Origin of the sequence: Flavobacterium beibuense F44-8, from assembly GCF_000769915.1 — a bacterium.
GTDB lineage: Bacteria > Bacteroidota > Bacteroidia > Flavobacteriales > Flavobacteriaceae > Flavobacterium > Flavobacterium beibuense.
The window spans coordinates 1-85,028 of the sequence record NZ_JRLV01000018.1 but is presented as its reverse complement, the minus strand read 5'-3'; the positions used below and the strand labels follow the sequence as shown (position 1 = coordinate 85,028).

81 protein-coding genes and 2 tRNA genes are annotated in these 85,028 nt (G+C 38.3%); 32 read left to right on the top strand and 51 right to left on the bottom strand.

Annotated elements, in window-relative coordinates; all coding sequences use genetic code 11:
- Positions 1-252: 252 nt before the first annotated feature.
- From Q763_RS13925 to Q763_RS13905, 5 genes are all read right to left on the bottom strand, one after another.
- Positions 253-1,908 carry a tetratricopeptide repeat protein gene (locus Q763_RS13925; protein WP_035135359.1) on the bottom strand — a complete coding sequence of 552 codons (1,656 nt, stop codon included), beginning with the start codon at positions 1,906-1,908 and terminating at the stop codon, positions 253-255.
- Positions 1,909-2,022: 114 nt separating this feature from the next.
- Positions 2,023-3,105 carry a biotin synthase BioB gene (bioB, locus tag Q763_RS13920; protein ID WP_035135358.1) on the bottom strand — a complete coding sequence of 361 codons (1,083 nt, stop codon included), beginning with the start codon at positions 3,103-3,105 and terminating at the stop codon, positions 2,023-2,025.
- A gap of 72 nt (positions 3,106-3,177) precedes the next feature.
- Complete coding sequence (locus Q763_RS13915; protein WP_052123448.1) at positions 3,178-3,642, bottom strand: hypothetical protein; 465 nt, start codon at positions 3,640-3,642, stop codon at positions 3,178-3,180.
- A 208-nt stretch (positions 3,643-3,850) separates the two neighbouring features.
- Positions 3,851-5,167 (bottom strand): HTTM domain-containing protein, encoded by a 1,317-nt coding sequence (locus tag Q763_RS13910; RefSeq protein WP_035135356.1) that lies wholly within the window; start codon positions 5,165-5,167, stop codon positions 3,851-3,853.
- On the bottom strand, positions 5,164-6,099 hold the full coding sequence (locus tag Q763_RS13905) for a bifunctional riboflavin kinase/FAD synthetase (RefSeq protein WP_035135354.1): 936 nt from the start codon (positions 6,097-6,099) through the stop codon (positions 5,164-5,166). The genes Q763_RS13910 and Q763_RS13905 overlap by 4 nt, the downstream gene beginning before the upstream one ends.
- Before the next feature lie 190 nt (positions 6,100-6,289).
- Here Q763_RS13905 and Q763_RS13900 point away from each other — a divergent pair, with 190 nt between their 5' ends.
- The gene (locus Q763_RS13900) at positions 6,290-8,563 is read left to right on the top strand and encodes a zinc-dependent metalloprotease (RefSeq protein ID WP_035135353.1); all 2,274 of its coding nucleotides are present in this window, start codon (positions 6,290-6,292) and stop codon (positions 8,561-8,563) included.
- 50 nt (positions 8,564-8,613) lie between these two features.
- On the opposite strand, the gene Q763_RS13895 is transcribed toward Q763_RS13900, so the two are convergent.
- The 4 genes from Q763_RS13895 to Q763_RS13880 all read right to left on the bottom strand — a co-directional run bounded on the left by Q763_RS13895 (position 8,614) and on the right by Q763_RS13880 (position 11,463).
- Complete coding sequence (locus Q763_RS13895) at positions 8,614-9,108, bottom strand: hypothetical protein (protein ID WP_035135351.1); 495 nt, start codon at positions 9,106-9,108, stop codon at positions 8,614-8,616.
- A 77-nt stretch (positions 9,109-9,185) separates the two neighbouring features.
- Positions 9,186-9,809 carry an aminoacyl-tRNA hydrolase gene (gene pth / locus Q763_RS13890; protein WP_232297526.1) on the bottom strand — a complete coding sequence of 208 codons (624 nt, stop codon included), beginning with the start codon at positions 9,807-9,809 and terminating at the stop codon, positions 9,186-9,188.
- 76 nt (positions 9,810-9,885) lie between these two features.
- The gene (locus Q763_RS13885; RefSeq protein ID WP_035135350.1) at positions 9,886-10,491 is read right to left on the bottom strand and encodes a 50S ribosomal protein L25/general stress protein Ctc; all 606 of its coding nucleotides are present in this window, start codon (positions 10,489-10,491) and stop codon (positions 9,886-9,888) included.
- A gap of 30 nt (positions 10,492-10,521) precedes the next feature.
- Positions 10,522-11,463, bottom strand: a complete 942-nt coding sequence (locus tag Q763_RS13880; RefSeq protein ID WP_035135348.1) for a ribose-phosphate pyrophosphokinase — start codon at positions 11,461-11,463, stop codon at positions 10,522-10,524.
- Positions 11,464-11,615: 152 nt separating this feature from the next.
- On the opposite strand from Q763_RS13880, the gene Q763_RS13875 reads away from it, so the two are divergent.
- Positions 11,616-11,695: transfer RNA gene (locus tag Q763_RS13875), tRNA-Leu, on the top strand.
- A gap of 33 nt (positions 11,696-11,728) precedes the next feature.
- Here the strand turns inward: Q763_RS13875 and Q763_RS13870 are convergent.
- Both Q763_RS13870 and Q763_RS13865 read right to left on the bottom strand, forming a co-directional pair.
- On the bottom strand, positions 11,729-12,178 hold the full coding sequence (locus Q763_RS13870) for a LexA family protein (protein ID WP_035135347.1): 450 nt from the start codon (positions 12,176-12,178) through the stop codon (positions 11,729-11,731).
- Positions 12,165-13,439 (bottom strand): Y-family DNA polymerase, encoded by a 1,275-nt coding sequence (locus Q763_RS13865; RefSeq protein WP_035135346.1) that lies wholly within the window; start codon positions 13,437-13,439, stop codon positions 12,165-12,167. The genes Q763_RS13870 and Q763_RS13865 overlap by 14 nt, the downstream gene beginning before the upstream one ends.
- Before the next feature lie 147 nt (positions 13,440-13,586).
- Here Q763_RS13865 and Q763_RS13860 point away from each other — a divergent pair, with 147 nt between their 5' ends.
- Positions 13,587-14,339, top strand: coding sequence for an SDR family NAD(P)-dependent oxidoreductase (locus tag Q763_RS13860; RefSeq protein ID WP_035135345.1), 753 nt, complete (start codon positions 13,587-13,589; stop codon positions 14,337-14,339).
- Positions 14,340-14,410: 71 nt separating this feature from the next.
- On the opposite strand, the gene Q763_RS13855 is transcribed toward Q763_RS13860, so the two are convergent.
- The 16 genes from Q763_RS13855 to aspS all read right to left on the bottom strand — a co-directional run bounded on the left by Q763_RS13855 (position 14,411) and on the right by aspS (position 30,016).
- Positions 14,411-15,805: an NADH-quinone oxidoreductase subunit N gene (locus Q763_RS13855; RefSeq protein ID WP_035135343.1), complete on the bottom strand. Its 1,395-nt coding sequence runs from the start codon at positions 15,803-15,805 to the stop codon at positions 14,411-14,413.
- 16 nt (positions 15,806-15,821) lie between these two features.
- Entirely contained in the window at positions 15,822-17,258 is a 1,437-nt protein-coding gene (locus Q763_RS13850) for a complex I subunit 4 family protein (protein WP_035135341.1), read from the bottom strand.
- A gap of 10 nt (positions 17,259-17,268) precedes the next feature.
- Positions 17,269-19,152 carry an NADH-quinone oxidoreductase subunit L gene (gene nuoL, locus Q763_RS13845; protein ID WP_035135339.1) on the bottom strand — a complete coding sequence of 628 codons (1,884 nt, stop codon included), beginning with the start codon at positions 19,150-19,152 and terminating at the stop codon, positions 17,269-17,271.
- A 6-nt stretch (positions 19,153-19,158) separates the two neighbouring features.
- On the bottom strand, positions 19,159-19,479 hold the full coding sequence (gene nuoK / locus Q763_RS13840; protein ID WP_035135337.1) for an NADH-quinone oxidoreductase subunit NuoK: 321 nt from the start codon (positions 19,477-19,479) through the stop codon (positions 19,159-19,161).
- Position 19,480: 1 nt separating this feature from the next.
- Positions 19,481-19,984 (bottom strand): NADH-quinone oxidoreductase subunit J family protein, encoded by a 504-nt coding sequence (locus Q763_RS13835; RefSeq protein WP_035135335.1) that lies wholly within the window; start codon positions 19,982-19,984, stop codon positions 19,481-19,483.
- 1 nt (position 19,985) lies between these two features.
- Positions 19,986-20,531, bottom strand: coding sequence for a NuoI/complex I 23 kDa subunit family protein (locus Q763_RS13830; protein ID WP_035135333.1), 546 nt, complete (start codon positions 20,529-20,531; stop codon positions 19,986-19,988).
- 64 nt (positions 20,532-20,595) lie between these two features.
- On the bottom strand, positions 20,596-21,627 hold the full coding sequence (gene nuoH, locus Q763_RS13825) for an NADH-quinone oxidoreductase subunit NuoH (RefSeq protein WP_035135327.1): 1,032 nt from the start codon (positions 21,625-21,627) through the stop codon (positions 20,596-20,598).
- A gap of 2 nt (positions 21,628-21,629) precedes the next feature.
- On the bottom strand, positions 21,630-22,673 hold the full coding sequence (locus Q763_RS13820) for a 2Fe-2S iron-sulfur cluster-binding protein (protein WP_035135325.1): 1,044 nt from the start codon (positions 22,671-22,673) through the stop codon (positions 21,630-21,632).
- A 57-nt stretch (positions 22,674-22,730) separates the two neighbouring features.
- Entirely contained in the window at positions 22,731-24,098 is a 1,368-nt protein-coding gene (nuoF, locus tag Q763_RS13815) for an NADH-quinone oxidoreductase subunit NuoF (protein ID WP_035135323.1), read from the bottom strand.
- A gap of 21 nt (positions 24,099-24,119) precedes the next feature.
- Positions 24,120-24,644, bottom strand: coding sequence for an NADH-quinone oxidoreductase subunit NuoE family protein (locus tag Q763_RS13810; protein ID WP_035135321.1), 525 nt, complete (start codon positions 24,642-24,644; stop codon positions 24,120-24,122).
- A 5-nt stretch (positions 24,645-24,649) separates the two neighbouring features.
- Positions 24,650-25,885 carry an NADH-quinone oxidoreductase subunit D gene (locus tag Q763_RS13805; protein ID WP_035135319.1) on the bottom strand — a complete coding sequence of 412 codons (1,236 nt, stop codon included), beginning with the start codon at positions 25,883-25,885 and terminating at the stop codon, positions 24,650-24,652.
- Positions 25,886-25,898: 13 nt separating this feature from the next.
- A complete protein-coding gene (locus Q763_RS13800; RefSeq protein WP_035135317.1) occupies positions 25,899-26,435 on the bottom strand; it encodes an NADH-quinone oxidoreductase subunit C in 537 nt (178 codons plus the stop codon).
- Between the two features lie 6 nt (positions 26,436-26,441).
- Entirely contained in the window at positions 26,442-26,993 is a 552-nt protein-coding gene (locus Q763_RS13795) for an NADH-quinone oxidoreductase subunit B (protein WP_035135315.1), read from the bottom strand.
- Between the two features lie 53 nt (positions 26,994-27,046).
- The gene (locus Q763_RS13790; protein ID WP_035135313.1) at positions 27,047-27,415 is read right to left on the bottom strand and encodes an NADH-quinone oxidoreductase subunit A; all 369 of its coding nucleotides are present in this window, start codon (positions 27,413-27,415) and stop codon (positions 27,047-27,049) included.
- 295 nt (positions 27,416-27,710) lie between these two features.
- A complete protein-coding gene (locus tag Q763_RS13785; RefSeq protein WP_035135311.1) occupies positions 27,711-27,905 on the bottom strand; it encodes a cold-shock protein in 195 nt (64 codons plus the stop codon).
- Positions 27,906-28,270: 365 nt separating this feature from the next.
- Positions 28,271-30,016 (bottom strand): aspartate--tRNA ligase, encoded by a 1,746-nt coding sequence (gene aspS, locus Q763_RS13780; protein WP_035135309.1) that lies wholly within the window; start codon positions 30,014-30,016, stop codon positions 28,271-28,273.
- Between the two features lie 410 nt (positions 30,017-30,426).
- On the opposite strand from aspS, the gene Q763_RS13775 reads away from it, so the two are divergent.
- Complete coding sequence (locus tag Q763_RS13775) at positions 30,427-30,780, top strand: toxin-antitoxin system YwqK family antitoxin (protein ID WP_035135307.1); 354 nt, start codon at positions 30,427-30,429, stop codon at positions 30,778-30,780.
- Positions 30,781-30,906: 126 nt separating this feature from the next.
- On the opposite strand, the gene Q763_RS13770 is transcribed toward Q763_RS13775, so the two are convergent.
- The 8 genes from Q763_RS13770 to Q763_RS13735 form a co-directional block, all read right to left on the bottom strand.
- Positions 30,907-32,100 carry a PepSY-associated TM helix domain-containing protein gene (locus tag Q763_RS13770; RefSeq protein ID WP_035135305.1) on the bottom strand — a complete coding sequence of 398 codons (1,194 nt, stop codon included), beginning with the start codon at positions 32,098-32,100 and terminating at the stop codon, positions 30,907-30,909.
- 12 nt (positions 32,101-32,112) lie between these two features.
- Positions 32,113-32,844 carry a DUF4198 domain-containing protein gene (locus tag Q763_RS13765; RefSeq protein ID WP_035135303.1) on the bottom strand — a complete coding sequence of 244 codons (732 nt, stop codon included), beginning with the start codon at positions 32,842-32,844 and terminating at the stop codon, positions 32,113-32,115.
- Between the two features lie 64 nt (positions 32,845-32,908).
- Positions 32,909-35,347, bottom strand: a complete 2,439-nt coding sequence (locus Q763_RS13760; protein WP_035135301.1) for a TonB-dependent receptor — start codon at positions 35,345-35,347, stop codon at positions 32,909-32,911.
- A gap of 268 nt (positions 35,348-35,615) precedes the next feature.
- The gene (locus tag Q763_RS13755) at positions 35,616-39,074 is read right to left on the bottom strand and encodes an efflux RND transporter permease subunit (protein ID WP_035135298.1); all 3,459 of its coding nucleotides are present in this window, start codon (positions 39,072-39,074) and stop codon (positions 35,616-35,618) included.
- Positions 39,075-39,097: 23 nt separating this feature from the next.
- The gene (locus Q763_RS13750) at positions 39,098-40,255 is read right to left on the bottom strand and encodes an efflux RND transporter periplasmic adaptor subunit (RefSeq protein WP_035135296.1); all 1,158 of its coding nucleotides are present in this window, start codon (positions 40,253-40,255) and stop codon (positions 39,098-39,100) included.
- Positions 40,256-40,274: 19 nt separating this feature from the next.
- Positions 40,275-41,648: a TolC family protein gene (locus tag Q763_RS13745; protein WP_052123447.1), complete on the bottom strand. Its 1,374-nt coding sequence runs from the start codon at positions 41,646-41,648 to the stop codon at positions 40,275-40,277.
- Between the two features lie 29 nt (positions 41,649-41,677).
- Entirely contained in the window at positions 41,678-42,271 is a 594-nt protein-coding gene (locus Q763_RS13740) for a TetR/AcrR family transcriptional regulator (protein WP_035135294.1), read from the bottom strand.
- 80 nt (positions 42,272-42,351) lie between these two features.
- The gene (locus tag Q763_RS13735; protein ID WP_035135292.1) at positions 42,352-42,951 is read right to left on the bottom strand and encodes a TetR/AcrR family transcriptional regulator; all 600 of its coding nucleotides are present in this window, start codon (positions 42,949-42,951) and stop codon (positions 42,352-42,354) included.
- A gap of 141 nt (positions 42,952-43,092) precedes the next feature.
- Here Q763_RS13735 and Q763_RS13730 point away from each other — a divergent pair, with 141 nt between their 5' ends.
- The 5 genes from Q763_RS13730 (at position 43,093) to Q763_RS13710 (ending at position 46,831) form a co-directional block, all read left to right on the top strand.
- On the top strand, positions 43,093-44,067 hold the full coding sequence (locus Q763_RS13730) for a polyprenyl synthetase family protein (protein WP_035135289.1): 975 nt from the start codon (positions 43,093-43,095) through the stop codon (positions 44,065-44,067).
- Positions 44,067-44,417: a hypothetical protein gene (locus tag Q763_RS13725; protein WP_035135288.1), complete on the top strand. Its 351-nt coding sequence runs from the start codon at positions 44,067-44,069 to the stop codon at positions 44,415-44,417. Before Q763_RS13730 ends, Q763_RS13725 begins: the two co-directional genes overlap by 1 nt.
- A gap of 407 nt (positions 44,418-44,824) precedes the next feature.
- On the top strand, positions 44,825-45,328 hold the full coding sequence (locus tag Q763_RS13720) for a hypothetical protein (protein ID WP_157499444.1): 504 nt from the start codon (positions 44,825-44,827) through the stop codon (positions 45,326-45,328).
- A gap of 122 nt (positions 45,329-45,450) precedes the next feature.
- Entirely contained in the window at positions 45,451-46,416 is a 966-nt protein-coding gene (locus tag Q763_RS13715) for a hypothetical protein (protein WP_035135286.1), read from the top strand.
- 16 nt (positions 46,417-46,432) lie between these two features.
- Positions 46,433-46,831 (top strand): CDI toxin immunity protein, encoded by a 399-nt coding sequence (locus Q763_RS13710; RefSeq protein ID WP_035135285.1) that lies wholly within the window; start codon positions 46,433-46,435, stop codon positions 46,829-46,831.
- A gap of 32 nt (positions 46,832-46,863) precedes the next feature.
- Here the strand turns inward: Q763_RS13710 and Q763_RS13705 are convergent, their stop codons facing one another.
- Together Q763_RS13705 and Q763_RS13700 are read right to left on the bottom strand one after the other, a co-directional pair.
- Positions 46,864-47,259: a hypothetical protein gene (locus Q763_RS13705; RefSeq protein WP_035135284.1), complete on the bottom strand. Its 396-nt coding sequence runs from the start codon at positions 47,257-47,259 to the stop codon at positions 46,864-46,866.
- A 175-nt stretch (positions 47,260-47,434) separates the two neighbouring features.
- Entirely contained in the window at positions 47,435-47,974 is a 540-nt protein-coding gene (locus Q763_RS13700) for a hypothetical protein (protein ID WP_035135282.1), read from the bottom strand.
- A gap of 114 nt (positions 47,975-48,088) precedes the next feature.
- On the opposite strand from Q763_RS13700, the gene Q763_RS13695 reads away from it, so the two are divergent.
- Positions 48,089-50,866: a 2-oxoglutarate dehydrogenase E1 component gene (locus tag Q763_RS13695; RefSeq protein ID WP_035135279.1), complete on the top strand. Its 2,778-nt coding sequence runs from the start codon at positions 48,089-48,091 to the stop codon at positions 50,864-50,866.
- 56 nt (positions 50,867-50,922) lie between these two features.
- Complete coding sequence (gene odhB / locus Q763_RS13690; RefSeq protein ID WP_035135277.1) at positions 50,923-52,149, top strand: 2-oxoglutarate dehydrogenase complex dihydrolipoyllysine-residue succinyltransferase; 1,227 nt, start codon at positions 50,923-50,925, stop codon at positions 52,147-52,149.
- Positions 52,150-52,218: 69 nt separating this feature from the next.
- Here odhB and Q763_RS13685 read toward each other — a convergent pair whose 3' ends face one another.
- The 3 genes from Q763_RS13685 to Q763_RS13675 form a co-directional block, all read right to left on the bottom strand.
- Positions 52,219-52,668, bottom strand: a complete 450-nt coding sequence (locus tag Q763_RS13685) for a hypothetical protein (protein ID WP_035135275.1) — start codon at positions 52,666-52,668, stop codon at positions 52,219-52,221.
- A gap of 109 nt (positions 52,669-52,777) precedes the next feature.
- The gene (locus tag Q763_RS13680) at positions 52,778-53,860 is read right to left on the bottom strand and encodes a T9SS type A sorting domain-containing protein (protein ID WP_035135273.1); all 1,083 of its coding nucleotides are present in this window, start codon (positions 53,858-53,860) and stop codon (positions 52,778-52,780) included.
- A gap of 66 nt (positions 53,861-53,926) precedes the next feature.
- Positions 53,927-54,364, bottom strand: a complete 438-nt coding sequence (locus tag Q763_RS13675; RefSeq protein WP_035135271.1) for a retropepsin-like aspartic protease — start codon at positions 54,362-54,364, stop codon at positions 53,927-53,929.
- Between the two features lie 96 nt (positions 54,365-54,460).
- On the opposite strand from Q763_RS13675, the gene Q763_RS13670 reads away from it, so the two are divergent.
- From Q763_RS13670 to Q763_RS17555, 6 genes are all read left to right on the top strand, one after another.
- A complete protein-coding gene (locus Q763_RS13670) occupies positions 54,461-55,228 on the top strand; it encodes a TatD family hydrolase (protein WP_035135269.1) in 768 nt (255 codons plus the stop codon).
- Positions 55,229-55,296: 68 nt separating this feature from the next.
- The gene (locus tag Q763_RS13665) at positions 55,297-56,433 is read left to right on the top strand and encodes a 1-acyl-sn-glycerol-3-phosphate acyltransferase (RefSeq protein ID WP_035135268.1); all 1,137 of its coding nucleotides are present in this window, start codon (positions 55,297-55,299) and stop codon (positions 56,431-56,433) included.
- Positions 56,423-57,454 carry an asparaginase gene (locus Q763_RS13660; protein ID WP_035135267.1) on the top strand — a complete coding sequence of 344 codons (1,032 nt, stop codon included), beginning with the start codon at positions 56,423-56,425 and terminating at the stop codon, positions 57,452-57,454. Before Q763_RS13665 ends, Q763_RS13660 begins: the two co-directional genes overlap by 11 nt.
- Positions 57,455-57,501: 47 nt before the next feature.
- Positions 57,502-57,589 (top strand) — tRNA-Ser (locus tag Q763_RS13655).
- 892 nt (positions 57,590-58,481) lie between these two features.
- Complete coding sequence (locus tag Q763_RS13645; protein WP_035135265.1) at positions 58,482-58,973, top strand: T9SS type A sorting domain-containing protein; 492 nt, start codon at positions 58,482-58,484, stop codon at positions 58,971-58,973.
- Positions 58,974-58,976: 3 nt separating this feature from the next.
- On the top strand, positions 58,977-60,989 hold the full coding sequence (locus Q763_RS17555) for a pectate lyase family protein (RefSeq protein ID WP_052123446.1): 2,013 nt from the start codon (positions 58,977-58,979) through the stop codon (positions 60,987-60,989).
- Between the two features lie 215 nt (positions 60,990-61,204).
- Here Q763_RS17555 and Q763_RS13635 read toward each other — a convergent pair whose 3' ends face one another.
- Both Q763_RS13635 and Q763_RS13630 read right to left on the bottom strand, forming a co-directional pair.
- Positions 61,205-61,924, bottom strand: coding sequence for an XAC2610-related protein (locus Q763_RS13635; RefSeq protein ID WP_035135264.1), 720 nt, complete (start codon positions 61,922-61,924; stop codon positions 61,205-61,207).
- 1 nt (position 61,925) lies between these two features.
- Complete coding sequence (locus Q763_RS13630; RefSeq protein ID WP_035135263.1) at positions 61,926-62,450, bottom strand: hypothetical protein; 525 nt, start codon at positions 62,448-62,450, stop codon at positions 61,926-61,928.
- Positions 62,451-62,615: 165 nt separating this feature from the next.
- Between Q763_RS13630 and Q763_RS13625 the strand changes: the two genes are divergently transcribed.
- From Q763_RS13625 to Q763_RS13605, 5 genes are all read left to right on the top strand, one after another.
- A complete protein-coding gene (locus tag Q763_RS13625; protein ID WP_035135262.1) occupies positions 62,616-63,332 on the top strand; it encodes a YoaK family protein in 717 nt (238 codons plus the stop codon).
- 95 nt (positions 63,333-63,427) lie between these two features.
- On the top strand, positions 63,428-63,640 hold the full coding sequence (locus Q763_RS13620; RefSeq protein ID WP_035135261.1) for a hypothetical protein: 213 nt from the start codon (positions 63,428-63,430) through the stop codon (positions 63,638-63,640).
- Between the two features lie 22 nt (positions 63,641-63,662).
- Positions 63,663-64,523, top strand: coding sequence for a TraB/GumN family protein (locus Q763_RS13615; RefSeq protein ID WP_035135260.1), 861 nt, complete (start codon positions 63,663-63,665; stop codon positions 64,521-64,523).
- A gap of 7 nt (positions 64,524-64,530) precedes the next feature.
- Positions 64,531-65,034: an RNA polymerase sigma factor gene (locus Q763_RS13610; RefSeq protein WP_035135259.1), complete on the top strand. Its 504-nt coding sequence runs from the start codon at positions 64,531-64,533 to the stop codon at positions 65,032-65,034.
- On the top strand, positions 65,024-65,629 hold the full coding sequence (locus Q763_RS13605; RefSeq protein WP_035135253.1) for a hypothetical protein: 606 nt from the start codon (positions 65,024-65,026) through the stop codon (positions 65,627-65,629). Before Q763_RS13610 ends, Q763_RS13605 begins: the two co-directional genes overlap by 11 nt.
- Before the next feature lie 50 nt (positions 65,630-65,679).
- Here Q763_RS13605 and Q763_RS13600 read toward each other — a convergent pair whose 3' ends face one another.
- Positions 65,680-67,824, bottom strand: coding sequence for a glycoside hydrolase family 97 protein (locus Q763_RS13600; RefSeq protein WP_035135251.1), 2,145 nt, complete (start codon positions 67,822-67,824; stop codon positions 65,680-65,682).
- Positions 67,825-67,892: 68 nt separating this feature from the next.
- On the bottom strand, positions 67,893-68,093 hold the full coding sequence (locus tag Q763_RS13595; protein ID WP_035135249.1) for a YqaE/Pmp3 family membrane protein: 201 nt from the start codon (positions 68,091-68,093) through the stop codon (positions 67,893-67,895).
- Between the two features lie 134 nt (positions 68,094-68,227).
- On the opposite strand from Q763_RS13595, the gene Q763_RS13590 reads away from it, so the two are divergent.
- A complete protein-coding gene (locus Q763_RS13590; RefSeq protein WP_035135248.1) occupies positions 68,228-69,124 on the top strand; it encodes a 3-keto-disaccharide hydrolase in 897 nt (298 codons plus the stop codon).
- Here Q763_RS13590 and Q763_RS13585 read toward each other — a convergent pair.
- From Q763_RS13585 to Q763_RS13570, 4 genes are all read right to left on the bottom strand, one after another.
- Entirely contained in the window at positions 69,112-70,092 is a 981-nt protein-coding gene (locus Q763_RS13585) for a sugar phosphate isomerase/epimerase family protein (protein ID WP_035135247.1), read from the bottom strand. The genes Q763_RS13590 and Q763_RS13585 overlap by 13 nt on opposite strands.
- 57 nt (positions 70,093-70,149) lie before the next feature.
- The gene (locus Q763_RS13580; RefSeq protein WP_035135245.1) at positions 70,150-71,211 is read right to left on the bottom strand and encodes an Omp28-related outer membrane protein; all 1,062 of its coding nucleotides are present in this window, start codon (positions 71,209-71,211) and stop codon (positions 70,150-70,152) included.
- A gap of 33 nt (positions 71,212-71,244) precedes the next feature.
- A complete protein-coding gene (locus Q763_RS13575; RefSeq protein ID WP_035135243.1) occupies positions 71,245-72,012 on the bottom strand; it encodes a T9SS type A sorting domain-containing protein in 768 nt (255 codons plus the stop codon).
- 112 nt (positions 72,013-72,124) lie between these two features.
- Positions 72,125-73,612, bottom strand: a complete 1,488-nt coding sequence (locus Q763_RS13570) for a T9SS type A sorting domain-containing protein (RefSeq protein ID WP_035135241.1) — start codon at positions 73,610-73,612, stop codon at positions 72,125-72,127.
- A gap of 316 nt (positions 73,613-73,928) precedes the next feature.
- Here Q763_RS13570 and Q763_RS13565 point away from each other — a divergent pair, with 316 nt between their 5' ends.
- Both Q763_RS13565 and Q763_RS13560 read left to right on the top strand, forming a co-directional pair.
- Positions 73,929-74,408, top strand: a complete 480-nt coding sequence (locus Q763_RS13565; protein WP_035135363.1) for a TlpA family protein disulfide reductase — start codon at positions 73,929-73,931, stop codon at positions 74,406-74,408.
- A 4-nt stretch (positions 74,409-74,412) separates the two neighbouring features.
- The gene (locus tag Q763_RS13560) at positions 74,413-76,113 is read left to right on the top strand and encodes a DUF6029 family protein (protein ID WP_035135239.1); all 1,701 of its coding nucleotides are present in this window, start codon (positions 74,413-74,415) and stop codon (positions 76,111-76,113) included.
- Between the two features lie 88 nt (positions 76,114-76,201).
- Here the strand turns inward: Q763_RS13560 and Q763_RS13555 are convergent, their stop codons facing one another.
- Complete coding sequence (locus Q763_RS13555) at positions 76,202-76,516, bottom strand: HPF/RaiA family ribosome-associated protein (RefSeq protein WP_035135237.1); 315 nt, start codon at positions 76,514-76,516, stop codon at positions 76,202-76,204.
- 174 nt (positions 76,517-76,690) lie between these two features.
- On the opposite strand from Q763_RS13555, the gene Q763_RS13550 reads away from it, so the two are divergent.
- The 6 genes from Q763_RS13550 to Q763_RS13525 all read left to right on the top strand — a co-directional run bounded on the left by Q763_RS13550 (position 76,691) and on the right by Q763_RS13525 (position 82,158).
- A complete protein-coding gene (locus Q763_RS13550; protein WP_035135235.1) occupies positions 76,691-77,281 on the top strand; it encodes a TetR/AcrR family transcriptional regulator in 591 nt (196 codons plus the stop codon).
- Positions 77,282-77,327: 46 nt separating this feature from the next.
- Positions 77,328-78,491 (top strand): acetyl-CoA C-acyltransferase, encoded by a 1,164-nt coding sequence (locus Q763_RS13545; protein ID WP_035135233.1) that lies wholly within the window; start codon positions 77,328-77,330, stop codon positions 78,489-78,491.
- A gap of 2 nt (positions 78,492-78,493) precedes the next feature.
- A complete protein-coding gene (locus Q763_RS13540; protein WP_035135231.1) occupies positions 78,494-78,931 on the top strand; it encodes a PaaI family thioesterase in 438 nt (145 codons plus the stop codon).
- On the top strand, positions 78,928-80,175 hold the full coding sequence (gene fabF / locus Q763_RS13535; protein ID WP_035135229.1) for a beta-ketoacyl-ACP synthase II: 1,248 nt from the start codon (positions 78,928-78,930) through the stop codon (positions 80,173-80,175). The genes Q763_RS13540 and fabF overlap by 4 nt, the downstream gene beginning before the upstream one ends.
- Positions 80,176-80,194: 19 nt before the next feature.
- Positions 80,195-80,935: an SDR family oxidoreductase gene (locus Q763_RS13530; RefSeq protein WP_035135228.1), complete on the top strand. Its 741-nt coding sequence runs from the start codon at positions 80,195-80,197 to the stop codon at positions 80,933-80,935.
- A gap of 149 nt (positions 80,936-81,084) precedes the next feature.
- Entirely contained in the window at positions 81,085-82,158 is a 1,074-nt protein-coding gene (locus tag Q763_RS13525; RefSeq protein WP_035135361.1) for a mechanosensitive ion channel family protein, read from the top strand.
- A 29-nt stretch (positions 82,159-82,187) separates the two neighbouring features.
- On the opposite strand, the gene Q763_RS13520 is transcribed toward Q763_RS13525, so the two are convergent.
- Complete coding sequence (locus tag Q763_RS13520; RefSeq protein ID WP_035135227.1) at positions 82,188-83,444, bottom strand: aspartate kinase; 1,257 nt, start codon at positions 83,442-83,444, stop codon at positions 82,188-82,190.
- Positions 83,441-83,914, bottom strand: a complete 474-nt coding sequence (locus Q763_RS13515) for a GNAT family N-acetyltransferase (protein ID WP_035135225.1) — start codon at positions 83,912-83,914, stop codon at positions 83,441-83,443. Before Q763_RS13515 ends, Q763_RS13520 begins: the two co-directional genes overlap by 4 nt.
- A gap of 111 nt (positions 83,915-84,025) precedes the next feature.
- Between Q763_RS13515 and fbp the strand changes: the two genes are divergently transcribed.
- On the top strand, positions 84,026-85,028 hold a 1,003-nt coding region (gene fbp / locus Q763_RS13510), incomplete at its 3' end, for a class 1 fructose-bisphosphatase (protein WP_035135223.1).

Sequence of the window (85,028 nt, the reverse complement as noted above, 5' to 3'; positions counted from 1 at the left end):
GAGCAGAAACATCTGCCAGTCCGCACAGCGCCAGGAGCGCTGACAGGTATAATTTCTTCATAAAAAGTAATTTTTAGTAGTGTTTGTATAGTTATTTAGTATAGTTAATGTTGGGGTGAGCAAAACGCCTTTTTTAAGCGAGCGCTTTGTTCATGCTGGTTAAAGATAGAAATTTTTGTGATATTTTTATAAGTTGAGTTAAAAATATCATTTTTTGTAATATAATATTTAGCATTTGCTAAAGTGTTGCAGCTAAACAGTATAGAGGTAACTGTATAGGTGAGAACTATCGGGTAGTTCTAATTTTGCAGCGATACGTTCCTTACGCTTTCGGCACGCTTCTACAGTAATGTTAAGCATTGAGGCTATTTCCTTAGTGCTAAGGTTCATGTATACATAGCATATAAACCTTACATCGTTAGCGTTTAGGGAAGGGTGGATTGTTTTTAGTCTTGTTATATAGCCTTGATTAACCTCTTCAAAATGGGTAAGAAAGTTTTCCCATTCGTTTTCGTCTTTAAGATGGCTTTTAAGGGTTTTGATATGTCCTGCCAGTGATTCGTTTTTAGAAAGCTCGGGTACTTTTCCTAATGAGGTAAGTATATCTTCAAGTATAGTGTTGCGTTGTGATAGGTATAATGCCTTTGCCGATAGTTCTCTGTTACGCGATTCTATCTCATTTTTAAGTCGTTCCTGTTCCAGTTTTGCTTTGTTCTCCTTATCCTGAATTTGTTTTTCCAATAGCAGGTTCTCATTTTTTTCCTGTGCCAGTTCCAGTGCTATTGCCTTTTCGTTTCTTTCGGCTACGAGTTTCTTCTGCATTAACTTAACCGATCTGTTGCGGAGTATAAGTACAAGTATTATTACAAGAGCAACAATAGCTGCGATAATACTGTAAAATGTTTTTCTTTCGGTGTTTAGTTTTTCCTGATTCAGGGCTATCTGGTTTTTATAGTCCTGCATTTCAAACTTCACTTTACTGGTTTCAAGTAATTTTCCGTTTTTTATGTCGTTAAGCTGTACTTCGGCCCATAAAACTGAGTCTTTATATTGTAGTGCCTTATCGTATACTTTGTCTTTAAAATAGATGTCTGCCAGTAATGTGTAAACTGTTTTTTTGTTCTCTAAATTAGGGCTTCCGGTAAGTATTTTATTGGCGGCAGTTATAGCCGGAGTATATTTTCCTTCCTTTAAATAGCTTTTTACAATAATGAGCATAAGGGAGATTCCGGTATCATTATAGTCCAGATTATCAGTAGAGGTGTATAATTCCTGTGCTTTTTCACGAGCCAGGGTAGTATTACCTTTAAGCAGTTCGTTCTCGGCCAAGCATATTTCGGCTAAAACCAATAAATGGGGCTCCTGTTTTAATAACGGAATTGACTCCATTATGTACTTTTTGGCATCTTCCAGCCTGTTAGTTTCATTAGCTACCCCGCCAAGGTTCATGGCATAAAGACCTATTTTGAGCGTGTCGTTTTTTTCTTTGGCTATCTTGTAGGCTTTTTGAAAGTACTCTTCGGCTTTATCAAAATTCCTCTCTTTGGTGTAAATAATGGCAATGTTGTTAAGTACCACCATTTCGTGTTGCGGATCCAGTTCCTTAACTGCTATGGTGTAGCTTTCCAGGTAGTAGTTAAGGGCTTCACCATAATCAAGCATGGTAAAATAATTAGCACCTATATTATTTGTGGCCAGAAAAACCTGTTCGTACCAGTGGTTTTTCTCGGCAAGATTTCGGGCTTCGGTTAGCAGTTCTAACGATTTTATGTGCTCCTTTTTCCACATGGCATCAACTCCTTGTTTGATAAGCGAGTCACAATGCTGTATAGTGTTTGCCGAAAGGTTTATAGCAAACAGTAGCATAAATAACAGGTAAAGGCTGATATGGAATTTCTTTTTAAGCATTAGCGAGCAATGGTAATGTGGGTAATTTATTCAAATATAAATATATAATTAATGCAAATAAAAAAGCTCCTCCTTAAAAGGAGAAGCTTTAACGTATATCGGATAAATAAATGTTTAGATTTTACCTGACGCTTTCAGGTTACGCTCAATTGAATGACCAGGGCGTGTCCATTTTGGTTTTTCTCCCATTGCTTTAAATTCAGATTCTTCTGCTTCAACCGTTTTTGGCTGAGATTTTTTAGCAAATGGTTTTTGAGGGATAAGACCAAGCATTTCAAACATTTTCATGTCTTCGTTTACATCCGGGTTAGGGGTAGTAAGTAGCTTGTCTCCTGCAAAAATAGAGTTAGCACCTGCAAAGAAACACATTGCCTGTCCTTCTCTTGACATTTGAGTTCTTCCGGCAGAAAGTCTAACCTGAGTTAAAGGCATAACGATACGGGTAGTAGCTACCATTCTAATCATATCCCAAATCTCAACTGGTTTTTCGTCTTCAAGCGGAGTACCGTCTACAGCTACAAGGGCATTGATAGGTACTGATTCCGGTTGTGGGCTTAATGAAGCAAGAGCAACAAGCATTCCGGCTCTGTCTTCAACGCTTTCTCCCATACCAATAATACCGCCACTACATACGGTAACGTTTGTTTTTCTTACGTTATCAATAGTTTGTAGTCTGTCTTCATATCCTCTTGTAGAGATTACTTCTTTATAGTATTCTTCAGAAGTATCAAGGTTGTGGTTGTATGCATATAAACCTGCCTCTGCAAGACGTTGTGCCTGATTTTCGGTAATCATACCCAGTGTACAGCAAACCTCCATGTCCAGTTTATTGATGGTTCTAACCATTTCAAGTACCTGATCAAATTCAGGTCCGTCTTTTACATTACGCCATGCAGCGCCCATACATACTCTTGATGATCCGCTCGATTTGGCACGCAATGCCTGAGCTTTTACCTGAGAAACGGTCATAAGGTCGTTTCCTTCAATATCTGTATGGTAACGTGCAGCCTGAGGGCAGTAACCACAATCTTCAGGACAGCCACCTGTTTTAATTGATAAAAGGGTAGATACCTGTACTACATTAGGGTCATGAAATTGTCTGTGGGCCGTTGCTGCTTCATACAGCAGGTCCATTAATGGTTTGTTATATAGGGCAATGATTTCTTCCTTCGTCCAGTCGTGTCTAATTGTATTCATAACGGAATTTTAAAGTTGGTTCAAAAGTAGCAAATTCCGTTATAACAACCGAAAAAACACTTTAAACTTTACTTAGTTATGATTCACGTCGTCTACCTTATTGATTTTTTCCACCTTATCTTTCCAAAACTGCATTAGTGTAAACGATACTATGGCACTGGCTGCAAGCCCTTCAATAAACAGTCCGATACAGAATTGGTACAGTGACGGTGTACCTCCAAAAATGTAGTGGTTTACAAATGTATGGATGTATTCTTCACCTCCTCTTGCATTGGCATAGGCGATAAATGCAAATATGGTTAATATCAAACTGGTAAATGCTGTAAAAAATGCCGAACTAAGATTAGTGAAGTAACCGTCTATATGTTCTTCATAATCCTGTTTAATGGTTCTGTTTACACCATATATCACAAAAATGAAGTTTACCAGCCTTAGGTAAATTTTATCTCCCAGCCCCAGTTTTTCCATTAAAAGGAAAAATAGTCCAATACCTATAAAAATAATTATACCATTGATTATTATTCTTGAAACTTTCATAGCCTTGTGTTTTATTCGTTAATTAATTGTTTTACAGTCTTATGGCTTTTTTAAGTGTATTTTCTTTCAAAAGTTTGTAAGACAGGGATTAACTCAATCTCTTATCGAATTTACTAATTAAAACATGAAAAAATAAAAGAATTAATAAAATTTTAATACAATAAATATGACTGTTTTAAAATTTGGTTAAAGCGAGTGAGAATACGGTTTATTGCTCATCTTCGTGAAGTAGTATCCAGTCGTTATGGAAGAAATAATCCCATTTGGCTTCGCCTAAATCGACATTGGGGTCAATAAGTTTTTTCATTGGAGCACCATTTACTCCGGCTGAAGTATTGGCATAAACAGCAACATCTCTTCCTATTTCCCTAAACTCCTTTTTAATGCGCTGGGCAAACTGCCAAATCATATCGGGTTTGGTACGCATGCTGTTAAACTGCTTAGGGGTAAGTTTACTGTTTATATTGTAAACGATGGTTTCGTTGGTGTTTTTGTCTACCACTTTAAAACGGGTATATCCGTTTCGGGTACGTAGCATCATTCGCCAGCTTAAACGGTGACCTTCTTCGGTCCAAAAAACATCTCCCTTAATAAAATGATGTCTTACAGGGAGTAGTAGCTGTACAATTAAATAAGGTATAAAAAAGTAATACAGTGTGCTTTTGTAGTCCTTTTCTGTTTCCCGGATAGTAGTGATTTGCGGTTTATTTTTAAAGAAGAATGAGCGTATTTTTTCCGGCGGATAAAAGAAAACAGCAAAACTCAACGCAAAATAAGGGAATATACCTATTTGTAATGTGATGGAATTAAAGATGTGGAATATTAATGAAGCTATAAAAGCCCATGTTCTGGTTTTTTTAAAAAGCAATAAAGGGACAATCAGTAAATCGAAGGCAATACCGGCATAGGCAATAAACAGGTAAAACCATTTTTGAGTAAAAATGTCGTGTAATGTTTCATTTTTAACCGATCTGTCCAAGAGGTTTTTGGTAAAGGTACCGTCCAGCCAGTCAGGATAAAATTTAGCAATAGTAGCAAAAAAATATACTATGGCTACCTGAGCTATCATTACCCATGAGCACCATGCAGGCATGGTTAGGCTTTTTATATTGGGGTTTTGTTTAGCATCGAGAGAGGCGTAAGTGTTTGCAGGTAAAAACCACATTATTATACAAACCAGTACTAATAGGTAGTAATGATTATTATATGAGGTTTTTTGCATAAAGTAAACTCCTGCCCACATTATGGTAAATGCGCCAAGTGTCAATCTATATTTATAGCCCAGCATAACAAGCAGGCCTAATATACCCATAGTAATAAAGTAGAAATACATGCCATAGCCGGGTAGGGGCTGGAGCCAGTCCATACCTATGTGGCTAAAAGTAAATTGTACATCAATGAAATTTTCTTTTACCCATCCTGTAAGGATGGCACCAATGGTTTCGCAGGCAAGCAGAAAGCCGAAAAATATTCTGAAGATAATAAGCGGGCTGTTATCTATTTGCTGGAAAAGGCGTGGTTTCATGTCAGTTTTGTGGCGATATATTCTAAAGACGTTTTTTGGTCTTCCTTAAGTTGTTCTTTTAAGTGGTTAACGCTAGGGAACTTGATTTCATTGCGTATCTTGTAATGAATATTTACCCTTATTTCCTGATTGTACAAGTCATCGTTAAAATCAAAGAAATGTACTTCTATAGATTCGGCTACTCCTCCTACAGTAGGATTGTTGCCTATATTCATCATTCCGTATACTGTTTTTCCTGCAATTTGAGATGATACTACATATACGCCCTTGTCAGGTATTAGTTTGTAGCTTTCGGTAATATTGATGTTAGCAGTAGGGAAGCCTATGGTTCGACCCAGTTGTTTTCCCTTAACAACATTTCCGGTAAGGAAATAAGGATAGCCAAGGTATCTGTTTGCAGTTTCAAGATAACCGGCATTTAAGGCATTGCGTATTTTTGTAGAACTGACCGACACTTCATTTATCTCAAGTGCCGAAATTTGTTCTACTTCAAAATTATACTCCTCACCATATTGTATAAGGTCATTAATATCGGCTGTCCTGTTTCTTCCAAAGCGGTGGTCGTATCCTATTATTATTTTCCTTACCATAAACTTATCTACCAGTATGTTTTTTACAAACTCTTCGGCAGTAAGTCTTGAAAAAGCATGGTCAAAAGGGTGTATAATAAGGTTGTTTATGCCGTGCTCTTCTAATAGCATGGCTTTCTCCTTAATAGTATTGAGTAGTTTTATATCTGTATTTTGCTGCAAAACCATCCGCGGATGCGGGAAAAAAGTTAGCAGCACACTTTCGCAACCTGTGTTTTTACTGCTTGAGGTTATTTTCTCAAGAATACTTTTGTGTCCTTTATGTACTCCGTCAAAAGTACCAAGGGTTACAATGGTAGGTGCGTTAGTGGTAAATTCCTGTATAGAGTTGAATATTTTCAAAGGCTAATAGTTATAATTAGCAAATTTAATTAAGATGTATTAATTATGAATTATTGATTTGAATTTATTTAAAATAAGTGGTTTTTATAGGTGAAAATTCAAAATTAACATTTTTTCACTGCTAAAACGCTAATTTTTAGGTGTATTAATTGCTATATTTGTCGGCTATGATAAAAATACTACTACTACAATGACAAAAAAACTATTAATTCCCCTGGTAGTCATAATGCAATCGCTTTGTGGCTATTCGCAATCTAACTTTTGGAGTGAAGTATCTGAAGAGCGTGTTGCTCCTTTAGAAAAGTCAGACCGTCTTGATATGCCTGTTGAGTACGGACTGTACCATCTTGACTTCGAAGCGATGAAAAATGTTCTTGCCACTGCCCCGTCAAGAAAAGATTTAACAACATCTGATGTTGTTGTTTATTTCCCTACGCCTACAGGGCAAATGGAAAAATTTGTTATCTATGAGGCCTCTATAATGCATCCGGGTCTTGCGGCTAAGTATCCTGGTATACAGTCATACGTTGGTAAAGGGATAGACAGTCCTTCAACAATGATTCGTTTTAGTACTACGCTTTTTGGGTTACACTCAATGGCTTTTACAACAAACGGTACTTATTATATAGATACATTCACAAAAGATCTTCAAAATTATATTGTATACAATAAATCAAGTCTTCCTGTAGGAAGCAGATCTTTTAGTTGTGATGCTCCTGATGCTGATGCACCGGCACAGTTTGGTGCTAAATTTACGCCTAAAAATGTTTTAGCGGATGATGGTACTTTAAGAACTTACAGGCTGGCAATGGCCTGTACTTATTCTTATGCACTTTATCATATGCAGGCTGCAGGTGTTACATCAGGAACAACTTTACAAAAGAAAGAAGCTGTTCTTGCTGCTATGAATGTGACAATGACCAGAGTAAATGGTATTTATGAGAAAGATGCAGCCGTTACTATGGAGATAATAGACGGTAATGAAGATATAATTTTTGTTACCAACTCAAGTGATCCGTTTTCAAGTGAAAATGGTGGAACTCTTTTAAATGAAGTACAGGATGTGATTGATGATGGAGTAGGTTTTTCAAGCTACGATATAGGTCACGTTGTGAGTACAGGTGGTGGCGGTATTGCTCAGCTTGGTTGTGTTTGTTCTTCAAGCAAGGCCAGAGGGGTAACGGGTAGTCCGGCTCCTGTAGGTGATGCTTATGATGTTGATTATGTTTCTCACGAAATGGGACATCAGTTTAGTGCTACACACACATTTAATGCCAGTGGTGGCGGTACAGGAAGTTGTAATGGTAACAGATCGGGCTCTACTGCGGTTGAACCGGGTAGTGGTACTACTATTATGGGCTATGCAGGTATATGTGCTAATGCCGATGTGCAACAACATTCAGACGACTATTTCCACGCGGCAAGCTTAGTGCAGATATTTAATTTTGTTAGTAACTCAGCAACTTGTGCAGTTGAGACACCTAATAATAATACTGCTCCAGAAATTGATGCTTTTGATCAGCCTTCATACTATATACCTGCTTCTACGGCATATGTTTTAAGAGGTAATGCTACAGATGCAGATGGAGATGCTCTTACTTATTGCTGGGAAGAAACAGATGCTAATGGTTCATCTAGTACAGGTGCGCCAAGCCCTATTTCAAGCTCTGGTCCGTTATACAGGTCTTTAAGCCCTACAGAGTCTTCAGTAAGATATATGCCTAACTTTAGCAGTGTGTTAGCAAATAACCTAACACCAACATGGGAGGTTACACCTGTTGTAGCAAGAACACTTAATTTTGCACTTACTGTAAGAGATAATGCGGTGCCAAACGGAGGACAGACTGCCAGACGTAATTTACAGGTTTCTGTTTTAAGTTCTGAAGGTCCGTTTGCGGTTACTTCTCAAAATCAATTTAATGTTACATGGCAAACGGGCACCAGCCAAACTGTTACCTGGGATGTGGCCGGTACAGATAGCGGTCTTATCAACGTATCTAATGTTAATATTTTATTGTCTACAGATGGAGGTGCAACATTTGAAATGCTTGTTGAAAACACTCCAAATGACGGTTCAGAATCATTCACTGTTCCTACAGATACTCCTCTTTCTACAGACTGTAGAGTTATAGTTGAGTCTGTAGGTAATATTTTTTATGCTGTGAATTTAAGTGCATTTACTATTACTGATATTGCGGGTGTTGAAGATTTTGGTCTTGATGGATTTACACTTTATCCAAACCCTAATAATGGTAACTTTACTGTACAGTTTAATTCAGACTCTACAAACGATATCAATATTGCTGTTTACGATATGAGAGGCAGACAGATATTTGGTAATGTATATACTAATACAGGTTTAATCTCTAAAGAGCTTAACCTGCAGGGAGTGCAATCCGGAGTTTATTTAGTAAACGTTCAGGATGGTAGCCGAAAAGAAGTGAAAAGAATAGTGGTTCAGTAATCACTATTTAACAGATATAAAAAAGGCGCTTATTTAATAAGCGCCTTTTTTTATTTTATATCAGCTATAATGATATTGGTTTTTTGATTCTCAATAACCTTGGGAACAGTTATAATTACCTTACCGTCCCTGTATTCGGCATAGCCGTCTTTTACCTCATAGTATCCTGCTACACCTTTACAGTAACAAAATACTCCAAACAGCATTTTTATCTCACTGTCTTTGTTTAACGAAGCAACATCGCTGTTGGTTTCGATAATTACCTCTTCGCTATAGAAATCATCCTGAGCGCGGGGATCTGACTTTTTATTGTATTTGTAAGTCAAAATACTTTTGCCTTCATGGCTGGTCATATTATAACGCATTTTACCCACGCCGTCTTCAGTCAAGATCATGCTAGTGTCTTTTGCTACTGCAAAAGTACAGTCGCCGTTTGCAGGGCATTCACTTTGCAGGTTATACTTACCTGACTGTAAAAGGGTTTTTTGACCTCCGCATGCGGTAAGCACAGCAGCAAAGGCTAGAGCTATAGTAAGTTTTTTCATAGTTTTATTTTAGTTTATAAAAACAAACTTTACGCCAAATTACATATTAATGGTTAAATCACTGGTGTAATTAGGAATTATTTACCATTAAAAGTATTCATGGTATTGTTTAGTCCGGCAAGAGCAAACGATTTAATAGCTTCGCAGGCTACATCCAGTCTTTCAGAGAGTTTTGCTTTTTCCTCTTCGCTCCATTCGCCTAAAACATAGTCTACCTGTTGTCCTTTTTTAAACTCATCGCTTATCCCGAAACGAAAACGAGGATATTCTGCCGAGTTAAGTAGCTGCTGAATGTTTTTAAGTCCGTTATGACCTCCGTCACTGCCTTTAGCTTTCATTCGTATTGTTCCGAAAGGAAGATTAAGGTCATCAGTAACCACAAGCAGGTTTTCTTTAGGGATATTTTCTTTATCCATCCAGTATTTAATGGCTTTACCGCTAAGGTTCATGTAGGTGTTAGGTTTTAGCAGGAACAGTATTCTTCCTTTTACCTTTACCTGTGCCAGTGCGCCCAGTTTAGCGGTTTCAAACGATTCTCCTTCCTGTTGTGCGAGCCTGTCTACCACTTTAAACCCAATATTGTGGCGTGTGTTTACATATTCGGCACCTATATTGCCCAGGCCTGCTATAAGATATTTTTTCATAGGATCGGTAGTGTGTACTGTCGTATTTTGTTTAAAAAGGTTTGTAAGCCATTTCATGGTTCAAAAATAGCTAATAACCAGAATAAAAAAAAGCGTCCTGTGTAGGACGCTTTTCTGTATGATAGAAGATTGATTATTTTTTCTTCTTTGTAGCTTCTTTTGCAGCTTTTGCAGCTTCCTGAGCAGCTTTCATTGCAGCACGTGAAATTCTTACCTGTGCAACAACAGTGTTGTCCGGGTGAAGTAACTTGAAGTTATCTGTAGGAACTTCAGTAACATAAAGTTTGTTACCCATTTCAAGGTTAGTGATATCTGCTTCAACGAAGTCAGGAAGGTTAGCAGGTAAAGCTCTAACTTTCAGTTTACGTTGGTTAAGACGTAAAACACCACCAGCCATAACACCTTTAGAGTTACCAATAACTTTAACCGGTACTTCCATAGTGATTTCTTTTTCATCGCTTAATTGGTAAAAGTCGATGTGAAGAATTTTATCGTTTACAGGGTGAAACTGGATATCCTGTAGGATAGCGTTGTAAGTTTTACCGTTAAGGTCAATTACCACAGTGTGTACGTTTGGAGTGTAAACAAGGCTTTTAAATCCTTTTTCTTCTGCAGTAAAGTGTACTGGCTGATCTCCTCCGTATAACACGCAAGGTACCATTCCAGCATTACGTGCCGCACGCGTTGCCGCTTTGCCCACGCTTTCTCTTTCAGATCCTTTGATCGTAATTGATTTCATTTGTGAAATATATTAATTAATAAAAATAAATTACATTAAAAATTTACCGCTTATTGAGTTGTTGCTGTTTACTTTGTGCATTACATCAGCAAACAGTTCAGCACAAGTAACTACGCGTATTTTGCTGCTCTCTTTTTTAAGCGGAATACTATCGGTAACAATCAGTTCAAGAAGCTGAGAGTTTTCGATTTTCTCATAAGCACTACCAGATAGAATAGGGTGTGTACATATAGCTCTTACGCTTAATGCACCTCTTTCCATCATCATGTCGGCAGCTTTTGTAAGTGTACCTCCTGTGTCAACCATATCGTCAACAAGAACAATGTGGCGACCTCTAACATCACCAATAACTTCCATAGTTTCGATAACGTTAGCTTGTTTTCTTTGTTTGTAACAAATAACTACATCGCTACCTAAAAATTTAGAGTATGCATAAGCTCTTTTAGAACCACCCATATCCGGAGAGGCGATGGTAAGGTTTTCAAGATTAAGGCTCTTAACATATGGTAAGAATATTGTAGATGCAAACAGGTGGTCTACCGGTTTTTCGAAGAAGCCCTGAATCTGGTCTGCGTGAAGATCCATAGTCATGATTCTTGTAGCACCTGCTGATTCTAGAAGCTTAGCAACCAGTTTAGCTCCTATCGGAACTCTTGGTTTGTCTTTTCTGTCCTGTCTTGCCCATCCAAAGTAAGGTATTACTGCAGTGATGTGTCTTGCAGATGCTCTTTTAGCAGCATCTATCATCAGTAATAGTTCCATTAGATTGTCTGAACTTGGGAAAGTAGAGCAAACAAGGAAAACACGAAGTCCCCTTATAGACTCTTCAAATGATGGTTGAAACTCACCGTCACTGTATTCTGAAAAGGTAACTTTACCTAATTCTGCACCGTAACTTTTGGCGATTTTTTCTGCCAGATATACACTGTTAGAACATGAAAATATCTTTGCTTCCGGCTCCATGTATGACATCTTAAATACTTGTTTTGTAGTTATTTAGTGTGTTGTTTTCGTAAACGAGGTGCAAATTTAGGAATTTAATTGAACTCTGGAAGTTTTTTTGGGTTATTTTTCGGCTCAATTGGAATTATTTTTTACATTTGCACCCACAATAACCGTTAATAGCCTGGATGGCGGAATTGGTAGACGCGCACGACTCAAACTCGTGTACTACGGTGTGTGGGTTCGATTCCCACTCCAGGTACAAAACCCGTTAGCATATAGCTTTCGGGTTTTTTTATTGTATTTTCTTTATAACATAAGTCACTATTCCCCAAACCATAAACTGATTTGCTTCGGTAACCTTTAACGGTTTGTACGACTTATTTTCAGGCATAAGGTATAAGCTGTCGGTTTCGGTTAATAGTCTTTTAACTGTAAATTCTCCATCTATTAGGCACACGGCTATTTTTCCGTTGCCGGGCTCCAGGCTGCGATCTACCACCAGTATGTCGGCATTGTTTATACCGGCATCAATCATGGAATTGCCCGATACCCTTATATAAAAAGTACTTAACGGATTTTTAGAGAGCTCTTTGTTAAGATCTATCCTTGTTTCCATAAAATCCTGCGCCGGCGATGGAAATCCTGCCGATACCCCATGTGAAACAAACGGAAGTCCGTTTCTGCTTTCCATATCGGGTGCATATACATTAAGCGCTCTGTATTTATTACTAACTGTCAACATTTATCTGTAATATTTCGTTAATATTAGTGGTATATCTGGGAGAGAGCATGTTTTGTTTCATGTCCCATGTCTTTTTTTCCTGTGAGGCAAGTCGTATTACGCGTTCGCCCATTTTTGCATTAACCTTGTCCAATGTTTTCATGAGAGACATGTGCTTTGGGTTTTCGTCTGTAAATAAATTAAACTGGCGGGTATTTTCGGGGATAAGGTCCGATACTATAACTCCGGCTTTTTTAAATTTTACAGAAACCGTTTCCGGTAATAAGCTTTTCAATAGTGATATAGCAGTATTGCTTATAGTAATGCCCGACTGTGTAGCGAAAGGAAGTAACACAGCCCTACTGTAATAATACTTTTGGCTTGCTGTTTTATGCTTGTCGGCTACAAGGGTTACAATAATGGTTTGGCAACAGCTTTTTTGTTTTCTCAGTTTTTCGGCAGTGACCATAGCAAATGTGGTTATACGTTCCCGTAGTAAATCAAAGTCGGTTATCTGTTTTGGGAAAGTACGTGTAGTGGCAATGGTTCTTCTTACTTCCGGCACCTGTCCGTCACCAATAGCCGGATTTCCTTCCAGTTCATATTTAATGCGCATGCCTACTACGCCCATTTCTTTTCTTATCCATGGTTCTATGTGGGATAGCGTAAAATCGTATGCCGTATTTATGTTTCTTGCTTTTAGTTTTTTTACGGTTCGGTAACCAATGCCCCAAACGTCTTCTATCTTTAACCACTTTATGGCTTTAAGGCGTTTTTCATTGGTGTCTATTACATATACGCCTCCGGTTTTTTCCTGATATTTTTTGGCAATCCTGTTAGCGGCTTTAGATAATGTTTTAGTAGGAGCAATACCAACGCATATAGGTAGTCCTACCCATTTCCATACTCTTTCTCTCATTTCAAGTCCATAAGTATAGAAGTCGTTAACGTCAATGCCGTTAAAATCTAAAAAGGCTTCGTCTATACTATACACTTCCACATTTGGGGTAAATCCTTCCATGATTTTCATAACCCTCTCACTCAGGTCACCATACAGGGGATAATTGGATGAAAACACCTTTATATTGTTTTGCTGTAATAGTTCTCTTATCTTAAATTCCGGGGAGGCCATTGGTATACCAAGTGCTTTAGCTTCCTCACTTCTTGATATGATGCATCCGTCGTTGTTTGACAGTACTACAACAGGTTTATCCTGCCATTGCGGCTGGAAAGCTCTTTCGCAGGAAACGTAAAAGTTATTACAGTCAATTAGTGCATACATAGTACAAATTTAGATTATTTTCTCTTATGTAAGAAAATAATCTTATATGATTTTTCTCTTTCAGTTAAAAAAAGTCTAAAACCCTTGTATGGTGGGGGATAACGGACTTTTATCCGTAAATTTATAGGACAATTAAAAACATAAAATATGTCATTATTAAAAGATAAAGTGGCTGTTGTTTCCGGTGCGGGATCGGGAATAGGAAGAGCCATTGCAGAAACATATGCCCGTGAAGGTGCAAAAGTTGTAATTACCGATATTAACGAAGCACATGGGGAGGAAACTGTAGCCGCTATTAAGAAGGCCGGAGGAGAGGCTTTTTTTATTAAGGCAGATTCTTCTAAGGCTGAGGATAATAAAAAACTGGTTGAAGCTGTTGTAGCTAAATATGGCAGACTTGATGTTGCCTGTAATAATGCCGGTATGGGCGGTCCTGCTGCGCCAACGGGAGAGTATGATATTGATGGTTGGGACAGGGTTATTGCTCTTAACCTTAGCGGAGTGTTTTATGCCTGTCGTTACCAGATTGAACAAATGATGAAAAACGGTGGTGGAAGTATTGTAAATATTGCTTCTATACACGGTACGGTGGCTGCCCCAAATAGTCCGGCATATACAGCCTCTAAACACGGGGTTGTTGGTCTTACTAAAAATATTGCAGCCGAGTATGGACAAAAAAATATTAGGTGTAACGCCGTAGGACCGGGTTATATTGAGACACCATTGTTAACAGATCACTTGAATAAGGAAATGATGGATGCAGTAGCTTCAAAAAGTACTATGAACAGGTTGGGTACTCCGCAGGAGATAGCTGAGCTTGTTACTTTTTTAAGTTCGGAAAAATCATCCTTCACTACCGGAAGCTATGTTATTGCCGATGGCGGATATACTTCAATATAATAGAGAAGTAAGTATATAAAATAAAAATGCCCGTTATTAAACGGGCATTTTTTATATCGTTTTGTTATTTACTATAAGTAAGCTAAAACCATGTCAGGGAAAATACCTAACAGGATATTAAGCAGTATCGCAACTACAGCTACAGCTGTATAAGCAAACGGAACGGCCTGTTTTTCTTCGGTACTTTCTTTAGTGTACATAGCGAGGATAAGCTTAAAGTAGTACCCCACACTTATTATAGAGTTCACCACAGCTATGATAACAATAGCAACCTGTCCGGCTTTTAATGCCTGGTTAAACAGGAAGAATTTAGCGAAGAATCCTGAGAAAATAGGTATACCCGCCATAGATAGCAATGCAGATGTAAGCACGGCTGCCATTAATGGGTTTGTTTTACCAAGCCCGTTAAACTTAAAGCTGTCTTCATTTCTCTTATCACCACAAACGCTTATTACTACTGCAAAGGCTGCAATACCGGCAAGGGTATATGCTGCTGCATAGTAAAATAAAGTACCTGCTGTTACCGGTGGGTTAAGGAATACCATTAGCATAAAACCGGCATGCGATATACCCGAGAATGCCAGCATACGCTTAACATTGTTTTGTTTTAATGCTGTAAGGTTACCTACAAACATAGATAATACAGAAACTATTATAAGTACGGTTACATACGTTCCCGGTACCTCCAGGTTAATACCTCTCATTAGTTTATAAAAGGCAGCCATTGCCGCAACTTTAGCCAGCGTACTCATGGTAGCTGTAGTTAAGGCAGGAGATCCTTCGTATACATCGGGAGCCCAGAAGTGGAATGGTACGGCTGCTATTTTAAACAGTAATCCTATGGTTAACAGTACTACACCAGGGAAAAACCATCCTTTTGCAGCACCTGTACTTACAGCTTCATAAATTGCAGCAATGTCAAATGCTCCTGTAGCACCATATATTAAAGCGATACCAAACAGGATAAGACCTGATGCAAACGATCCCATAAGGAAGTATTTCATACCTGCTTCGTTACTGCTAACGTTTTTAGGCTCGCTGGCAGCAAGTACATAAAGTGATATGGATAAAATTTCTATACCAAGGAAGAACATTGCCATATTACCAAAAGAAACCATGGCAACAGCACCTGCAAGCAGAAATAGTTTTATAGAGATAAAATCAGATAACTTGGCTTTGTGCTCTTTATGGAAGTCAGGGCTTAGTGCTACCAAAAATGTGGTAAGTACTATGAACAGTGAAGAGAAAAGTGTCCCATAATTGTTTTGAATAATCATGTTGTTATAGAACGAACGTTGCTCCATATTTAAATTAGCCACGTGAACACCCGGTATATTTACCAGATTTAGGCACAGTATAGCCAATAGACCGATAATAGTAACCGGTACAATTGCTTTTCTCAGGTTGAAAATTTCAGCTATAAGGCATATAATCCCTAATCCTGCAATAGCTATTAATGTAGTCATTTCTTATCGGGCTTAATTATCTGTTTATTAAATTTAATGTGTTCTCTAGTGCCGGTGTGATAAAGTCTATTATCGGTTTAGGGTATAAACCAAAGAATAATAAAATACCTATTATAGTTACAAATACAAAACCTTCACCAAAAGTAACATCGGCAAATGGTTTAGCATTTTGTTCACCAAGCATTACCTGCTGGAACATTCTAAGCATATAAAATGCACCTAATATAATGGTTGTTCCTCCCAGTACTGCAATCCATATATTGGTTTGCGCTAAACTGTAAAGTAACTCAAACTCTCCAATAAAGTTAAAGGTAGCAGGCAGTGCAACAGAAGCCAGTACCAGTATCATGAACATAGAGGTGAAACGCGGAGTTTGTATACGTATACCTCCCATTTCGCTTATTTCGGTAGTATTATATCTGCGGATGATAATCTCAGCAGCATAGAAAAGACCTACTACTACAAAACCGTGAGCAATCATTTGCAGTACTGCACCTCTTAAACCATCAAGAGTAAGGGTGTAAGCACCTGCAGCAATAAGACCAACGTGAGCAAGAGATGAGTATGCCAGTAATTTTTTAAGATCCTGTTGTTTTAATGCCAGTATTGAACCATAAATAACACCCGCCACGCATAGTATAATAAGCACATGCATGTACTCTTTTGCCGGAGCCGGAGCTAAAGGAAGCTGCCATCTTATAATACTGTATATTGCCATTTTCAGCATAATACCCGATAGTAACATTGTACCGGCAGATGGTGCTTTTTGATACACGTTTGCCTGCCATGTATGGAATGGTATAATCGGAATTTTAATAGCATAAGCCAGGAAGAAAGCAAGGAAAATCCAAAACTGCTCCTTATCTGTTAGGTTTACCCTTACAAGTGCTCCGTTTGTAAAAGATCCTGTTTTTTGATATAGGTAAATAAATGCAACAAGCATAAATAGTGAACCTGCGAAAGTGTAGATGAAAAATTTAATAACATCTTTTTTTCTTGCTTCGGCTTCACCACCACCCCAAATAAGTGCAATAAAGTAAATTGGGATTAACGAAAGTTCCCAGAATATGTAGTATACAAATCCGTCTGCGCTTAAAAATGTACCAACCATGGCAAATGCCATAAATAGTATAAGAGCATAAAAAGACTTAGCGTTTTTAAACGTATTTTTTAGTGTAGCAAGTATTATAATTGCTGTTAGCGAGGTTGTAAGCAATACCATTATAAGCGATAGTCCGTCACCAACAAGGCTAATGGATATCATTGGATTTTTAATCCAGCGGGTTACAGAGTTTACGTTTTCGCCATTGTTTAATAGGTTTACTGTACAAAGCGTGACAGCAAAAGCAGCAACACTAAATAGCAGTGCGACTTTTGAAGCCCATTTATTTCCTGCAAAATAAGTAGCTGCAGCTCCAATCAGTAAAGTGATAAGTATAAATGATACGTCCATCAGGTATGAATTATTTTGCTAAAAAGATATAAACGATTATTGAACATATACCCAGTACAAAAGCAAACAGGTAAAAACCAATGCTTCCGTTCTGGAGTGTTTTGCCTTCGGTACCTAATACGTTGGCAAGTTTACCTAAGCCGAAAATAAATCCTGAAATGGCAACCTCGATAGCATTTTTAAAGAAGCTACCCAGTGCATAAATAGGTTTTACTATAAGGGCTGTGTATATTTCGTCAACATAAAATTTGTTGTAAAGTACTTTGGCAAAGCCTGTAATCTCGCTGTCCTGACCCGGTACAGAAGATTGTTTGATATATTTAGCATAAGCTAATCCAATACCTATAAATGCACCTATAATGGCTACACCCATAAGCATGTACTCTGTAGTACCCATGTGGTGGTGTTCACTTTGCTTAGCGATAACAGGAGCTAAATATTCATTTAACCAGCTGTTGCCGGGTAAGCTTATGGCACCTCCTACAAGTGCTAATATAGCCAGTACTATTAGAGGGAATGTAATAAGTCCCGGAGACTCGTGTAAATGTTTTTTCTGTTCTTCCGTACCTCTAAAATCTTTATAGAAAGTTAGGTAAAGTAAACGGAACATATAGAATGCTGTCATGATAGATGCAACCGACCCAATAACCCAAAGTGGTTTGTTGTCGTGGAAAGCAGTCATTAATATCTCGTCTTTAGAGAAGAATCCAGAGAATGGTGGTAAGCCCGAAATGGCAAGGGTAGAGATAAGGAAAGTAATAAATGTAACTTTCATCACCTTACGAAGACCACCCATATAGCGCATGTCCTGCTCGCCGTGCATAGCGTGGATAACAGAACCCGAACCCAGGAATAAACAAGCTTTAAAGAAAGCGTGTGTAATAACGTGGAATACTGCTATTTGATATGCTCCTAAACCTAAAGCAAGGAACATTAAACCTAACTGTGATACAGTAGAGTAAGCCAGTACTTTTTTGATATCATTTTGAATCAAACCAATAGAGGCAGCAATAAGTGATGTTACCGCACCTACTATGGCAATAATGTTTTGTACTTCGGGAGCAAGGTCAAAAAGGAAGTTTAGCCTTGTGATCATAAAGATACCTGCAGTTACCATGGTAGCGGCGTGGATAAGTGCCGATACCGGAGTAGGACCCGCCATTGCATCCGGTAACCAGGTGTAAAGCGGAATTTGAGCACTTTTACCACAAGCACCAATAAATAAACATAGTGCAGCGATAGAAATTCCCCATGATGGTTGAAGAAGCTTACCGCTTTCAATAGCAGTTCTTATAACTGTATAATCCAGTGAGTTGAATATGAAGCCCAGTATAAAGATACCGATAAGGAAACCAAGGTCACCTATACGGTTCATAATGAATGCTTTTTTAGCCGCATCGTTATAATCATGGTTTTTGTACCAAAACCCGATAAGCAGGTATGAACATAAACCTACACCTTCCCAGCCTATAAACATAATAAGTAGGTTGCTACCCATTACAAGGGTAATCATGAAGAATACGAAAAGGTTTAGGTATGCAAAAAATTTGTGTACGTTTTCGTCATCATGCATGTAGCTGATGGAGTACATGTGGATTAGTGTACCGATACCTGTTACGAACATTAGCCATAACAGCGAAAGCTGATCCAGCTGAAAAGCAATGTTTACTTTAAAGTTTCTAAGCTGCATCCATTCAAACAGGTCTATCATTACCGGCTCTTTTGAGCTGCTTACCTGTAAAAAGAACGAAAGCGTTACGGCAAATGATGTAGCCACGGCAACTGTACCCAGTATACCCGGCAGGTTACCGCTTAATTTTTTTCCTGCAAATACGTTAATCAAAAACCCTATAAAAGGGGCTAGAAGTAGTAGTAATGCCAAATTAGTCTCCATTAGGCGTTATCCTTTTAATTTTTTTAAACTGTCTATATCAATGTTATTCAGGTTCCTGTAAATAGCCACAAGAATGGCAAGACCCACGGCAACTTCTGCTGCTGCAACAGCCATGGAGAAAAATACGAATACCTGTCCTGCTGCATCCTGATGGTATGTAGAAAATGCTACTAAAAGCAGGTTAACCGCATTTAGCATAATTTCTATAGACATGAACATCACGATAGCGTTTCTTCTGAAAAGAACTCCAAACACACCTACACAAAATAGTAATGTGGAAAGATAAATGTAGTTCTCAATACCTATCTGTTGTAATATATTTTCCATACTAGCTGTTTATGTGTTCTTTTTTAGACAATAATACGGCTCCAATCATAGATACAAGAAGCAGTACCGAAGCAAACTCAAACGGAACCATATACTCGTTAAGCAGTACCTTACCCAGTACTTTAATAGACTGGTAATCCTGTCCTGAAACCTGATAGCCCTCAATAACCGGCTGTGCTTTGATAAACGTTGCCAGTAGTACAAAAGCTACAAGTCCTAAGGCGATAACTGCCGCAAACCTTGTGAGTACTGATTTGTTTTGTTCATCTTCCTTATTAAGGTTCATGAGCATTATGGTAAAGAGCATCAGGATCATGATGGCTCCTGAGTAAACAATAATGTGTACAATTGCAAGGAACTGAGCATTGAACAGTAAGTAATGTCCTGCTATAGAGAAAAAGCAAAGTACAAGATAGATAGCACTGTGGATAGGGTTTTTGCTAAGAATAGTCAAAAATGCAGTTCCCAGTGTAATGGCCGATAAAATATAGAATACTGTAAGCATATTAATTAGCCGTTTTCATTTGAGTGTTCTTAATAGCCATATCAAGTGGCATAACCAGTTTTTCTTTTCCGTAGATGAAATCTTCCCTGTCGCTTGAAGGTTTTACCATTACTCTTGATTTTGTAAGGTAAATAGCCTGTTTAGGGCAAGCCTCTTCACAAAGTCCGCAGAAAATACATCTAAGCATGTTAATCTCATAGATAGATGCATATTTCTCTTCCCTGTACAGGTGTTTCTCTTCCGGTTTTCTTTCTTCAGCTTTCATGGTAATAGCTTCGGCAGGGCACGACAGCGCACAAAGCCCACAGGCAGTACAGCGCTCTCTTCCTTCCTCATCACGCATAAGCATGTGCTGGCCACGGTACACCGGGCTAAGTTCCCTGGTTTGGTCAGGGTACTTAATGGTTACCTTTCTTTTAAATAAATGTCGGATTGTAATAAGTAATCCTTTAACTATCGCCACAAGATAAAGGCTTTCCCAAAAACTCATCTTTTTGTTGGAAACCTCTTTTTTTCTTCCCGATAATGATATGGTTTCTATAGACATTTTTATCTTTTATTAATCCGTCCTTGTGCAGGAGGTATTCAATTAATTTCTCTAGATCAGTAGCTTACTGAGTAAGCAAAATAACTATTCCCGTTACTACAATGTTTGCTATGGCAAGCGGGATTAGCATTTGCCATCCTAAGCGCATTAGCTGGTCATAACGGAATCTTGGTATTGTCCATCGTACCCACATATAGAAGAATATGAAGAAGCACAGTTTGGCAAATAATACCACTATACCTATAATGTTAGCGATGTTAACACCCCAGTTCTCTTCTGCCCACTGCATACCCGGGTAGTTGTAAGCCCCAAAGTAAAGTACGGCAAGAATAGTAGAAGAGATAAACATACTCGCATATTCTGCAAAAAGATAGAATCCCATTTTCATGGAAGAGTACTCAGTGTGGTAACCACCAATAAGCTCGGCCTCACACTCAGCAAGGTCAAACGGAGTACGGTTTGTTTCGGCAAACGAACATACAAGGAATATAAGGAATCCTACCGGCTGGTAAAATACATTCCAGTTCATACCGCTTTGTTGTGCAGCCATTTCACGAAGGCTAAGTGTACCTGTCATCATTACAAGAGCAATGATTGCAAGTCCCATAGCAACCTCATACGAAATCATTTGTGAAGCGGCACGCATGGCACTCATAAGGGAGAACTTGTTGTTAGAAGCCCATCCGCCTATCATAATACCATAAACACCTATGGATAATACTGCAAAAATAAACAGCATGGCAACGTTAATATCGGTTGCCTGAAGGATAATGTCGCGACCGAAAAGGTGAAGCTTATCGCCCCACGGAATAACGGCACTCGTCATTAATGCTGTACTCATAGATATGGCAGGTCCTGCTATGAACAGGAATTTGTTTGGTGTATTAGGGAAAAACTCTTCTTTGGCAAAAAGTTTTAAACCATCGGCAAGCGGTTGAAGTATACCTCCTTTACCGGCGCGGTTAGGCCCTATACGATCCTGGAGCCAGGCAGCAATTTTTCTTTCGGCTAGTGTAGCATACATTGCCATTAACATGGTAATGGCAAATATTATAACAATAAAAATACCTTTTTCTATTACTATTGTCTGTTCCATATCTATACGTTACCTTCTTTATATACCTTTTCTTCTTTTTCCTTAAGCGGAACGGCAGGCATACTGATTTTCTTCCTGTCTTTGTCCCTACCTAATAAAATGTTCTTTTCGGTATCAATTTTAACTGGTTCAATTTCTCGGGTATAGTTGTTCTGGTTGATTACAGAATCTTTCTCGAATTTTCTAGGACCTTCAATTACCCAGTCATTAACATCTTTGTGGTCAAAACGGCACTCGTTGCAAATAAATTCCTCCACCTCATGGTATTGGTCTTTACGGGCAGTAACCCTTTGTATTTCGTTACCAAACATCCACAATGTAGTTTTCCCACAGCATTTGTCACAGTCTCTGTGAGCGTTGAATGGTTTGTTAAACCATACCCTTTGCTTAAAGCGGAATGTTTTATCAGTAAGTGCTCCTACCGGGCAAACATCAATCATGTTTCCTGAGAACTCGTTGTCAATAGCTTTAGAGATACAAGTAGAAATCTGAGCGTGGTCACCACGGTTTACAACTCCGTGTACCCTGTTATCAGTAAGCTGATCGGCAGTCATAACACAACGGTAGCAAAGAATACAGCGGTTCATGTGAAGCTGAATTTTGTCGCCAATGTTTTCCGGTTCAAACGTTCTTCTTTCTTCTATGTAACGTGTTTTAGCCGAACCGTGCTTAAAGCTTAGGTTCTGTAGGTCACATTCACCTGCCTGATCACAAATAGGGCAATCCAGCGGGTGGTTTATCAATAAGAATTCGGTTACCGATTTTCTGGCGTCAAGCACCCTTTCAGAAGTGATGCTTTTTACCTCCATACCGTCCATAACACCGGTTACGCACGATGCCATTAGTTTAGGCATAGGCCTTGGGTCGGCTTCGCTACCTTTAGAAACCTCTACTAAACAGCAACGGCATTTACCACCGCTACCTTTTAGTTTAGAGTAGTAGCACATTGCCGGCGGCACAGATTCTCCGCCTATCATTCTTGCAGCCTGCAGGATGGTGGTCCCCGGTTCTACATTTATTTCCTGACCGTCTATTGTTACTTTCATTTTGTATCCTTGGTTTGAAAGTTTACTGGTACTTTCGACTTTAACTTAATAACTCAGTTATATTTCCTGCTTTGCTACCAGATGTTTCACCTTTTCAAAAGGCTCGGCAACAAAGTGATCTCTGTTCTTAATTTTTTCAGGGAAACGAACGTGGTATTCAAACTCTTCCCTAAAGTGGCGTATAGCTGCCGCTACCGGCCATGCTGCTGCATCTCCTAACGGACAAATGGTGTTACCCTCAATTTTTCTCTGGATATCCCATAGCAGCTCAATATCTTCCTCACGACCGTGACCGGTTTCAATTCTGTGAAGTACTTTTTCCATCCATCCTGTACCTTCACGACATGGCGAACACTGTCCGCAGCTTTCGTGGTGGTAAAAACGGGAGAAGTTCCAGGTGTTACGAACAATACAGGTAGTATCGTTATATACGATGAAACCACCTGAACCAAGCATAGAGCCTGACTGGAATCCGCCTTCGCTTAACGACTCGTAACTCATTAAACGGTCACCGCCTTCGGCATTTTTAAAAATAAGGTTTGCCGGTAAGATTGGCACCGACGAACCTCCCGGAACTAAGGCTTTTAAAGGCCTATCGTCCATCATACCGCCTAAGTACTCGTCAGAGTTCATAAACTCATCTACACTTAAGCCAAGTTCTATTTCATATACCCCAGGGTTTTTAATGTGACCTGAAGCAGATATAAGTTTTGTTCCTGTAGATCGCCCAATACCTATTTTGGCATATTCTTCACCGGTATTGTTTACAATCCATGGCACGGCAGAGATAGACTCTACATTGTTTACCACTGTTGGGTTAGACCATAAACCGCTTACTGCAGGGAACGGAGGTTTGATTCTTGGATTACCTCTTTTACCTTCAAGCGATTCTATAAGTGCGGTTTCCTCACCACAAATGTAAGCTCCGGCACCACAGTGTACGTGCAGGTCAAGGTCGTAACCTGAACCTAATATGTTTTTGCCCAGCCAACCTGCAGCATAGGCTTCTTTAATTGCTTTTTCCAATATGCGGAATACCCACATATATTCGCCACGTATATAGATGTAAGAAAGGTTACAGCCCAGTGCATAACTTGAGGTAATCATACCTTCAATAAGCAGGTGAGGGATGTACTCCATCAGGTAACGGTCCTTAAAGGTTCCCGGCTCAGACTCATCGGCATTACATACCAGGTGTCTTGGTTTTCCTGATTTTTTATCAATAAAGCTCCATTTAAGTCCGGTAGGGAAACCAGCCCCTCCGCGTCCTCTTAATCCTGAAGCTTTAACCTGTTCCACAACTTCATCCGGGGTCATGCTTTTTATGGCTTTCTCTACAGAGCGATACCCTCCGTTTTGGCGGTATACTTCGTAGGTTTTAATACCCGGTACGTTTGCGTGTTCTAATAATATTTTCATTCCCATTGTTACTTTGGTATAATGGTCCTAGTGTAAATTAACTTTGCCGTTCCTGCAATCTTCAATAATCTGGTCTACCTTCTCTTTGGTAAGGTTTTCCTTGTAGTAGTCGCCCAACTGCATCATTGGAGCATAACCACATGCTCCAAGGCACTCAACACCTACTACGGTAAACATACCGTCGGGAGTGGTTTCACCTTCTTTAATGCCCAGTTTTTCGCAGGTGTAATCCATAAGGTTTTCGGCACCGCGAATGGCACAGCATGAAGTCCTGCAAAATTCAAACATGTATTTGCCTATAGGCTTTTGGTTGTACATGGTGTAAAAAGAAACCACCTCATAAACCTCAATAGGTTTAATTTCCAGTATTTCGGCCACCTTGTCCTGAAGCTCTATACTAAGCCAGTTATCGTGTGCATCCTGTACTTCGTGAAGTACCGGTAGCAGTGCCGATTTTTTCTTATCGGCAGGGTAGTGGCTTAATAGTTCGTTGATGCGTTCCATAAGTTGCGCATCTATATTGATAACCTGTTTTGCGTTTGAAATTTCCATAATCCTTAAGCGTCTAGTTCGCCTGCAATAACATTGAGGCTTGATAGTGTTGCAATTGCGTCAGACAGCATTTGTCCTTTAATCATATCGTTAAAAGCCTGGTAGTATATAAAACACGGCCTTCTGAAATGTAATCTGTATGGTGTACGGCTACCATCGGTAATAAGGTAAAAACCAAGTTCTCCGTTACCGCCTTCCACAGGGTGGTACACTTCTGTAACCGGTACAGGTACTTCACCCATAACGATTTTAAAGTGGTAAATAAGCGCTTCCATGTTAGTGTAAACGTCTTCTTTCGGAGGGAGGTAATAGTCCGGTACATCGGCATGGTAAGGTCCTTCAGGAAGCTTATCAAGTGCCTGGCGTATAATTTTAAGGCTTTCCCAAACCTCTGCATTACGCACACAGAACCTGTCGTAAGTATCTCCTGATTTACCAACCGGTACATTAAATTCAAAGTCTTCGTAAGAGCTGTATGGCTGCATTACACGAATGTCATAATCTACACCCGCTGCCCTAAGGTTAGGACCTGTAAAGCCATAGCTCATTGCCTTTTCGGCAGAAATAGGGCCAACGTTAATGGTACGGTCCATAAAAATCCTGTTACGTGTAAGCAGGTTTTCAAAGTCTTCCCAAATTTTTGGGAATTCGTCCATAAATTCGTTGATCTTTTTAAAAGCGGCAGGACTCCAGTCCCTTTCAAAACCGCCTATGCGTCCCATGTTTGTAGTAAGTCGGGCGCCACATATTTCTTCGTATATCTCGTATATTTTTTCCCTGTACTGAAATACATAAAGGAAACCTGTAAGGGCTCCTGTGTCTACACCAAGTACTGAGTTACATATAATATGGTCTGCGATACGGGCAAGTTCCATAATAATAACCCTTAGGTACTGTACTCTTTTAGGTACTTCTATGCCTAATGCTTTTTCTAATGTCATCCACCAACCCATATTGTTAATTGGGGCAGAACAGTAGTTCATCCTGTCTGTTAGCGGAGTAATTTGATAGAACGGCCTGTTTTCGGCAATTTTTTCAAAAGCACGGTGTATGTATCCTACTGTACCTTCGCCATCAAGAATTCTTTCACCATCCATTAAAAGGATGTTTTGAAAAATACCGTGTGTGGCAGGGTGTGTAGGCCCAAGGTTTAGTACAGATAGTTCGCTGCCGTCTTCATTACGCCTTTCCTCAATCTGTTTGGCATAGCGATGTTCTGGTGGTAATAACAGGTCTGACATTTTATATCAAAAATTATTTCAGGTTATTATTAGCATTATCGGTTGTCCTACCAAAGAAACGGTCATCCTTATCGGTACGGCCGCCATCTTCCATAGGGAACTCTTTTCTCATAGGGAACGATTCCATCTCGTCCATATTCAGTATCCTTTTAAGCTGCGGATGACCTTTAAATATAATGCCATAAAAGTCATAAGTTTCGCGCTCCTGCCAGTTAGCCCCTAAAAACAGGTTTGTGGCAGTGTCTACCTCAGGTTTATCTCCGTTAAGGAAACATTTAAACCTAATGCGCACATTGTCCATCCAGTTGTGCATGTGGTATACCACGGCAAACTGTCTGTCCTTCTCAAAATCAGGATAGTGTACACCACAAATATCGGTTAGGAAGTTAAAGCGTAAAGTATCGTCTTCTTTAAGAAAACGCATTACATCGTTCATTGAGTTGGAGTCAACCTCAAAGGATAGTATATCATGTTGCTGAACAAATCCGGCTACCTTGTCACCAAATTTATCTGTAAGCTTGTCCTGTATAACAGTTGTTTCTAAAGCCATATTACTTTATGAAATATTATAAGAAGCTAATAATTCTTTATATTCAGGAGAGTTTCTTCGTCTAACCGATTCTGATTTTACAATCTCCTGCAGGCTCATTATACCTTCAAGGATCTGTTCCGGTCTTGGAGGGCATCCCGGTACATATACGTCTACGGGAATTACTTTGTCAATACCCTGCAGTACCGAATAAGTATCGAATACTCCGCCTGACGATGCGCACGCACCAACTGCGATTACCCATCTTGGCTCACTCATTTGCTCGTAAACCTGACGTAATATAGGTGCCATTTTTTTAGCAATGGTACCCATAACCAGCAGCATGTCTGCCTGGCGCGGAGAGAAACTCATACGCTCAGACCCGAAACGTGCCACATCATAATGTGATGCCATTGTTGCCATGAACTCAATACCACAACAAGAAGTTGCAAATGGTAAAGGCCATAGTGAGTTAGCACGTGCCAAACCTACTACAGAGTCTAGTTTGGTTGCAAAAAATCCTTCGCCCTGAACTCCTTCAGGAGCGTCTACTAATTTTATATCTGATGAATTGCTCATAGTAATTTAATTTTGATTATCAGGTTATTATGCTACAAAAAGCATACCTGATACTATTCCCATTCCAATCCTTTTTTCTTGATAACGTAAAAGAACCCAACAACAAGTAGGGTCATAAAGATACCCATTTTGTAGAAGCCTTCAAATCCCATTTCGCGGAAGTTAACAGCCCAAGGGTACATAAATATTACCTCTACGTCAAACAATACAAACAGGATAGCTACCAGAAAGTACTTTACAGAGAAAGGAATACGTGCGTTACCTACAGACTCTACACCACACTCAAAGTTTTTGTCTTTGTTTATGGAGCTCCTTTTAGGTCCTAAAAAGTTTGATACAGCAATGGTTGTAGCCACAAAGCCTACTGCCAGTAGGGTTTGCATTAATATAGGATAGAAATCTACCTGAGTTGAAGATTGCATAATCGGGTCTTTTTATTAAATCAATTCACAAATATACATGTCCTGTGTGAACTATTTAAAGGATTTGCCGATTGATGAAGTTGTATATGGTTAATTTTTATTTAGAACGAATAAAAATAAGAAGAGACTGTTTTTGCTGTGTATGCCGAATTACTAAAAACAGGGTTTTTATGTTAATTATATCTTAAAGAAAGGATTAAAAAACTGTATTTTTACTGGGAATTATGCAATAAAAAAAGCTGCTCTGGTGAGCAGCTTTAAGCCTTTGTAAGAGGTAATTTAATAATTCAGTATATTAAATAATAGCAACTTTAGCTGCTACTTTACCTTTTCTTCCTTCTTCTTCTTCGTAGCTTACTTTGTCTCCTTCACGAAGATTCTCTACGTTGATTCCGGTAGCATGAACAAAAATTTCATTGCCTGTTTCGTCGTCTACAATGAAACCGTAACCTTTAGATTCATTGAAAAATTTTACTTTGCCTGTGCGCATAAGGGTAATATAAAAAAATTAATAATAACTCAAAGGTAATCTTAATTATGACATGGCAAAGGAAAAATGTTAAAAAATTTTGGAGTTTTTTTTATTTATACTCCTTTGTTAAGAAATTTTAAAATTAAAGTTGAAAATCCCAGTTAAGTATTAAGTTAAATGCGTTAGTCTTTAAGGTATTGTTTGCAGAATTGTTAATATTTTTAAGGCCATAATTGTGCCTTATTTCAATATTAAGGTTTTGTTTTTACCATAAAGAGAGGGGAGTTTCTATGTTGTAAAAGCATTAAAAAAATGAAAATCCGGATTTATTAATTATATAATAATAAACCCGGATTTAATGTATCTGTTTATAGGTGTAGAAATTACTTCAGCTTAATGTGAAGTTCTTCCAGCTGTGCATTGTTGATTACAGAAGGAGCATCGATCATTACATCACGACCCGAGTTGTTTTTAGGGAACGCAATAAAGTCCCTGATTGTTTCCTGTCCGCCAAGTATCGCTACAAGCCTGTCAAAACCAAATGCTAGTCCGCCGTGTGGTGGTGCACCATATTGGAATGCATCCATAAGGAATCCAAACTGTGCTTTAGCCTCTTCATCTGTAAAGCCAAGGTGTTTAAACATAAGCGCCTGTACATCTTTATCGTGTATCCTGATAGAACCACCGCCTATTTCGTTACCGTTTAAAACAAGGTCATAAGCGTTTGCTCTTACTTTACCCGGATCGGTTTCCAGTAACGGAATGTCTTCCGGTTTTGGCGATGTGAACGGGTGGTGCATAGCGTGGAATCTTTCGCTATCCTCGTCCCACTCTAATAACGGGAAGTCTACAACCCAAAGTGGTGCAAACTCATCTGGTTTTCTTAAGCCAAGGCGTGTTGCCAGTTCCATACGCAAGGCGCTTAAGCGTGTACGTGTTTTAAAGGCATCGCCTGAAAGTACTAATATAAGGTCTCCGGCATTGGCTCCGGTAATTTCTGCCCATTTTTTAAGGTCTTCCTGATCGTAAAACTTATCTACAGATGATTTGTAAGTACCACCTTCTTCACATTTTACATATATCATACCGCTGGCGCCTACCTGTGGACGTTTTACCCAGTCAATAAGTGCATCGATTTCTTTACGTGTGTAAGCTGCACCGCCCGGTACGGCAATACCCACTACAAGTTCAGAGCTGTTAAACACCCCGAAATCTTTGTGTTGTGCCACTTCGTTAAGCTCGCCAAACTCCATCCCGAAACGAATGTCCGGTTTGTCGTTACCGTATTTTCTCATGGCTTCGTCATAAGTCATTCTCGGGAAAGCGCCTGTTTCCACTCCTTTAAGTTCTTTTAAAAGGTGACTTGCAAGTCCTTCAAAAGCCTGCATAATGTCTTCCTGCTCCACAAATGCCATTTCGCAGTCAATTTGTGTAAACTCAGGCTGTCTGTCGGCACGAAGGTCTTCGTCACGGAAACATTTTACAATCTGGAAGTATTTGTCCATACCACCTACCATAAGCAACTGCTTAAAGGTTTGTGGCGATTGCGGAAGTGCATAAAACTGACCCTCGTTCATTCTTGATGGTACGATAAAGTCACGCGCTCCTTCGGGAGTTGATTTTATAAGTACAGGTGTTTCTACCTCTATAAAGCCTTGTGCAGAAAGGTAATTTCTTACCTCCATCGCTACTTTATGACGGAAAAGAAGGCTGTTTTTAACCGGATTACGACGAATGTCCAGGTAACGGTATTTCATCCTGATATCTTCACCACCGTCGGTTTCATCCTCAATAGTGAAAGGAGGTACCTGTGCTGCGTTAAGTATAGTAAGTTCTTTAACCAGGATCTCGATATCTCCTGTAGCCATGTTAGGGTTTTTAGACTCACGCTCTATAACGGTACCTTTTACCTGAATTACAAATTCACGTCCAAGGGTTTCGGCAAGTTCAAAAACATCTTTCTGGGTTCTGGCTTCGTCAAATATTAACTGTGTTACGCCATAACGATCCCTAAGGTCGGTCCAGATAAGGAAACCTTTGTTACGTGTTTTTTGTACCCATCCTGCGAGAGTTACTTCCTGGTTGATATGTGAAGCATTAAGTTCTCCACAATTATGACTTCTATACATTATCTCAATTAATTTTAGAGTGCAAATTTAGAAACAATTACGAATAATGCCTGAGTTTAGAGTAGCAAAAATTATAAATGTATGTATATAGGTGTAAGTCTTTATCTGTATGAATAATTTCTGTATGTAAATTTAATGTTAAGTAAAAGATGCTGTAAAATGAAAATGGTAAGTAAAAACTTAAAAAAATATGGTTTTGTTACTTATTGAAGGTGATTTGTGAGAATTTTTTTAATACTAGGGTTTTGTGTGTCAACCCTAGTATTTACAAGGGTTTTGGCTAATATCCACATAATTCGTATGTTAAATTTTAATTCAATGTTACCAAATTGTTAACTCAACGTATATTTAATGTAAAATAATTTTGTATATTCGTATATATAAATGGTAAATATAAACACAAAACTGATATGAGAAAGATTATTATTGCCGGGATGCTATTATCAGCAGGTTTAATTTCAGCACAGGAAAACGTAAAGCCAAAATATGAATTAGAAAGCCAAACAGTTAAAGCTACTTTTTATTATGATAACGGACAAGTAAAAAAAGAAGGTTCTTATAATAAAGACGGTAAGCTTCACGGAACGTGGGTGGCTTATAATGAAGACGGAACAAAGCAGGCAATAGGTGAGTACACTAACGGAAAGAAAACAGGAAAATGGTTCTTTTGGACCGGATCTATCCTTAATGAGGTAGATTATACAGACAGCAGGATCGCAGATATTAAAAAGTGGTCTAAAGAAGCTGTAGTTGTAAATAAATAAGTCGTTGATTTATTTATTGAGAAAAGGCTGTAAGTAGTAAACTTACAGCCTTTTTTTTGTAAAAATAGAATACACTAATCACTTACCAATCTACTAAGATTGTGGAAAGGTGGTTTTTATATAACTTTAGTTTTTAGCCTTGGCAGGCTTTGCTTTTTTGTTTTTACGCCCCCACCATATAAGGAAACCGGTAATAGGTAACAGGCCACTTATAAAGCTGGCGATAAAGGCAATTATCTTACCCGGGATGCCTAAAATGGCACCTACATGGATATCATAATTAGCTGTTATAAGTTTTTCACCAAAGTTTTTTTCATCATGCAGCCTTTCGTTTAACAGCTTACCGGTATACTGGTCAAACTGCAACTGATGGTTTACATAATACACGCCTTCATACTGCTGTACATAAGCATTTACAACACCTGTGGAATCGGCAGCTTTACTTAACCCGAAAGCATCGGCAGTAGTGTGCCTTTGGCGGGTTATTTCGCTGGCAATATCAAGGGCAGCATCTTTATCGCTTTTTTCTACGAATACTGATTGTTCCCTTTTAACCTCGGGAGGAGTAAGGCTTTGTGATCCGGCAACATATACTATAGCCTGAAACCAGGTAAAGGCCCAAACCATACCTGTAAAGGCAATTATTACCGCTATGGTAGATATATAAAAGCCCAGTATGTTATGGATGTCGTAGTTTTTGCGGCGCCATTGTGTAGTGTCTTTCCATTGAAACTTAAAGCGTTGTTTGCGGGCAGCCTTATTTTTAGGCCACCATAATATAATACCTGTAATAAGCATTATCACAAAAATAAAGGTAGCCCAGCCTACTATAGGTTGTCCTATTTCGGTTTCAAGTAAAAGGCTCCAGTGTAGCATTTTAATGATGTTGAAAAAGTCTTTCTTTTCATCATAAATACCCAGTACTTTACCTGTGTATGGGTCAGTATATACTGTGTAGTAATAATCTATATTCCTGAAATAGAATATAGAATTTTTTTCGGCAGCAGCCTTATAGCAAAAGAAACGTACCGATTTTTCGGGGTTGTTAAATACATCAACCCTATTTATTTTTATGGAATCACCCAGTGTTTTTTGGGTTTCATTCCAAAGCTGACTTACAGGCAGGCGTGTTTCCTTTACCTCGGGTACATAAATTTCATCCTTACGAATGGCTCCGTTTATTTCCTGACTAAAAACATAAATGCATCCTGTTACCGACAGCAATAAAACAATGAGCCCGGATGCTAATCCGAGCCATAAATGGGCTTTGCCAACCCAGTGCTTGAAACCTTTTTTCTTTTTACCTTTCTGCTTGCTCATCAGGCTTTATTTTTATCCAAGAGGGATTGCATAAGTGGCACAATGCCATATAAATTGATAATCCTGTCCGTTGTAGCTTCCCGGTACTTCTTCTTTGCGGGTTACCTCAAGAATGTACTTTGTGTTCCACGGTAATGTAAAACGGATTTCACCCTTTTCATCAGTATATACTTTTTTAGACCATAGGTCAGAAATGAATACAGTTACTTCCTGCTCCTTTACTGGCTGACCTTTGTATAGTACTTTTAAAACAGTTTCACCTTTCTCAGTATGTACTTTTTTAGTAAGATCAACAATTGTAAGTCCTTCAGGATTTATAGCGGCAGTTTCGGTAGTTTTATTGCCTACTTCCACTTTTGCTACAGAGTGGTAATGGGTTTTAAATATGCCGAAATCGTACTGAGTATAATCTACCACATCAATTTCATTATTATTAAGCACTACGGTATGTGTACCGTTTGTTTTTGGTGTAAAGTAACCACTGTAAAAAGTTTCTCCGGCTTTCATTTCAAGCTGTTGTTTTTCTCCGTTTGGAGCTACAACCCATACCGTAAACTTTTTCATTTTATTAAATGCTTCGCCGTTCACTTCCTCAATCATGCCATAGGTATATTCGCCAAAATAAACCTTTACTTCCTGTTTCTGGTTTACTTTACCTGTCATAGCGGTTTCTACCCACATGAAGTGTGCGAAAGAGTTTGCCGAAACCAAAAGCAATAACAATAATAAAACTGATTTTTTCATGGTGTTTATGTAAATTAAAACATCCCCTTCTATTACAAGAAGGGGATTGTTTTGTTATTATTTCTTAGAAGTTATACGTTAGGTTAGCAGCAAAAATTCTTGGTTTTTGCGGGCTGATTGTAGACCAACCTTTAAAGTATTCCTTATTTGTAATGTTATCCATTTTAAGGGTGATGCTAAAGGCTTCTGCATTATAGAAAACAGATGCATTTAGCACGGTGTACTCAGGAAGTGTGAATGTACCAGCAGCGTTACGGTTAAATATTTTGTTCTCACTAGCGTAGTTACCACCAAATCCAAGACCGAAACCGTTTAGTTTACCTGTAGTAAACTTATAGCTTGCCCAAAGGTTTGCCAAGTTTTGCGGACCTGCACTTTCCGGTCTTCTTCCTGCAAAGTCATCACTTGCTCCGGCAGTTTCAAGTAAGCTGTCGTTATAACTGTAACCTGCAATAATGTTAAGTCCATTTACAGGGCTTGCTACTACACTGGCTTCAAAACCTTTGCTGTAGCGTTCTCCGCCCTGAGTATATTCGTTAGCGGCTAACTGTATAACAGTGTTACTTACTTTTATATCGTAGTAACTTAATGTAGCTGTTACTTTATTTCTTAATAGATTAAGTTTCGTACCTATTTCAAACTGATTAGCCTGCTCTGGATCAAAAGTAAATGTTTGATCACCTATTATAGGAGCAACATTACTAAATCCGTTCATGTAGTTAGCGAAAACCGATACTTTATCAAGAATAGGCTGGTATACTAACCCGAATTTTGGAGAAAGTGCTGTTTGGTTATAATCGTCTGCTTTAGTGCTAAGGTTACCTTTGTTTGCAAAACGGTCTACCCTTAAACTTAGCATAGCCGATAGGGAAGGAGTAATGTTAATTACATCAGAAGCATAAGCACTAAATATTTCCTGACTGGTTTTTAAAGGATTGATTTGACTGTTTCCTAAAAGAGCATCAGTACCTGCCTGATTAAGTACACCGGTTTCATCTTTATAATCAAGAGGATTTGTTATACCCAGTACAAGCTCATTAAATTGCGCCAGATTGTCACCAATGTATATCATACCATTAGTTACATAAGGACTACTATTATTTACTACATTTCTGTTAAAGTAGTCAAAACCTACAACCATTCTGTTTCTAAGGCCTCCGATAGTAAAGTCACCAATAAAGTTTTGCTGAATATCTGTACCGTAGGTTTCAGAGTTTTGTTTGCTGATATAACGATTAAGTACTATACCTTCGGTTACCGCAGTGTATTGAGTACCTTCATATAAATATGAGTAGTATCCGTCTGATTTAGCCGATGTTCTGGAGAATACGGTTTGAGATGTCCACTCATTAGATATTTTGTAAGACATCTGTCCCTGTATACTGAAAGTAGGTGTCTCCATATATAAGTCGTTACCGGTGTACGAACGATTACTGTCGTATTTTAATTCGTTCATGTCGTGAACTCTAAGTTCAGCACCTCTGTCAAGGAAAAGCATTGTTTGGTTAGTGCTTTTACCGTTGTAAAATTCAGTATTAACAAGGAAAGACAGTTTGTCGTTCACTTTGTAAGAGATAGACGGTGCTACAAAAAGTGATTTTTTAAATCCTGCATCCTGGAAGCTGTTCTCTGTATGGTAAGCCGCGTTTAAACGGAAAAGCGCATTTTTACTATCGTTTAGCGGAGTATTAACATCTACAGTGAAACGGTTTAATCCGTAAGTACCTGCAGTGTACGACATGTTTCCGCCAAAGTAATTATATGGTTTTTTAGTATTTACGTTAATTAAACCACCATAAGAAATAAGTGAGCTACCAAATAAAGTTCCCGAAGGGCCTTTTATAACTTCAATACTTTCCATATTAGCGGGATCAGGACTACCATTTGTAATGCTTGGTAAACCGTTAACCATTGTTGGTTGTACAGCAAATCCTCTTAAAGAGAAATAACCTGCACCATCACCACCACGGCCTGTAGATTCCCAAAGTTTGTCTATACCAGGCGCATTTTTAAGAGCATCGTCAAAATTAGTAACTACCTGCTCTTTTAAAAGCTCGCTTGTAATAACATTGTATACCTGAGGGTTTTCTATATCCTTTAAAGGCATTTTAGAGACTACCCTGCTTTGTGTTCTGGTAAATTTATTTCCTTTACCGTCAATTACCACCTCGTTAAGTTCTTCAAGGCTTTCAGATAAGGTAAAGCTTTTTGTTATGGTTTGTCCTGCCTCAAGAGTAATGTTTTCCTCTACCGGAGTGATACCGATGGCAGAAACACGAAGTACATAAGTACCCGGTTTAATATTTTTGATTTCGTATTTACCTGCCGAGTTGGTTACAGCAGAAAATGAAGATCCTTTAAGCACAACCGAAATGTTTTCGGCCGGAGTGTTTCCGCTTAAAGTTACTGTACCGTTTATTTTGGCTCTTTCCTGTGCCGATACAGCTACCGAACACATTAAAACGAAGCAAAACAGTAATTGCTTTAATATTGAGTTGTTCATTGTTTGTAATGGGTATTTGTTATGGGCACAAAAGTACAGGGCAATACACTATCAAACAAATTATTTTTAATTATTCTAAATAAATGTAAAAAACGTTTATTTAGATTTATTATAATTAAAAAATTAGTCCTTTTTTTGAAAGGAGTGAAAAAAAACCGAGCTATAGGTTAAATATTAATAGGGATATAACTGCTTTTTTAAAGTGTAAAGACAAAAAAAAATAGCCAAACAATACTGTTTGGCTATTTAATAAATATATAATTAAGTATTAATGAAGGGTAGGCTCAGCAGGTTTTTTCTTAAGCCAGATTTTAATTTTCTGTAGCATAAAGAACATAACCGGTACAATAACCAGGGTAAGGAACGTGGCGAATATCAAACCGTAAATAACAGTTTTTGCCAGTGGTCCCCAAAAGATTACGTTATCACCACCCAGGTATATTTTTGGATTGTATTCAATAAACAGGTTAAAGAAGTCAATGTTAAGTCCTATTGCAAGTGGTACAAGCCCCAGTACGGTTGTAATTGCCGTTAAAAGTACTGGCCTTAAACGGCTGCGGCCACCTTCTACAATAAGTTGTTTATACTCTTCTTTAGTAAGTAACTCGTCTTTATCCATTCCTTTTTCGGCCAGTTTACGGTCAATAAGGAGCTGGGTATAGTCAATAAGCACAATGGCGTTATTTACCACAATACCTGCAAGGGATATAATACCCATCATGGTCATGATAATCACGAAGTCATCGCCAAGGAATACCATACCAAAGAATACACCACCAAAACTCAGTAACACCGATGTCATGATGATAATAGGTTTGGAAACCGAGTTAAACTGTGCCACCAGTATAAGTACAATACCGCCCAGTGCAATAAGAAGAGCTTTAACAAGGAAGCCCATGTTTTTAGACTGCTCTTCCTGCTCTCCTGTAAAGGCATAAGTTATATCGCTTGGCATTTTGTAGGTTGCCAGTTCCTTTTTGATTCGTGCTACAATGTCGTTACCGTTATAGCCAGTGGTAACGTTAGAGTAAACGGTGATTACCCTTTTAAGGTTTTTTCTTTTTATAGTATTAAAGGTAACAGAGTTCTTGGCATCGGTTATGGCAGATATTGGTACCTGTACCAGTTGTCCGTTTGCCTGATTTCTGAATGTTACCGGCTGATTGTAAAGAACAGCATTGTCATTACGCTGATCTTCCTCCAGCCTTACATTAATTTCATAGTCATCTTTCCCTTCCTTGTAAGTCGATATTTTTTCACCATAAATAGATCGTCTAAGGGTTTGTCCTACCTGGCTTGATGTAATACCAAGCTGACCCGCCTTATCAATATCTACCGTGATATCTACTCCCGGTTTTTGTTTGTTTACATCTATTTTAAGCTCTTCAATACCAGCAATATTTTTGGTATTAATAAAGGCTTTCAGTTGCTCTGCTTCGGCAAGCATCTGGTCATAATCCTCTCCGGTAATCTCTATATTAACAGGATAACCTGCCGGCGGGCCGTTTTGTTCTTTCTCTACAATTACCGAAACTCCTGCATAACCTTTTACGGCTTCCCTGATTTTATCCATCACATCCTGACTGTTTATACCTTTACGGTACTTAAACTCGGTCATGGTAAGTGTAACCTTACCTCTGTGAGGCATATCATTTTCAGACCCGCCGTCGGTTTGCGGGTTTCCGGCACCCTGTCCTACCTGTGCAATGGCGCTTTCTACCATGTAGTTGCTGCCGTCTTCCACATATTGTTTAGCAATTTTATATACCTTTTCTTCAATGATTTTGGTAAAGGCATCGGTTTTCTTAATATCTGTACCTTCCGGGAACTCTATATAAACCATAATCTGGTTAGGCTGGTTTTCCGGGAAGAATAATACGTTAGGCTGACTTACACCAACAGCAATAAACGATGCGATAAGTATACCAAAAGTACCTATAAAGAACAAACGTGGCCTGTAGCCTGTAAGTGCAAAATCAAGGAAGTTTTGGTATTTATTTTCAAGCCAAACTAAACTGTTTCTCTGGAACTTGTCCATACGTTTAAGCAGGAAGTACTTGTATATCCACATCATGATTACAAAGAACAGCATAAGATTACCCATACCTTTTAATGCTCCTGATCCTGTAGAGAAACCTCCTATTAGGGTTAGCAAGCCTATACCCCCGATAATGGCACTAATTAGTATCATTTTCTTTTTAGGCATCTCTTTCTCTTCAAGTCTCATAAAGTCTGAAGTGAACATAGCGTTGATAACCAGTGCCACAAACAGAGATGAACCCAGTACGATAGAAAGCGTCATAGGGAAATAGATCATGAATTTACCCATAGTACCCGGCCATAAACCAAGCGGGAAGAAGGCTGCAAGCGTAGTTGCGGTAGAGGCAATAATAGGCCATGCAATCTCACCAATACCCTCAATAGCCGCTTTTTTGCGCGACATACCCTGGCTCATAAGCGAGTATACGTTTTCTACCACCACAATACCGTTATCTACCAGCATACCCAGTCCCATTACAAGGGCAAAAAGTACCATTGTATTAAGGGTAATACCCAGAGCAGCCAGTATCATGTATGACATGAACATGGATAGCGGGATAGCTATACCTACGAACAGAGCATTGCGTAACCCAAGAAAAAACATAAGTACCACAACTACCAGTACCACACCAAAAATGATGTTGTTTACAAGGTCGTCTACCTGTGCAATTGTTCTTGTAGACTGGTCGTTAGCATAGGTAATGTTAAGTCCTTTAGGGAAATAGTTTGCCTGTGCTTTACTTATTATCTCTTTAACACCATCTACGGCTTCAACCATGTTTTTACCGCTACGCTTTTTAATATCAAGCATAACTACAGGGTTACCATATTCCCTGGCATAAGTGGTTCTTTCTTTTTCTTTAAAGGTAATTTCGGCTATATCCTTAAGGTATACCTTACCATCCTGATGCTTAACGATAATGTTGTTAAGCTGTACCGGATCACTGATTTCACCAATTACCCTAATGTTTTTCTTGATACCGTCTAGCGTTACACTACCGCCAGATATGGTTTTGTTTTCGTATTTAACGGCATTGATAATATCGTCAAAACTTACTTTAGCCGAAGCCATTTTGTAGATGTCTACAGCAATCTCAACCTCTTTGTCTTCTGCACCACGAATCGCAGCTTCTTTAATTTGTGGAAGCCTTTCTATGTGGTCTTCAAGATACTCGGCAAACTCCTTTAGTTTCTCCGATGTAAAGTCACCCGTAAGATTAACGTTTAATATAGGAGTCTCCTCGGCAATATTAAGGTCAAAAACGTTTGGCTCTACTTTAGCACCACCGTCAAGGGTTGGCCACTCAGTATCAGCTTTTACTTTATCTACCTTATCTTTTATTTTTTGCTTTGCATCTTCAACAGTAATATCCTCATCAAACTCCACCAGTACCATGGAATAGTCTTCCAGTGTGTTTGAGGTGATTTTTGTGACCCCCGATATGTTGTTAAATTCGTCTTCAAGGGGTTTAGTTATCAGTTTCTCCACATCCTCAGCAGAGTTGCCGGGATTTATAGAGCTTATGTATATCTTGGTCTCCTTAATTTCAGGGAAGCTTTCCCTTGGCATGGAATAGTAGGAGATAAGTCCGCCCAGAAATAAGATAGCCGTGATAACATAAACGGTCATCTTATTGTTAATGGCCCAGGTGGAAATACCGAAACTTTTCTCTATTTTTTTACTCATCTTGGTTGTATTATGAGTTGGTTTTATTTAATGATTTCTACAGTTGAGCCTTCCTTAATACTCTTAGCACCATCGGTAACAATCTCGTCTCCTTTTTTGATACCCGATTTGATCTCAACATAACCTTTTGAAGTATAGCCGGTTTCAATGGTTTTTTCAACAGCCTTGATTTCTTCTTTGTTCGATTTGTCTAAGCTGTATACCACAAGTCTTCCGCCTGCTTTTTGCTGAATGATTGTTTCAGGAAGCAATAGGGCAGTATCGGTTTTGTAATCTTCAATTTTAAGTACGGCTACCTGGTTAGGACGTAATAAGTTATCCGGGTTTGGAAGTGCTACCTCAATACCAAAAGTTCTGTTATTAGGGTTGATGTAGTTACCTACCTGACGTACTTTACCTTTATAGGTTTTACCTATAGCGTTAAGATGTACCTCTACAGGTGCACCAAGTTTTAACTGACTTAAATAGGTTTCCGGCACGGTAGCTGAAACATACATATCGCCAAGGTTTACTATTCTGAATAGTTCCTGACCCGGAGCTACAACTTTACCTCTTTCGGTCATTACCTCGTCTATAGTTCCTGTAAACGGAGCTTTTACTACCGATTTGTTTAATTGTGACTGAAGTTGGTCTACCACTTTTTGCTGACTTTCCAGTGAGGTTTTGGCCTGTAGGTATTGTATTTCACTACCTATTTTTTGGTCCCATAGTCTTTTCTGTCTGTCAAAAGTAGTTTGCGACAGGTTTAACTGAGCCTGTGCCTGAGCTAGCTGTGCGCTAATACCACCATCGTCTATTCTTGCCAGTACCTGTCCTTTGGTAACTTTTTGTCCGGCTTTTACATTAAGCTGTTGCAGTATACCTGATATTTCAGGGTAGATAAGGATGTTTTGTTTGGTATCTACATTACCCTGTATCTCTATATAGTGTACAAACGATGTATCCTTAACGGTTATCGTTCTAACCAGTACACGGCTTCTGTTAGGATCAAGCGAATCGATAGCCGTATCTATTTTAGCAAGATCGGCAGTCAGTTTATCATATTCGGTTTGCAGCTGTTCGCGGGCCTCCCTTATCTTTTTTATATCATTGGTCTCAACGACCTCATCTATGTTTAACTTCTTTTCCCCGCATGAAAACATCATAAGGGATAGTGTAGTGATATATGCTAATTTTTTCATCTCTTAAATTTTAGGTGTTTTATTGTGCGGTTAGTTTTTCAAGGGCTGCCCTTTTGTTTATCACTTCGGTCATCGACTCCAGAAAGCTTTGCTGTGCCGAATACAACTGGCGTTGTGCTTCGGTAAACTCAAAACTGCTGGATAAACCTTCTTTAAATTTTATTTGTTGTTTGTTCTCAATACGTTCTGCAAGCTTCAGGTTGTTTTTTGAGGTAAAGTATTCTTCAATACTGTACTCATACTCACTTTTGGCGCGCTGGTATTCCAGTTTAAGGTTTTGCTCCAGTTCTTCCTGTTGTGTTTTTGCCTGCTCTAAAGCGATTCTTGCCTGCTGCGTCCTTGCGCTACGACCAAGACTACTGAAAATAGGTACATTAAGGCTTAATCCTAAATACGAATAGTTTAACCACTGCTGGTTTCTCTGGAAGAAATCGAAGTTGTTGTTAAACCCGTTGTAACCAAAAGCAAGGTTTGTAGAAAGCGTAGGTAATGCTTTGCTCATTTCCTGCTTCATTAAAAGCTCTTTCTGGATAGTGTTTATCTGTCCCAGCCTGTAGTCAATATTCTGTTCTACATTAAAGCCTTCTGCCGCAACGGTAATATCAAGGTTGTCGGTGGTCAGGTCTTCCAGATTATCGGTAAGTGCAAGCTGATCTTCCAATTCAATACCTAATATTATTTTAAGCATATTCAGAGAGATTTCCCTTACCCTTATTGAGTTTTTAAGAGAACTGTTAATGGTAGCAAGTGTAATGGAAATTTGCTCCACGTCTTCCTCTTCCGATAGCCCGTTTTTAAAGCTCTCGTTGGTTTCATGGTAGTTTTTTTCCAGCGTTTCCTTGTTTTTTTCAAGGATGCGAACACTTTCTTCCAGCAGCAATACATTGCCGTAAGCATTAATAACCTGTTCTTTTACGTCGATGTCTGTTTTTTGCTTGGAGCTTTTATAGTAGTCCAGATATACCCTTGCCGCTTTAAGGCCTACTATGTATGTTCCGTCAAAAATCAGCTGATTAAGTGTAGCCTTAGCATCTACCGAATGCTTTGTACCAAAGGCTACTTCTACAAATTCGCCCGGGTTACCACCGAAGAATTCGGCAGGTACAACCGACTTTTGCAGCTCGAAATTGTACTGGTAATTACCGCTGGCGCTAATTTGTGGTAAACCCGTTGCAATGGTTTCCCATTTTTTCTTGTTTGCAGCTTCTATATCCCTGCCTGAGTTTATAACCTTGTAGTTATATTCCATGGCATGCTGTATTGCCTCGTTAAGGCTAAAGGAATAGCTTTGGGGCTCTTCCTGTGCCTGTGAAGGGAGTACAGACAAGAGAATCAATGCAGCAGCAAAACGCTTTAGGGCTTTACCGTTTAAAGAATTGATGATTTTCTCCATACTAACTGTGTTAATTGATTTGATGATTATTATTTAAATAGGGTATCCATTACTATTTTCTTACGCTCGTCTATAAGTACGTCGTAAGCTTCGTTACTCATGCCCATGCTTTCCTGTAACAGTGGCCGCATGGAAACAGGGAAAGAGGTAAGCGATATAAGGTTTAGCATAAACTGCTCCGGCCTCATTTTGGCTATATTACCTTTTTCCATCTCTAAAGCTATTTCAAGGTAAAACTTGTCCAGCATTCTGTTCATGGTGTCAGGGTCTTTAAAACAACTTCCCTGGTTCATTTGTGTAACCATGTATATTTCCAGATAGGGATACTTTTTGGCCTGCTCAAAAAACAGGTCAAGGTATTTCTCTATTTTTTGGTGGAAAGGCAGGTCAGAAAAAATAATCTGTTCTGCTATGGTGTTCTCTTTGGTTTGGGCATCTTCAAAAACAATTTCAAAGAGATTATTTCTGGATCTGAAATAGTAGTTTATTAATGTTCTGTTTACACCTGCTGCATCGGCAATCTCCTGTGTTGTGGCCTTGAAACGACCCTCGCCAAAAAATATTTTTTTAGCGGTTTCTTTAATCAACTCTTCGGTGTCTATGTCTAATTCCTGTATTGACATATTTGTTTAACTTTAATGTTTGACATTTTTGTTAACGCAAAAGTAGGCTGTTTGTAACAAACTTTCATGTTAAATTTTATTTAATCGGTTTTTATCAAACCTTCCAGTATGTTTAGTCCTTTTGGTGTGACTATAGCTCTTAAATGATATTCAAGAAATTTTTTTGTGGTATCGGGTATGCTATATTGGTCTGTAGGGAAAACATCGTTATTCTTTACCCCGGTTAATCCGGTAAAGTATAACCTGGATATAAAGTCTATGTCCAGTTCATCTCTGTAAAGCCCGTGTTCCATGCCTTTTTTCAGGTTATCCATCATACACCCATTCATTTTATCAAACTGCTTTTTATGCAGGCAGGAAAATATTTTAGGGAAAAATTTTTGTAACTGATAAAATGGTGAGGCATCTTCGTTTCTAAGCTGCTGCATCATAAAATCACGTATAATGAAAATTTCCTCAATAGAGTTTTTTCCCTGCTCCCTAATGTTATCTATGCCACATGATATGTTTTCAAACAGCTCAAGTGTGCAGGCTTCTACCAGGTCGTTTTTGTTTGCAAAGTGCTGGTATATTGTTTTTTTAGATATACCCAGCTCAGTCGCAATGTCGTCCATGGTAACGCTTTTAAAGCCATAGGCAAGAAACATTTCGTTTGCTTTTTTTAATATAGTGTCTCTCATTCAATGCATTAAGATGAGGCAAATGTATAAAGGAAACTTTTAAAACCAAAAAAGTTTCCATAGTTTTTTTGTAAAATTTTCTCAAAAAAATAATGCTTGGTTAAAAAACTGAAAGGGTTTACTTTAGCAAAAAAATATTTCATGCAAGCTATATCGCACTATCAGCAGGTAATTTCAGATTATTTTAATGCGCTTTCAGTAGTAAAAGACCCGGTTAACCTATATGAGCCCGTAGCCTACATTTTATCTTTAGGAGGTAAAAGAATGCGCCCGGTGCTCACTTTAATGGCTGCCGAAATTTTTAATGCCGACTGCAAAGAAGCCCTGCCGGCAGCAGTAGCAGTTGAGATTTTTCATAATTTCTCACTCGTGCATGACGATATTATGGACGATGCTCCATTGAGAAGAGGTAAGGAAACCGTGCATGAAAAATGGAATACCAACACCGCTATCCTTTCGGGCGATGCTATGCTTATAATGGCTTACCGTTATTTTGAAGCTTATGAGCCGGAGACATTTAGTGATTTGGCAAAGCTATTCAGTAAAACGGCACTTGAGGTGTGTGAAGGGCAGCAGTGGGATGTTGATTTTGAGGAAAGGAATGATGTAACCGTTCCCGAATATCTTAAAATGATTGAATACAAAACGGCTGTTTTAGTAGGAGCTGCCATGAAAATGGGGGCTATAGTAGCAAAAACCTCTCAGGAGAATGCCGATTTGATTTATGACTTTGGCCGAAACCTGGGTATTGCCTTCCAGTTACAGGATGATTACCTGGATGCTTTTGGTGACCCCGAAACTTTTGGCAAGCAGGTAGGTGGTGATATTATTGAAAACAAAAAAACGTACCTTTATTTAATGGCGCTGCACCACGGTGACGACGTTAGTAAAGAGCAGCTTAAAGAGTTGTTTTGCCTGCAGCCGGAAAACAGTGATGAAAAGGTAGAGGTGGTAAAGAATATTTTTACCACAAGTGGAGCTGATGTCAAAACCAAAAAAGCTATAGAAGAGTATACGCTTAAAGCATTTGATATGCTGGAAAAACTGGATATTGATAATAGTAAAAAAGCCATGCTTAGGGCTTTTGGTGAAAACTTAATGCAACGTAAGGTATAATGTACATAGCTCCTGCCAATACTGATTTACTACTTTCTGAAGCGCAGAAAGAATCACTTTATGTTAAACTGGTTGAGCAGGTGAATAAGGACTTTGCGCTGGCAAACGAACCGGTAGATTTTGATGTTGCCATTACTCCTATAAACATTAAAATGGAGTTGCATGAAAAGGTGTATAAGCTTATTCAGTATAAATTTGGTGAATACCTTAACCTGTTGTATATAATAGATGTTCCTGAAAAAGAAATAAAAAGCCTTAATGGGGGTGATCTTAGCGAACTGGCCGAACAGGTAGCTTTTTTAATACTTAAAAGGGAATGGCAAAAGGTATGGTTTAGAAACAGGTTTTAATTATAATAACACACCTTAACAATGCAGAAAAAAATATCATTTTTAACGAAGGTTTTTATAGTAAGTATTAGCGGAGTCATTTTTACCTGGCTTTTTTCTTCGTTACTGCATTATGTTGACTGTTATAGTAACTTCCTTTTGTGGATGGTATATTTAATGGTATATGCCTTTTTACTTTCAGCGCTAATTTCTTTTGTTTCTCTGCTCTTTTTTTTGGGTAAGCGATATTTTTGCAGGTAAATTCTTTAAAAATACTCCTCTCATCAATTAATACAAAAAGAGATTTATATATTTATAAATCAGTTTAGAATACTCTGTTTTGTTAACCTTTAAGTGCAGGTGGAATTATGAGAGTTATTAGTATTGTTATGCTTTTTCTGTTGGTGTCATGCTCTTCAAAAAGGATTATGAAAGAGTACGACTTTGATAAGACCAACTTGTCAAAATATCGCTACCCTACTAATACAGCCTATACTCCTACAGATGAAGAAAGGGTGTGTTTTGAATCTGTTATGGATTTGTTTCTAAAGGTTTATAAGGATATACGCCCTAAGGAGTATTTGTTTGAATCTGTTTTTTCCAAAAATAAATATGGAGAGGTTGAAGTATGGGTACAGGCTATGTATTTTGGTTTTAGTGTCCCGGTAGAGGAAATAGAAGGACCTGTTAGTGTAAGTGATCCCGGTAAATCGTTGTATTATACAGTAATCAATATAAGCCGGGACAAAGCATATTTTTACAGGACTTTAGACCCGCAAAATCCTCTGGAACATGAAGGGGTTAAGTGTTATTTTTATATGAACGGACAGACAAAAGAAGTGGTTAATAATCTTTCAATGATTTACGATACCGAAATTTGGAGGGATTTTGATTTTGACGATTGGGGTCCTGTAGATAATTATGATAAATAATCCTGATTGTAAAGTATGATTCTAAGCCGCTTTTAAAGAAATAAAGATGCCTGTTGTTTAATTTAACGGCTTGTGAAAGCTAATGAAGAATAATTGCTTTCGATAATAGAAATACTTAGTCAATGAAAAAACTATATTGCTTTTTAATAGTTAGTGTCTTTTTATCTTCTCTCGGGTTTTGTCAGGAGGGAAAGAAATATTTTTTTGATGATGTAAAATACCTTAATCTTCCGGTTGTAGTTGATGATTTTAACTTTAGCGAAATTGATAACTATACTCCCGTGAGGTATGGAGATGTTTCGGGGCTTTTAAAAAATGAAGACAATTCTTTTTCACTCATACTACCCAATGATGAAAGTATTATTCATGTGTATGGTAAGTTTAATTATCATGATTGTCTGGCAGTGATTTTATTTTTTAAAAACGAGGAAACAAACACACCAACGTGTTTTCTGAATTTGTATGATAAGAATCAAAACCTCGTTAGTTTTGGCTGTATTGCCTGGAGGGCGGAATTAGAGTCTAAGTCTGCGGTGGTATATCCTAACAGGATTGTGGGTAAATTAAGCCCTGAGAATACTATTGAATATATGGTTTATAAACAGATGGATGGATTCTTCCCTTTTTATAGGTTAGATTGTGACGAGTTGGAGTGTATGGATTTTAACATGAAGACAGATGTAATACCTCAAAGAGAAATGAAAACACTTTCTTTTGGAAAGACCTTTTTTGAACAGAACCTAAATCTTATACCGTTAAAATTTTGTTCTCCTCAGGCTGCCTTAGCAGAGTTGCCCGGTATGGATGAGGTAAGATTATTAAATGGTTGTTTTATTGATTCAAAAGTGCTGGCAGATAAATGGACAATAGTTTTTTATTTAAGTACCTATAATTCGGTTAAGCAGGTAGGATACCTGCTTTTTGATGAGAATATGGTTTTGTTAGGGGGTAAGCAAATAGCTTCCTGTTTTATTGATAATAATGGGGAGGCTACTTTACAGAAGGCAACCGTTGTTGAGGAAAATGGATTGTTAGCTATTTCATTTAAAGGGCAGAAATCAGCAAGTATAACGTTTAAATTAAACTAAGTGCCGTAATGTGATTATGAATTTATTTGAAGAGTGTATTGAAGTTCTTGGGGAGTCTGCCAGGGTGTTAGATAAAACTGAAACAGATATAGTATTTAAAAAGTTTGAAAATAGTGTACCTATTACCTGGTATGGTAGGATTGATTGGGAGAATTTAAACGATTTTGAGGAAATACAAAACTCAAAAGAAATACTAAATCATATTAGAGCAGAGGATAAGTGCCTCGTGTTGTGGAACGACATGTCATTGCCGGTTATTGAAACTACTGTTGCTTCTTTTCTGGAAAATATTGACGATGTTTTAGAGGTTAGTTTTGATACATGGTTGGTTGTAAATTCAAAAAACGTAATAATTGAGTTCTTTCACGACAGGCTAATAAAATTGGTAAAAACCAATTATGGGCTATTGGGTTAGTTTTTTTAATTGAAAGGCTAATGTGTTTGGGCCTAGTTTTTAATAGTAAATTTTTCCTCTTTGTTGTCGGTTTTTAAAATCAGAATATTTTCAGATTTAGTTATAATCTGATAACGAAGCGTGTCTTTCGGTTTTTTAATTATTACGTATTCTCCAACTTTGTTTTCTGCTTCAGGGTATATGTATATGGAATCGATAAGTTCGTACTCGTAAACTTTGTCTGTCGTAAACTTCATATCCTTAAAAAAAGCTATTCTGTTTTCTCTAATGCTAATACCTGCCATAGAGTCGGTTTCACTAATCCATTCACCTGGATTGATTAGTTTTTGAGTGCTTGGTCTTAATGTTTTAAGAGGCTCTTTGCTGTTGTCGCAGCCAATTAGAAATATGCCTGTTCCTATTATAGTAAGAATTAAGTATTTCTTCATTTTGTAACGTTAATTGTATTTGGCTCCTGGCAGTTAATGCAGGTTGTTCTTATTTTGCCGCGTCCAATTTCCTTGCTGACAGACCCGAATATTATCATGGTGTGGTTTATTTATTTTCGGGTGCAAATAAAACTATTTAAATTGTATTTGCAAATCATGCTCGTGTAAGGGATAGTTAAAAATAAACCCTTATAAAAGGCATCCATGCTTCGCTGTAAACATAGTCGTTGTCGTTATACAATACATTGTAGCGAATACCAAATGTTACATTTTGAGTACGGTAACCTGCTCCTAAAAACAGTGCGGTATTCCAAAAATCCCTGTCCTGATTGCCGTAAAAATCGGTGTATCTCTCATCAAAATCAAGGTTTACCCTTAGTTGTTCCAGTTCGGCAGAAATTTGTATTTGCGGTATAGGGTTAAAAACGTTTATTATTGATCCTCCATACATCCACGATTCATAAAAATCTTTTTGTTGTACATAGGTTCCCTGCAGGGATAAACCAACGCCATAATATTGGTTAACTTCATATAATGCACCCGGTGCAAGAGTAACATCGGTATAGTTATTTCCGAAGGAAGCACCTATGGCACCGCCAAAACGCACCCTGCTCCAAAAATCACTATTATTTTGGGCTTTGGTACTTATGCAACTAAGGCAAAAAGCTAATGCAATGCCCGTTTTTGTTAAAAAACTCAAAAAGCCTGATTTCATGTTGGTAAAGGTTGTAGGTTTATGAATATAAATATATAAAAAACACTGAAAGATTATTACAAATATTGTACTTTTGCATAAATTTTTTTAAACAAAGGTCATAAAGACATTAGTATGGACAGGTTTTCCTTTTTAAACGCAGCACATACTGCTTTTTTTGCAGATTTATATGAACAATATATAGAAAATCCTGACAGTGTAGAGCCTAGCTGGAGAAGTTTTTTCCAGGGATTTGACTTTGCAGCTTCGGATTACGGGTCGGGCTTATTTGAAGCCGTTCCACAGCAAAACGGTGTAGCAGCGCCAGACTTTTCAGGTGTTCCTGAAAAGATACAGAAAGAGTTCAAGGTGCTTAACCTTATTGAAGGCTACAGGACAAGAGGACACCTTTTTACCAAAACCAATCCGGTTAGGGACAGAAGGACGTACTCTCCAACCTTAGAGCTTGAGAACTTCGGACTTTCCAACGCCGATTTAGACACTGTTTTTGATGCAGCAAAAGAAATCAATTTACAGCCGTCTACACTTAGGCAAATCATCGATCACTTAACAAAAGTATATTGCCAGCACATTGGTGTTGAGTATATGTACATTCGTAACCCTGAGGTTAGAAAGTGGATACAGGACAGGCTTGGTGTAAATGAAAATTTACCGGCTTTCTCTGATGAGGCTAAAAAACACATCCTTTTAAAACTTAACGAAGCTGTTGCTTTCGAGAACTTCCTTCATACTAAGTATGTGGGTCAAAAACGTTTCTCGCTTGAAGGTGCAGAGGCTCTTATCCCGGCACTTGATGCCCTTGTTGAGGCTGCTGCCGAAAAAGGTGTAGAGCAGTTTGTAATGGGTATGGCACACAGGGGACGTCTAAATGTGCTTGCTAATATTTTTGGTAAGTCGACTTCAGATATCTTCAGTGAGTTTGACGGAAAGGATTATGATGATGATGCACTGTTTGACGGTGACGTAAAATACCACCTGGGTCTTACTGCCGACAAGAAAACAAGAACAGGTAAAAACATAAACATTAACCTTGCACCAAACCCATCGCACCTTGAAACTGTAGGTGCGGTGATTGAAGGTATTGCAAGAGCAAAACAGGATAAGTATTTCCCTGAAGACAATTCTAAAGTACTTCCTATTGCGCTACACGGTGATGCTGCGGTTGCAGGTCAGGGTATAGTGTATGAGATTGTGCAAATGGCTGGTCTTGACGGTTACAAAACCGGAGGTACTATTCACCTTGTTGTAAACAATCAGGTTGGTTTTACCACTAACTACCTTGATGCACGTACATCTACTTACTGTACAGATATTGCTAAGGTTACCCTTTCTCCGGTACTTCACGTAAATGCCGATGATGTAGAGGCAGTGGTACACGCTATGTTGTTTGCGCTTGACTACAGAATGAAATTTGGCGGAGACGTATTTATTGACCTTTTAGGTTACAGAAAATACGGTCACAACGAAGGTGATGAGCCTCGTTTCACGCAGCCAAAACTTTATAAAATAATCGCTAAGCACAAAAACCCAAGAGAAATTTATGCTGCCGAGCTTTTAAGCAGTGGTGTAATTCAGGAAGGTTTTGTGAAAGAGCTGGAGCAGCAGTACAAAGCTGTGCTTGAAGAAAACCTTGAAGCTTCAAGGAAAAAAGACCTTACCATTATCACTCCGTTTATGCAAAACGAGTGGGAAGGATTCTCCCAGGCTTCAGAAGAGCAAATGCTTCAAAAAGTCAATACGGCATTCTCTAAAGAGATGTTGGACGAAATTGCTGAGGTTATCACGCAACTTCCTACAGACAAAAAATTCATTAATAAGATACAAAAGCTTATCAACGACCGTAAGGCAATGTACTTTGAGAACGATAAGCTGGACTGGGCAATGGGTGAGCTTTTAGCTTACGGATCACTTCTTACAGAAGGGTACAACGTTCGTTTATCCGGTCAGGATGTGGAGAGGGGTACATTCTCTCACCGTCATGCTGTCGTTAAGGTAGAAGACTCTGAAGAAGAGGTAGTACTACTTAACAGGCTTAAAGAGCAAAACGGTAATTTCCAGGTTTACAACTCACTACTTTCAGAGTATGGTGTTGTAGGTTTTGATTATGGTTATGCGCTGGCAAGTCCAAGAACACTTACTATTTGGGAAGCACAGTTTGGTGATTTCTCAAACGGTGCCCAAATTATGATTGACCAGTACATCTCGGCTGCCGAAGATAAATGGAATAACCAAAACGGTCTTGTAATGTTACTGCCACACGGTTATGAAGGTCAGGGTGCAGAACACTCTTCTGCACGTATGGAGCGTTACCTGCAGCTTTGTGCTAATCACAATATGTATATAGCCGACTGTACTACACCTGCTAACTTCTTCCACTTATTAAGAAGACAGATGAAAACCACGTTCAGAAAGCCACTTATTGTGTTTACACCTAAGAGCTTACTACGTCACCCTGCAGCGGTTTCTACAGTAGAGGAACTTGCAGAAGGGACATTCCACGAGGTACTTGATGATCCGGCAGCAGATCCTAAAAAAGTAAAAACACTGGTATTCTGTACCGGTAAGTTCTACTACGATCTTGTAGCCGAAAGAGAAAATCTGGGTCGTGACGATGTGGCTTTTGTAAGGCTGGAGCAACTGTTCCCGTTACCGGTAGAGCAGTTAAAAGAGGTGATTGCCAAATATTCTAACGCCGACGATTATGTGTGGGCGCAGGAAGAGCCAAGAAACATGGGTGCTTACAGCTACATGTTAATGAACTTTACTGAGGTTAAGTTCAGGGTGGCATCATTAAAAGCCTACAGTGCTCCTGCAGCAGGTAGTTATACACGTGCTAAAAAACGTCATGCTGCTGCTATAGCAATGGTTTTTGATAAAGATTTATTTAATTAATATCGTATTTTTGATTTTCAATAGATTAACAACAACGCAAATAAAATTATACTGACATGATTTTAGAAATGAAAGTTCCTTCGCCGGGGGAATCAATAACAGAAGTTGAGATTGCAACATGGCTGGTAAGTGACGGGGATTATGTAGAAAAAGACCAGGCAATTGCCGAAGTTGATTCAGATAAAGCAACACTAGAACTTCCTGCTGAGGCTAGCGGTATCATTACCCTAAAAGCTGAAGAAGGAGATGCAGTAGCTGTAGGCCAGGTTGTTTGCCTTATAGATACTGGTGCGGCAAAACCGGAAGGATCTGCTCCTGCTAAAGAGGAGAAAAAAGAAGAGGCTCCAAAGGCCGAAGAGAAAAAAGAAGAGCCTAAGAAAGAAGCTCCTGCAGAGAAAACATATGCTACAGGAACACCTTCTCCGGCGGCAAGAAAAATATTAGACGAGAAAAACATTGATCCTGCTACTGTAACAGGTACAGGTAAAGGCGGTAGAGTAACTAAAGATGATGCTGTAAATGCAAAAGCTTCTATGGGTACTCCTACAGGTGGTAACCGTGCCAGTGAGCGTACTAAGCTTTCTATGCTTAGAAGAAAAGTGGCAGAGCGTTTGGTTTCGGCTAAAAACGAAACAGCTATGCTTACTACGTTCAACGAGGTTAACATGACGCCTATAAACAAAGTACGTGCTGAGTTTAAAGATGAGTTTAAAGCGAAACACGGTGGTGTAAGCCTTGGCTTTATGTCATTCTTTACTAAAGCGGTTGTTAGAGCATTACAGTTATATCCTGATGTAAACTCTATGATGGATGGCGATTACAAAGTGTCTTATGATTTTGTAGACGTTTCTATTGCAGTATCAGGTCCTAAAGGTCTTATGGTACCGGTGGTAAGAAATGCTGAGGCATTAACTTTCCGTGGTATTGAGGCAGAGATTAAGCGTCTTGCGCTTCGTGCACGTGACGGACAAATCACTGTAGACGATATGACAGGTGGTACATTCACTATTACTAACGGTGGTGTGTTTGGTAGTATGTTATCTACTCCAATTATTAACCCTCCACAATCAGGTATCCTTGGTATGCACAACATTATTGAGCGTCCTATTGCTGTAGATGGTAAAGTTGAGATTCATCCAATGATGTATGTGGCACTGTCTTATGACCACAGAATTATTGACGGTCGTGAGTCGGTAGGTTTCCTTGTAGCAGTTAAAGAAGGATTAGAAAATCCGGTAGAACTGCTTATGGATGGTAATGCAAGAAAAGCGTTAGAACTATAATAACAAGTCAGTATACAACAAAAAAGCCCCTGCAGTAATGCAGGGGCTTTTTTGTTGCTTTATCAAAAATTAGTAGTGTACATCAAAAGTACCATCGGTAATGGTGATAAATTCATCATCATTGGCAAGGTTGCTTCTAAAGGTGCCCGAGAAAGTTCCTTTAAGGTGCCCGTCGCTGTTAACAGATACGTTGGTTTGGTATTCTCCCTCATTAGCCACCATCATTTTGTTTGAAAGCTGGTAGGCAATAAAGTCAGGAGTTACATTTCCTGTAACACCCGGTGCTATTTCATAACGAAATACTCCTGTCTCTTCGGTGTTAGATGAAGTAAGTGTAAGCATGTATTCATTTGGCTGTACTTCTGTTTCAAGTACAATACAAATAACGTGTTCCTTTTGTGTTCCGTCTAGTTTAAACTTAACCGACCCTCCCTGTGATGGGGTGTCGTCTTCTCCGGTGCATGAGGTTAATGCAACGGCCATAAAGCTGAAAAGTATCAGCGAAAGTGCTTTTTTCATAATTTGAGTTGTTTGGTTGGTTGCGCAATATACAGAAAAAAGCTACGAATCATAAAATAAAAAAGCCTTTGTAAACACAAAGGCTTTTTTATTAATGAATAGATAACAATTACTGTTTTTGTATCCTTATTGTTTTTTGTGTTTCCTGAGAGCTTACCTTAACCATGTATATTCCGGTTTCAAGGTTAGAGAGGTCTATTTGTATTTCGGTATTGCTAAAATTGTTAGCAACTACTTTTTGACCAAGTAAATTGTATACTTCTACATTGCTAATAGTATTGGCATTACTTAGTGTAAGTATGTTGCTTACCGGGTTAGGGTAATAGCTTAGTGATTGGAATAATTGCTCTTCCAGTCCTAATGTCATAAGTGCAGTTACAGCAAACCTTTCCATGCTTTCCATTCCGTCTACCGTTTGAGTAGCATAATAAGTTGTATTGTCAACAAGCGAAGTTGTTAAAGGTAGTGGTGTGTCACTTTCGGTACTTTCATACCATTGTATGTTCTCACCTTCAGCTTCTAAAACGCTAATAGTTTCCCCTTCGTTAAAATACTGCTCGTTTACTCCTGTAGGAGCATGCGAAGTTATGTAGATAACCATTGAAGCAACAGAAAAGCATCCTGTTTCGATGTTCTCAACCCTTACCCATACGGTTTCTCCATTTAGAGCGTTATATGTTTCGGGAGTTGATATTTGTGGCGTAGCTACGTATGCACTGGTTTCTGTAGTATGAAAAGTAACACTATACTCCTGGCTGTTAAGGTCATCTAAAATTTGTGCATTGTTTGCTGTAAGGTCTACAGTGTTACTGTAAGCTATTAAATCTTCAGGAGTGTTAATAACGGGTGGTAGTGCTGCATTAATTGTAAAATAAGCTACGGCATAGTTAGAAGAATCTCCGTTTTCGGTTAGCCTTGCATAAATAGTTTGTAATAAAGCTACATTATTAGTGTAGTTTGCAGGGCCAGGTATGGCATTTAGTCCATTGTCCGCATCTGTACTGGTTTGATGGTAACTAACGGTATAATCGTTACTGTTTAATCCGTTAAGGATTGTAACGTCATTTAGTGTAAGGTCAAATACAGTATACCCGTCTGAATTAGTATCACAAGCCGATAAATCGTTTGGGTTGCCCATGTTGGGTTGGGCATAGGCAATACCTCCTAAAAGTAATAGTAGTAGTTTTTTCATATAGCGTGGTTTTTTGTTAGAGTGCTAATATAGGAAAAAAACTACATGATAAAATATTGTCTTTGTTTATTTTAGATAAACGCAGTGATTGTAGTAGTCAATAATTGCTTTGCCTTTCATTAAAATATCGGCGCCTAAAATACCGTGTACCGGTTTGGCTTTATATTGCCTAAGAGCTTCATTAACGTGAGACATGTCAAAAATCACCAAACCAAAACTTTTGTCTTTCCAGTGTCCCAGTCGCAGAGTATTTTTGACAGATGTTTGTGTGGTCATGCCTATACCTCCGGCTCCGGCAGCTTTGGTGTCAGAATCATCTGCGCTAAGTTCAAAACGTTCAATGCCTTCAAAATCTACACAACTGTTTGAAGCTCCCGTATCCAGTATAAAAGTTCCTTCAATGCCGTTTATTTTTCCTTTTATTAAAAGGTGTTGTGTTTTTGATATTTTAAATTTTATGCGTTTGTAGCCTTTTTCTTTAAGTGTGAGGTGTAAGTTTTCCATAGTTTTTTATTGCATTCCAAAAATACTTTAAAATATGATATTATTAAGGCAAAAAACCATAAGGCTTTGTAATTTTGCAGCCCAAAAGCTTTTATAATGATTTTGACAGATACACATACCCATTTATACAGTGAAGAGTTTAGCGAAGACCGCGACCAAATGATACAACGTGCCTTTGATGCCGGAGTTACCCGTTTGTTCGTACCGTCTATAGATTCGTCTTATACCCAACCCATGTATGAGCTTGAGGCCAAATATCCTGAAAATGTGTTTTTAATGATGGGATTGCATCCTACCTATGTAAAAGACAATTATGAGGAAGAACTGGCTCATGTGGAACGCGAGCTTGCCAGCCGTAAGTTTGCCGCCGTTGGCGAAATAGGTATTGATTTGTATTGGGATGAGTCGACATTAAAGCAGCAGCAATATGCCTTTAAGCACCAAATACAGCTGGCTAAAAAATACAAATTGCCAATAAACATTCACTGCAGGGATGCCTTTGATGAGGTTTTTGAAGTACTGGAGTCGGAAAAAGGGGACGATCTGTTTGGAATCTTCCACTGTTTTACCGGGAATTTTGAGCAGGCACAGCAGGCTATATCCTATAACATGAAATTAGGTATTGGCGGAGTGGTAACTTTTAAGAACGGTAAGATAGATCAGTTTCTTAATGATATACCAATCAGCAATATAGTGTTGGAGACCGATTCGCCTTATCTTTCGCCTGTGCCTCACAGAGGTAAGCGAAACGAGAGTAGTTATACCAAACTGGTAGCCGAAAAACTGGCGCTTATTTATAATAAAAACCTGACTGAAATAGCCGAAATAACAACGAAGAATGCTTTAGATATTTTCGGGATTTAACGCAGAATTCCTGTAAAATTGATATTTTTTTTGTTTTTTTGTAAACTGTTTTAACCCTAAAGAAGTACATGTCGAAATTTGACCATATCAGGCCCTTTTATGATACCGAGGTGAATGAAGCTATTTGTAGCGTTGTAGACCACCCTATGATGAAAGCGCTTATGAGTTTTGCTTTCCCCGATGTCGATGAGGCAGTGTGGGTACAGCAACTGAGAAAGACGCATTCTAAAAGGGATTTTCAGATTAACTTTATTTACCACGCCGTACAAAAGGTGTTGGAAAAAAGCTCAGAAGGCCTTACCACTTCGGGGTTTGAAAAACTGGAACCGCATACTCCATACCTGTTTATTTCAAATCACAGGGATATAATACTGGATACCTCACTGCTTAATGTTTCATTATACGATCACGGACTTGTAATGACGGCTTCTGCCATTGGTGATAACCTGGTGCAGAAAACATTTTTACATGTGCTGTCACGACTTAACCGAAACTTTTTGGTACAGCGTAATCTTCCGCCAAGGGAATTGCTGCAAAGCTCTAAACTGATGTCTGAATACATTTGCCAGTTGCTTAACCGTGAAAACCGTTCGGTTTGGATAGCACAGCGCGAGGGTAGGACTAAAGATGGTGACGATGCTACCCAGCAGGGTGTACTTAAAATGCTTGCAATGGGATCTGACGAGAAGAACCTCATGCATTATTTTAAAAAGCTTAAAATTGTTCCGGTTTCCATATCGTATGAGTATGATCCTACCGATATGCTGAAAATGCCACAGCTTTTGGCAAAAGCCAAAGATGAGATTTACATTAAGGAAAAGAATGAAGATTTCATTACGCTGTTAAGCGGAATCATGGGGCAAAAGAAGAGAATCCATATCCACGTGGGTGATATGCTTACGGATGATTTGGATAAGATAGCCGATGAGTTTGATAACCAAAATAAGCAAATACAGGCACTGGCTCAGGTAATAGATGAGTCGATACTTACTACCTATAAGCTTTGGCCTACCAATTATATTGCTTACGATTTACTGAACGATACTACCCGTTTTTCAAAGTATTATACCGATAAGGAAAAACAGTTGTTTGAACGACGCCTTGAAATGCGTATTGATAACGATAATAAGGTTTTAAGAGAAGGTTTCCTGGCTATGTATGCCAATCCGGTGGCTAATAAAATGAAATATCAAAATGCAATCTAAACCTACTATATTACTTATTTACACCGGAGGTACCATTGGTATGGTTAAGGATTTTGAAACCGGTGTATTAAAAGCGTTCAACTTTAAAAAACTATTACAAAGGATACCCGAACTAAAGCAGCTGGACTGTAACATTGAAACGGTGTCTTTTGAAACTCCTATAGATTCTTCTAACATGGACACTGCCCAATGGGCTCAAATGGCCAAAATGATAGAAGAACATTATGATGACTTTGACGGATTTGTTATCCTGCACGGGTCAGATACCATGTCATATTCGGCTTCTGCATTAAGCTTTATGCTGGAAGGGCTTAACAAGCCTGTGGTGTTTACGGGCTCTCAGCTTCCTATTGGTGATCTGCGTACCGACGCTAAGGAAAACCTTATCACGGCTATACAAATCGCTTCGTTAAGGCATAACAACCACCCCGGGGTTAGGGAAGTGTCACTGTATTTTGAATACAAACTGTACAGGGGTAATCGTACCACCAAGATTAGTGCCGAGCATTTTAACGCCTTTACATCGCCTAACTATCCGCCACTGGCAGAATCGGGTGTGCATTTAAAAATCAATAAGGAATTACTGCTTAAAGCCGACGGAAACAGAGACCTTAACGTGCATTATAAGCTGGATGATAATGTGGTTATCATAAAAATATTCCCGGGTATTAACGAAAAGGTACTTACTTCCATTTTAAACACTCCGGAGCTTAAAGGGGTAGTGCTGGAAACCTATGGTTCGGGCAACGCACCTACTGAAGACTGGTTTATAAACATATTGCAGGATGCTATTAACCGCGGACTGTACATTGTAAATGTAACGCAATGCTCTGGAGGTAGTGTTAACATGGGGCATTATGAAACCAGTACCAAGCTAAAGGAAATAGGGGTTATCTCGGGGGCTGACATTACTACCGAAGCTGCCATAACCAAACTGATGTACATGTTAGGTAAAGGTACACCTGTAGCCGACTTTAAAACAATTTTCGAAGCTCCTGTTTGCGGAGAATTGTCACAATAATTTTTGATATAAACTATTTAATACTATTTTTGCAGCCGCAATAATTTAGAGAGGTGGCCGAGTGGTCGAAGGCGCACGCCTGGAAAGTGTGTATGCTCCAAAAGGGCATCGAGGGTTCGAATCCCTTCCTCTCTGCTGATAAAATCCTTATAAAGCTGGTATTCAGTTTTGTAAGGATTTTTTGTTTTTGGAGAGGTTAGGAATGATATTAATTTCATATTTCTATGTTTAGGCTATTTGTATTAATACATGCTACTTGAATTGTGCCTTTGGGTATTAATAAAAGACGTAATTTACAATCGATAACTTAAGAATTCTTATTACATAAAGCATTATGTTAGCTATTAATTTAAGCTAATTTGCTTTAGCTATTTTTTGCGAAGTAATAACTAGGTTAGTTAAAATAATATTGTGCGAAATTAATAATAAGCTAATCTTTAAAAATATTGTTTTGGAATTTATAAAATGGTTGAATATAGCTATACTCAGCAATAATAAGATATTTGTTAAGTCATACATTTGCCTCATTGTTATTCCGATTTTGGTATGTATGCTAAATAAATTGAAAACTCCATTTGAAGCTAGTTTGAAAAATGATTATATTTTAATCATTGATTTACAATTGCAATTCAATTGAAGTTTGTTTTACTTTGCTGCATTATTTTTTACTTTAGGTACAATTTTATTCATTATGTGCACCAACCATATTTAAAGAAGAGGAGTCTTTCGGAGATTTGGCAGGGAATAAAAACCAACCCTTCCCTATTTTCAGAGTTGGTAAATTATAATAAGTAGGATAAGTTGATTGTAAAGGACGTAATGGAAGATTATGGGACTCAGGCAAAAAATTAAGATAATAAAAATAGAAAATATTATAAAAAATAAAACTTCACTGATATTGTTTATTTAATTACTTAAAGTAGGGTGAGAATTTTTAACCTGTAAGATATGTAATTAATCGATTTATAAATTTTTAAAATCTCTTTTTAACCTAATGTTGTTATTTTGTCACTTTAAATTATTTTATATGATAAAAAAAAAATATTTGATTCTTATTTTTAATTGTTTTACAGGTCTTTTTGCCCAAGATAAAGACAATGCAGAAAATAAAGTTCCACCTGTGGCCCATACAGGAACTTTCTCAAATAACCAAATTTCTTATGTGGTAGGTAAGATTTATGTGCTTCCTCAATCTGATGAAAAAACAGAGGAAGAAAAAGAATTGACTCATGTTTTTGAAGAAATTATTGTAGAGTCTTATATAGATGCTCAAAATAAAGATGAATCTAAAGGAATATCAGGAAATTTTGTGATATACCCTAATCCAGTTGATAGTCAACTTTATTTTCAGTCTGACTCCCCTGTGAAAAAAATAAAAATCTTTAATACAGAAGGAAGAATGATTTATGCAGGGAGTGTAGCAGATAACTGTGTAGACTTAAATTTTCTTCCTAAAGGAGGATATACAATAATGACTGATTTGAATACAACTGAGCGATATCCAATATTAAAAAATTAAATTATGAATAAAATTATTATTTTGATTATCCTATTATCTGGATTTACTCTTTTTGCACAGGTACCTCAAGGAATAAGTTATCAGGCAGTTGCCTTTGATACTTCAGGAAACCCTGTTATAAATCAAAACATAGGTGTTAAATTGAGTATTTTAGACAATTCAGGTACGGGTACAGTTGTTTATGCAGAAACAACATCCACAATGACTAACGATCAAGGAGTTTTTAGCTTAAACATTGGTCAAGGGACTCCAATAACAGGTAACTTTAGCAGTATAAAGTGGGGCGTAAATAATAAATTTTTAAAGGTTGAGATTGATATAGCGGGAGGGACAAACTATAGTTTAGTAGGAGCTAATCAATTGATGAGTGTTCCTTATGCTTTGTATTCAGAAAATACTGACAATGCAATTATGGTTGTAAAAACCATTCAGGAATTAAGAAGTATTACAGGAATGAGTGTGGGAGATATTATTTATGTTAAATATCATACATCAGTGAATGATGGTGGGGGAGGTGTTTTCAGATGGAGAAATGAAAGTCCATTGTTAGGCTCAGGTTATTTTGGTCAAGATAATAACGGTACACTCATTAAATCGACTAGTAGCACATCTGGAAGATGGGTTAGAGAATATGAAGGGGCTATTAGTGTGGCTTTTTTTGGGATAATTAATAACACAGACATTACAAGTGCTTTTCAGAGAGCTATTGATTTTGCAGAACAAAATGCTAACGATAGTACAACAAGTACTACACATCCAACAAAAGGGAGAACTGTTTTTGTGCCATCTGGGGTATGGAAAGTTAACAAAATCACTTTAAAATTGGGTGTTGATATTGTAGGGGACTCATTTGATGCGACTATCTTAAGTGCTATTGGGTCAGAACCTTATTTGTTTGAAATGGAAAAAGGTCCTGTTAAAACATCAGTATCAAATTTTAAAATTAGAGGGAATAACTTGGATAAAGGATGCTTTCATTTTAAAGCAGACAGAACAGGAACTTCATGGCCAAGTTGTGGTTTATGGAATTCCATATTTAAAAATATTGAGATTGATGGGTTTAAAGGACATGGTATTTTTTCTGAGGCTTTAGGAGATTTCACAGGTCCTAATCAATTATGTATATTTCAGAATGTACATGTTAGAATGAGTAATCAGGCATCAAGCGCAAGTTGTGCTTTAAAAATGATAGGTCAGCATGGACAGATGACTTTTCTGAATTGTGGTTTTAACGGATATACAAATGGTAATAGATATCATACTGGGCATGTAGTTGATATATCGTACTTGGGGAGTTGTTCTCCAGCAGTTATATCATTTATAAATGCTACGATTCAGGAGGGTGATTATGGTGTTTATTTGAATCACGTTGAAAATGTCACTTTAGATAATTGTTGGTTTGAAAATTTGGGTGTTGCAGTTGTACTGGACGGAAAAGTTCAACCATGTAAAAGTATTAATGTTTTAAACAGTCGATTTGCTAATGCTGCCGGTTACGGGAGTTTGGGAGCAAGTTCCTCAAATATAAGTAATGGTATAATTATTCAATCTATAAATTCACAAGCAACGGTTGCTAATAACTTTGTTACAGTTAGTGCAATAACTTCCGAAAGTACAAACGATTTATTCATACTTGGTGATAGTACTAATGAAGGGATAGAAGCTTATGGGAATAGTTTTTCTAATCCTGAATTGTCAAAAACCAGTGGGATTATGCAAGTGCTATCTGTTCAGTCAGGAGGAATTTTAAATATTAAGCATAATAAAATAATATTTGTTTCACCTACATCAACAGTAATTAAAACCATTAATTCTTCTCTGTCAGCAGGGGAAACTGTTTTTATACGGGCTAATGGTAACAGTATAACGTTTAATAATACGAACAATATTTTCCTTACAAATAGGTCAACTCTTACATTGACAAATGGTGAAATTGCAGGATTTACAAAAATAGATACGGGACTTTCTGGAGGTATATATCAGTTAACTTCATTGGTAAAAAGTTCTTCGCCTTAATATGGTTTGAAATAATTGATATATTATGGGAACATGTATATTAAAAGATTAAATAAAAAGAGGGGTCATACCTCACTTTTTATTTAATCTTTTAATATATACTACTATTTTTCAAATAAAAATCAAAAAAATCCAGTTACGTGATTGTCGATGAGGATTATTGTTACAACAAAAGACTACGGCATAACAGCTTTCAGGCTAGTAATCTTAGAGACTTATTTCCATCTTATAGTATCACTTTGAGTTCTTTCATTAACGGTCTCGCCGTTTACAATTTTCCTGTAAGTTTTGTAGTCTATCCACGTAGTATCTTCTAAAATGCGATAATGTGAAAATTCATCTGTGAATTTAATTTTTCCGGCTTTATCAAAGTGGTGAATAATACTGTCTGTTCCGTAGCGATATTCATTGCTGCTAATAAGCTTTCTGTTCTTCTTGTCAATACGTTCTATACGATTGGCTTCTAAGTCATCTGCTGAAATGTATTTTTCTTCCTTATGATCAAATAGATAAACATACACTCTGTCATTCATAGCCATGTTCCCGGAATAACTTTTTAATAGGATGTCGGTATAGCCGTCAAAACTCACATCTTCTAAGCTCTCCTTATTTATCTCGTCAAGGTAATTGTTTTTGTTGTAGTTTGGCGGAGGGTAAACATCGTGGTGCTTTAAAAGTAATGTGTGAGTCTTATAATCGAAGAGTTTTATAATGATTTCTTCACCATTTATGAGTTTATGTTCCCAATAACATTCATTTCCATTTAACATAAAAGGCTTGCTGACTTTTACCAATGTATCAGGTATGACTTCTAGGACTGGCGGTTTAGTCACAGGGTTAGTAGTGATTTCATTCATTAGGATGTTGTTAGGTGTTTTGTTATTACAGCTTATGAGAATAAAGCATACAAAAATTAAAAGGATTATAGTTTTCATGCTATTTAATTTTATAGCCTTTACCCCATAGTAATGAAGCCTCACGATCACAATTCCCAAAATAATTTCCGAGTATATAAACCTCCCTGTCACCATTTGATATTTTTAATACAATAGGGAAGCTTTGGTTTTCCCTTGTGCTAAAAAACAAGGTAGATGTAATAGTCCCTTTCTGTGCGATTGCAGATGTATCTAATAACTCTTGTAACTTAGCATTGAGTTTAGGGTCATTATTGTCAATAATTTGGTCTACGAATACTTTGCCAATTATGCTGCCGCTTTTCTGAACATCTTTAAAAAGGGAATATTCCGGACAATCTTTATATTTTTTTATTGTTAGCTTATCATAGTAGTTTTTTTGAAGAAGTTCTCTGGAAACAGGAAATATTTCGTAATCAAATTCTTTTACGTCTTCTCCATTCAAAGTATAAATGTTGAAAGTAAGGATACCTCCGCCGCATACCTGAGAATAACTTTTTGGAGAGAGTAAAAATGTAAAAAGGAAAATTAGAGCGAATCTTTTCATAGTATCGGTTTTTTGGTAACAGGTTTACCAGCAAATAAATATATAACAAGATAAGGAGAAAATTTATTGTCTAAAAAACCTTTCTACATACTGTTTTAAACCCTCAAGTATCGACTAAATATTGCTCAGAAAAAGAGTATCTTTATGTTACAAAAATTACAGTAAATGTTTCGTCATAAAGGCAAAAGAAGATCGTATGGGCATAACCTCAGGTTGGCATCCCTTTTATCTTTTGTGGCTGGGATTGTAAACATTGTAGGGCTATTATCTGTAAATGTACTTACAACAAATGTAACGGGGCATTTTGCTTTCTTTTCACGGACTTTTGTAAGCGAAGAGTTCTCCAGCGCTGCTATTTACCTGTTGTTTTTGGTAAGTTTTCTTGCCGGTGCTTTCTGTTCCAATCTTATAAGTGAGACTATCGTACGTAAAAGGGAAAATCTTTCTTATGTTGTTCCCATCCTGCTTGAAATTATTCTTTTAATTACAGCAGCCACTTTACACTTTAATCAGCCTGATGTATTAGCCTGTATTCTATTGTTTGCAATGGGTTTGCAAAATGCTTTGGTAACCAGGGTATCGCAGTCGGTTGTAAGGACAACACACTTAACAGGAATATTTACAGATCTAGGTATTGAACTGTCTCAGCTTTTGTTTTACAAAACAGCCAATGAGAATTTCACCCTTAAAAGAAGTATCTATTTAAAACTGGCTATTATTGTATGCTTTTTTACAGGAGGTATAGCAGGTGGATTTGCATACTACTACTTAAAGCTGAAAGTGCTTTTTATAGCAAGCTCAGCACTCATATTAGCCTTAGTATACGACTACATACTACTTAAATTCTATGTCATTAAAAGGAAGGTTTTACAAAGACATTGACATATACCATAATCTACTTTTAAAAATAATTCATTTTTTCTGTAACGTTTGCTTTTTGTTGTTACTTACTCCATATAACATCAATCAAAACAATTATGAAAAATCAATCACAATTAGCACAGCAAAAAAGTATTGCTGGCCTATTACTTATATTTTTTGGAGCAGCAGGCCTAAGTTATACTTTAGTAAGTCATTTTGTATTTAAAGGACATTTTCAGTCCCTCCCATTCCTTTTTTCTTTAATCTTTTTAATGAAGGGGCTTACACCTACAGTTACACAGTATTTTAAAAACAATAAGAAAGTTTAATCATCAGTCAAAACAATCAATTATGAAAAAAGTAATCAAATTAGCCGTAGTTTTTGCAGCAGTAGTATTATCGGGCAATTTGCACGCTCAGGAGAAAAAAGTAAAATTAGAGAATTCACTTTTATGGGAAATATCGGGTAACGGGTTAACCGAACCATCTTATCTGTACGGAACCATGCACATGATGTGTGAAGACGATTTCCTTATTAAGGAAAAGGTAGAAAAAGCTTTTGAAAATACCGATAAGCTGGCATTGGAACTCGACTTTGACGATCCTTCCGAACTTATGGCTATGCAAAGCATGACTACTTCAACCATACCTCTTAGTGAAAGATTAAGTAAAGAGGATTATGCAACACTGGACAATTTTTTACAAACCAAACTTGGTGTAAAAGCGAGTCAGTTTGAGAATTATACGCTAATAGGTATTATGAGTGTAGTAATGTTTAAAAGTTTAAACTGTCCGCCAAAAATGTATGAGGTAGAGTTTATGCAGCAGGCAATGGCTAACAAAAGGGAGATACTGGGACTGGAAAAAGTGGAGGCTCAGGTTACAGGGTTCAGTGAATCATATACTGATGAGGAGTTTATTGATCAGTTAAAATATTATGATACTTCTTACTTTGATGAGATGGTTGCAGTATACAAAGAGGAAAATCTTAACGGTCTTTATGAAATGGTTATAGACGAAAAGTTTATGGATGCCGATGCAAAAACCATAATGCTGGATAACCGTAATAAAAACTGGGTTGCAATAATGCCTGAACTTATGAAAGTACAACCGGTGTTTTTTGCGGTAGGAGCGGGTCATTTACCGGGCGAGAACGGAGTTATTAACTTATTAAGAAATGCCGGATACAGTGTAAAGCCTGTGTTGAAATAATAGTGCTTTGAAAGGGAACGAAAAGGAGTTTTTGGCAAAAATCAGTGAGCATAAGGGGATTTTATATAAAGTCTCTAAAATGTACATGGATAATCCGGACGATCAGCAGGATTTGTTTCAGGAAATTATTTGCCAGCTCTGGAAGGCTTATGGCACCTTTAGGGGAGAGAGCCGCTTTTCCACCTGGATGTACCGTGTGGCCATCAATACTTCGATTGTATTCCTTCGGAAGGAAAAACGAAAGGTGGATACTCACAGTATGGTATCGCATGATATAAGGGAGGAAGAAGGCGAAGATGATATTAAGGAAAGTCAGTTGGAACATTTTTACCGTGCGGTTCAAAAACTGGATAAGATTGATAAGGCTATTATTTTTTATCAGTTGGAGGGGTTTTCCCATAAGGAGATAGGAGAGAACTTAGGAATTAGCGAAGGTAATGCCAGGGTTAAGCTTAACAGGGCAAAAGAAAAATTAAAAGAAATTATTAAAAATCAGGGATATGGATTTTAACGATATACAATCGGCTTGGGATAATCAAAAAACCGATAAGGTAGTAATGCCCGACAACTTAAAGAAAATACAGTCGGCAAATACGCCACTGGACAAAATCAGGAAGAATTTAAAAAAGGAATTTATCTATCAGATAATTGCTATTGTTTTTGTGGCTTTTACACCCCTTCTCTATGATTTTCCAAAAGAAACTTTTTTCTTATTTTATTTGATATACAGCCTTTTTACGGCAGTAAGTATTTATTATCTGGTAAAGTTATATATGTTTTATAAAAGGATAAACAAAACCGATCTTAGAACTAAAGATAGCTTATATGAAACTTATTTTGATATTCGCCTCAATATGGAAATTTACAAAACCTTCGGTTTTGCCATAACTCCGTTTTTGGTGCTCTTTTTAGTGGGGCTTCTGTTTTATAAGGAACAGGGTATTGATATCAACAATTTAAGTGATTCATTTATAATAACAATGTTTATTGTTATAGTGGTTTCTGTTTTAATGATGGGGGTTATGCTAGAGGTATGGGTACATTATTTTTATGGTAAGTATGCCAAAGAGATAAGAAAAGTTATAGATGAATTAAAAGAAGAATAACAAAAAAGCCCTTCCTCTATGGAAGGGCTTTTTGTATAAATAAAACAGTCTTATAACTTCTTTAAACCTTTTGTTTCCGCTTTTGTAGCTTCGATAATGCTTATGGCATATCCGCCACCCGGAGCAACAAACTGAGACAGTTTTGTTTTGCTTGTCACTATACCTTTTTTAATAGTATAGGCCTGTGGATTGGTTTTGTAGTGCGCATTGTTAGCATCGGCATAAACAGTAGCGATGTATGTTTTTCCTTTATCAAGGAAGTCAAGCTTAATGGTTGAGGTACGGGCCTCATATCCGCCTACGCTACCTACAAACCAGTTGTTAGTGCCTTTTTCCTTACGTGCTGCTGTGATATACTCTGCCGGTTCTGCTTCAATGTATTTACTGTCGTCCCATTCTACAGGAACATCTTTAATAAACTGGAAAGCATCAAGGAACTGGTTGTAGTGTTCCGGTAAATCAGCAGCCATTTGTAACGGACTGTACATAGTAACATATAACGCCAACTGATTTGCCAGTGTACTGTTTACATGTGAGTTGTTGTTAGGGCTAAATTTACTGATTTCCATTTCAAATATCCCCGGAGTATAATCCATAGGTCCGCCAATTAAACGGGTAAACGGAAGCATGGCAACGTGATTAGGCTTGCTTCCGCCAAAAGCCTGGTACTCTGTGCCTCTGGCCGATTCGTTACCTATAAGGTTAGGGTAGGTACGGCAAATACCTGTAGGGCGAACAGCCTCGTGAGCATTAACCATTATTTTGTATTCGGCAGCTTTTTCAAGAGCATACTGGTAATGGTTTACAATCCACTGACTGTAGTGGTTTTCTCCTCTTGGAAGTATATTACCTACATATCCGCTTTTTACGGCATCATAACCGTTATCTTTCATAAATTGATAAGCCGCATCCATGTGGCGCTCGTAATTACGAACAGATGATGAGGTTTCGTGGTGCATAATCATTTTTACACCTTTTGATTTAGCGTAATCCCTAATTCCTTTTACATCAAAATCAGGATAAGGTGTTACAAAGTCAAAAACATAGTCTTTAGAATGGCCAAACCAGTCTTCCCAACCTACGTTCCATCCTTCTACAAGTACAGCATCAAAACCGTGTTTTGCAGCAAAGTCTATATATTCTTTAACATGAGCCGTGTTTGCAGCATGTTTTCCGTTTGGTTTTACTTTACTAAAGTCGGTTATACCCAGCTGTACCGATGGTAAATCGTCAGTATAAGCCCAAGTGCTTTTTCCTGTAATCATTTCCCACCATACTCCAATGTATTTAACCGGTTTGATCCATGATGTATCGTCCAGTTTACAAGGTTCGTTAAGGTTAAGGGTGATTTTTGAAGCAAGGATGTCGCGGGCGTCATCGCTTACTATAACAGTACGCCATGGCGTGTTAAACGGAGCCTGAACATGACCTTTGTTGCCCTGAGCATCGGGAGTTAACCACGACTCAAACACCATGTTCTTATCGTCAAGGTTAAGGTGCATACAGGCATAGTTTATAAGTGCTGCCTCGTGAAGGTTAATGTAAATTCCGTCGTCAGTTTTAAGCATAAGTGAGGTTTGTACCCCTGTAGGAGAAAACGATTTTTGCGATACATTGGCAGTGATTGATTTTTCCATCAGGCCTCTTATTTCGCTTAGTTTGGAAACGGTATAATCGTATTCCTGAGTATCATAATCCCCCGGAATCCAGTAAGCGGTATGGTCGCCCGTCATGGCAAACTGTGTTCTTTCTTCCTTAATAATAAAGTACACAAGATTTTTTTGCTGTGGGAACTCATAACGGAAACCTAGTCCGTCGTCAAACAGGCGGAAACGTATAACCATTTGTCTGTTAGTGCCCTTTTGGTTAAGTGATACGGCAAGTTCGTTATAATGGTTTCTAATGGTTTTAACTTCTCCCCAAACCGGAGTCCAGTTCTCGTCAAACATTGCGGTTTTGGTATCGGTTACAGTAAAGTCGTTAAGTAAGGATTTTTCATCGTCTTTAAGCTCAAGTCCCAGTTTACTTGGTTTTACTACCTCTTTACCTTTGTAGGTAAGTGAGTAGGCAGGGGTTCCGTCGTTTTGAAGGAAAAATTTGAGGTTAAAATTCCCGTTCGGGGATTTAAGTTCCTGTGCATTGGCATTTGCGAGTACCGCCAGGCAGAAACATAAGGCGAAAATTACTTTTTTCATTTTTTTATTAATAGATGATAGTTAAAGAATATATATTGATCCCTGAGGTAAGGGGATAATATCGGGGTTTACCGTTTTGGCATAGCCGCTATAATTTTGCGTGTCCTTCTGTCGGCATACATCCTGTTTAAAGAGGTGAAAGCCCATATAAAAGCAGGCAGCCAGCCTATTATGGTAAGCTGTAAGATAAGGCATATTATACCCGAAAGGATTTTACCCTGAAAGAACAGGGAAAGCCACGGAAAGAAAAAAGCTATTACGTAACGCATAACAAATATAATGAAGCCATAAAAGTAAGCGTTATGCACACGATTTGCAAATTAAGTATTAGTATATGACGGTTTTAGCATAGCCCATTTAAAAAATAAAGAGTATATTTCGCGGTTTGTAAAATCAATCTTACATGTTTAAAACAACTATTGCCTCGTTATTTTTATTAGTAGCGATTTTCCTTACCGGATGTAAACAGGATAAACAGGAGCAGGAAGAAGAACAGGACTGGAAATACCTGTTGGATAATAACATGTCCCAATGGGGGAAATACCTTAGTTATAAACACACTACAGATTATAACGGAAGTATACCTGCCGACAGCCTTGGTAACGCTATTAAACCACTGGGTTATGATAATGACCCTGAAGGTGTATTTACTATGATTGAGGAAAACGGAGAACCTGTTTTAAAAGTGAGTGGTGAGCGTTATGGCTGTGTATTTACCAAAGAGGAGTTTGCAAACTATCATTTAAAAGTCAAAGTGAAGTGGGGTGATAAGAAGTGGATTCCCCGTGAAGACAAACTTAAAGATACCGGAATTTTATACCATTCGGTAGGGGAAAGTGGTAAGGACTACTGGCGTGCCTGGATGCTTTCGCAGGAATTCCAGATTATGGAAGGACATATGGGCGATTACTGGAACATAGCTAATGCGGCTATTGATATCAGAGCTTTTTTACCCGAAGGGATGATGAACGCCGTTGCCGGACATGAACAACCTTTTTTGCCTATAGGAACCGGATCGAAGTATGGCGGATTTTGCCTTAGGAGTGTTGATAATGAAAGTAAGCAGGGGGAGTGGACCCAACTCGAACTAATATGCTTTGGCGATAAAAGCCTTCACATTGTAAACGGAAAGGTAGTGATGGTGCTTCAAAATTCCCGCTATGTGGAAGAAGGTAAAAACTACCCGCTTACAAAAGGAAAAATACAGCTACAAAGCGAGGCAGCCGAGGCTTATTTTAAAGATGTGAAAATCAAAAATATTGAGGCATTACCAGAAGAATATACAGCCTATTTTAACTGATTTGCCGCTTTTAATAGTAGTGATTTAGTAGCAAGAATGCCTTCTTCTTCGGTTAATCGGTTTCCTTCATATTCCACACCTATAAAACCATTGTACTTTGCATTTTTTACTATTTGAAGCATTTTATAGTAATCAATAGTAGTTTCATTACCCTTTTTGTCAAAGTCGTATGATTTAGCGCTAACACCATGTGCAAAAGGCATCATTTCCAGCATGCCTTTGTAACGGTCATACTCTTCGATGCATGGAGTTCCCCAGCGTTCACCACCCTGCCTTTTTACACAAAAGTTTCCAAAATCAGGCAGTATTCCGCAGTTGCGATGGTTTATGACCTGTATTACCTGAGTTAGTTTTTCACTATCGGATGATAATCCGCCATGATTTTCAACAATCACGTTAATGTTGCTTTTTGCTGCATATTGAGATAGTCGACTCAATCCGTCTACCGAGGCTTCCAGCCATAGGTTAAAATCCTGCTCTGTACCTGTACCAAAAAGATTAACCCTTATCGAGTGGCATTCCAGTTCGGAGGCTGCATCCACCCATTTGGAATGCTTTGCAATGGCTTCATCACGATCTTTTTTATTGGCAGCGGCAAGTTCACCTTCATTATCTACCATTATAAGTACGTTTTTAATTCCCACATCACTGCTTCTCAGTTTAAGTTCCTTTACCAGCTTTTTAAGGGAAGCACTTTGGTTAGACTCATCCAGTTTATATAGTTGCGATACATATTCAATACCATCAAATCCCAGTTGTTTAGCTTTTTTTGCAAAGTCGAGATTGGAAAGCGTTTTGGTTTCCAGTATGGCCTTGTGTAGCGACCATTGTGCCAGTGATAATTTAAAGAAAGGTTTATTACTGTTATTTGTTAACAGGCTTTCTAAAATGGTGTTAGAAAGTCCCGACAGTACTCCTGTAGCCAGTGCAGCTTTACCTGTAGATGATATAAAATGACGTCTGTTCATAATGGGCAGAAATAAAAAAGCCTCCCGTAGGGGAGGCTTAAAAATATAAATTATTTTTTATAATTCTTCAAATACCTGATCTTCACCCGGGTGATTGCTTCTAACATTTAGAGCATTACCATCGGCATCTGTTACAAATGCCACAAACTCAAGATTTGCTGCATTTTCTACATTTGCAGGTACAGGTACATTAAATGATTTTGTAAAAGTATTGGCAATAGTCATGTCTCCGGTAACTGCCTCACCTAAAAGAGGTGTAAGGCACTCCCTAAGCACATGGTTATGCTCAAAACCGTGTACTATGTGGTCACCGCCATAATAAGAGGTATAGTTTACCTGATCGTATATTAAACCGTTTTCAAGTACATATACCACTAGTTTGATTCCGCTTCCTGTAAAATCTTTACCAAATTTAACGTTTACATCAAGGTTTATAGTAGTTTCCTCAACAACTGATGTTATTGCTATACCCAGTTTTGGGTTTAGTCCTTGTGTAAGACCTACAGCCTGACTTAGGTTGTTTGGTTCAGGGCTTTGCCATAAAGTCATTCTGTTAAGGTAACCTTTAGGGTAACCTACAGTGCTTAGCAAAGCTTCCAGCTCAGATGCGTCGTAGTTATATGGATCGTAGTTCAGGCTGGCTTCGTTTGAAGTTGGCCTGTGTATGGCTACTGCTACAGCGTTATCTGTTTCTTCCTTTAGCAGTTCAATAGCGTGTGCTACCCTTGGGCAGTACCCGCACCATGTACCTGTATAGTCTTCAATAAGTACTCTTTTTTCAAAGTTTATTTCAGTACCGTCATGAAAGGTAAGGACTACAGGGTCTGACTCCAAGCCTGCATATATGGCTTTGGCCTCAAAAGTACCCACTGTGGCAGAAGAAAAGGTATTACCTGTGATAGGTTCACCATCTATATAAATAACGGCCTCTTGGGTAATGTCTTCACTTTCGTTATTGGTTACACTGCTTACTGTGAAAGTTATTGTACCATCAATCAGTTTTACTGAGCTGTCTGGTTTTAATATAACAGACCCTACAGATTTTAGAATAGTATAGTCTGACGAGCACGATGAAAGCAGTGCTGAAATAAAGGCAAAAAGTAGTATAAAACGTTTCATTATGCAAAAATTAGCAGAGAATATCTTCTCAAATTAGTTTTTTACAATTCTTATTTGGGCTGTTTTGTTTTCTTCAGTTGTAAACTTAGCAATATAAACTGCTGCGTTTAGGTCAGATAAATTAAGAGACTGAGCTCCTGTTCTGATTTCGGCAGTTTTAACTAACTGTCCGTTAATAGCATAAATCTGCATAGTAGCATTGTATGCTGAGTTTAGGTTAAGCTCTTCTTTTACTATAGTGTTATTTAAAGCAATACCCATGTTTTGTAGCGAGTTGAAATCATCTACACTCATTGCGTTTGCATCATATTTATAAGTAAAAGTACGTAGAGGCTCACCTATTTGAGTTCCTTCGGCATCAACCTGTACAAGAGCTATAGTGTATTCTACAGGCTCACCTTGAGTATCGCCGGTGTAACCATTGGCAAAGTGGTCTCCATTAGGGTTAGATGCTCCCGGAGCTAATGTTATGTAACCCTCTGGGGTTTGACCTACCGCTGCAGGAACAGTTGTTCCTTCTTGAATATCAAAGTAGCAAAACTCTGCAAAGCAAAACTGTACGTTTTGTCCTTCACTATTATTAGTAATAGACTCCATTCTCATTTTCAGGTTAATGTTGGCATCTGTTAAGTTAGTTACCTTAACCTTTACTTCTCTAGGAACCTGTAATGTGTGTGTTTGATTGAAAGTGAAAACCTGTCCGTCTTCGATTTCTACTCCATCATTTACTACAGATACAATTTCCTGTGCATTTGTTAACGAGCAAAATAGAAGCCCGGCAAAAAGAATAATTTTTTTCATGGTATTTTTTTTAACATTTAGTGTGTATTGTGTGCTATTTAAGCAAAAATGCTATCGGTAATCTTTTACAATTACCGATAGCTTTTCTGTAAGGATATTATATTGTAATAAATTACTTGATTACAATTTTCTCAACTCTTTCAGTAGTTTCACCATTAATTTTAGCGATGTACATACCTGTTTGAAGAGAGTTTAGGTTGATAGAATCACCATCATTGATATTGTTAGCTGTGAATACAACTTTACCAGACAGGTCTACTACAGTTACATTAACAGTTTCTTCTGTTGTAAAGTTTAGAATACCTGAAGTTGGGTTTGGATAAACAGCAAACTTAGCAGTTTGGAATGAAGGGTTATCAAGTTGACCTGTAGTTTTGAAGATAGTTTCTCCATAAGCACGAGGGCCAAAGTTACCTACCGCAGCTTCAAATACGCTTTGAGAACCAGTGAATATTTTTATACCAACAAAGGTACCTTGATTGTAAGCAGACCATCCGTCACCAAATGAATCAAGTAATTCGATTGAGTAACAGTCGATGTCTTCTGATAATGTGAAGTACTCCGTTTTAACAGTAAGAGCATCTGGACCACCACCACCGTACTCATCTTCGTTACCTGGCTGGTAAGGACCACCACTAGCAACTACATCACCGGCACTGTTTAACAGATTCCAAGACATTTCGCCAGGATAGAAGTCAGTATGAATCTCAACTTTAATGTTTATACCAGATAGGTTTTCATCAGCAGCGTTTAAAGTAAAAGCAGCTTCAGCTGAAAGTAATTCATCGTCACCACCTGTAACTTCATTGTACTGAGTAATTTCTACAGTATAATCAGCGTTAGCGTCAAACTCATACTCATCAAAAGTAACTACTCCATTGCTAAACTGAGCAATAGCCTCACCAGTATAAGTTGCAGTAGCAACTACAGAACCATTTTCTTTAAGAACTACAGTACCAGTGGTAATATCTTCTGTACCTAGGTTACGGATAATAGCACTAGCTTCACCTACGTTTGAACAAAATCTTCTGTCAATACCACGTGCGGTAGCGCGGCTTGGAACACCTGTAAGTGTACCACCACAAGTTGCTTCGATAGTTTCAACAAAACCGGCAGGATCATTTCTGTCTATTTGTTTTGTAGTACCCGTTTCAGAACAAATCATGTATAATGTTGGGAAGAAACCAATTTCATAATCATCAGCTATCTGTGCATTATCAAGTATTGGGAAAGGGCTTCCTTTTGTCCAGTCACCCCAAGTGTTAGATCCTGTTCCCTGAATGTCAGCTAGAGTAGTAGATGGGTCTCCTTCTACATATAATATAACAACTTCATCAGATCCGCCTGGTCCGTAAGATTCATATAAATCTGCAAGATAGTGCGTGTTGTGGAATTGCCAGCAAGGACTACACCATGTAGCAGAGATGTATAGGATAACTGTTTTTCCTTCTTCTAAGTACGTAGAAAGGGTGTGAGTGTTTCCGTTAATGTCTTCAGCGGTGAAATCCGGAGCAACAGTTCCGTCAGGTAAACCTGCTTCCTGTGCATTTGCAGTAAGACCGCCTATTAGCATTAACCCTAAAAGTAATAATTTTTTCATAGAAAAATGGTAGTTTTAAGTTAGAGTTTTCTTTAAATAAATAAGTTTTAACAAAAAAATAATAAAAAAATTTTTTCCGAAAGTATATAAAAAAATCTTATGTCAAAAAAAAAATATAAAAAATGTTGCGTTTGGAACGATTTTTTATGATAAAGTAGTAAAATTAATACTAAAAGTTTACTAATCAGCCTATTTCTCTACTAATTCGATAGGTTTCTGGATAATTTTTTTAAGAAAAAAAGTGATGATTACTGTTAAAAAATTTTTAATATTGCGACCTAACTGGAAAACTGTAATTAATAAAACTGAAACACAAATGAAAAAGATTCTAATGTTATTTTTGTTTTTGGCGGGTACAGCTATGTATGCCCAAAAGGAAATGCCAAATGTGACAATCAAATCATCTGATAATAAGAGTTATAACGTAAAGAGTGATTTTGCTGAAAAAGATAAAATCTATGTCTTTTCGTTTTGGGCTACCTGGTGTGCACCTTGTATTAAGGAACTTGATGCTATAAATGAAAAATATTCTGCATGGTCTAAAGAGCTTAATATGGAAGTTGTAGCAGTATCTGTAGATGATAGCCGTACTCAAAAAAGAGTAAAACCGTTACTTAATGGAAAAAAGTGGCCTTATCAGGTGCTTCTTGATACTAATCAGGATTTAAAAAGAGCTTTAGGTATTGCAAATGTACCATATACTGTAGTTGTGAAAAACAAAAAAGTAGTATATGTACACAACGGTTACAGCCAGGGAGCAGAAGAAGAACTTTATAACAAACTGAAGGAGCTGTAAGCTAATGAAAAAGGCACTATTACTTTTATTACCATTATCGTTATGTACAACATCTGTGTTTGCACAGGAAGATACAGAACAGGAGAAAAAAGATTATGGTAAGCTTTATGGTAGTTTTGAATCTAATTCACAGTGGTATCTTAACGATAAGGAAAGAAATATAGACCACCCTGAAGACCCAATCAGGTCTAACAACTACCTATATTTAAACTATCAGTACAAAAACTGGACAGCAGGTGTGCAGGGTGAGGCCTATGAGCCTAATGCACTGTTAAACTATAATCCGGGGTTTAAGGGTACTAATGTTGGTATCTACTATTTAAGCTATAAGTCAGAAAAATTTGATGCTACTGCGGGTTATTTTTACGAGCAGTTTGGTAGCGGATTACTTTTAAGGGCTTGGGAAGACCGAGCTTTAGGTATTAATACAGCTCTTAGAGGAGGTAGGGTTGTATACAGGCCTAGTGATAACGTTAGGTTAACGGCTCTTTATGGTCAGCAAAGAACAGGATTTGATGTAGCTAAAGGAAAAATTTACGGTTTTGACTCTGATTTCAATTTAGATAAGTTATTGTCTTTTGAAGAGTCAGATCTTTCTGTAGGGCTTACTTATGTTGGTCGTTATGAGAAAACGTATATAACCGATCCTAATTTTGATGAGCTTACCAACGCTTTTGCCGGTAGGGTAAACTTTATTCATGGTTCTTTTTATGTATCGGGAGAGTACAACTACAAGCAAAAAGACGCTGTACTTGACTTACAGAATAAAATAAATAATGATTTTATCAAACCGGGTAGTGCAGTTTTACTTAATCTGGGTTATTCGGCAAACGGTTTGGGTGTCGATGCTACTTTCAGGAGAATTGAAAACATGAGTTTCCTTTCAGAAAGGGAGCCTACTGTAGCAACTACCGAGACAACCAGTTTAAACTTTAATGATAAGGTATTAAACTTTGTGCCGGCACTTACAAAGCAGCATCACTCTAACCTGGCTAATATTTATGTATATCAGGCTCAGGCTAAAGTAGATTTTCAGGGTTCTGAAATCATGAAGGCTGGTGAAACCGGCGGACAAATTGATATTTTTTATGACATAGCGCCGGAAACTGCTCTTGGTGGTAAATACGGTACTAACATAGGCGTTAATATTTCCAGTTGGTATAACCTTCCGGGATCTTACAGACTTGTTCCTTCAGATTATGATACCAAATTCTTTGGTGTAGGTGAAAAATACTATTCTGACTATAATATTGAGGTAAAGAAAAAGCTTTCTGAAAACTGGCATACTGGTTTCTACTATGTTAACCAATTCTATAACAAGCAATGGTTACAGGGAGGTGAAAAAGTAAAAACCAATATAGTTGCTGCTGAGGCTACTTATAACTTCTCTCCGTCAAAATCTATTCGTGTAGAAGGTGAGCACATGTGGGCCGATGCTGATTTTAAAAACTGGGCAGGTGGTACAGTAGAGCTTAACCTTAACGATAAGTATTCCTTCTATGTTTGGGATATAATCAATTATGGTAATGATGATGAGTCAAGAAGAAATCATTATTACAACTTTGGTGGTGCTTACCGCATAGGTGCTTCAAGGCTTGCGGTTAACTATGGTAGACAACGTGGCGGACTTGTATGTGTAGGCGGTGTGTGTCGTTTTGTACCGGAAAGTACCGGTTTTTCACTATCGCTTAGTACAGCGTTTTAATTTTAAAACTACTATACTTTACATACTTAACTTAAAAAGCCGCTCCGGTATCCCGGGCGGCTTTTTTCATGGTAAATTATTTAGCTTATTAGTGCGCTCTCATTTTGTCGAAAGTAGTATCCAGTACCTTCTTGATTTTGTCAATTGCTCCGTCTACAGCCTTCTCAACAGTATTAGAGTGGTTTGTAACAGCAACAGGCTGCATGCCTGCAATACGTGCCTCAATAGTACATTTTTTATCTGTATCGCCTTCTTTATGGCTGTTTTCATCACCTAGGTGAACTTCTACTCGGGTTACTTTATCTTCAAAACGTTTTAATGAATCGGCTACTAGTCCTTGAAAGTAGTCTTTCATTCTTTGGCTTCCCTCAACGTGGTTGTTGGTGTTTATGTTAATTTGCATAATTCTGAAATTTAAGGTTATTTCATTTAAATTATCCGCTTCAAATGTGTTGCGGTCTCTGCAATTTACGAAATTATTGAATAGCTTTTGCAGTGGGCATTCTAAAAAAAAGCGTTAAAAATTTGGTAGATTATACCGATTGGTATAATTTTGTTGTTCCAATTTGAGGCTAACATGAGTAAGGCAGATAGAACACGACAGTTTATTATAGAAAAAACGGCACCTATTTTTAACAGGAAAGGTTATGCCGGTACGTCGTTGTCTGATTTAACCGAGGCTACAGGTCTTACTAAAGGTAGTATTTATGGTAACTTCAAAAATAAAGATGAAGTTGCAGTCGCCGCCTTTAATTATAATTTCAGTTTATTGTCAGACTGGGTTGAGCAGCGCATTAATAACGAGCCTGATCCTATTAAGAAGCTTAAAGTATACATTACTATTTTTTCAAACTTTACCGAGAATCCTGTTTTACGCTGGGGGTGCCCGGTGCTTAACTCGGCTACTGAGGTAGATGATACCCATGTGGAACTGCGCGAAAATGTGGTTGCGGCTATAAGAAAGTGGCACAGCAGTATTGTAAGTATTGTAAATGCGGGTAAGGAAGAAGGTAAGATAAACCCTGATGTGGATACCGATGCTTTTGCCTGGACATTACTGGCACTTATTGAAGGCGGAGTGATGCTGGTAAAGGTTACCGGAAAAATTAATACCCTTAACGCAGCGATGCGCCACGCTGAAAAAATTATTGATGAAATAGCGATATAAATTTTTTTACTATAAAATATACCGATCGGTATAAAATAAATAAAATATGAAAGATGTATTTATAGTTGCCGCAAAAAGAACACCTGTTGGAGGTTTTTTAGGGAGCCTTTCAGGTTTTACAGCAACACAATTAGGAAAAACAGCCATAGAGGCTATAATGAACGATGTTAAATTGCCTGCTGATAAGGTAGAGGCGGTTTACATGGGTAATGTGCTTTCGGCAAATTTAGGTCAGTCTCCCGCAAGGCAGGCGGCTGTTTTTGCAGGAATTCCTGTGGATGCCGATGCTACTACCGTAAACAAGGTATGTGCATCGGGGTTAAAGGCTGTGATTACCGCAGCCCAGCAGGTACAGCTAGGTGTGAATAATGTAGTTGTAGCCGGGGGTATGGAGAGCATGAGCAATGTTCCGCATTATATAGACGGACGTAAAAGTACCAAACTTGGTCATACTCAGGTTACCGACGGTTTACTTAAAGACGGTCTTACCGATGTTTATAACGGCTTTCACATGGGGAATGCTGCCGAGATATGTGCAAGGGAGTACAAGCTTACCAGGGAGCAACAGGATGACTATGCTTTAAAGTCATACAAAAGGGCAGCGGATGCATTTAATGCGGGTAAGTTTAGTGATGAGATAATTCCGATTGAGGTTAATGGTAACGTAATTAACAGCGATGAGGATATTTTTAAGCTTATTCCGGAAAAGGTAGCCAGGCTAAAACCTGTTTTTGAGGAAGGCGGTACTATAACAGCAGCCAATGCCAGTAACCTTAACGATGGTGCTGCGGCACTGTTATTAGTGTCTGAAGAGGTCGTGAAAGAATACAATCTTAAACCGCTTGCAAAGATTAAAGGGTATGCCGATGCTGCACAGGCTCCCGAATGGTTTACCACTTCACCGTCTGTTGCAATACCAAAGGCGTTACAACAGGCACGACTTACCAAAGAGGATATTGACTATTATGAAATCAATGAGGCTTATGCGGCTGTTATACTCGCCAATGCCAAAATTTTGGGTTTGGATATGGAAAAAATAAATGTTTACGGTGGTGGTGTTGCTATGGGGCACCCTATAGGAGCTTCGGGAGCAAGAATAGTGGTTACGTTACTTTCGGTCTTAAAACAGGAAGGTGGTAAATATGGTGTAGCAGCTATTTGTAACGGAGGCGGAGGCGCTTCGGCATTGGTAATAGAAAATCTACAGTAAGTATGGATAAAGCAACAGAGTTTTTAAAACAGTATTTAGGAAAGAAAATAGAGAATTCGCCATCGCCATTCATGAACTGGCTTAATCCTGTTATGGTCTCGGTAGAGCCGGGTAGCCTTACGTTTCAGTATACGGTAAGAAAGGAAATGACTAATCCGTTTGGAACTATGCACGGTGGGGTTACCGCCGCTATTATAGACGATGCCATTGGTGCTACGCTTATAAGCCTTGGCGAGCCTTTTTTTCATGTAACCGTTAACCTGGCGATAGACTATTTTGCTCCGGCAAGGGAAGGGAATGAGATTATAGCCATAAGCCACATCATAAAAAAAGGAAAACAGATTGTAAATGCCCAATGTGAGGTTTGGACAGCAAACAAATCAAAACTTTTGGCTAAGGGGTATACCAATCTGATAAAAACAGAAATACCGAAATCATGAGAAGAGTAGCAATAACAGGGTTGGGCGCCATTACCCCATTGGGGAATTCGGTTGAGGAGTTTTGGGAAAACATAGTAGCCGGAAAAAGCGGTGCGGGTCCAATCACAAAGTTTGATGCATCAAAATTCAAAACGCAGTTTGCCTGTGAGGTTAAAGGTTTTGATCCGTTAGAGTATTTTGAAAGGAAAGAAGTAAGAAAGTACGACCTTTTTACACAATATGCCATAGCTGCTACAGATGAGGCTATACAGGATGCGAAGCTGGATTTTGGTAATATGTCCCGCGAACAGAAGTTTGATATCGGGGTAATATGGGCTTCAGGTAACGGGGGGATAAGCACTTTTGAAGAACAGTTAAGCGAATTCCATTCGGGAGACGGTACACCACGCTTTAACCCTTACTTTATTCCTAAAATGATTGTGGATATTGCTGCGGGCGTAATATCTATAAGAAACGGGTTACATGGTCCCAACTATGCAACGGTTTCGGCCTGTGCTTCTTCTAACACTGCTATTATTGCCGCTTATGATGCTATTAGGCTGGGCAGGGCAAATGTTATGATAGCGGGAGGGAGCGAAGCAGCACTTACTCCGGCATCCATAGGAGGATTTAGTGCCTCTCAGGCGCTTTCAAAACGCAATGATGACCCTGAAGCTGCCTCAAGGCCTTTTGATGCAGAAAGGGATGGTTTTCTGGCTGGTGAAGGTGCCGGAGCTCTTATACTGGAAGAATGGGAGCATGCGGTTAACCGAGGAGCGAAAATATATGCTGAGCTTGCAGGGGGTGGCATGGCTGCCGATGCCTATCATTTAACGGCTACTCCCGCCGATGGTATAGGTGCGCTGTTAGGGATGCAAAAAGCCCTAAAAGATGCAAATCTTACCCCTGATGTTATTGATTATGTAAATACACACGCCACGTCAACCCCGCTTGGTGATATAAGTGAGCTTGTGGCGGTAAATACCCTTTTTGGTGAACATAAACCTGCCATTAGTGCTACTAAGTCCATGACGGGGCACTTGCTTGGCGCTGCCGGGGCTATAGAAAGTATAATCAGTGTAATGGCGGTGCATAACAATATTATTCCGCCTACTATAAATACCAAAAACATAGATCCTGATATTCCGCAGGGACTCAATATAATTACCGGGAAAGCGGTAAACACCAAAGTGGATTATGTACTTAACAACACTTTTGGCTTTGGCGGACATACGGCAAGTACCATTTTTAAAAAACCTTATTAATCTTTAAAAAACTTTAAATATGAAAACAACAGGAAATACAATCCTTATAACCGGAGGGAGTGCCGGTATAGGCCTGGAAATGGCAAAAGTATTTGTGCAACAGGGTAACAATGTAATAATAACAGGCAGGGATGCTGCCCGACTGGAGAGAGCCAAAGCTCAACTGGGTAAAGTAACAGCTATTAAGGCAGATGTTACCAGTGCTGACGATGTAGAGGTGTTAACGGCAAGAATACAGTCAGAATTCCCCGAATTAAATATTCTTATCAATAATGCCGGAAGGGCACTTTTACATGATTTGGCAGAAGGAAAGACCTATGATATAGCGGTAGATGAGATGACTACCAATTATTTCTCCATACTTCGCCTTACAGATAAACTGCTTCCGTTGCTAAAAGGGCAAAAAGAATCGGCTATAGTTAACGTATCGTCGGTAGTTGCTTATGTGCCTTCAGGTAACCTGCCTACTTATGCAGCTTCAAAAGCAGCATTACACTCATACACTGTTTCGTTAAGGCTGGCGTTAAAAGATACTTCGATTAAGGTGTTTGAGCTTATGCCTCCTTTGGTTAATACCGAACTTTCTAAAGATATAGGTGGTGCCGAGAATGGTATAGCACCATCGATAGTGGCTGAGGACGTGCTGGATGCACTGTCAACCGATAGGTTTGAAATACGTACCGGGCAAACTGAAGATGTGTACAGGCTGAGCCTTGCCAATCCGGCAGAGGCACTTAACGTAATGAATCCTGTAACGTAATTTCTGTATATTTTTTTGATTGTGTGCAGCCACCGTTTATTAGCGGTGGCTTTTGTTTTTCAGGTAATTATGTTAATATAATCTTTAATGCCTACTATGGGGTTGTGTGTTTTTTTAACTTTATAGGTCACTTTTTAAAATACCTGCCTATGAATATAGATACAACACTCCTAAAATATATTGCCATTAGTATAGCCGGACTGGTAGTTACCTTCACTATTATTTTTTACATCCTTAAAAAAGTGGGTAAAAACCCGCGTAATATATTGCCTGTAAATTTTGCCCATCGTATTAAAATTCCGCTTATCATATTTATTTCGGCACTGGCACTGCGTATTGGTGTAGCAAGTGATGTATTTAATGTAAACGCGGCAAAAATTATTGCGCACATAGGTACGCTGCTTTTTATATTGAGTATTACCTGGTTTCTTATCATTTTTATAAAGGTGCTCAAAGCGGTACTGGTGAGGCGGTATGATATTTCGGCTTCCGATAATCTTGCTGCCCGTAGGGTATATACACAGTTTACCATACTGGAAAGAGTAGTTGTGTTTCTTATTGTGATATGTGCCATTGGGGTGGCGCTAATGAGTTTTGAAAGCATACGTTCGGTTGGTGTTAGTTTTTTAACCTCGGCAGGTATAGCCGGAATTATTATTGGTTTTTCGGCGCAAAAGGCGCTGGGTACACTACTGGCAGGTATACAGATAGCGCTTACACAACCCATACGGCTGGATGATGTGGTTATCGTGGAAGGCGAATGGGGTAAAATTGAAGAGATAACCCTTACTTATGTGGTGGTGAAAATTTGGGATAAACGCAGGCTGGTAGTTCCTACCACTTACTTTATTGAGAAACCGTTCCAAAACTGGACCCGCAATTCGGCAGAGATACTGGGCACTGTTTTCATTTATACCGACTTTAAGGTGGAAGTGGATAAGGTTAGGGAAGAGCTTACGAGGTTGTTGGAAGGATCTGATCTTTGGGACGGTCAGGTAAATGTATTACAGGTAACCGATGCCCGTGAAAAAGTAATGGAACTGCGCGCACTTATGAGCTCCAGTGATTCTTCCATATCATGGGATTTAAGGGTGTATGTGAGGGAAAAACTGATTGAGTTTATCCAAAAGAATTATCCTGATAGTTTGCCTTTTACAAGGGTTACGCTGAAAGAAGGTTTAAAGGATAAAGAAACAGAACCGACAGGAAAAAACGAACAATAAAAAAAGCCCCTTTAAAGGGGCTTTTGCTTTTATAAATCCTGAGTTACAAGCTGTAAGGTTTCGCGGCTTAACTGACGTACCAAAACTTCTTTGTTTTCGGTAACGGCATCCGCCGACCTGTCGTCAAAGTGACGGATGGTATAAAGGGAAACATCCTCATTATAGGTCACCTTGAATTTTTTGGAAAGTATCGTTTTAAGTTCGTTAAAGTTATTGAACTTATCGTCCACACATACCGAGAAGCTGATAGCAGAATTCTGGATAAGGTGTACTTTCATTTTGTATTTGTGCAGCAGGCTGAATATCTCACTAATGTTTTCTTCCATAATGAAAGAGAAATCAAGTGATGAAAGTGATATGAGCAGCTGTCCTTTTTTAACAATAAAACATGAAGTTTGCGGCTCAAGATCAGACCCTTTGCTAACGCTTGTTCCCGGTAATAAAGGGTTGATAAATGATTTTACGTACAACGGTATTTCTTTTCTTTGAAGCGGCTGTAATGTTTTAGGGTGAATAACCGATGCTCCGTAAAAAGCAAGCTCAATAGCTTCACGGTAAGAGATTTGGTTAAGTAGTACCGTATTGTCAAAATACCTTGGGTCGGCATTAAGTACACCCGGTACATCTTTCCATATAGTCACGCTTTCGGCATTAAGACAGTACGCAAAAATGGCAGCACTATAGTCAGATCCTTCTCTTCCTAGGGTAGTAGTAAAACTGTTTTCGTCAGACCCTAAGAAACCCTGTGTGATGTTAAGTATTTTCTTTTTAATGCCTTTTTTAATGTTTTGCTGTGTCTGTTCCCAGTTCACAACTGCATCACGGTAAGTATTATCCGTTTTGATAAACTCTCTTACGTCTACCCACTGGTTTTTAAGTCCGCGGTAGTTAAAGTAGTGGCTTACCAAGGTAGTGGAGATAAGCTCTCCCATACTTACTATTTGGTCGTAAACAAAGTTGTAGTTAGGTGATTTGTTATGCTCAAGGAAATACTCAAGATCACCAAAAAGGCTGTTGATAGCAGCAAAAACCGCATGGTTTTCATCGTCAAACAGGTCAAGTAGTATCTGGTTATGGTATTTCTTAACGTCCTGTATGGATGATTTAAGCTCTGGAGACTTATCAAAATAGTTCTTGACTACAACCTCCATGGCATTAGTTGTTTTACCCATAGCAGAAATAACAACAAGCACATCTTCATGCCCTACTTTCTGCAAAACATCATATACGTTTTTAATACCGTCGGCATCTTTTACCGATGCTCCTCCAAATTTAAATACTCTCATAAATTAAGTGTAAACTTTGTAATTCCTTCTTCGTCCATTTGCACTGTTAACCAGTCCTGAAAAACCGTAGCACCCGATCGTTCATAGAAATCGATAGCATGCTGATTCCAGTTTAGTACAGCCCATTCAATGCGGCGCACGCCTTCCTGTTTGCCAAACTTTATAACCTCCTTATAAAGAGCGCTTCCGGCGCCCGTGCCTCTGTGTGCTTCCTTAACTATAAGATCTTCCAGGTGTATGGTTTTTCCTTTCCAGGTAGAATAGCGGTAATAAAACAGGGCCATCCCTATAATCTCGTTGTCTTTTTCGGCAACAAAGGTTTTAAATAAAGGGTTAGGGCCAAATCCGTCTTGTTCCAGTTCATCAACAGTTACCACAACCGCATCGGGCTCATTTTCAAAAACAGCAAGTTCTTTAATAAGTTCCAGCGCGGCCGGCATGTCTTCTTTCTTTCCTTTTCGAATAACCATAAGCAAAATTTGGGCAAAAATACATTCTATTTAGCTATATAAGAATAAATTATTATCATATCACAAAAATATCGATATTTGTGCCCTCAACACAACTACAACGTTATAGTAATGGAAGAACGCAACAAGACACTGGGAGAATTTATTATTGAAAAGCAGGAAGAGTTTAAGTACTCTTCGGGCGAGCTGTCTAGGCTTATTAACTCTATACGATTAGCTGCAAAAGTGGTTAATTATAAGGTGAATAAGGCCGGGCTTGTAGATATAGTAGGTGCTTTTGGTGAACAGAATGTACAGGGAGAAGACCAGCAAAAACTGGATGTGTATGCAAACGAAACGTTTATGCAAACACTAATAAACCGCGAAATTGTTTGTGGTATCGCCTCTGAAGAGAATGATGACTTTATCACAATAAAGGGCAAAGATGGGCTGCATAATAACAAATATGTAGTGCTTATGGATCCGTTAGACGGTTCATCTAACATTGATGTGAACGTATCTGTAGGTACAATTTTCTCTGTTTACAGGAGAGTAACGCCTGTGGGTACACCCGTAACCAAGGAAGATTTTCTTCAGCCGGGTGTAAATCAGGTTGCTGCCGGGTATGTAATATACGGTACTTCTACCATGCTGGTATATACTACCGGTCACGGAGTAAACGGTTTTACGCTTAACCCTGCTATTGGTACTTTTTACCTGTCGCACCCTAATATGCAGTTTCCTAAAGACGGAAATATCTACTCCATTAACGAAGGGAACTATGTACACTTCCCGCAGGGAGTTAAGGACTATATCAAATACTGCCAGACAGAGGAAGGGGATAGGCCTTATACGTCAAGGTATATAGGTAGCCTGGTGTCAGATATTCACCGTAATATGATTAAGGGAGGTATTTATATTTACCCTACCAGTTCTAAGTCGCCAAAAGGTAAGTTAAGGTTGCTTTATGAGTGCAATCCTATGGCGTTTATTGCAGAGCAGGCGGGAGGTAAAGCCTCAGACGGCTTTAACAGGATTATGGAAATCCAACCAACCGAACTGCACCAGCGTGTTCCGTTTTTCTGCGGAAGCGGGAACATGGTCGATAAGGCAAATGAATTTATGCAGAAATACC

What these genes read in the sequence shown, in the direction of transcription:
- Q763_RS13785 (WP_035135311.1), bottom strand. Translation starts at nt 27,905, where the DNA reads ATGCGCACAGGCAAAGTAAAATTTTTCAATGAATCTAAAGGTTACGGT.
- Q763_RS13560 (WP_035135239.1), top strand. Translation starts at nt 74,413, where the DNA reads ATGAAAAAGGCACTATTACTTTTATTACCATTATCGTTATGTACAACA.
- Q763_RS13770 (WP_035135305.1), bottom strand. Translation starts at nt 32,100, where the DNA reads ATGAGCAAGCAGAAAGGTAAAAAGAAAAAAGGTTTCAAGCACTGGGTT.
- Q763_RS13725 (WP_035135288.1), top strand. Translation starts at nt 44,067, where the DNA reads ATGTACATAGCTCCTGCCAATACTGATTTACTACTTTCTGAAGCGCAG.
- Q763_RS13525 (WP_035135361.1), top strand. Translation starts at nt 81,085, where the DNA reads ATGAATATAGATACAACACTCCTAAAATATATTGCCATTAGTATAGCC.
- Q763_RS13760 (WP_035135301.1), bottom strand. Translation starts at nt 35,347, where the DNA reads ATGAACAACTCAATATTAAAGCAATTACTGTTTTGCTTCGTTTTAATG.
- Q763_RS13585 (WP_035135247.1), bottom strand. Translation starts at nt 70,092, where the DNA reads ATGAACAGACGTCATTTTATATCATCTACAGGTAAAGCTGCACTGGCT.
- Q763_RS13685 (WP_035135275.1), bottom strand. Translation starts at nt 52,668, where the DNA reads ATGAAAAAAGCACTTTCGCTGATACTTTTCAGCTTTATGGCCGTTGCA.
- Q763_RS13605 (WP_035135253.1), top strand. Translation starts at nt 65,024, where the DNA reads ATGGATTTTAACGATATACAATCGGCTTGGGATAATCAAAAAACCGAT.
- Q763_RS13530 (WP_035135228.1), top strand. Translation starts at nt 80,195, where the DNA reads ATGAAAACAACAGGAAATACAATCCTTATAACCGGAGGGAGTGCCGGT.
- nuoH (WP_035135327.1), bottom strand. Translation starts at nt 21,627, where the DNA reads ATGGAACAGACAATAGTAATAGAAAAAGGTATTTTTATTGTTATAATA.
- Q763_RS13860 (WP_035135345.1), top strand. Translation starts at nt 13,587, where the DNA reads ATGTCATTATTAAAAGATAAAGTGGCTGTTGTTTCCGGTGCGGGATCG.
- aspS (WP_035135309.1), bottom strand. Translation starts at nt 30,016, where the DNA reads ATGTATAGAAGTCATAATTGTGGAGAACTTAATGCTTCACATATCAAC.
- Q763_RS13670 (WP_035135269.1), top strand. Translation starts at nt 54,461, where the DNA reads ATGATTTTGACAGATACACATACCCATTTATACAGTGAAGAGTTTAGC.
- Q763_RS13895 (WP_035135351.1), bottom strand. Translation starts at nt 9,108, where the DNA reads ATGAAAAAACTTACTATAGCTCTAGCCTTTGCTGCTGTGCTTACCGCA.
- Q763_RS13575 (WP_035135243.1), bottom strand. Translation starts at nt 72,012, where the DNA reads ATGAAAAAAATTATTCTTTTTGCCGGGCTTCTATTTTGCTCGTTAACA.
- Q763_RS13835 (WP_035135335.1), bottom strand. Translation starts at nt 19,984, where the DNA reads ATGCTTACAGTATTCTATATTTTATCGGCCATTACACTGGGAACTGCA.
- Q763_RS13665 (WP_035135268.1), top strand. Translation starts at nt 55,297, where the DNA reads ATGTCGAAATTTGACCATATCAGGCCCTTTTATGATACCGAGGTGAAT.
- Q763_RS13820 (WP_035135325.1), bottom strand. Translation starts at nt 22,673, where the DNA reads ATGAAAGTAACAATAGACGGTCAGGAAATAAATGTAGAACCGGGGACC.
- nuoF (WP_035135323.1), bottom strand. Translation starts at nt 24,098, where the DNA reads ATGGGAATGAAAATATTATTAGAACACGCAAACGTACCGGGTATTAAA.
- Q763_RS13730 (WP_035135289.1), top strand. Translation starts at nt 43,093, where the DNA reads ATGCAAGCTATATCGCACTATCAGCAGGTAATTTCAGATTATTTTAAT.
- Q763_RS13630 (WP_035135263.1), bottom strand. Translation starts at nt 62,450, where the DNA reads ATGAAAAGATTCGCTCTAATTTTCCTTTTTACATTTTTACTCTCTCCA.
- bioB (WP_035135358.1), bottom strand. Translation starts at nt 3,105, where the DNA reads ATGAATACAATTAGACACGACTGGACGAAGGAAGAAATCATTGCCCTA.
- pth (WP_232297526.1), bottom strand. Translation starts at nt 9,809, where the DNA reads ATGAAATGGCTTACAAACCTTTTTAAACAAAATACGACAGTACACACT.
- Q763_RS13620 (WP_035135261.1), top strand. Translation starts at nt 63,428, where the DNA reads ATGAAAAATCAATCACAATTAGCACAGCAAAAAAGTATTGCTGGCCTA.
- Q763_RS13790 (WP_035135313.1), bottom strand. Translation starts at nt 27,415, where the DNA reads ATGCAATCTTCAACTCAGGTAGATTTCTATCCTATATTAATGCAAACC.
- Q763_RS13580 (WP_035135245.1), bottom strand. Translation starts at nt 71,211, where the DNA reads ATGAAACGTTTTATACTACTTTTTGCCTTTATTTCAGCACTGCTTTCA.
- Q763_RS13855 (WP_035135343.1), bottom strand. Translation starts at nt 15,805, where the DNA reads ATGACTACATTAATAGCTATTGCAGGATTAGGGATTATATGCCTTATA.
- Q763_RS13765 (WP_035135303.1), bottom strand. Translation starts at nt 32,844, where the DNA reads ATGAAAAAATCAGTTTTATTATTGTTATTGCTTTTGGTTTCGGCAAAC.
- Q763_RS13750 (WP_035135296.1), bottom strand. Translation starts at nt 40,255, where the DNA reads ATGAAAAAATTAGCATATATCACTACACTATCCCTTATGATGTTTTCA.
- Q763_RS13545 (WP_035135233.1), top strand. Translation starts at nt 77,328, where the DNA reads ATGAAAGATGTATTTATAGTTGCCGCAAAAAGAACACCTGTTGGAGGT.
- Q763_RS13870 (WP_035135347.1), bottom strand. Translation starts at nt 12,178, where the DNA reads ATGTTGACAGTTAGTAATAAATACAGAGCGCTTAATGTATATGCACCC.
- Q763_RS13600 (WP_035135251.1), bottom strand. Translation starts at nt 67,824, where the DNA reads ATGAAAAAAGTAATTTTCGCCTTATGTTTCTGCCTGGCGGTACTCGCA.
- Q763_RS13570 (WP_035135241.1), bottom strand. Translation starts at nt 73,612, where the DNA reads ATGAAAAAATTATTACTTTTAGGGTTAATGCTAATAGGCGGTCTTACT.
- Q763_RS13550 (WP_035135235.1), top strand. Translation starts at nt 76,691, where the DNA reads ATGAGTAAGGCAGATAGAACACGACAGTTTATTATAGAAAAAACGGCA.
- Q763_RS13755 (WP_035135298.1), bottom strand. Translation starts at nt 39,074, where the DNA reads ATGAGTAAAAAAATAGAGAAAAGTTTCGGTATTTCCACCTGGGCCATT.
- Q763_RS13595 (WP_035135249.1), bottom strand. Translation starts at nt 68,093, where the DNA reads ATGCGTTACGTAATAGCTTTTTTCTTTCCGTGGCTTTCCCTGTTCTTT.
- Q763_RS13915 (WP_052123448.1), bottom strand. Translation starts at nt 3,642, where the DNA reads ATGAAAGTTTCAAGAATAATAATCAATGGTATAATTATTTTTATAGGT.
- Q763_RS13555 (WP_035135237.1), bottom strand. Translation starts at nt 76,516, where the DNA reads ATGCAAATTAACATAAACACCAACAACCACGTTGAGGGAAGCCAAAGA.
- Q763_RS13590 (WP_035135248.1), top strand. Translation starts at nt 68,228, where the DNA reads ATGTTTAAAACAACTATTGCCTCGTTATTTTTATTAGTAGCGATTTTC.
- Q763_RS13565 (WP_035135363.1), top strand. Translation starts at nt 73,929, where the DNA reads ATGAAAAAGATTCTAATGTTATTTTTGTTTTTGGCGGGTACAGCTATG.
- Q763_RS13710 (WP_035135285.1), top strand. Translation starts at nt 46,433, where the DNA reads ATGAATTTATTTGAAGAGTGTATTGAAGTTCTTGGGGAGTCTGCCAGG.
- Q763_RS13625 (WP_035135262.1), top strand. Translation starts at nt 62,616, where the DNA reads ATGTTTCGTCATAAAGGCAAAAGAAGATCGTATGGGCATAACCTCAGG.
- Q763_RS13700 (WP_035135282.1), bottom strand. Translation starts at nt 47,974, where the DNA reads ATGAAATCAGGCTTTTTGAGTTTTTTAACAAAAACGGGCATTGCATTA.
- Q763_RS13635 (WP_035135264.1), bottom strand. Translation starts at nt 61,924, where the DNA reads ATGAAAACTATAATCCTTTTAATTTTTGTATGCTTTATTCTCATAAGC.
- Q763_RS13880 (WP_035135348.1), bottom strand. Translation starts at nt 11,463, where the DNA reads ATGTCATACATGGAGCCGGAAGCAAAGATATTTTCATGTTCTAACAGT.
- Q763_RS17555 (WP_052123446.1), top strand. Translation starts at nt 58,977, where the DNA reads ATGAATAAAATTATTATTTTGATTATCCTATTATCTGGATTTACTCTT.
- Q763_RS13910 (WP_035135356.1), bottom strand. Translation starts at nt 5,167, where the DNA reads ATGAAACCACGCCTTTTCCAGCAAATAGATAACAGCCCGCTTATTATC.
- Q763_RS13735 (WP_035135292.1), bottom strand. Translation starts at nt 42,951, where the DNA reads ATGAGAGACACTATATTAAAAAAAGCAAACGAAATGTTTCTTGCCTAT.
- Q763_RS13515 (WP_035135225.1), bottom strand. Translation starts at nt 83,914, where the DNA reads ATGGTTATTCGAAAAGGAAAGAAAGAAGACATGCCGGCCGCGCTGGAA.
- nuoK (WP_035135337.1), bottom strand. Translation starts at nt 19,479, where the DNA reads ATGGAAAATATATTACAACAGATAGGTATTGAGAACTACATTTATCTT.
- fabF (WP_035135229.1), top strand. Translation starts at nt 78,928, where the DNA reads ATGAGAAGAGTAGCAATAACAGGGTTGGGCGCCATTACCCCATTGGGG.
- Q763_RS13695 (WP_035135279.1), top strand. Translation starts at nt 48,089, where the DNA reads ATGGACAGGTTTTCCTTTTTAAACGCAGCACATACTGCTTTTTTTGCA.
- Q763_RS13520 (WP_035135227.1), bottom strand. Translation starts at nt 83,444, where the DNA reads ATGAGAGTATTTAAATTTGGAGGAGCATCGGTAAAAGATGCCGACGGT.
- Q763_RS13705 (WP_035135284.1), bottom strand. Translation starts at nt 47,259, where the DNA reads ATGAAGAAATACTTAATTCTTACTATAATAGGAACAGGCATATTTCTA.
- Q763_RS13850 (WP_035135341.1), bottom strand. Translation starts at nt 17,258, where the DNA reads ATGGACGTATCATTTATACTTATCACTTTACTGATTGGAGCTGCAGCT.
- Q763_RS13885 (WP_035135350.1), bottom strand. Translation starts at nt 10,491, where the DNA reads ATGAAATCAATTACGATCAAAGGATCTGAAAGAGAAAGCGTGGGCAAA.
- Q763_RS13745 (WP_052123447.1), bottom strand. Translation starts at nt 41,648, where the DNA reads ATGGAGAAAATCATCAATTCTTTAAACGGTAAAGCCCTAAAGCGTTTT.
- Q763_RS13740 (WP_035135294.1), bottom strand. Translation starts at nt 42,271, where the DNA reads ATGTCAATACAGGAATTAGACATAGACACCGAAGAGTTGATTAAAGAA.
- Q763_RS13805 (WP_035135319.1), bottom strand. Translation starts at nt 25,885, where the DNA reads ATGTCAGACCTGTTATTACCACCAGAACATCGCTATGCCAAACAGATT.
- Q763_RS13715 (WP_035135286.1), top strand. Translation starts at nt 45,451, where the DNA reads ATGAAAAAACTATATTGCTTTTTAATAGTTAGTGTCTTTTTATCTTCT.
- Q763_RS13795 (WP_035135315.1), bottom strand. Translation starts at nt 26,993, where the DNA reads ATGAGCAATTCATCAGATATAAAATTAGTAGACGCTCCTGAAGGAGTT.
- Q763_RS13800 (WP_035135317.1), bottom strand. Translation starts at nt 26,435, where the DNA reads ATGGCTTTAGAAACAACTGTTATACAGGACAAGCTTACAGATAAATTT.
- Q763_RS13720 (WP_157499444.1), top strand. Translation starts at nt 44,825, where the DNA reads ATGAAAGAGTACGACTTTGATAAGACCAACTTGTCAAAATATCGCTAC.
- Q763_RS13925 (WP_035135359.1), bottom strand. Translation starts at nt 1,908, where the DNA reads ATGCTTAAAAAGAAATTCCATATCAGCCTTTACCTGTTATTTATGCTA.
- Q763_RS13810 (WP_035135321.1), bottom strand. Translation starts at nt 24,644, where the DNA reads ATGGAAATTTCAAACGCAAAACAGGTTATCAATATAGATGCGCAACTT.
- Q763_RS13540 (WP_035135231.1), top strand. Translation starts at nt 78,494, where the DNA reads ATGGATAAAGCAACAGAGTTTTTAAAACAGTATTTAGGAAAGAAAATA.
- Q763_RS13615 (WP_035135260.1), top strand. Translation starts at nt 63,663, where the DNA reads ATGAAAAAAGTAATCAAATTAGCCGTAGTTTTTGCAGCAGTAGTATTA.
- odhB (WP_035135277.1), top strand. Translation starts at nt 50,923, where the DNA reads ATGATTTTAGAAATGAAAGTTCCTTCGCCGGGGGAATCAATAACAGAA.
- Q763_RS13900 (WP_035135353.1), top strand. Translation starts at nt 6,290, where the DNA reads ATGACAAAAAAACTATTAATTCCCCTGGTAGTCATAATGCAATCGCTT.
- Q763_RS13660 (WP_035135267.1), top strand. Translation starts at nt 56,423, where the DNA reads ATGCAATCTAAACCTACTATATTACTTATTTACACCGGAGGTACCATT.
- Q763_RS13865 (WP_035135346.1), bottom strand. Translation starts at nt 13,439, where the DNA reads ATGTATGCACTAATTGACTGTAATAACTTTTACGTTTCCTGCGAAAGA.
- Q763_RS13775 (WP_035135307.1), top strand. Translation starts at nt 30,427, where the DNA reads ATGAGAAAGATTATTATTGCCGGGATGCTATTATCAGCAGGTTTAATT.
- nuoL (WP_035135339.1), bottom strand. Translation starts at nt 19,152, where the DNA reads ATGGAGACTAATTTGGCATTACTACTACTTCTAGCCCCTTTTATAGGG.
- Q763_RS13680 (WP_035135273.1), bottom strand. Translation starts at nt 53,860, where the DNA reads ATGAAAAAACTACTACTATTACTTTTAGGAGGTATTGCCTATGCCCAA.
- Q763_RS13675 (WP_035135271.1), bottom strand. Translation starts at nt 54,364, where the DNA reads ATGGAAAACTTACACCTCACACTTAAAGAAAAAGGCTACAAACGCATA.
- Q763_RS13830 (WP_035135333.1), bottom strand. Translation starts at nt 20,531, where the DNA reads ATGTCTATAGAAACCATATCATTATCGGGAAGAAAAAAAGAGGTTTCC.
- Q763_RS13645 (WP_035135265.1), top strand. Translation starts at nt 58,482, where the DNA reads ATGATAAAAAAAAAATATTTGATTCTTATTTTTAATTGTTTTACAGGT.